The organism is Enterococcus sp. DIV0682, from assembly GCF_051712685.1.
Lineage (GTDB): Bacteria > Bacillota > Bacilli > Lactobacillales > Enterococcaceae > Enterococcus > Enterococcus faecalis.
The window spans coordinates 1,917,501-2,032,843 of sequence record NZ_JBIOPK010000001.1; the positions used below are offsets into that span (position 1 = coordinate 1,917,501).

Genomic DNA, 115,343 nt, shown 5'->3' on the forward strand with positions numbered 1-115,343 from the left:
TTTCGCTGCGGCTCCGTCTCTTCAACTTAACCTCGCATGCAATCGTAACTCGCCGGTTCATTCTACAAAAGGCACGCCATCACTCATTAACGAGCTTTGACTTGTTGTAGGCACACGGTTTCAGGATCTATTTCACTCCCCTTCCGGGGTGCTTTTCACCTTTCCCTCACGGTACTGGTTCACTATCGGTCACTAGGGAGTATTTAGCCTTGCGGGATGGTCCCCGCGGATTCCGACGGAATTTCTCGTGTTCCGCCGTACTCAGGATCCTCCTAGGTGTTGTCAGCATTTCGTCTACGGGGCTTTCACCCTCTTTAGCGGAATTTTCCAAATCCTTCAACTATACTAACAGACTACCATATTGGAGTCCTACAACCCCAACAAGCAAGCTTGTTGGTTTGGGCTCTTCCCGTTTCGCTCGCCGCTACTCAGGGAATCGAATTTTCTTTCTCTTCCTGCAGGTACTAAGATGTTTCAGTTCTCTGCGTCTACCTCTAATCAGCTATGTATTCACTGAAAAGTAATATCCTATAAAAGATATTGGGTTCCCCCATTCGGAAATCTCTGGATCATAGCTTACTTACAGCTCCCCAAAGCATATCGGTGTTAGTCCCGTCCTTCATCGGCTCCTAGTGCCAAGGCATCCACCGTGCGCCCTTATTCACTTAACCTTATCAACCTTACGGTTGGGTCTTGATCACTTCTTCTAGCGATAGAAGGTTAATCAATAAATAAGCAATTGAACTTATTAAAAAACTCATTCAACGCGGTGTTCTCGGTTTGTTTTGATTCTTTTTACTTCAATATCCAGTTTTCAATGAACGAATCTGATAGCAAAAGCTATCAATGGAGCCTAGCGGGATCGAACCGCTGACCTCCTGCGTGCAAAGCAGGCGCTCTCCCAGCTGAGCTAAGGCCCCGAACTTATTTGATTGAGAGTAGACCTCTCAAAACTGAACAAAGTAAAGACGAAATGTGTATTTCCGTAATATTCCTTAGAAAGGAGGTGATCCAGCCGCACCTTCCGATACGGCTACCTTGTTACGACTTCACCCCAATCATCTATCCCACCTTAGGCGGCTGGCTCCAAAAAGGTTACCTCACCGACTTCGGGTGTTACAAACTCTCGTGGTGTGACGGGCGGTGTGTACAAGGCCCGGGAACGTATTCACCGCGGCGTGCTGATCCGCGATTACTAGCGATTCCGGCTTCATGCAGGCGAGTTGCAGCCTGCAATCCGAACTGAGAGAAGCTTTAAGAGATTTGCATGACCTCGCGGTCTAGCGACTCGTTGTACTTCCCATTGTAGCACGTGTGTAGCCCAGGTCATAAGGGGCATGATGATTTGACGTCATCCCCACCTTCCTCCGGTTTGTCACCGGCAGTCTCGCTAGAGTGCCCAACTAAATGATGGCAACTAACAATAAGGGTTGCGCTCGTTGCGGGACTTAACCCAACATCTCACGACACGAGCTGACGACAACCATGCACCACCTGTCACTTTGTCCCCGAAGGGAAAGCTCTATCTCTAGAGTGGTCAAAGGATGTCAAGACCTGGTAAGGTTCTTCGCGTTGCTTCGAATTAAACCACATGCTCCACCGCTTGTGCGGGCCCCCGTCAATTCCTTTGAGTTTCAACCTTGCGGTCGTACTCCCCAGGCGGAGTGCTTAATGCGTTTGCTGCAGCACTGAAGGGCGGAAACCCTCCAACACTTAGCACTCATCGTTTACGGCGTGGACTACCAGGGTATCTAATCCTGTTTGCTCCCCACGCTTTCGAGCCTCAGCGTCAGTTACAGACCAGAGAGCCGCCTTCGCCACTGGTGTTCCTCCATATATCTACGCATTTCACCGCTACACATGGAATTCCACTCTCCTCTTCTGCACTCAAGTCTCCCAGTTTCCAATGACCCTCCCCGGTTGAGCCGGGGGCTTTCACATCAGACTTAAGAAACCGCCTGCGCTCGCTTTACGCCCAATAAATCCGGACAACGCTTGCCACCTACGTATTACCGCGGCTGCTGGCACGTAGTTAGCCGTGGCTTTCTGGTTAGATACCGTCAGGGGACGTTCAGTTACTAACGTCCTTGTTCTTCTCTAACAACAGAGTTTTACGATCCGAAAACCTTCTTCACTCACGCGGCGTTGCTCGGTCAGACTTTCGTCCATTGCCGAAGATTCCCTACTGCTGCCTCCCGTAGGAGTCTGGGCCGTGTCTCAGTCCCAGTGTGGCCGATCACCCTCTCAGGTCGGCTATGCATCGTGGCCTTGGTGAGCCGTTACCTCACCAACTAGCTAATGCACCGCGGGTCCATCCATCAGCGACACCCGAAAGCGCCTTTCACTCTTATGCCATGCGGCATAAACTGTTATGCGGTATTAGCACCTGTTTCCAAGTGTTATCCCCCTCTGATGGGTAGGTTACCCACGTGTTACTCACCCGTCCGCCACTCCTCTTTCCAATTGAGTGCAAGCACTCGGGAGGAAAGAAGCGTTCGACTTGCATGTATTAGGCACGCCGCCAGCGTTCGTCCTGAGCCAGGATCAAACTCTCATAATAAAAGTTAGAACAATCTTGCGATTGTTAAGCTCAATTTGTTTGCTAGCATATTGCTTGCTTGTTAAAAATGTTTGTTGTCTTGAATTGAATCAAGACGCCCTACACATTTGGTTCGTCTATTCTTTGTTCAGTTTTCAAAGGTCTACGTTACCTCGCAGCAACTTTTATATCATAACAAACTTTCGTTTGAATGTCAAGAACTTTTTTCAAAAGTTTTTTCAAGTTGTTTTGCTCGGTTGTTGTCGTCTGTTGTGACAACTTCTATATCTTATCATTATCTCAGTTGTTTGTCAACAACTTTTTAAAACTTTTTTGTTATTTTATAACAAGTTTTTTTGATCAAATGATTGATTTAAAAGCAATCTCTTTAACGACTTTGTTATTCTAACATGTTATTTATCTTTTCGTCAAGAAAAATTTTTAACTTTTTAAAACTTTTTTCTTAACGAACTGTTTGTCAGAACAGATATTAATATACCAAGGATTTTTCTAAAACGCAACTATTATTTTGCAGAAAAATAACATTTTTTTCAATTTCGAACGATGAATATTTTCTGCAAAGAAAACATTCGTTTCTTTATCTTATAATCCCTTTTCTCTTACTGAAATGTTCGTTAATCATTCGTAAAAAAAGCAACGTACTTTATTGAACTGACCCAATAAACTGAGACAAAATAAAAAAGCACCTCTTGTTGAATTCACGTTAAAATGAATTTAACTAGGAGGTGCTTTTTCAATGGGAAATCGAGTTTCTTATCCGATTCACATCAAAGAAATGGCTATACAGATGAAAAAAGAGAATATTCCTGTAAAAATAATTATGGCAGAATTAGGAATTAAAAACAAAACACAAATTGAAACATGGTGGCGTTGGTACCGTAATGGCGAGAATCATCGTCTGGTTCAACCCGTTGGAAAACAATATGCTTATGGAAAAGGTCCAGAAATTCTATCAAATGAACAACAGCTTAGAAATGAAAATAACTATTTAAAAATGCATATTGAGGTGCTAAAAAAGTACAAAGAATTGGAAAGGACGTGGAGCCAGAAATATTTGTAGAATTAGTTAAAAGAATGAAAGGAAAAATAACCATTACTGCATTGTGTCAACTTTTCGGCGTTTCGCAAGCTACTTATTATCGTTGGACTCATCGAAAAGACTTGGGAAAGTTAACACCTCTTGAAGAAGCTGTTCGTCGACTTTGCTTCCAACATAAGTTTCGATATGGCTATCGAAAGATTACTGCGTTGATTAATCAGGAATACAAAGTAAACAAAAACACCGTACAAAAGATTATGCAGAAATATCATTGGAATTGTCGCGCGAAAATGAAGAAACGCAGTAAAGTGGGACAACCTTACACGGTTGTCGAGAACAAACTAAATAGACAATTTTCTTCAGACGCTCCTTTAAAGAAATTGGTAACAGATATTACTTATCTGCCTTTTGGTCAAAAGCAAGATACGGCTTTTGTTCTGGATACACTTGATCAATTGCCCCAAACAACGGATTGTCTATTGCATAGTGATCAGGGCTCTGTTTATACTTCTTTTGACTACCAGAATCAAATAAAAACAAAAGGCATTACCATGAGTATGTCCCGCAAAGGGACACCTTCAGATAATGCCTGCATCGAATCGTTTCATGCCTCACTAAAGTCTGAAACGTTCTACTTAGATGGGCTCACAAATGAACCTACATCTATTGTAATAGAAATTGTAAAAAAATACATTACTTATTATAATGAAAGTCGAATTCAACAAAAACTAGACTACCAATCGCCGATAGACTATCGGAAATCAGCAGTCTAGGAAAATGCTTTTTTATTCCTGTCTCACAATCTTAGGTCAGTTCCTTATTGTACGTTGCTCTCTTCTTTTATTCCAGCGATTGGGATAAAAATTCTAAAGATCGTTCCTTGATGCAATACGCTTTCTGCATCAATACGTCCTTTATAGTTTTCGACTAATTGTTTTGCAATCGATAGTCCTAAGCCATTACCGCCTTTATTTCTTGCACGGGCTTTATCTACTCGATAGAATCGATCAAATATTTTCTCCAAGTCTTCTTCAGTGATTCCTTCACCAAAATCTTGCACAGCTATTTCAAATTCATTCATCGTTCGAGAAATGGAAATATGCACTTCTTTTCGATCTGTTGAATATTTAATCGCATTATCTAATAGAATAATTAGCAATTGTTCAAAGTGATTACGATAGATTTTCAGTTCAACTTCAGTCGGTAAATCATCATCTAATGTGATATGAAACTCAGGATAAACCAATTGGAAGTTATTAAATACTTGGTAGACTACTTGTTTAGCATCTGTTCGTTCATTTGCATATTGGGTGTCCACTTGTTCAGCGCGTGAAAGGTCAAGCATTTCTTGGACCAAACTCTTCATACGACTAATTTCTTGTAAACTGGCCTTTAATGATTCATCTAAAATTTCAGGATCGTCTTTCCCCCAACGATTTAAAAGGTTTAAATGACCTTCCATAATCGCAACGGGCGTTCTTAATTCATGGGAAACATCTTCAACAAACTGCTCTTGTTGTTCGATATAGCGTCTCATACGATCTAACATTTCATTAAAGATTTCCGAGATATCTGCTAACTCATCTCTCGTATTAATCTCCGGCATGTGGACATCTGATTGCGGGTCTTTGCGGATTGTATCCATCGTGTCTCTCAATACTTTTAATGGTTTTAAGAAATAAGAAGAGAGGATAAAGCCTAAGACACTACTTACAATCAGAGAAATCACTTCTAAAACTACAAGTGTTAATAATAAATGATTACGAATTTCATAAAAAGAAGAAAGTTCATAAAACGCTTGAATATAGCCAATTTTTTCTCGTGTTTCTTTTGAAAAAATAGGTTCCACGGAATAAAAACCGGTTTTATCAAAAACGGTTCGAACAACAGGTAATTGTCGATCCAATTGTAATAACTTATCATATTCATTTTGTGTTTTAAAAACTAGCTTTTGGTTTGTGTCATACACAGATAAATAAAGTTCTGGTTGTCCTAGTTCAGATATGAAACTGTCCATTTCCATAAACGAACCTTCTACTGCTGTATGCTTATTATAGTAGTTTTCATCTCTTTCACTCGGCGTTTTTAAATAGTCAAAAACGTCTGTTACCGTTAAATTTTCATTGGCATTAGCTAATCGATTTGTTACTTCTGCAATCGTTGCTTCGACATTTTCCTTTTCTTTGGCAACAATAAGACTGACAGAAGACTTATAGGTAATCACCGCAAAAATGGTAAAAACTACAAATATAAAGAAAGAACTTGCGAAAGCCCACTTTATAGTTAAAGATGGGCCTTCCAGTTCTTTTTTAATCGTTCTTTTCATTAATTAGTTCTCACGAACGCATAACGTAGCCAGTTCCACGGACAGTTTGGATGTAGCTTTCTTCTCCAGGTACGTCAATTTTATTTCGTAAGTAGCGGATATACACATCCACAACGTTTGTTTCTACTTCTGTTTCATAGCCCCAAACTTTATTTAGTAACACATCACGTGCCAAGACAACGTTCACGTTTTCCATTAGCGTTAATAGTAATTCGTATTCGCGTTTTGTTAATTCAATCATTTCAGAATTACGACGAACGACACGATTTTCTTTTTCAATTGTTAAGTCACGATATGTAATCGTTGTTTGTTTTGCAACGTTTTTATCGCCCTCAATATCAATACGACGAAGTAACGCACGTAAACGAGCTAACAATTCTTCAATTGCAAATGGTTTAACAATATAATCATCCGCTCCATGGTCTAAACCAGAAACACGGTCAATTACTGAATCACGCGCAGTCATCATAATAATTGGTGTATTTTTCACTTGGCGAACACGGCGACATACTTCTAATCCATTTAATTCTGGTAACATCAAATCAAGAAGGATAGCATCCCATTCGTTGTTAAGAGCGGCTTCCAATCCTGTACGACCATTGTAGTGTACTTCTGTCGTATACCCCTCATGTTTTAATTCAAGCTCAACGAATCTCGCTAAGTTCTTTTCATCTTCAATAATTAAAATGTTGCTCATTTGATTAATTGTCCTTTCTCTTTAAAAGCTATACTCAAGCTCAACCTTTTTATTCCTTACTACTTATTAGAGAATTACTACTCAATCTGTCTGGTTCTTTTTTAAGCCACAGTAAAACCATGAGCATGGTGAGCCACACTCATGGTCTCCAGCATGTTTATTCTTCGTTGTACCAGCTGTAATGGTAGATTCCTTCTTTGTCTGTGCGTTCGTACGTATGAGCACCGAAGTAATCACGTTGTGCTTGAATTAAATTCGCTGGTAAGCGATCTGAACGATAAGAATCGTAATAAGCAATTGCAGATGAGAATGTTGGTACAGGAACACCTGCTTGAACAGCAATCGCAACAACTTCACGAACGGCTTGTTGATATTTTTTCGTAATTTCTACGAAGTATTCATCTAACAACAAGTTTTCAAGTGCTGGATTTTTTTCATATGCATCGGTAATTTTTTGTAAGAATTGTGCACGGATAATGCAACCTGCTCGCCAGATTTTTGCAATTTCACCAAATGGTAAATCCCATCCGTATTCTTCAGAAGCTGCACGGAGTTGTGCAAAACCTTGCGCATAACTCATTAATTTACTAAAGTATAATGCTTCGCGAATTTTTTCAATCAATTCTTTTTTATCGCCTGCAAAGTTAAAGGCTGCAGGTTTTGATAAAATGCCACTTGCTTTTACGCGTTCTTCTTTGTAAGCCGAAATAAAACGTGCAAATACTGATTCTGTAATTAATGGTAATGGTACACCAAGATCTAACGCACTTTGGCTTGTCCATTTACCTGTTCCTTTGTTGCCTGCTGCATCAAGAATAACATCAACGATTGGTTGGTCGGTTCCTTCATCATCTTTACGTGTCAAAATGTCAGCCGTGATCTCGATAAGGTAACTGTCTAATTCGCCTTCGTTCCATTCTTTGAAAATCTCTGCCATTTCATCAACAGATAAACCTAAGATTTGTTTCATTAAATCGTAGGATTCAGCAATTAATTGCATGTCCCCATATTCAATCCCATTATGAACCATTTTTACATAATGTCCAGCACCATTTGGGCCAATGTAAGTCACACATGGTTCACCGTCTTCTGCTTTAGCTGAAATTTTTTCAAGAATTGGCGCAACTAACTCATATGCTTCTTTTTGTCCGCCAGGCATGATAGATGGTCCTTTCAAGGCTCCTTCTTCTCCGCCAGAAACGCCAGTACCAATAAAGTTAATTCCTGAGTTTGCTAGTTCTTCATTACGTCGCATTGTGTCTTTGAAGAACGTATTACCGCCATCAATTAAGATGTCGCCTTTATCAAGGTGTGGTAACAATTCTTGGATTGTCGCATCTGTTGCAGGTCCAGCTTTAACCATCAACATAATTCGACGAGGTTTTTCAATTGCATTCACAAATTCCTCAATTGAGTATGTTGCTTGAAAGTTTTTGTCAGGATGTTCTTCAACCACTTCTGTTGTTTTTGATCCTGTACGGTTATACAGCGCAACTGTATAGCCTCTGCTTTCAATGTTTAAAGCAAGATTTTTTCCCATGACAGCCATGCCGACTACGCCAAATTGTTGTTTTGTCATTTTATGACCTCCTATATTATAATCAACGAAAATTCTATGAGCATTCTCTTATAATCCTCACTATTATAACGCACTATCTTTCATATGAAAACAATATAGTGCCAATAAATTTCCAATTTCTTCATATTTTCTTAAAAAAATACAAATCCCCTAGGCTCCATGGTTAGCCTAGGGGATTCAACATTTCAAAAAATGTTTTTATGCTTATGCTTCTTTAGACATTACGTCTTTTCCATCGTAGTGACCACATGCTGGACATACGTGATGGCTTTTTTTCATTTCACCACAGTTTGAGCATGCATTTAAGCCTTTGATTGTTAATTTGTAGTGTGTGCGACGTTTTGCTTTTTTCGCTTTAGAAGTTCTTCTAGCTGGTACTGCCATTGTTGTTCCACCTCCTTGTAAAGATGCGTGTATTTACATACACAATATATTCCAACCTAGCTGTTATCTTCCTCTTCAGCATTATCGCTGAGTAATTCTGATAGTTTAGCCAGACGAGGATCCACTGTTTGTTCTGCTGCTTTCTGCTTACTTTCCAAATATGCTTCTTCTGAAATCACTTCCCAGTCATTGCCACTTGGCATTTCTTGACTGTTTTGTTCTTCTTCTGTAAGCACTTGAATTGGAATGGACAATAGAATGTTGTCTTCGACAGATTCATCTAAATCAATTGTTGGCTTGTCCAATAAAATAATCTCTTCAGCTGCAAATCGTTCATCTCTTGTATCCATTTGTTCTTTTGTCATAAAGACTTCATCGACCGTGATTTGCATTGGCAAAGCCACAGGTTCTAAAGAACGGGATGAAGGAACGGTTACAGTTACCTGAATAGTGTAATGAAGTAAATATTCTGATTTATTGACTGCTAATAAGCCTTCTACTTTGATTGGACTTACATCCAACAAGGTATCATCTCGTTGAAGAAGCTCTTCTTTAAGATGCAATGTTTCTGAAAACACTAGCGGCTCTTCTTTGTATTTATTTAATTCTAACAAAGACCACTTCATAATTATCACTCCTAAGCAACAAAAGCTATTATACAGGGGTATGAAAGCTTTGTCAATGAAATTTTCTTGACAGCCCTTTCTTATTTCCTGTTTTTCTTTCGTTTTTTTTATAATTGTTTTTCTGTTGAAGATAACTTAGCGCTTATTTAATTAAATAACAAAATTTTTGTGTGAAATAACATAAATAATTTAAAACTCAGACATAATTTTACTATTTGCGCCCAACTCTTTATTTACTGAATACGTGTTTTCTGAACATTTCGTACTACTGTCTTCTTTGTAAAAAAAGCTGAGACAAACTGACGAATCGGTTTGTCCCAGCTTTGCGTCCGAGTACATATTGCTTAAAATCAAATGATTGAATTAATTAGATTTAGATAGCTGTTGTTGCTCCGCGGTAAACAATACCACGACGAGGATCAACAGTAATCACTTCGTCATTATTAATTAATGATGTTGCATCTGCAGCACCTACGATAACTGGAATATTTTGTGCAATCGCTACAACAGCTGCATGAGAAGTTAAACCACCTTCTTCAACAACTAATGCTGATGCTTTTTCAATTGCAGGCATGTATTCTTTATCTGTTGTTTTTGTAACTAAAATAGCTCCTTCAGTCGCTTTAGCAACTGCTTCTTCAGCAGTTCCTGCAACAACGGCTTTTGCAATAATTGCTTCTTCGCCGACACCTTGACCTTGAACTAATTTAGAACCGATCATTTGAATTTTCATTAAGTTTGTTGTGCCTTTTTCGCCAACTGGAACACCAGCAGTGATAATGATTAAATCACCTTCTGAAGCATAACCTTCTTCTTGTGATACTTTTGAAGCTAAATTAAACATTTCATCTGTGCTTGATGGTTTGTCAGCAACTGTTGCGTAAACACCCCATGATAATGATAAGCTACGTGCTTTTTGTTCTGAGAACGTAATTGCAACGATATGTGCTTTTGGACGGTATTTAGAGATCATACGTGCTGTATGGCCTGATTCTGTTGCCGCAACGATTGTTTGGATACCCAAGTTACGTGCTGTATGGCCAACAGATTGTCCGATTGCTTCAGTCATATCTGTTTTGCTATATAATTTCAATGCGAATGAATCTTGGTTAACTAATGTTTCTTCTGTACGAACTGCAATACGAGCCATTGTTTGAACAGCTTCTAATGGGTAATCCCCTGCTGCAGTTTCGCCTGATAACATTACTGCATCTGTTCCATCGTAGATTGCGTTTGCTACGTCATTTGCTTCCGCACGTGTTGGACGTGGGTTACGTTGCATTGAATCTAACATTTGTGTTGCAGTGATAACTGGTTTACCTAAAGCATTACATTTTTTAATTAAAGCTTTTTGGACAACTGGAACATCTTCTGTTGGAATTTCAACACCCATGTCACCACGAGCAACCATTAAACCATCAGAAACTTTTAAGATTTCATCGATATTATCGATACCTTCTTGGTTTTCGATTTTAGGAATGATTTGGATGTGTGTTGCGTTTTCTTCTTCTAAAATTTTAGTGATTTCTAAAACGTCAGAAGCACGACGAACGAAGCTAGCTGCGATAAAGTCAATTCCTTGACCAATTCCGAAACGGATATCGTTAGCATCTTTTTCAGTGATCCCTGGTAAGTTTACAGAAACGCCTGGTACGTTAACGCCTTTTTTGTTTTTCAAGACGCCTTCGTTTTTAACAACTGTTACGATTTCGTTTGCATCACGGTCGATATCAGTTACTTCTAAATCGATTAAACCATCATCTAAAAGAATGTGTGAACCTACGTTTACATCATTGATTAATTCTGGATAAGTGATTGAGAATTTTTCATTTGTTCCTAAAACTTCTGTCATAGAAATACGTACTGAATCACCAATTTTCATTGTGATTGCGCCATTTTCCATGTCATTTGTGCGGATTTCAGGACCTTTTGTATCTAGTAAGATCGCTACGCGTTTCCCTGTAATTTTTACAGCTTCACGAATGTTTTTAATACGAGCACCATGCTCTTCGTAGTCACCATGTGAAAAGTTCAAACGGCAAACATTCATACCTGCATTAATTAAGTTTACTAGCATATCAACGGATTCACTAGCTGGTCCAATCGTACATACGATTTTCGTTTTTTTCATTACTAAAACGCTCCTATTCCAAATTTGTTTATACAAAGCTAATAAGATTAGCTAATATACAAGATTAAAAAGAAATTTCATGATTTAACTCATAAAGAGATAAATCTGGTTTGTGTTTATTGTTTTCTAACGTGTCAATAATATCAGCTGCAACTACTTGGTTATCTAACATACCGATACATAAACCGCCTTTGCCTTCTTTTAGAAGTTCAACAGCATATGACCCAAATTTACTTGCTAATACACGGTCACGAGCACTTGGCGAGCCCCCACGAACCACGTGTCCTAAAATTGATACACGCGTATGGAAATCACCGTATTCAGAAAGTTTATCAGCAAATTCATTTCCGCCCATTACGCCTTCTGCTAAAATGATTAAGCAATGTTTTTTCCCGCGGTCACGGCCTTCTTGAATGCGTTTGGCAACGTTTTTCATATCAAAATCATGTTCAGGAATAATGATTTCATCTGCTCCGCCTGCCACGCCTGACCACAATGCGATATCACCAGCGTTACGTCCCATTACTTCGATAACGAATGTACGAACATGAGAAGTTGCTGTATCACGAATTCGGTCAATTGATTCCAAAACAGTGTTAATCGCTGTATCAAAACCGATTGTGAAATCTGTTCCAGGAATATCATTATCAATTGTTCCAGGAATTCCAACAGCGGGGAAACCACGTTTTGTCAAAGCCATTGCGCCATGATAAGAACCGTCTCCACCAATAACAACTAAGCCTTCAATACCGAATTTTTTCAATTGTTCGATTCCTTTTAATTGCCCTTCTTCAGTAGCAAATTCAGGATAACGAGCAGAGTACAAGAATGTTCCACCACGTTGAATCTTATCGCCAACGTCAGCAACATCTAAACGACGGATGTCGCCTGCGACTAAACCGGCAAATCCATAGTTAATACCGTAAACTTCGATTCCATCAAAAATACTTTTGCGTACGACTGCACGAATTGCAGCGTTCATTCCAGGGGCATCTCCCCCGCTGGTTAAAATACCAATGCGTTTCATTCGCTATTTCACCTCATATAATATACTTTCAACTGCCAAAAGAAACCTTTTCGCAAAAATTGATATACAAAAATATTACGTCATTCATTTTACCATTAAAGAACCAAAATGTCTTGAGTTAAGAAGAAAAAAATGAAAAAAGTTGAAAACAACTAGTATTTTTTACCGTAAATCATTTGAAAATGACGTTTTGGTCGCCTAAAACGTAAGCTAATTGTTGCTGACTAGCGCTTGTATGAGCGACCCAATTTTCTTCATTTAATACTATTTTCTTACCTGTTTTTTCAAAATAGACAATCACTGGAATGTGTCCAGCGTGACGACTGAGTACCTCTTTCATTTTCTGAAAAACGTCCGTTTGTTCGACATCTTTTGTAATTCTGATAAAACACGTTTCGTCACTAATTGATGTTTCTACTTGTTGCGCTTTTTCTATTCGTTGAACCAATATTTGCAATTCTTGATTGTACGTACTGCGTTCCACTTTTCCTTCCACATAATAAACTTGCCCTTTCTCGACACTCTGTCTTAACTGGCGAAAAACAGTTGGGAACAACGTTAGTGAAATACTTCCTGTTGTATCATCCCCATCAACAAAGGCCATTTGTTCTCCCTTTTTGGTCCGGATCGTCCGAATGTTTTTGACATAAATCAATAATTTCGTGGGCTGATTTTCAACAAGTTCATGAACAAGTTGCGTTTGCTTGGCTAAGCGTGTTTTTTTGAACTCTTCTGTCGGATGTCCTGATAAATAGACCCCTAAATATTGTTCTTCTTGTTCTAGTCGCTCTTCTAGCGGATAATCGGCAATTTCTTCTTCCTTTGGCTTCAACGTTTCTAACAAATCCATACTACCACCGCTGAGAAGAATACTTTGGATATTACTCTCTAAACCTACCGCTAATTGACGGCGATTGGGTGCAATTTCGTCAAATGCACCGATGGCAATCAATGGTTCGATATTTTCAACTTTCAACCACTTACGGTCAATTCGCAAAAGAAACTCATCGAACGTTTTGTACGGTCCATTTTCTCGGCGTTCATTTAAAATATTTTGAATGAAGTCTCGGCGGATTCCTTTTAAAGAACTAAAACCAAATAAAATTTGCTGTTGCTGATTTAGGTAAAAGCTGTAGTGACTTTGGTTAATTGACGGCTGCAAAATCGTCTGCTTGTTTTTTCTAGCTTCGCCAATATATTCTTTAATTTTTGTTGGATTATGACGAACAGAATGCAACAATGCGACATAAAAAGCACTCGGATAATGAACCTTCAAGTAAGCCATTTGAAAACCAATAAAGGAATAGGCAAATGCATGCGAGCGGTTAAAGCCATAATTAGCAAAGCGCTCAATATAATCGTACACTTGGTTAGCTGTTTCTTGGGGATAGCCTTGTTGTAACGCACCATTAACAAAATGATTCCGTTCTTCATCTAGCACATCTTTTTTCTTTTTACTAATGGCCCGACGTAAAATGTCAGCTTGCCCTAAAGAGAAGCCTGCCATTTTCGCAGCAACTTGCATAATCTGCTCTTGGTAAACAATAATTCCGTACGTATTTTCTAAAATGGGGGCAAGACTAGGCTCTGGATAACTAATTTGTTCCAAGCCTTTTTTCCGACGGATGAAAACATCAATATTTTGCATTGGACCAGGACGATACAAGGCATTGACAGCAGCAATATCTTCAATGCTAGTTGGTCCTAATTTTCTTAATACATTCCGAATTCCAGCAGATTCAAACTGGAAAACACCACTTGTTTCCCCTTTTCTAAATAAAGCCAGCGTTGTTTCGTCATCTAATGGAATCTGATTTAAATGAATGGTTTGATTATAGACGCGTTTAATAGCTGTGAGGGTATCATCAATGATAGATAAATTTCTTAAGCCCAAGAAATCCATTTTCAGAAGACCAATTTTTTCAACATCATTCATAGTAAATTGGGTCAATAAAATTTCATTCGATCCTAGTTGTAACGGAACCAAATTCAAAAGATTTTCATCACTAATTACCACACCTGCTGCGTGCGTAGAAACATGACGAGGCAATCCTTCTAGCTGAACAGCTGTTTTATAGAGCAATTGATTATTTGGTGAAAAATTGACCAATTCTTGCATCCGTTTTGACTCTTGGTACGCTTCTTCTAACGTAATTTTCAGCTTGTTGGGGACAGCTGCCGACCAACGATTCGCTTCACTCTGGGACAACCCGAAAACACGTGCAACGTCCCGTAAAACCATTTTCGCAGCCATCGTACCAAACGTGGCAATTTGCGCCATGTGATAATGACCATATTTTTGACTGACATAAGCTAAAACTTCCTCCCGCCGATTATCAGGAATATCTAAATCAATATCGGGCATCGTGTAGCGTTCTGGATTCAAAAAACGTTCAAAAAGCAAATCATATTTGATTGGATCTACATCTGTAATTGATAGCACATAGGACACTAAAGAGCCTGCAGCTGAACCTCGGCCAGCGCCTGTAACAATTTGATTGTTATGACAGAAGTCCATCACATCCCAAACGATTAAAAAGTAATCATCAAAGCCCATATTGTGAATGATGGTTAACTCTTTTTCTAATCGTTTTTGGTAAACTTCATTTAGATGAGGCACTCTTTCTGGTAATTTTTCTAAACACAATGTGCGTAAATAAGAACCAGCCGTTTGATTATCAGGCACAGGAAAATGCGGTAATAATTTTTGATGTAAAGGAATGTCAACTCGGCAATTTTCAGCTAGCTGAATCGTATTCTGGACCACTTCTGCACCAGCTATTTGAAGCATTTGTTCCATCGTCGTCTCTGCTTCACGCAAGTAATTCAGACCTTCTATTTCCGGTGTTTGGCTTGTAATATTCAATTGATTATTTTCTTTGATGCTCTCAAGAACAGTAACGGCAAAGCCTTCTTCCCTTGTTAAATGACGTACCTCTTGCAAAGCCACGCCAGGTAATTGTTCTCTTTGGTAAAAAGAAAAGAGCGCTGGATTGCGTTGTTGATTCATTGAAAAAGAATGTTCAACAAATAACGACTGAGGATCAAAATATGAAGCAAGTTGTTGGAAAGCGTGAACCGCTTGTTGTTCATCTTCAAAAAATGTTTGGGCGACTTCTCCTTTGGCTGACAAAGTCACGGCAAATAAATCACTTAATAAGGATTGATGTTCTGCTAAGTAAAAGGGACCCTCTGTCGTCATTTTGCTGCTAGATAGTTGCATTAATTGCTGATACCCTTTTAAATTTTTAGCAAATAAAAGCAATTCGGAATGCCCTTCTTTTTCTGCTGGGGTATATTCTAATCTTAAACCGATAATTGGTTGAATTCCCGCTTCTTGGCATGCTTCATAAAATTCAACCACCCCATGCAAGACATTGATATCGGTAATCGCTAATGTTTGATAACCTAACGCTTTCGCTTGTTTTACATAGGAACGAATCCTAACCGTACTAGATAAAAGCGAATAGGAAGTAACGGTATGTAATTGTGGAAATGACATTGGACAGCTCCTTTTTGAATCCTTGCTATTTTTTGCCTCTTCTCTTATTTTCCTATCGCGGATTCTTTACTTTTAAAGAAAATATGCTAAACTAAGAGCTAGAAAAGAGGTGCTCATATGCGTTATCTTGTTGTATTTTTCTGGACCTTCGCATTAGGCCAAGTCGTTGGATATATCGGCGGTGCATTATCTGGTGGTTCATACGACTTTAAAATGACAACGATTCTATCGTTGGCAACAGCCGTTATTATTTTATTAATTGCACACTTTGCAGTACCGAAAGAAACCAAACCTGTTAAATAAGAAAAAACCAGTTACTAAAGTTATTGTAACTGGTTTTTTTATCTTTTCAACTGTTTAGAGCTTTTTATTTAAAACTTTTCGGAAATTAAAGAAGGACAACCCAATGTTTCCTAAAACGAAACAAGCGGTTACCAGAAAAACAGAAGAATAGCCAAAACCATGGGCAACTGTTGACCCTACCATCGGCCCTAAAACTTGACCGAAATTACTACACATCTGATTGTAACTATAAACTCTACTTACGCCCTCCGTTGGCGTTATTTTACTAATTAACGTATTAATTGATGGCATTAATGCGCCTGTTGAAAAACCTAAAAGGAATCGTAAAACGCCTAACTGAAAAGGTGTTTGCACAAACGCCATGGGAATGTAACAAATAAAAGAAAGAATTAATCCGCCTAATAAAACTTTTTGGTTCCCAATGCGGTCCCCAATTTTTCCCAAAGTTGGAGAAGAAATAATTGCTGAAACGCCGGCAATCGAAACAATCAAACCACTAACAAATAATACATTCTCTGTATCGCCACTTAAAGATCGAATATATAATGTTAAGATTGGGCTGATACTTGTAATTCCTAATTGTAAAATTAACGTAGTCACAAACAAACCAATCAATACTGAAACATGATCCATCTTACTAAAAATTTCTTTCGTCGTTAATAAATCCTTTTTCTCAACTGGTTGAAAATCTTCTTTAACTAAAAAGATAGTCAACAACGTTGTAATGAATAAAATAACGCCGGTAATAATAAAGACATTTTCCATTCCAAACCACTGTGCCAACGCACCGCCAATCGATGGCGCAATTAACGTCCCAGCAATTGCACCTGTTGATAATGTCCCTAGAGCCCAGCCATTTTTCTCTTTTGGCGCTTGCGACGCAATCATCGCTGTTGCGTTAGGAATATAGCCAGATAAAATCCCGTTCATAAAACGCATAATCAACAGCCAGTATACATTAGGGACAAATGCTAACGCCCCCATTGTGATCGTCATTCCTGCTGCAGCCCGAATCATCATAATTTTCCGACCTTTTCGATCAGCTAAATTTCCCCAAATCGGTGCAACAATCGCAGCAGCAAACGCCGTGACAGAAATTGCCAATCCAGAAAACAACTCTACTTGACTCTTAGGCGTCCCTAATTGTTCAACATATACTGGAATAAACGGCATAACTAAGCTAATACTCGCCCCTGTAAAAAAGCAACCAATCCATGCGACTAACAAATTCTGCTTCCATTTTATTTTCATACTTTTATCCACCTTATCACCTCTTCACCTACCACTATACTCTAAAAGAGTGAATCTCTCAAAAGAAAATTCTTTTAAAAAAAGTCTGGCAGACCGGTCAAAACGACCAATCTGCCAGACTTCTTAACACTTGGGCTTAAGATAAATAGCTGAACAAATGCAACACCTTCGAAGCTAACCGCTGTTATCTCAGCCTCACTTCTGTTTACTATAAAATAGCTAAGATTACAAAGTTTAAGATAAACAACGCATCAATGACCCAAATAATTGGTGAAACTTCTTTGGCTTTTCCTTTGACTACTTTCACCACTGCATAAAAGATGAACCCAGCAGCAATCCCATAAGAGATGCTATAACATAATCCCATGAAAATTGAAGCAAAAAATGCTGGAATCGCATCTTCTAAATCCGTCCAATTGATGTCTTTGAAAGAAGCTAACATCATAATTCCCACTAAAATTAACGCTGGAGCCGTAGCTTGTGCTGGCACAATAGCAATAAGTGGTGAAAAAAGACTACTTAGGGCAAATAGAATTGCTACCACTACCGATGTCAAACCTGTTCGACCACCCGCACCGATTCCTGCTGCACTTTCTACATAAGTTGTCGTATTCGATGTACCAAAAATCGCACCGATAGATGTTGCAATAGCATCTGCAAATAGAGCTTTGTCCATTTTAGTGCTGAAGCCCTTACTATCTTCTAAAGCTAATTCATCTTCTTTAGAGAAAATTCCTGTTCGACGTCCCGTACCGATAAATGTTCCAATTGTATCAAACGTATCTGATAAACTGAAGGCAATAATGGTCATTAAAACTTGAGGAATTTTTGAAGAATCGCTAAACAATGACTGTAAGCCCTCAACACCAAAAGCAGCGCCAAAAGTTGTACCTAATTCTTTAAATGAATTGCCCAACGAATTAGCATGCCAATCAACCGAAGCAGTGTCTACCACCCCCATTGGAATTGCGACTAACGTAGTAACCACAATGCCAATTAAAATAGCCCCACGAACATTGGTTACAACTAAAATCGTTGTTAAAACTAACCCAATTACCGCCAAAATAATAGCTGGATTATCAAAATTTCCTAAAGCGGGCACGATACTCGAACCATTCACAACACCATTTTGAGGTTCTGCTTGTACTGTGAAACTTAGTAAGCCAGCATTTTTCAACCCTACATAAGCGACAAAAATTCCAATCCCACCACCAATAGCATGTTGTAAACTCTCTGGAATTGCTTTAATAATCATTTTGCGAATTTTTGTCACTGTAATCAAAATATTAATCAAACCACAAATAAAAACCATTGCTAATGCTTGTTGCCAAGTATACCCCATCCCAAAAACGACCGTAAACGTGAAGAAAGCATTGAGTCCCATTCCCGGTGCTTGAGCGTAAGGTACATTAGCAAACAGCCCCATAATTAATGTACCGATGATTGAAGCAATAATGGTCGCTAAAAAAACAGCCTGAAAAGGCATCCCTGTTTCTGAAAGAATGGACGGATTAACAAATAAAATATAACTCATTGCAAAAAAGGTCGTAACCCCCGCCATTATTTCAGTTGATACCGTTGTCTTGTTTTCCTTTAATTTGAAAAACGTATTCATAATTGCACTTCTCTCCCTTAAAATCCATGTTTTCGAATAATTACTCTTTGATTATAAGAGAATCGCTATCTTTTTACAACAAAATATTAACTATTATATATTTTTTTCTATATAACGTTCGTGTTTTTCTGATATAAAAAAAGAAAAAGCTTTACATTGCTTCTTCTTTTCCTAATAATTGGATTAGCCCAAACAACAGCATCTGTAGAAACATCATTAATAAAATAAACATTAATTTTTGAAGGGACCAGTCAAAAAAGATAATTTTCACTGTTTCAATTGGACTCATAAAAAGATAGACACTGTGTAATCGATCAAAACGTCCAACATAAATCGCCAAAGCAGACAAGAAATGAAGGCTGGCTTGAAAGACTACAATTGTTCTATAGCCGCAATAACTTTGCAATTTCTGGCTAACAGTTGTTACTGTTTTCATCCCTAAAAGCCCATATATAACAATCCCGCTAGTTAAGCAAACAAACGCCCACCAATCACCAATTTGGTTTGCAAAAATCGTATTAAAGCCTCGATAAATAGATAGCGTTTCTAAATGAAAAAAATCCGTAAATAGGTACGGTGCATTAGGATAAAAAATTAACCAAGCAAAACCTATCAACCAATCCCTTTTACGTTTTTCTGCGTTTAAAAGATAACTAAGTTCAATTGGAATATAGGCTAACAACACGTTCAACGCCATAAAATGAAAATGCGTAGCAAATAACCACATATAGATACAATAGATTAAGGTGATCACTCGTAAATAATTTCTAGAATTTTTCAAGATGCTCTGCGCTCCTTTTTCAAACGGTTTATTTTAGTGTAGCATACTTCTTAAGCTTTTTTTTAAACCTTATAAATGAACATGCTTCTCCCCTTGATAATCTTCGGTTTTATGCTAGACTGAGTAAAAGGCATTTAGGAGGAATTTTTACTTGAAAAAATTAATTGCTATTGATTTAGACGGCACAACATTAAATGCACAGTCTTTAATCAGTCCAAAAACCGAACAAACACTAAAAAAAGCGATTGACAACGGTCATTACGTCAGTATTGCCACTGGACGTCCCTATAGAATGAGTCATCAATTTTACCAACAACTTGGCCTAACGACCCCTATGGTTAACTTTAACGGTGCTTTAGTCCACATTCCAGAGAAAAAATGGGACTTGGAAAGCGAAGCCAATATTGAGCGTGACCTAGTCTTTGACATTTTGGCACAGAAAAAAGAATTACAATTAGATTTTGTTGCTGCTGAAAACAAAGAAACATTTTATATCGATACGTTAGATGGGTTCGATCCGAAATTTTTTGCTTCCAAAGCAACCTTAGATAATTTACTTACTGCTAAAAATTTACGAACCAATCCTACCTCAATGATGGTTCGGACCACACCAAACCAAGCTGAAAAAGTTGCTGATACATTGACAAAACAATATGGTGATTATATTGATGTCCGCACTTGGGGCGGTCCAATGCCTATTTTAGAAATGGTCGCAAAAGGAATTCAAAAAGCCCATGGCGTTGATCAAGTGGCGAACTTTTTATCTGTCAAACCAGCTGATATCATTGCTTTTGGCGATGAACATAATGACGAAGAAATGTTAAGTTATGCTGGTTGGGGTGTTGCTATGAACAATGCCACGGATAAAATTAAATCCGTAGCCAACGATGTCACTGAAAAAACAAATGATCAAGATGGTTTAGCAGATTACTTAGAAAATTATTTAGATCTATAAAAGGCTAAAATAAAAGTATTTCTTAAAAAGAACTCACGTTGGTTTAGCTGATAATCTTAAGATTACGAAAGTAGGGCATAAGTCGTTTCGACTTATGCCCTACTTTCGTTTTTTTATTCCTTCAATGAATTTTGAAACGTACTGATTTTTTCAGCCAATCTTTGATAAGTAGTAAAAGACGGATGCTTTAGCTCTTGTTCTTCGTTAACGGATAAAGTTTGTTGTGTCGTAATGGCCTTTGTTAGGGCATCTACAAAATGAATAAAAGAATTGTTGGTTTGTTTATTGTATCCTGGTGAATAATATTTCGATTGACGATAAAAAGGCCGCAGGGCTGTTTCTGTGATTTTTTCCTGTTCATCTGAAAAGTATTCATCATAGCTGACATGTTTTATTTTCTGCTCTTCTGTTATCACTTGAAGTCGAGCGATTAGGCCATTGCCTAAATCTTCTGCGTAACCGATATACGTTTCTTTCGATGGCTCTTTTAGCCAAGTGTCCATCTCTGCTGCTAAAGGCATTAAACCTTCACGCGCAGAAGTTGATGAACCGCGTACCGTATAAAAATTACCTGTGACACGATTTTCGTCACGCATTTGTTTTTCTACATAAGTAATACCATTAACAACGGTGACTAACGTATCGTCTGTACGCGTGTTGCTTGCTTGAAATTCAGGATAATCTGACAGGCGTTTGTTGACACCCGAATAGCGTGTATCATAATAAGGGTCACTAGCAAACTCTGTAAACTCAACATTCAGAATCCGTTGCGTTTCAGGTTCCGTAATAATCTCTACAATGCCGTAATTTCCGCCAGTAAATACACCTTCATTTTTATAATAGTTACCCGTCATTAATCCCAAAGGCGGTTGATTGGACCAAAACATTTTTTCCTTTTTTTCTTCTGGTGTATATTTTGCTGGTGGGGTTGTCCCAAATGTCGTTTGTGTGGCCCCTGTAACCACTTCGTACGTGTATTCATGAGAATCAAAAGTCAATTGATTAGCAATCAGTTCGTCATTTTTAGTCGGCGCTTGTTTTTCCGCCGCAGAAGTCGTTTGATTGGTGACGGTAACTTGCTTCACTTGCTTTGTCTCTTGCGGACCACTTGTTGTTTGTTTCGTTGGCTCTTGATCTGGCGCACAACCAACCAAAATAAATAATCCAATAAAAACCACCATTCCTTTAATATATTTCATTCACTTCTCTCCTTTTTATAAACGCTTAATTTCCTCTTATCTCCAGTGTAGCAAACATTTATAAACCAAAACTGACGGAAAAATGAATAAATAATAAACAAAAACGCTAAGTCTCCTGCAGCTTAAGAGACTTAGCGTTTTTTTATTTAATTGCTTGGCGCTTTTGGCGCAACCACTCTTCTTTAATGTGTTCAGATAGGCGAATCATTCGTTTACCAACTTCACTATATTGGTTAGTAGCTAAATTGGCTAAAGAAATTCGAACTGACCATTTGTCACTCCCGAAAGCATCCGCTTTTAAAAGCATTAATTTTTCTTTTTCTGCTAAAGAGGTTAATACTTTTGTGATCGTCCACGATTTCGTTAAATAACTTGAAAATTCTGGGCCATAACGTTTTTCTGTCCAATCTCTAAAGTTAATTTCACAATAGTATGCTGTATTTAAACTTGCTAAAGGCTCTTCAATGCCTAAGGTGCGGAACAAGAGCTTTTCACGCGTATGACAAATATCCATCACTTCGTCTTTATATGCTTGACCGTCTTTTAACAAAGCATACAAACTAAATAAAGCCATCATCGCTTGCTGAATAGAAGAAAGTCCCGCTGCATGGTTCAACGCAATATCGCGGCTGTCTGCGACTAAGCGGCTGATAAAGTTAATTTGGCTTGTGTCTGCATTCAATGTAGCATAACGTGCCTGTAATTCCATTTTTCGAGCCACTGGCAATTCTTTTAATAATTGATCAAAGATGTTCTCTTGACTAACCGCAATAGTCCCCACACGCCAACCGGTAGCGCCAAAGTATTTAGAATAAGAATAGATACAGGCTGTATTGTAAGGTAACTCCGTAAATAGTGAACGGAAAGCTGGCACAAAGGTTCCGTAAACGTCATCTGTTAAAATCATTAACTTAGGGTTATCCACTGCAACGATTTGTTTGATTTGTTCAATGGTAGGTTTTCCCATAGCATTAGCAGTTGGATTGCTGGGATTTACGACAAAAACCGCTTTGATGGACGGGTCTTTTAGTTTATCAATTTCCTTGTTTGAGTATTGATACGTCGTTTTTCCATCAATAATCATTTGCTCTGCTTTGATTTTAACCACGTCAAAATCATAACGTGGTAGTTCTGGAATTTCTAGATAAGGAGCAAACGTTGGTAATAACAACGCAATACGATCACCTTTTTCTAGTAAATAATTATTTGCCAACGTATCAAACAAGTAACAAATCCCTGCTGTACCACCTTCAACGGCAAAAATATCAAACGGTTGTGCTTCGCTGGAAAATAATTCTTGATTTAAATAGGCTTTAATCGGTTGTTCACACGCCTTCAAGCAACGAACAGGATTCGGATAATTATCCCCAATCACATAGTCTAACATGGCATCTAACCACATTTCCTTATCCATCCCAAAATAGTTATGCTCTGCTGTCCAAATTTCTTGTAAGAAGGTTGCCCCTTTGCTAGGATTTTCTGCTAAAAAGTTTAAGAAGCGTTGCGTTCTACCAAAACTTGGCTGAATCATACCAGCCGTTTGTTCGCTCCCCTCTCTTAACGTTTCTTTTGTAGCAAATTGACCTAATAAAAAAAAGGCTTCCCTTGGTGTTGGCGCCGTCCAATTAGGATTGCCTCGCCCTGCATTTAACAATGTTTCTAAATTATGATTTTCTTCATGTAATTTCTTCTCTAAAAATAGACTTAATTCAAACGGACTAAGATTTTCTGTCAATTCATCACTTGTTATCATTTTATCCTCCTGAAGCACACGCGGTCATTTAGTATTTAGTATGTAGTCTATACTACTCTTCTACCTCCAGATGTCAACCATTTAAGCGGAATATTCTGACAATTAACAAAAAAGAAACAATCCTTTATAAAAAATAAAGGATTGCTTCTTTTTCGCTGATTAACCAAAGAACCGTTGCATCTCAATTTTTGCTGATTGAACAGAATCAGAAGCATGGATTAAATTTTTGGTGACAGACAACCCATAATCCGCTCGTAAGGTGCCACTTTCAGCATCTAACGGATTCGTTGCTCCAACTAATTTACGCACTTTTTTAACCACATTGTCCCCTACAACGACCATCACAACCACTGGGCCACTTGTCATATAGGCTAATAATTCAGGGAAAAATAGTTCATCTTTTAAATGCTCATAATGTTCCTTCACTGTTTCTACTGTTAGTCGTTCGAATTTAAGGTGCAATAAGTCAATACCTTTATCTTCAAAACGTTGAATGATTTTGCCAACTAACTTTCGTTCAACGCCATCTGGCTTAATAATTACTAAACTTGTTTCCTTCATTTTTTCCATCCCTTTCAAAACTTCCTTTTGCCCTTTCCCAAGGGGTAGCTACAGAATAAAATGAAAGCGGATACTTTGTCAATGATAAATTTTCTTTTCCTTTTGATTAAATAAAAAATTAAAGATTATTCACAAGGTTTGTGAATTGTTCTTTCAGTTCTGTATTACTTGTTTCTTTTAAAAACAAATAAGGTTGCTCCTCTATTGGCTGTTCTTTACTCACATAAACTTTGGCTTCACCATTCACTAAAGTAAATAAATAGACATGCTTCTGGGCAACTTGTGTCGCACTGTCAGAGTATACTGCCACCAGACAATAACCCCCTTCGCTGCCTGTTTCTGACCAATTTAACCAAATGGGATTGTTCCCAATAGCTGGTTGTATTTTAGGTTCATAACTCAATAAATCATCAGGCACTTGAATCGTGTAAAAAGCTACAGAGTGACCTGGTTGGTACGCTTGATAGTTCTGATTGCGTTCTTGACCCCAGATTTCCATGTATTGTCCTAACTGTTTTGCTTTTTGCTGATTCCAAATCGTCCCTTCTTCTGTAACTAATTCAGTTAATTCTTGTGTTTGCGTTGTTTGCTCTAATTCCAACGCCGTGGTTTGACTAACTTCGGTTGCTGAAATCGCTCTTGTTTCTTCAGTATTTACATTGTTGGTTTGTACGGTTTGTACTTTCTGTGATTCCTCTTTCGATTTTTGCCAACCACAGCCAGATAAAACGCTTCCAACAACTGCTATCATAATAATCCCGTTTAGTTTCATTCCTTAAACTCCTGTTTTTATTTTTATTCTATCGAAATAAACCTAAAATCTCAATCCCTTGCTTTGGATAGTTGAAAACCATTTGGGAACTAGTAATTCTCCACAATTATAGTCCTCTAGTAATTGTTGGTATTGCTGTTCCATAGTCCTGATTTCTTTTTCACCAAAGCTCAGTGCCCAAACTAAAGAATAGAGTCCTGCGTGAAAAGTATAAAGCTTTTGAAACTGCCAAAATAAGGTAGGAACTTTCCCAGCAAAATAACCTTGTAATTGACCATAAGCAAACAATGGCGAAACATTTCTTGAAAAAAATTGTAACTTGTAAAATTCTTCATAAGGATCCCCAAAATCCCATCGATTAAAATCAATCACACCGACCTGCCTAGTTGGCAAGTAAATAAAATTTCCCACATGGAAATCTCCATGCTGATAAACCACAGGCCGTTGTTGCAATAACGGTAATTGTTTTTCTAAATATGAAATTATTGGCTGCTGGTACGGCATACAAAATTGAGATTCCTTATACTTATTTAGTTGGCTCTGCTTTTTTTCGTATAAATTTCGCGCAATCTCTCTTTGACTAATCCTTTCAGGCAACAAAAGCTTATGGATTTTGTTTAAATAGCGGCCCGCCTCTACGCCTAAGTTCAGTTGTCTTTTGGGAGAAAGAGCGGGTAAAACATCGCTTAAGTCTTCACCTTCTAGATACGTTAATAACATGTATCCTTGTTCACTTTCAGGAATAGCTGCACATAAAAAAGGTTTAGAACTGGGAAATCCTAACGCCGCTACTTTTTTGATAAATTGATATTCTTGTTGTTTAGCTAATAACTCTTCTTGTTGAAAAATTCGCAATAAAAAGGTTTCTTGATTTTTGGTAACTTTAAACTTTAAATCAGTTGACCAACCACGGTGAATAGCTTCAACTTTTTGCCATTGCTGAAACGCTGGAATCTTCTCAAACGCCCTCATTACTTTCGCCTCCATTTCCCTATTGGTTTTAGTATACCAAAGAAAAAAGGCTGGAGACAATTGGGGATAAATTGTCTCTAGCCTTCACTGGTTATCATTTTCTAGTTTTCCTTATATAAATCGTTCCACTCGTTACTAAGAAAGCTCCTCCTAAAACAATCCAGAAAGTACTAGGTACTTCTGCACCTGCTTTTGGTAATACTTTTTTGGGAAGCTGTTCTTGTTTCCCAATCATACTTTTATTAGAAAAAGCATGCGTACTTTCTGTTGATTTGGTTCCCTGATTTGCTGATGAATTCAGCGAATTATCTAAGGATGACTCACTAGTAGTTTTTCCAGCTTTGTCTGGGTTTTGGTTTTTTCCTTCGATTGGTTCTTCACTTGTTTTTGTTTCTTTGTCTTTATCTGGTTTGCCACTTGCATCTGAGTCTTTGTCTTTTTCTGGTTCGCCACTTGCATCTGGTTCTTTGTCTTTGTCTGCTTCGCCACTTGCATCTGGCTCTTTGTCTTTTTCTGGTTCGCCACTTGTATCTAGTTCTTTATCTTTATCTGGTTCGCCACTTGCATTTGGCTCTTTGTCTTTGTCTGGTTCGCCGCTTGCATCTGGCTCTTTGTCTTTGTCTGGTTCGCCGCTTGCATTTGGGTCTTTGTCTTTTTCTGGTTCGCCACTTGCATCTGGCTCTTTGTCTTTGTCTGGTTCTTCTACATGTGGTTGATTTATCTTGTGGTTATTTTCAAATAAAGCACCTAATTGTAGCAATGTTCGGTCTTCATTTAATGCACTATTAAATTGAATCCCCAAAGGCAGTCCTTCTTTTGAAACGTAAGTTGGTACACTTAATGCTGGATGTCCAAATAAATTTGCTTGTTGTGTAAACGGTGTATATGTGAACGCCGTCAGCCATTGGTCATAAATCAATTGTTTTTGTTCTGCTGGTGACAATTGATCAATTTTTTCCATCTGTGCTGCATGTTCTGGTTTTAGTAACGGATTATCAATACTAGGTGCCGTGGCAGCTGTCGTTGGTGTTAATAAGATAGGATACTGTTGATAAAATTCGTCCATCGCTTGTGCTTGTAAAGCAATATCTGTCCAAGCCGCAGTTGTCTCTTCACTCGTTATATTTTTTCCTGTTTGAAAAAGCGCCCATGTTAACAGTTCTACATCATTTCGTTCAAGCGGTCTTTTCAATTTCTGCCGCGCCATAAAATCGGCAATTCCTGCTGAGCCAGCAGCTACAGTATAATAATTTTTCATTAGACGTTCCCCATCAACAGGGTGCTTCACTTCAACCAATGTGTACCCTTGGTCTTTTAAAAAAGCAACAGCTTCAGCGACCGCCTCTTTTGCTTCGGCACTTACAGGCGTTCCGGCAGGAGATTCTGTTGTATAAGCAATGGGTTGCGCTTGACTTAAATGTCCCGCAGGAAGATCTTTTTTGGTTAATAAGGTTTCAAATAATGCATTTGTATCCGCCACGGTTCGACTTAAACCAAAGTGAACAGTTTGACCTTTTGCACTATTAGAATTGCCAATGATTACTCCTCTAGAAGGTTTCAAACCTACGGTGCCTGTCCAAGAAGCAGGGATGCGGATAGAGCCACCAGCATCACTTCCAGAAGCAATGGGAACAAATGCCGCGGCGACACTAGCACCCGCTCCGCCTGAAGAACCACCTGAATAATGGTTAGGATTCCATGGATTGACGGAAACGCCATATAACTTTGAATCTGAAATATTCTTCCAACCTAATTCTGGATAATTCGTTTGACCAATGATTATGAATCCGGCATTTTGTAGTGCTTTGACAAAGGTCGATGTCCCACCAGCTACTTGATCTCGGAGAAAACCAAAACCGTTCGTGTTGCTTTCACCTTTCAAGGATTGTCCTAACCCTTTTAGTAAGAGCGGCACACCTAGAAATGGTTGACCTGTATCTTGTAAAGCTTTTGCTTCTGTCAAAGCCGCTTCTTCTCGTAAAGTAATGACCGCATTTAATGTAGGATTTTCACGTTTAGTGATGGCCAACGCAATTTTTACTAATTCTTCGCTCGTCACCTTTTTTTCTCTTACTAAAGTTGCTAACTCCAGTGCAGTTGCTTGTTTATAATCTGCTTCTGAAAAAACACTCTCTGCAGAAACAGCTTTTCCATCTGTACCACTATTTTGTATCTCATTTGTGGTTTCAGTGGTTACTGCAACCACATTTCGGCTACTGCTTTCGGCGATTGCCGAAGAGGATTCTTTTTCCTGCATCACCGTTTGGCTAGTAGTTTCAGATTCCAAGTTAGCTACAGTCTGACTGGTTTCTGTTGTTACTGATTCCGTCTCTGTTTGAACGGTTGTTTCTAGTATACTTTCTTGTGCCAACATTGGTACCCCTACCAGTGTTTGGCTAATTAATAAAATAATCCCTAACTTTTTGAACAAAATCGACTTCTTCATAAGTCACATCCTTCATCTAGTAATACAGTTAAAAAATCTGTATTACTTATAGCATAAATGAAAGCGATTAAAAAGTAAAGTTCTCTTGAAAATTCCCATGTTCAACTTTTAGGCTAGGTTCTTTTTATATGCTAAAATAGAATAGAAACGGAGGTTTTTTAATGGAATGGATTGAAATTAAGCACGCAACACAAAATAATTTGAAGAATATCTCTGTCAATATCCCTAAAAAGCAACTAACTGTTGTTACTGGACTTTCGGGTTCTGGAAAGTCCTCCTTAGTATTTGACACATTAGCCGCTGAATCACGTCGTGAACTAAATGATACATTTAGTTCGTTTGTTCAAAATTACTTACCCAAATATGGTCGTCCAGAAGTTGAAAAAATCGAGAATCTTCCTGTTGCAATTGTCATTGACCAGAAAAAAGTAGCAGGTAATTCTCGTTCGACAGTGGGAACGTACACAGATATTTATACGTTTTTACGTTTGCTGTTTTCGCGAGCAGGTTCTCCATTTGTTGGTTATTCAGATACTTTTTCGTTTAATCATCCGGATGGAAAATGTCCAACATGCGATGGCTTAGGAAAGATTACCGAAATCAATCTTCATCAGCTAGTTGATTATGACAAATCATTAAACGAAGGGCCTATCGATTTCCCCACATTTACAGTTGGCAACTGGCGGTGGAAGCGTTATGCCCATAGTGGTCTATTTGATTTGGATAAAAAAATCAAGGACTATTCTCCTGAAGAGTTAGCATTATTTTTATATGCTCCACAACAAAAACTAGCTAATCCACCCAAAGAGTGGCCTCATACAGCTTTGTATGAAGGAATCGTCCCGCGCATGCAACGTAGCATATTGCATACAGACGAAGGCAAACGTCATCAAAAATACCTTAATCACTTTGTTACCGTAAAAAGATGTCCTGATTGTTTAGGAAGTAGAGTCAATGAACGTGTTTGTAGCTGCAAAATTAATCAGAAAAGTATTGCTGATGCTGTTGACATGCCACTCACTGAATTACATTCTTTTATTCGTTCAATGGACCTATCCTTAATAAAAACTATTCAAGAAGAGCTACTTGTACGTCTAGAAGCATTAATTAATATCGGTCTCTCCTACCTCACATTAGGACGAGCAACTGAAACACTTTCTGGTGGTGAAGCACAGCGGATTAAAATTGCTAAGTATGTAAACAGCGCCTTAAATGATATTATGTATATTTTAGATGAACCAAGTGCTGGCTTACATCCAAAGGACATCGAACGGATCAGTCGTGCATTGCTCAATTTAAAAAATAAAGGAAACACCGTGGTTCTCGTGGAACATAATCCACAATTAATTAGAGAAGCTGATTTTATCATCGATATAGGACCTTTCGCAGGCGAAAATGGTGGCCATGTCCAGTTTTCAGGAACGTATGACGCATTTTTAGCCTCCAAAACCTTGACTAGTCAAGCGCTTCAAGAGCCGCTCCCTTTAAACGACCAACCAAGAAAAGCAAGGAAGTCTTTATCAATCGAACATGCGACACTGCATAATTTAAACAATCTATCTGTCGAAGTTCCGTTAGGAGTTTTGACTGTTATTTGTGGGGTCGCTGGTTCAGGTAAATCATCATTAGCGGAAGAAATTTATCAAAAAGCCCAGGCTGATAACCAAGAAATTATTCATCTTTCACAAAAAAGCATTACCGCAAATTTACGATCCACACCTATGACCTATCTTAATATTTTTGATAAGGTCCGCAAACTGTTTGCGGAAGAAAATCATGTTAGTCCAGCTTTATTTAGCTATAATTCCAAAGGCGCCTGTCCTACTTGCAAGGGGAAAGGCATAATTGTCTCCGATATGTCTTTTATGGAGGATGTTACTAGTATTTGCGAAACCTGTCACGGAACGCGTTACAAAGAAGAGGTGCTTCATTATCTGTATAACGGAAAAAATATCGTTGAAGTACTAGCTTTAAGCGTTAAAGATGGCTATGATTTTTTCAAAGACCAGCCTTTTGCTCTTTCATTAAAAAATTTACTGGAAGTTGGCTTAGGCTACCTTAAACTCAATCAATCGCTCTCAACATTATCTGGTGGCGAATTGCAAAGGGTAAAATTAGCAGACACACTTCACCAAAAAAAAGCTATCTATTTAATGGATGAACCTACAGATGGTTTACACTTAATTGATATCCAACAAAGTCTTCAACTTTTCAATCGAATGGTAGAAGAAGGAAACAGCTTGATTTTATTAGAACATCACATTGATGTGATTAAAAGTGCCGACTGGTTGATTGAACTAGGTCCCGAAGGTGGAGAAAAAGGCGGACAGCTTCTTTTTACAGGAACGCCAGCAAATATGCTAAATTCCACTCATTCTATTACTAAAGGCTATCTGTAAAATAATTGGAACAATAACAATGTTACTTTTATCCCCAACCTATATTACTTTTTAAGCTTGGAACAAAAATCTTTCTGGATTTTTGTTCCAAGCTCTTTCTTTTTTAATTTATATATGCACAGACCAATTCAAATACTTTTTCCATTGCCTGTATTTGTGTATCTTCTGTTACTTTGACTGCGTTAGCATCCGCTCTATCGCAAATAATTCTTATAGAAACAAAAGCGCAATCATTTAAAAAGCAGCATTGTGCAATAGCTGCGGATTCCATATCCACACAGTCAATAGAGAATTGTTCAATTAAGTTTCTTTTTTCAGTTGTGTCACAAACGAAGCCTTCTCCAGTTCCAAAACGAACACACTTTATCTTTTCATCTAGATGTTGAAGTTCGGCCAGCATTCCTTTATCTCCTTTATAGTACAGCTGATAAGGAAATTTATTGATTGACTGTCTTTCACGAATATCGTAATGGCAGTATTCCTCACCTAGCACCATCTCAAAGAGTTGCAGTTTTTCATTTAAACAGCCACAAATACCGATATTAATTAGTTGTTCTATTTGAAATGAATCAATAAGTATTTGACTATATAGCGTAGCATTCGTTTTTCCTTGTCCTGCACAAACCATAATGACTTGCGATGTTTTTTGTTCATAAATATAAAATGTATTTTTTGCTAGCTGTATCTTTCGTTGTGGTGGAAAATATTCCAATAATTTTTGAAGCTCTAAATCCATTGCGGCAATAACCCCTAATTTCATCTATCTCCTCCTTTTTCTATTTCAACCCCACTTCCATCTTCACAGGTTGGTGATCTGTATATTTAAATTGTTCATCCTTTGTTTTCACGCTATGAACAGCCACATTATCAGAAACAATAAAACCATCAATTACATACACTTGGGATGTTTCATAAGAGCCAGTGTAAGGCTTATTAAGCACCCGCACAGTCGGTTGTTGATCATCATAAGCAAGTGAAAAATGTTTAGGTAAGTCTGCAGGATCAATTTCTCCTGGCGCCCAACCAGCTTCCCCTAAGTCAGGATATCGATGACTGCCTTTGAAAACTTGATTAAAGTCACCTCCAGCAATTACATAGTTTCCTTTAGCGTATTCTTGGGATAATACCTCAGCTAACTTTTTGCTTTGAGCAATCTTCCCTTCCCCATTGTCATAGGCTTCCAAATGTAAGTTAAAAACCACTAATTCTTTGTCTGTGCCTTTAATTGGAAAGCGCGTTTCTAGAAGCGCTCGTTTTAAGTTACTAATGCTAACGGGCCAACGAAAGGGATTGGGTAAAGCAATGCGTTGGGCCTCTGTTATTTTTTCATTTGATAATGTTAATAAACCACTTTCTACTCGTCCAATCGGCGGCCAAGGAATGGGCACATAATCTACCTTAAAATTATAAGCAAATGCGCTGTTCAGCTGTAGCTGTTTTTGTAACTCTTCCTCTTGATTGACTTCATAAGAACGTTGCGAGCGACGATCGACTTCTTGGAATAAGTAAATCATCGCTGGTAATTCTTTCAAGGTTTCTTCAATGCCCGTTAAATTCTGTTGGACCATTGCCTTATTAACTGGTTGGACAGTTTTGCCACCGTCCATAAAAAAATCTTCTGTTTGTCCTAGGCCAGCATAGCCTATGTTATACGTGACTAAAGAAATGGATTGCTTTTTTTCGATGGTTTGCTCTGAAAATTGTTTATTTATAGCAACTGGTTCAACCGCTCGTGGTCGAAACTCTCGGAAGGTTAAATATCCTATCAAAATTAAAGCTATGCTTAGAAGAAGGACCATCAAGCTACCGAGATATTTAAAAAACTTTTTCATTGATTCCGATGTTCCTTTCACATTATGTCAAACCAAAAGTAGCAATTATCTTCGTTGCTACTTCTTCTGGTGTCATGTTTGAATTATTTATTTTCGTTATTTTTACATTTGGAAATGTACTTTCTAGTTCGCCTTCGTGGCTTACTAACCGATGTTCTTTGAAGGTATTGAGTAATTCTTTTCGAGAAAAGTCGACATCGCGTTTTGAAGGTTTTGCCTCTAGCCGCTCTGGATGAACATTCCGTTCTAGGCGGATTTCTGTTGAAGAGACGAGTTCGACGAAATAAACGGACTCATGTTTACTAAGAAAAATTTCTGATATTTCTTCTAAAAATTGAAAATCCTGTTCTTGATCAAAAGCAATCACCACTGTAAAAATAATGTTTTTTGTTGTATTTGTGGCTGGATTTTCTACAAAGGCATGAAAAAGTTCCTTTCTAACGGAATCAGACAATTGAAACGCACGTTCCGTATACCCAAGATAGTTTGCAAATAAGTCAATGGTTTGATGATTAAATAGTAATTTAGCATCTAACTGCTTTTCTAAAGCCTTGCCAACGGTCATTTTCCCGACAGCTTGGGCACCAATTAAAACGATTAAAGACATCAACTTCTCCTCCTCTAGCCTAATTTTTTAGGTGGCTATCTTCTACTATATCACACTATATTACAACACCTTACAAAACTGTTCGGAAAATTTTCTGTTTTTTATTACAAAAAAAAGACAAAAGACTCTATAATGAGAGAGGACTCGATTGATTATAGATGAGATAGGTGACGGAGAATGGCAATAGAAAAATATTTTGAAACAATAGATGGCAGTCAAATTTTTTATCAAATTTTTGGCAAAGAAACAAATTACCCCCTTGTGTTACTTCATGGTAATGGCAATGATCATACTTTTTTTAATTATCAAATTTCTTATTTCTCCAAGGAGTATCAAGTTATTGCGGTGGATACCCGCGGACATGGACGTTCCACCAATACACAAAGTCAATTAACTTTTCCGCTTTTGGCAGAAGATTTAGCTGGTATTATTCAACAAGAACACTTAACAAAAATTAATTTATTGGGCTTTAGTGACGGAGCAAATATTGCCATGGTTTTTACCCATTTATATCCTGATTTCGTCAACAAACTCGTCTTGAATTCTGGAAATGTCACCATGTCTGGTCTGAAAAAATATGTAACGATTGCCACTTATTTTCAATATTGGTTTTGTCGTATTGGCGCTTTTTTTTCAAAAAAATTGCGCGCACGGCTCCCTATCGTGGCTCTGTTATTTGAAGATACTGGACTGACAAAACAAGATTTAGAACACATCCCCTGTCCTACTCTTGTTATTACTGGCAGTCGAGATTTAATTGCGCTTTCCCATTCACGGGCGATTGCTGATGCCATTCCTGATGGCAAATTGGTCTTGGTAAATAAACAGGGTCATTTATTTGCCAAAAACTCACCAGATATTTTTAATAAAACAATCGAAAAATTCTTAAAGGAAATGAAGGTGTCTAAATGAAACAAATTATTCATTGGATCAAAACGCATACAGGATTACTAAAAACACTGTTTGTTATTGCGGTCTCAATTATTGTTGTTGCCCAACTTTTATCAATTGGTAAAACGATCTCATTTGAACAGTTAAAACAGATTTTTGATGAGATTCCGCTATGGAAATTGTTATTGATGATGGTTATCGGTTTAGTTTCCGTTACTCCGATGCTAAATTATGACTTAACATTAAATCGCATTTTAAACTTGAAAGTCTCAAAACGGGAACTCCTTGAATCTAGCTGGATTGTCAATACAATCAATAATATTGGTGGATTCGGTGGTTTGGTCAGCATGGGACTTCGTTCTGAATTTTATGGAAATAAAACAGAGGAAAAGAAAATTTTACCTGCGTTAACCCATATTTTACTTTTTGTGTTATCCGGTCTATCTATTTATAGTATTCTTTGCTTTTTCCTTGTTCAGTTTGATCCAAAGATGGCTTATTTACAGCAATATTGGATTTGGTTATTAGGTGGCGGTCTTTATTTCCCATTACTTTATCTTATTTTACATTTCCAAAAAAATAGTTCCTTTGGTAACCTCGATGCAAAAAATCGCTTATCTTTAGTTGTTTCTTCGTTTTTAGAATGGACAGGTGTTTTAATTACCTTTATCAGTATTGGTTACTTATTAGATGTACCGATTCCTTTAATTGATATTGTTCCTTTATATGTAGCAGCTTCGATTATTGGGATTGCTTCGATGATTCCAGGGGCTTTAGGTAGTTTTGATGTCATGATGATTTTAGGACTGAGCAACTTAGGTGTCGATCGTGAAATTATTGTTTTGTGGTTATTGCTCTATCGTTTATTCTATTATATTATTCCTTTCTTAATTGGCTGTTTGTTCTTTACAAAACACTTAAGCCAAAAATTGGATACTCATTATCGACAATTACTGAAACAAATTACTTTGGAAATTGCCCACAAATTAGAAGTGGTTTTACTTTATTTTTCAGGAATTATGATGGTGCTCCTAGCCACTATTCCAGAAGCCTTCACTCAAGTGCATTGGTTAAGAGATATTAACCCCTTCCGTTCACATATTATTATTCAAATTCCGAGTATTGTTTTAGGCTTTGCATTATTAATTATGGGACGTGGGATTGCTGATCGTGTTAAAAGAGCCTATTATCCAACGATTATTTTATTAATTGGTGCTATCTTGTATTCATTTGTTGTTGACTTTAGTATGTTTTCCATTTTCTATTTAGCTATTTTATTATTTATCGTTATTTTTTCAAAATCAGAATTGTACCGTGAACAACTGGTTTACTCTTGGGAGTGGATGACGATTGATGGGTTTATCTTTGGCTTGTTGACTTTGTTATACCTGGTAATTGGTGTTTATAATTTACCGAACTTCCCACACCATCGTCATCATTTTGTGGAATTTTTCTTGTTCCCTTCCGAACGGATCTGGTTGTCAGGATTTATCGCTATCCTCTTAGTTATGAGTTTTAACTTTCTATTTGTTCGCTACCTCCAAGGGAAAAAACACCAAGTGGGTGAGTTTCCAGAAGATAGTATCTTGCATAATATCTTAACAACTTATGGCGGGAATATTGACAGTGAACTTGTCTTTCTTCATGATAAACAGGTTTTCTTATATCCCAAAGAAGAACCGACTGTCTTTTTACAATTCAACACCATTAATAATAAATGCGTTGTGATGGGCAATCCTTCGGGGAACAAAGAAGATTTTCCTGCGGCGATTGATGCATTCCTTAAAGAAACAGATCGTTTCGGCTATGTCCCCGTCTTTTACGAAACCAATGAGGACAGCGTGATGTTACTACACGAATATGGCTACGAATTTATCAAAATGGGCGAAGAAGCCTTAGTTAATCTAGAAACATTTACGATGTCTGGGAAAAAATTCAAAGGCACCCGAGCAGTGTTTAATAAAATTACCAAAGCCGGCTATTCATTTGACGTACTCCAACCTCCTTTTAGTGCCGAACAAATGCACGAATTAAAAGCTATTTCAGATAGTTGGTTAGACAATCGAAAAGAAAAAGGCTTTTCACTGGGATTTTTCGATGAAGCGTATCTTCAAAGAAACCCAATTGCTGTTGTCCGAAATGCTGAAGGAGAAATGGTCTCTTTCGCTAATATCATTCCTAGTTACACAAATGAAGTTGGTACCATCGACTTGATGCGTCACCATAAAGAAAAAGCCCCTTCTGGAAGTATGGATTTCCTATTTATTCATTTATTTGAATATATGAAAACAGAAAATATTCATTATTTCAATTTAGGGATGGCTCCGTTAGCCAACGTTGGTCAATCAAGAAAAAGTTTTATTCAAGAACGGATTGCTGCGTTAATTTATGAATTTGGTTCAGAAATCTACTCCTTCCAAGGATTACGCGAATACAAGGAAAAATTTGCTAGCAAATGGCAACCCCGCTATACACTTTATTCTAAAAGTAGCTGGATTGTCTACGTGATGATTGCTTTACTCATTGTCGATCAAAAAAATATTGACTAACAAAAAGAAGCCCAATTAAGTATAAAAAGCTTGGCAACTTCACTGAAATTTAGTGAGGTTGCCAAGCTTTTTAATTTCTTTCATCTAGTTTTTCTTTAATTAAAAAGGCTGTTTCTTCGACAGATTTTGCGGTTACATCAATCACTGGAATGCCATACTTCGCAAAAATTTCTTCAGCATAAGCTAATTCTTGTTCAATCCGTTCAACATTGGTATAACTGGTCTCATTCCCTAAACCTAAGGAAGCCAACCGACTGCTACGAATCTGTCCTAATATTTCTGGCGAACAAACTAAACCAATCATTTTTTGTGGATCCATTTCTTCCAAAATTGGCGGCAATGGAACTTCTGGAATTAATGGTAAGTTAGAAACGCGGTAGCCTTGATTTGCTAAATACATACTGACTGGCGTCTTTGAGGTCCGCGAAACGCCTAACAACAATATATCAGAATCAAGAAACCCTTGAGGATTTTTGCCATCATCATATTTTACAGCAAATTCAATCGCTGAAATTTTATCAAAATAAGCACGATCTAGTTGGTGGCGTCGTCCAGGCTCTTCAATAGGATCTACTCCGGCTTTCGCTTGAATTAATTCAAAAAATGGCGCCATTAAATCTAAATATAACAACCCTGTTCGTTCACTAAATTCTTTCGCCGCTGTGATTAGTTGTTTACTGACTAATGTACTGACAACTAAGGCTTTATCTTTTAAGGCATCTTTTAAAATCTCCAATAATTCTTCTTCTGTTGTGACAAAAGAAAAATTGTATCGATTAAGAAAAGAAATATCTGGATATTGTGCGCTTGCTGCAGCTAACAATTTTTGTGATGTTTCTCCAAGTGAATCGGAAATAGTATAAACAATGATTTCTTTTTTCATAATTAAGCTCCCTTATCTGTTTTGTGCGGCTTCTTTCGCTTGTTGCGTAATATAGGTTAAAATTTTCGTTTTCGTAATTTTTCCAATAACTTTTTTAGGATTTTCTTTTTCAACGACTGGCAAAGAATCCACTTCGTATTTTTGCAAAGTGTCAGCAGCTTCAAGAATAGTAAATTCTGGTGTGCAGGTTTTCACATGTGGCACTCTTGTCATACAAACAGCAACAGGTGTGCCATCAATATTTGTATTTAAAGAGGCCCGTAATAAATCTTTTCGTGACAAAACCCCTAATAATTCTTTTGCTTCATCCATGACATAAAGAGAACCGACATCATACATAAATAAGTTGGTAATCGCATCTCGAATTGAGGTGTCTTGGGCAACCATCAATGGTGGACTCATGATTTCCTGAACTTTTGTTTGAAAAACGTCAAAAAAGAAAAAAGCCTCCATATTATCACTTTCGTAAGTATAACCAACTTTCGGACTTGCTTTTAAAATTCCTGAAAGTGTTAAAAAAGACAAATCAGAACGCAATGTCGCACGTGAAACGGCTAGTATGTCCGAAATGCGTTCACCACTAACTGGCTGATGCTCTTTTACAACAGCGATAATTTGCTCTTGTCGTTTACTTAATTTCATCATTTCCTCCTCAATTCCTCTTAAACAAATTGTGCATTCGCTTACAATTATACACATATTTATTGTTTTTTCAACATATTGACAAGAAACTTTTTCTATTGACAAACTTATTTCCGTCTATTATGATGTTTATTGAACATATAAGACACATATTAAACGGAGGTCACGCATGAAAAAGTTTATTTATTCTTTTAACGAAACACACAATGAAGGTAAAGAGACTCTTGGTGGTAAAGGGGCGAACTTGGCAGAAATGACACGCTTAGGTTTGCCGATTCCGCAAGGATTCACGATTACAACCCGTTGCTGTATGGACTATTTGGCAGATGCTAGTTTCTTTGAAGAACACTTACAATCAGAAATTTTGAAAGCGGTTAAAAATCTAGAAACTGAAACAGGCAAATCTTTTACCGCGGACAATGAGATTCTCTTAGTTTCCGTTCGCAGCGGTGCTGCCTTCTCGATGCCTGGTATGATGGATACTATTTTAAATTTAGGTTTAAATGATCAACGTGTGAAAAAATTTGCGACCTTAACCTCTCCTGGTTTTGCTTTTGACTGTTATCGCCGACTTATTCAAATGTTTGGAGACGTCGTCTATCACATTCCCAAAGAATTATTTGACCAACAAAAAGAGCGCTTGGAACAAGAGCTAAACAAAAAAATTATCGCTTTTCAAGAAGCAGATCATTTCGCCTTGATTGTCCGCTACCAAGAAGTTTTTGAACAACATCAGGTGGTCTTCCCGCAAGACCCTGTCGCACAACTTTTTGAAGCAATCAAAGCTGTTTTTGATTCATGGAATAATCAACGTGCGGTGGTTTATCGAAACTTACATCATATTGCACATGATTTAGGTACAGCTGTCAACATTCAAGAAATGGTTTTCGGCAATCGTGGACTAGACAGTGGCACTGGCGTTGTTTTCACTAGAAATCCGGTCACAGGGGAAAATCAACTGTTTGGAGAGTTTCTTTTGAACGCGCAAGGAGAAGATGTAGTGGCTGGTATTCGGACGCCAGAACCCATTCGTCGTTTACGTTTGACTATGCCAAAAGTTTATCAAGATTTTCGCCATTACGCAGAACTTTTAGAATATCATTATCGTGACATGCAAGATATTGAATTTACCATTGAAAATGAAAAATTATATATTTTACAAACAAGAAACGGGAAACGAACCGCCGCAGCTACGGTTAAAATTGCTTTAGACTTAGCCAAAGAAAATCGCATTACTAAACAAGAAGCACTGTTGCGTGTGACACCTGATACGATTGATCAATTAATTCATCCCGTGTTTGATCAAGAGAAACGACAACACATGGAACGCTTAGCTATGGGTCTTCCTGCTAGTCCTGGTGCAGCAAGTGGCCAAATTGTTTTTACAGCAGAAAAAGCCAAAGAACTGACCAATCTAGGAAAGAAAGTCATTCTTGTTCGTCAAGAAACTTCACCAGAAGATATTGAAGGCATGGTTGTAAGCGAAGCAATTGTGACCAGTCGTGGCGGAATGACTTCTCATGCCGCTGTGGTGGCACGAGGAATGGGAACTTGCTGTGTGACTGGTTGTGAAAGTTTAACCGTCAATGAAGAAGCCAAACAACTACACTGCGGGCCACAGGTCATCTTAGAAGGAACAATCATTTCCGTCGATGGCTCAACGGGAGAAATTTATCTTGGCGAAATTCCTACAATTTCTGCTGATAATAACGATGACCTTCAAGAGCTCTTGTCTTGGGCAGATGCATATGCTGATTTAACTGTTCGTGCCAATGCAGAAACTACACAAGATTTAGAGACTGCTATCCGTTTTGGCGCAGCGGGGATTGGTTTAGCGCGAACAGAGCATATGTTTTTCGGTGAAGAGCGTGTCTTGGAAATGCGTCGCCTGATTTTAGCAGAGTCTGAAAAGGAAGCAACCTATGCGTTGGAGCAACTTCTTCATTTTCAACAGGAAGACTTTTATCAAATGCTGAAAGTAGTTCAAGACAAGCCCATGGTGGTCCGCTTGTTAGATCCGCCGATGCATGAGTTTTTACCTCATGAAAAGAATGATATTCAATTATTGGCGAAGCAACTACAACGGTTCCCGGTGACCATCGCCAAACAAATTGAACGGTTACAAGAAACCAATCCAATGTTGGGCCATCGTGGTTGTCGCTTAGGTGTGACCCAACCACAAATATACAAAATGCAAGTTACAGCCTTATTTACTAGTGCCATTCGATTAGTCAAAGAAGGAATTACTGTTTATCCAGAAGTGATGATTCCTCTAATCGCCGAAAAAGAAGAACTTCTCTATCTCAAACGCATTTTAAAAGAAACGATTGACGGTCTCTTTGAAGAACATAAAATGACTCCTTTCCCTTACGAAATCGGGACAATGATTGAACTACCTAGAGCTTGTCTGATTGCGGATCAGTTAGCAGAAGAAGCAGACTTTTTCAGCTTTGGAACAAATGATTTAACACAAATGACCTATGGTTTTTCTCGTGATGATATCGGTAAATTCATTAATACGTATCGGGAAAAGAAAATCATTACCCAAGATCCGTTTCAATCATTAGATCAAACAGGTGTTGGTCAATTGATTCAATTAGCTGTAGAGAAAGCGCGTCGCACTAAACCAAACATGAGTATTGGCGTATGTGGAGAAGTCGGTGGTGATCCGCAATCCATCACGTTTTTCCAAACACTTGGCCTAAACTACATCTCTTGCTCACCTTATCGGGTACCAATTGCGAAACTCGCAGCTGCCCAAGCCAAAATTTTAACCGAACCGGCTGTGACTGAAGAACAAATGGTCCTTCTTTAATTTAACGTGTGTAACAAATGATTCATCCTTACAAGATAAAAAGTGCTAGGAACATCAGTCGAAACGGCTGATGTTCCTAGCACTAAATTTTAAGATCAATGATTGTACTCTGGTTATTTTCTTATAAACGCGGCATCTTTTGTCAAGGGGTCTGTTACATCTGATACATATCTTTCTACTTTCATATGCAAATCATATTTTTCTCTAAGTTCCGTAATACGGGTCATCATTGGAGAAGCGTGGTGTTTGTCTAATGCTTCCTGATCTGTCCAACTATCAATCAGCAGAACTGTCTCTTCATCGTCCATTGGAAAAAAGTATTCATAGCGACTATTCCCTTTTTCTGCACGAATCGCCTCTACAATTCCGCTGGCAATCATTTCTTTGGCAAATTCTCTTGCACCTCCATTTGTCCCACTATAATAAATATTTATAGTAATCGCCATCTGTCTTCCCCCCTAAATTTACTTGCCTTTTTACGTTCCCGACTGGAATTGAACCAGCGACCTACCGCTTAGGAGGCGGTTGCTCTATCCTACTGAGCTACGAGAACAATCTGTTTTAATTTTAGAAGTCTTCACTACATCTGTCAATAGACAAAAAGAAAGTATCCTGCATAAATAATTATGCGAGATACTTTCTTTCAGTGAAACACGTCGTTCGTTTATCTATTATTTTTTTTGCCGCCGATCAAGAATCATTTTTCCTAAATAATAAAGTCCTGTCGCAATAGCTATATATTGCCCAATTTTATTATTGCGTGCAACTTTTTCTTGTTTCGTTTTCGCCATTGTCCCCATCACCTTTCTAAAATAATTCTTTTTACATTTTTATTATAGTAGGTTCTGTCATTTTTTGCGAATAAACACACTTTTAAAAATAATCTTCTAAAATTGGCATGCCTTTGACTAAACGTTGGCCTAAACGTCGAACTGTCGTTGCGTCTCCTTGCAAGCGTTCATAAAAAGATAACGTTTCTGCTGAACGATAGCCCAAGAATAGTTGCGTCCACGTTTGGATATCTGCTTTCAAAGCAGCAGTCCCTTCTTTTTCCGCAGCACCTTTAGTCACTGTTGCTTTTCCTTGTTCGTCAATTGTGATTGTCCAAATGCCTTCATTCCATGGCCCATAGGAATCTTCAATCTCTAAAGAATACGTTTCTTTTTCTCCTGATTGAAATGGATACTTTTCCAGAAATGTTTGTAACTCAACGATTCGTGCCATCATGTAAGGTAAAATTTTTACAGAAGCTGCTGGCGTTGGCATTAAATCATTTAAATCTTTTCCAGCAAAACCATTAATCCAATGGAACGATTGAACGGAACCACTATGTGAGCCAATAAACCCAGCTAAAGCTTTAAAAGCTGTATTAGTTAAATAGTTCCATTCTACGATTTCAAAGGTGCCAGCAGCTATCCGATAAATCACATAGCCTTCCGCTTTCCCTTCTGACGAATAATAAATCGCTTGATTATTTGGTTTACTGGCACGATTCAGCGTATAATCCAGCCACCAAGTTTCACGGATCACACCACCAGAGTGCGCTCTTTGATTTTCAAGGTATACGTCTTTAATGACCTCTTTACCGTCAGCCCAAGAAACTCGTTTAATGGTACCCGGAACTCGTTTAACACGTGGCCAATCTTCCGTTTTAATTGTATACTCCACTTGTTCAAATGTTTGTTCATAGCCATATTGACGATAAAATGGATATGAAAACGGTGCTAAGTAAGAAAGGGCAACCTTTTGTTTCGCTAAATCAGCCAACATTTCTTTCATAATAGCAGAGATGCCGCCTTCACCACGATATTCTGGATAAGAAGCCACATAGCCAATTCCAGCCATGGGATAGCGGACACCATGGAAATTCACTTGAAAAGGTGTCGCCATCACTTGACTTGTTAATTGCTCATCAATTAGGAAGCCATAGCTTTGCGTATGTGACAACAATTTTTCAAAACGTTCTTGGCGTTCCGCCGTGGGTTCCTGATTAAAAGCATAGATGACAAGATCAAACATCTCTTTCATTTCTTCTTTGCCCATTTTTTTGACTCTTTTAGTTGTCATTTTCTTTCCTCCTCGCACATTGTATCAATTCATTTTATCACAGAAACGGTTCTCTTTCTAAAAGCCGTTATTTGCTGTCATTTCTTTGAACCAACGACCGCTTTTCTTAATGGTCCGTTTCGCATCATCATCTAAATCCACAGCAATGAAGCCATAACGATTTTTATAGGCATTGAGCCAAGACCAGTTATCCATACACGTCCACATATGATATCCTTGAACATTACTACCTTCTTGAATCGCTTGATGCACCCATTTCAAGTGATCCTGCACGAATTCAATCCGATAATCATCTTCAATGACTCCTTGTTCATTGACAAAGCGTTCTTCTCCTTCTACGCCCATGCCATTTTCTGAAATGTAGCAGCGAATGTTGCCATAATTTTCTTTTAAATTCATTAATGTATCATAAATACCTTTTTCGTAGATTTCCCAGCCACGGTAAGGATTCATTTTTTTGCCAGGCATATCGTAGACATCATAAAAATCTTCTGGAAGTAAACCTTCTGGTCGTGTTTCAACAGGTGTTTCTTTTGCTTTGGCACGACGTGGTTGATAGTAGTTTACTCCTAATAAGTCCACAGTATTTTCAGCAATTATTGCTAAATCTTCTGGCGTTGTTTCTGGCAACAAGTCATTTGCTTTCGCCCAAGCAACCATATCTTCTGGAAAATGACCTTTAACAGCCGGGTCTAAAAACGAACGGTTAAAGAAACCATCGACAAATTTAGCCGCATTTACATCGGCTTCGTTGTGCTCATCACGAGGATAAGTCGGCGTTAAGTTTAAAATAATGCCAATTTCACCTGATAAGTTCATAGAATGATAGACGGCAATCGCTTTGGCACTAGCTAAAGCTTCATGATAGAGTACTTGAATCCCTTCTTTTAGATTCACTTTATCAGGATAATGCCAGCCATAGAGATAACCACCTTCAACTGGTACAATTGGTTCATTGTGCGTAAACCATTTTTTCACGCGATCGCCAAACAATTCAAAACAGGTTTTGGCAAAGTCAACATACAAATCAACCACTTCACGGCTTTCCCAACCGCCTTTTTCTTGAAGTACCATCGGCATATCAAAATGATACAAGTTCATAAAGGGCTCAATCCCGTGTTCTAATAAATCATCAATCACTTGATTATAAAAATCAACTGCTGTTTGATTGACTTTCCCTGTTGTAGGATCTGGAATTAAACGGCTCCATTGAATGGATGTTCGAAAAGAGTTATGTCCCGTTTCTTTCATTAACTGAATATCTTCTTGGTATTTTTTATAAAATTGTGAGGTCTTATCTGGACCGACTTGTTGAAAGAATTTTTCTGGCGCTTCTTGATACCAAAAATCCCAAATGTTTTGACCTTTACCATCACCTTCAAAAACGCCTTCTGTTTGAGGACCGCTGGCTGCAGAACCCCACCAAAAATTTTCTGGAAATTGATATTTCATGTTGTTTGCTCCTTTACGATTTAATCATTAAAAAAAGGATTGAACCCTCCGTAAGAGTCCGGACGATTCAATCCTTCGATTTTTTACTCAGCTGCTTCTGCGGCTGCTTCTTGTTTCAAGTATTGATCTGTTGCTACTTTTACGAAAGGCATGTAGATCAAAATAGAAATCAATAAGTTAACAGCTGCTAAAACTCCGCCGGCGATACTCTTCGTTGCTAAAAATCCGCCAATAATTGGTGGTGTTACCCAAGGTGGCATAAAGGTTGCAGCTGGTACTAAACCAGTTGCTGTCGCCACATACGCAACAGTTACAAGAACCATTGGGACTAAAATGAATGGGATAAACATAATTGGGTTTAAAACAATTGGTAAACCGAACATGACTGGTTCATTAATATTAAATAGTCCTGGTGCTAAACTTAAGTTTGTAATGACTTTGTATGGTTTGTTACGACGACCTACGATAAAGATAGCAATTAACAGACCTAATGTTGCTCCTGTTCCACCTAAGTTTACAAATGAATCAAAGAAAGGTTTGTTTACAATATAAGGAATTGCTTTACCTGCTTCTAAAGCTTTAATGTTCGCATCAATCGCTGGTACGTTGATTGTTTGCATTAATGGGTCAACCATGTTGGCACCATGTAAACCAAAGAACCATAAGAATGGTGTAATGAAAGCTAACAATAATGCTGATGGGTAGCTGTTTGCAAGTCCCATAAATGGTTGTTGAACTGCTTCATAGAATGAAATAACGATATTGTCAATTCCTAAAGCAAATAGAATTGATGTAATTAAACTAAATAAACTGATTGTAATCATTGCTGGTAATAATGCCGCAAATGATTTTGCTACTGCTGGTGGTACACCATCAGGCATTTTGATAACTAATTTAGGATTGCCAGATAAACGTTGGAATAGTTCTCCTGAAATAAGTGCAATAATCAAAGCAATAAATAATCCAGTTGCGCCCATGCCTTCTAAGCCGCCAACTGCGAAGAATGAAGCTACAGAAACTGTACCGGCTGCAATGCCGTCTTTTCCATAAGATTTAACTAAATTGTGTGCTACTAAAAAGGCTACTAAAACGGCAAAGATTGCGAATGTACCGTTCCAAATGTTGCCACCAAAGCTTTTCCAAATTGGTGCATCGTTATACATCATTGGGAAAATTTTGTTTAAAAAGTCCTCATATCCTGGAATTGGAATATTATTAATTAATACCGCCAAAGCCCCTAAAATCATTAATGGCATCGTTACGACAAACGCGTCACGAATTGCTACCAAGTGCCGTTGCGCTGCGATTACTGACGCTTTCGGCATAAAGTGTTTCTCCATCCATTGAACAAATCCGTCCATTGTTATTCCTCCTAATTAACGCTTTCTCAAGCGCGTTTTTCTTATAAGACGTATTGACAACGAGATTACTCGTTATCAATACGGCGATAAAGATCGATAATTTCTTTTGCTAAATCTGTAAATGCAATCGCAGTCATTAAATGATCTTGACTGTGCACTGTTAACAATGTTACTTGCATGTTATTGCCTTTTGCTTCTTCTGTTAACATTCCTGTTTGCGAATGATGTGCATGTACAAGTGATTCTTCTGCATCTGCAATTTTTTTGTCTGCTAATTCAAAATCCCCCGATTTTGCTGCGGCAATCGCTTCCATTGCATCGCTTTTAGCATTTCCGCCATACATGATTAAACCCATGATTGCTTCTAAGTTCTGTTGTCCGTCCATTACCTCTACCCCATTTTCTGCTCTAGTTTGATGATCCCATTAATGAAATTGCTTGATCTAAAACTTTTTCGCCATTCATCATGCCATAGTCCGCCATGTTAATGACATCTAAAGGAATCCCTTTTGGTTGTAATTTTTGTTCAAATTGCCCTTTCATGAAACGAACTTGTGGGCCTAATAATAAAACATTTACCTCTTTATTTTCCAAGTTTGTATCTGCTTCAGAAGCCGATACTGCAAAGATGTCTGCTTCCATGCCACGATCTTCTGCTGCTTTTTGCATTTTTGTTACTAATAAACTTGTGCTCATTCCTGCGGAACAAACTAACATAATTGTTTTTTTTGCCATTTTCCTTCATCTCCTAAATTCTCTTTGTTTTGCTTTACACCTTTATATAAGCAAGAAGCGTGCCAAGTTTTAACACATTGAAAACCTTGATATGACAACGTTTTTCAACATAGAAAGCGTGTACACACTAAAAATAAAACGATTACACACAGCTTTTTTGTGTGCGTTTCCAAAATAATAGGGCAACAAAAGAAAGTGAGCGATAAGTCGAAACGACTCATCGCTCACTTTCTAAAGCTGAAGAGAATCAACTGGACAAAAGCCGCTTTTTCCCTTTAAGCAGTTTCCATCATTTTAAGCATTTTATAAAACTGTTTCTTTTTAAAATAACTTAAAAAGATACCTAATACTGCATCATTCAGTTTTTGTAACGCCCCATAAGAAACCATTGTTTCTGTATAACGCAGTTCACAGCTTTTTTCATCAATTGGCTGGAGCTCATACCGCACCGAGAAATCATTTTTAGTTGTGGATGTTCGAAATTGATAGGTCTTATTTTCTACAGCTTCTTCAATAACTATTTTCGCGCGACTATTTTTACTATATTCTTTGATATATTCAAACTTACGTAACTGCTTTCTTGTAAGAGTTTTGCCTGTTTGCTTACGGATATCAAAAATAACAGAATTCATTAATTGCGTGTAAAATTCATCTGCTGAAATAGTTAATGTTTTCGTAATTTCCATTACCGTTTCACCTCATCCTTTGTCGCCTCTTCTTCAGCAACTTTTTTTCCTTTAAAAAACAGGTAACCACCAAGTCCAATGAAAAAAATCCCCGTTGTCAGACTTAATAAATCATAGTTTAAGGAGCTGGGATTCAACGAATACAAAACAATCAAGAAGCCAATACTACATAAAAATAATCCATTTCTAATCATTTTCATCCATCCTATCTTTTTAGACTACCGTTGCTTGGAAGTATAAAACGCTACCCCAAGGTTGTTCCTTAATCAGCTGTTTTGCAACTTGTGCAGCAGTTTCAGGGTCTCCTTCAACTTCAAAAAATAACTTAATACCATTCTTTTCTTTAAAAGTAAATGTTTCATTTTCCCCTTGATATGCCTCTAATAAAGTAATAATTTCCTCTTGCTTCATTGCACTTGCAATCGAAATCATGCCGCTCGCTCCTTTCTATACAAGTAATTGCTGTTTTTATTGCTTATTGCTCTCTTTCGCCTAATGCAGGATCCATTTTGTTAGCAGCGATAACAAACGGTGTCCAAATCAAGAAAGTGACTACCATACATACCAACGCTACAATTGGTGCGCGCCAGTCGGCACCTGTCGCTAAGAAAGATAATAGCAACGGCGGCGTCACCCATGCGACTTGTTGAGAAACTGGGGCGACTAGCCCAAGATACGTTGCAACCCAGCCAATTGTAGTAGCAACTAATGGCGCAATTACAAATGGAATAAACATAATTGGATTCAGAACAACTGGTAAACCAAACATAATCGGTTCATTGATATTAAAGATCCCAGGTCCTAATGATAATTTACCGACTGTTAAATAATCTGCTCGTTTGGAGAATAACAAGATTGCAATAATTAGGACAATTGTACCGCCTGAACCACCAAACCAAGCAAAAGCATCAAACGAACCACGGACCCACATGTAGGCTTTACCGTCGTCAATAGCGGCTAAAACCGCAGCTGTTCCTGTTTTTCCTTCATAACCTTTTTGGAAAATATCAATATTGATTAATTGTGCTTGTCCCCAAATTCCTTCAAGAACTGGTGCCAAAACGTTTGGCCCATGAATACCAAAGAACCAGAAAATTTGAACAAAAACCGTTACGATTAACACAGCGCCTAGTCCTTGTGATAACCCAAGGAACGGTTCCGCGATATATTTTTGAATTAAGTCAATTAATAATTGACCGCCTGAAAGTTTTGACACCGTAAAGTTAATAATCGCTACGACATACAACGCGATTGTTGCTGGTAAAATTGCCGCAAACGCTTTCGAAACTGCTGGTGGTACAGAATCAGGCATTTTTATTGTTAAATCCGCTTGCATTAATTTACAAAAAATAATGGTTGATAAAGCGCCCATAATCATCACCGTAAAGAAAGCGTTACCATTTAAATGATTAAGATTTAACCAACCCCATGGATTGACAGTCAATTGATTATTAGCAATTGACGCACCAATTTCTGCCCCATTAATTGCGTTGGCAATCTTTTCTGGCACTTTCACAGCTAATTCAGCTGTGTTATTTGGTGCAAAAGCAACACCTGAAATTAAGGTAGCTAAACTGACAATCCCACCAGCTAGCTCATTCACATTGTATGCTTTCGCTAAGTTATAGCCCCAAGAAAAAGCGAAAATCAAACCAGCGATAGCCAATGTACCATTCCAAACAAAACCATTAATCCCAATGATGACATTCAATACTGCAAAAATACCTTTGTCTGCTTCCAAACTTGCCGCATAAGTTGAGACAAACTCTTGGGGAAGATCTCGAATAATTGCGTTAATCATTACGGCGACTGATCCAGCCATTGTCGCAGGTAATGTACCAATAAAAGCATCCCTTAGTGCCACCAGATGTTTCTGTGCACCAATTTTTGCGGCAGTTGGTAAGATATATTTTTCCATCCATGCCATTAATCCGTTCATTTTTATTCCTCCTGTATCCATTTATATTTATTAAAAAGGCAGTAGCCTCATTAAACGAATGAATCGAGCGTACAAAATAAAACCTTTGGTAACATGCACTATCCTTATTTGCTATTCACTTTTCTTAAACCTTTTAATTACTTATCCCATTAATGAGATTGCTTGATCTAAAACATTTTCGCCATTCATCATGCCATAATCTGCCATGTTAATTACATCTAAAGGAATCCCTTTTGGTTGTAATTTTTGTTCAAATTGCCCTTTCATGAAACGAACTTGTGGACCTAAAAGTAAAACATTCACCTCTTTATTTTCCAAGTTTGTATCAGCTTCAGAAGCCGATACTGCAAAGATGTCTGCTTCCATGCCACGATCTTCTGCTGCTTTTTGCATTTTTGTTACTAATAAACTCGTGCTCATTCCTGCGGAACAAACTAACATAATTGTTTTTTTTGCCATTTTTTCTTCATCTCCTTAAAAATTATGACGTTATACACTTTATTTATAGCAATAATTGTGCCAAGTTTTTTCCTCATTAAAATACTGATATAACAGCTTTTGTCATCGAAAAAAGCGTGCACACACTAAAAGAAAACGCTTACACACATGAAATTGTGTGTAACTTACAAAAAGAAAACATCAAGAAAAAAGAGAGCGTTTTCTCATTTCTTGATGTTTTTTTATTTATTATTGTTTACTTTTAATTTCATTTTCTAAGAACATTTGGGTAACATGCGCAACTTCCGCTTCTGGAATCGTCACACGATACGCCCGTTCAATTAACATAAAATTCGTGCGTACGACATCGATTTCTAAACGATGTGTTTTAACATATTCCGCTAAGTTTGGAAAAGTTCTTGCTTCTTCTCCTTTAATTAAAGCATCTACCAGAAAAGCCAAATGAATCATGATTCCGGCATCCACCCCTGGTTCAACAATAATATGCATGTCTGTTTGTATTTGATGAACTGTTTTTTGTAACATGAGAATTAATTTTTGTAAGGAGTCCACAGAAGTAATGACGCCACTTAGTGAATGAACAATTGTATCAATCGCCACTTCATCACTAGCAATTCGTTTCAATACATTTAATTTTTCATCATCAAAAATATCATAGACGGAAAAGAAAGGAATATTTTGATATTCAACATCCACAGTTCCCGCAATGGCCTTAATTTCATATTCTTCCATCAAATTGTCGATATGCTTTTTAAACGTTTCTCGTTCAATAAATTGCATTTGAATCAGTTCCACTTTTGTTTCATCAATAACTGGTAAGATTCGTTGGTATAGTTTTGCGGCAACCCCTTCTCCAGTAAAGCACGTCACGATTACTGCTTTTTTAACGTTTTGACGTTTTTGCAGACTAGAACGAAATTGTTCTCTCACAACGCTTTCAAAAGAAAGTTGAATATTTTGGTAAATGTCCTCTAAACTTCGTCCCACGCTTGCCATTCGAATAGCTTCTAAGACAATCATTGTGCTCGTCATTGTAATCGCCTTCGTTCGGATACCTGTTTCTTCAAACAACATATTTCCAAACGAATTTAATGAACCCATATCCGTCAGTAATAAAATCCCATTGTTTAACGATTCTTTTTGCGTAATTACTTGGTTTCGTAATTGTTCATACATTGTTTGAACTTCCATCGTTAACGGCATATTCATCGCTGTTCCGATTGACGTTCCTAAAAGTTCTTGGGCGGTTTTCAACATACTTGAGGCAGTAGAATCCCCATGCATTAAGACGAACACACCAACATTATTTTCTGGAGTTCTTTCTTCTTTACCGACATTAATAGATAAAAACATACTAATAAAGCCAATTTCATCGAAAGGAATCTCTATGTTGTTCTCTTCTTCAATAATAGAAGATAAATCTAAGGCTACTTGAAATTCTTTTTTCATGTTTTTACGGACATTATTTAAATCAGGATGGACAATCACGTGACCTTCTTTGACTCGTTCAATCGTACTTTGTAAATGAAGCGCAAAGGCAAAGCGCGCAGTTTCGTTGTACGTGTGTTCCAAACGCTCTTCTGCGATATCATAAAGACGATTCGTTAAGTCCCAAATAGCTTCTGGTAATAACTCCTTATGTAAAGAATGTTGGGTTAATTCTTCGACATAATTTTTAAAATACGCATTCATATCTTTAGAAATCAATTCTTCTAAATCAACATTTTCTAAGTCAGCTTCAGACAAGTCAGCGACTTTTTCTTCGATTTCATTGTAAACTTGCATGTCTCTAGCTGGATCTTGCGACCAAACAATTTTGTTGGTACCTGGTTGGAAAGATAAATAATTACTTTTACTGTCGACAAATTGATCCAAGCGCTCAGGTACTTCTTTAATTTTTAATAATCCTTTTTGGACAGGTAACGACAAATCCCGTTTACGGATAACCAAATGTTCTAAATTGTGCGTCCGATAATAAAGAAATGACTTAGCACAAACTAATTTTAAGTCCCGCTTCACCTGACCAATATTTCCTTCTGCATCGTATAACATGAACGCCAAAACTGCTTCGCGTTCGATATCAATTTGTTGGCCCAAACGTGTTGCCTCTTGCTGAATAAATAACGAAATGATGGCATAACGCTCATCTAGCGTCCGTGCATCTAAAGATGGCAATGTAATCGACATCGGAATCCGCCGATTAAAAGTGGTTAAAAAGTTTTCTGAGGATTCCGTTGTCGCACCAATAATTTGAACAGAGGCTTCATAGGTTTGACCACTTTCTCCTAATGGACGGTACACGCCTTTATCAATAAACGTAAAGAGCATTTCTTGACCTTCTGGCGGTAAACGATGAATTTCATCTAAAAAGAGAATCCCGCCATCTGCTTTTGCCATTAAGCCTGGACTATCTTCATTCGCACCAGTATAGGCGCCTTTTTTTACGCCAAAGATATGACCAAATAATAATTGTGGGTTTTGTGCATAATCGGCACAATTAAAAGAGACAAAAGGGGCATCTTCATCTAAGGTTTTTGAATCAATTGCAAAACGGTACATACATTCAGCAAAAAGAGATTTCCCTGTTCCTGTTTTCCCAAAAATAATCGTATGCAAACCTCTTGGTGGATATAAAATAGCAGCCTTGGCCTGCTGAATACTCACTTTTAAAGAATCATTGGCACCTACTAATGTGTCAAAACTAACAGAGGTGGACTCATCTACATGGACTTGTTCTCCTTCATTGATTGTTGGCACTGAATAGATAACAGGACGTCCAGTACTTCTAGTAATTTTCTTTTCTTTGAATAATTCATTTAAATAACGGCTGGCATTACTGCGATCAATCATTAACTGTTCTGCTACCGCTCCTGCCGTTAAGCCAGTTTCATTTTTTTGAAGTAACGCTAAGATTTCTTCCTTCCGAGATTTCATGGAATCCTCCTCGATACAACGTTCTGCTTGAAGCTCGTAAAGCGTTATTTCTTCGCTTTACGAGCTCCTTTGTTTTTCGTGTTTTTCTTTTTGTTTTTCTTCTTTTTGCGTGTTTCTTGTGGTTCTTTGACAACAGAATTTACTGTTTCTGGTTTTCTTTCTTTCGTACTCTTTTTTTCTGAATACGTATCTTTGACTACGTTCTTTTTTTCTAGTTCATCTTTGGCTTTTGGCTGTTCATGAAGTGCACCATCATATAAAAAGATTTCCTGATAGGGAATGGCCAATTGTTTCATCAAACGTTGATAATCCCTTTTGGTGCCATCGTTGATAAACGTAATCACTGCCCCTTGTGCACCCATCCGGCCAACGCGACCAGAACGATGAATATAGCTCTCTTCGGTTAAAGGAACATCTACGTTTACGACGTAAGGGACCCCTGTGAAATCTAAGCCCCGTGCCGCAATATCCGTGGTTAATAACAACTTCACTCGTTCTGCTTTAAATTGATCGATCGCCAATTTACGCAACTGTTTACTTTGATCTGAAGCCAGGCCAATAGCTGGCACATTCTCATAAACTAATTTTTCTTCTGCTGCACCTAAATCAGCAACTTGATTGAAAAAGACCATACTTCTGAATGCTTCTGTATGGGCCAAACGACGTAAGTAATCAGCTTTTTTTCTTGGTGCTAACCGAATAAAGTAGTGGGCGACTTGACCTGCTGAAGTATCTTCTTCCGTCACATCAATCACCTGTAATTTTTGGCTTAAAGATTGCGCTTGATTCACGACACGATCAGCAGTCGCTGAATAAAAAACAAGTTGGTATTCGGTTGGTGTGTGTGTCAAAATTTGCTTGGTTAAACTTAGCTCTTCCTCTTGGAAAAGTTGATCAACTTCATCCATTACAATTGTTTTTAACAACTGAGCTTTGACTTTTTTGTTCTTCATTAACTCTAAAATCCGACCTGGTGTTCCGATTAACACTTCGGGACGTTTTTTTAACTTGTCAATCTGGCGTGAAACATTTGCCCCGCCGATTAACGTTTGAACCGTTAATTGAAGTGGCTTAGCCCAAGTCCGAGCAACTTCAGCAATTTGCATAGCTAATTCTTGAGATGGAGCAATAATCAACAATTGATTTCCCTGTCCTTTTTCAACAGTTAAGAGTAAAGGCAGCATGTAAGCAAGTGTTTTTCCAGTTCCTGTCGGCGAAATTCCTAAAACATTTTCTCCTTCGCGAAGGGGCGTAAAACTTTTTTCTTGAATTGTTGATGGTTCGTTAAAGCCAGAAGCTTGCCACTGTTCTTGCCAAGCCTCTGGAAGTTGTTCTAAAAATCTCATATTGTTCCTTTCCTATCGCTTAATTCTTATTTATCAGCATCAAAAATAATGCCGGCACTATGACGTAAATCAGTGACTACTTTATTGACATTTCGAGCAAGCTCAACCCATTCTTCATACTTGGTGCCCCAATACTTATCTGTTGGGTTATTTAAAACTGCTGCAAAATCACGGGCTTCTTCAATCATTGGATTATCGGCTACTTGAATATCTAAGACATCACGTTCTTCATGTGCGCGATCATGGTACTCAGCCGAAGAAATAGCATTGACACTATCTAAAATCAAGGTCCCGTTTTCAAAGTAAATTTCGGATGGCGCAAAAGAATCACTAATTTTCCCAGTGTTTAACGTCACGTCAAACTGATCATATCGTAAAATAATTGTTCCTAAGCCATCGACACCTGTCGCAATTTTACTAGCAAAATAATGGCTTTCGTTTGGTACGCCAAACCAGCCCAAGGCTGCATAAACTAAATAAACGCCTAAATCTGCTAAGGCTCCCCCAGAAAAATGAGGAGAAAAAATATTTGGCTCTTTGCCTTCTAATACTTGATCATAGCGAGAAGAATATTTCATATACGTAAAATTCGCACCTAAAATTTGGTTTTTTAATGGCAATAATTCAGCAATTTTTTGGAAACTTTGCTCATGAATATTACGGGCCGCTTCAAAGAAATACACACGATTTTTATTCGCTAATTCAATAATTTCTGCCATCTCATCAGGCGTTGAAAAAGCTGGTTTTTCAACAATTACATTTTTTTTCGCTAAAATTGCTTGTTTCGCTTGTTCAAAATGTAATGAATTTGGTGAGGCAATATAAACCGTATCCATATGTGCAATACCAAAAAACGTCTCTAAATCAATTGCATATTCCACATCCCCATAGCGAGAACCAAATTCTTGTGCCGTTGCTAGTTTCCGAGAATAAACAGCCGTTAAATCGTACGCACCCGTTTCTAAAGCTGCTGCAACAAATTGATGACTAATCCAATTGGTACCAATTACGCCTAAATGTATCATAATCAAAAACCTCCATTTTTTGTTTATTTACTCTCTTTATAATAGTAATCTCTCGTACAAAAGTCACGTAATTACCCTGCCTTAAAGCGCTAGGAGTTCTTCAAGTTATTTATTAGGATCATCAAATGCCTGTAATAAATCAAAGGTTACCTGTGACTTAAGTTCAATCGTTGCTGGTGTTACGTGGCAATTGTAAGCAAGGACTTGCACACCTTGATCAATTGCAGCACCCACATTTTCAGCAAAGGCAGGTTGCATCTCTTGGTGAATCGTTGCTTGCTTAATTTCTTCAAATTGGACCACAAACAAAATGTAACAGCGGTAACCCGCTTTAGTTGCAGCCATTAGTTCAGTGACATGCTTCAAGCCACGAAGTGTTGGCGCGTCAGGAAAAGCACCGATGCCTTTATTTTCTAAAGTCATGCCTTTCACTTCGACAAAAGCTTGTTCGTCCGCATCCGTTTCCACTAGAAAATCAAATTTTGAATGTGCAAATCGTTGCTCACGTTTAACAGTTTGGATCGTACCAACTAAACCAGGAAGCACAATTTGACCATTTTTTAACGCTTCATTGACTAATGTATTCGGTACTTGACTATCAATATTAATCCAAAAAGAACCTTTTTTTACTGCAATCAAATCGTAATCTGTTTTTCTTTTAGGCGATGGTTGATAACTAAGCGCCACAACAGCACCTGGTAAAAAAACTTCTTTCCCTCTGCCAGTATTTTTGACATGTGTGATTACTTCTTCATTCGTTTCCATTAAACGACAGTGTGCAATAAACCGATTGGGTCGTTCGATAAAATAAGCAAGTTGGACATTCGGGTACTTCATACACAGACTTCCTTTCTTACACACTATACCATAAAAAAACAAGGAAAAGTATAGACCAAAACCAACAATTTTACTATCTTGTGTCAATCATTAAATATTTGTCAATTCTCAGCGATTTAGTCGAATATTTTAGACAAGTTCTATATAATAAAGGTAACGAAGACGAATAAATGAAAATGAAGGTTAGGAGGAATTTCTTTGAAAAAACATTGGACTTTCTTGGTTGGTGCATCTTTACTTACTGGATTAGCAGGCTCTATCCTCTGGAAAAAAAATAAACAGCTCCCTTCCCCACAGGAGCTTCAACACAACTATACTGGGCATTGGTGGTTTGTGGACGTGAAGAAAGCCACGCAACACACCTTAGAAATCACCTCATCTTTCAATGTTTTCATTGATGGCAAACAAACGCATGCCTTGCTTGTTGAATTAACCCCTAAACGCTTAGTTATCTTAGACAAGTTAGGTTACCATTTAATCATTCAATGTGAAAATGGTGTCCCTGCGACGCTTTACGATGAAGCCGACGACGAAACCTACACACTAGAACGGGCCATTTACAATTAATAAATCACCCATGACACATAAAATGAAGTATGTGTGGTGGGTGATTTATTTTTTTACATCCCTTGCAAAAGCATTCAGAAAGTTTTCTTACAACTTGAATATTATTAAATAGTCAAATGCGCCTTTTTCTGATAAACTTAGGATGATGTTTTTTTGAAAGGATGAGCCCCTATGACACCAAATCGCGAAGACTATTTAAAATTAATTTTTGAATTAGGTGGCGACGAAGTTAAAGTGAATAATAAACAAATTGTTTCTGGACTCGATGTTTCGGCAGCTTCGGTTAGTGAGATGATTTCAAAGTTAGTAAAAGAAGATTTGGTTGAGCATTCTCCTTATCAAGGGGTACAATTAACTGAAAAAGGCTTAAAAAAAGCGAGTACGTTAATTCGCAAACACCGAATCTGGGAAGTCTTTTTAGTAGAGCACTTAAATTACACTTGGAATGATGTGCACGAAGAGGCAGAAGTTTTAGAACATGTTACTTCACAGACGCTTGTGAACCGTTTAGCGGATTATTTAAATCATCCAGAATTTTGTCCACACGGTGGTGTTATTCCCGAAGATAATCAACCCATTCATGAGGAGAAACGCCAAACGTTAACAGACTACCCTGTTGGCACAAAAGTTCGGATTGCACGTGTCTTAGACGAAAAAGAATTACTGGATTATTTAGTTTCCATTGATTTAAATATTCAAGAAGAATATACGATTAAAGAAATTGCTGCATATGAAGGACCGATCACCATTTATAATGAAAACAAAGAATTATCCGTCAGCTTTAAAGCAGCAAACACAATTTTTGTTGAGCCGTTGATTAGAGAAAGTGAGGAAAACTAATGAATGAAAAAGTAGCATTATTTACTATTTTCGGGGGGACAGGTGATCTTGCCAAACGTAAATTGTATCCTTCCCTGTTCCGCTTATATAAAAAAGGATTATTAGCTGAGCGTTTTGCGGTGATTGGTACCGCACGTCGGGAATGGACAGACGAATACTATCGTGAAATCGTCCGTGAAACCATTCAAGACTTAAATCCCACGGCCGAAGAGGCAACTGAATTTTCTAGTCATTTCTATTACCAATCACATAATGTGAATGATACGGAACATTATAATACCTTAAAAGAATTATCTGATCGCCTAAATGAACAATACCACTTAGAAGGCAATCATGTTTACTATTTAGCTATGGCCCCTCAATTCTTTGGAACCATTGTTAATCACTTGAAATCACAACATATTATTTCGGAAGAAGGCTTTGATCGTCTAATTATCGAAAAGCCATTTGGTTCTGATTATGAATCTGCCTACGAATTAAATGAAGAAATTCGTGCTGCATTTCCTGAACAAGATATTTTCCGAATTGACCATTACTTAGGCAAAGAAATGATCCAAAATATTTCAGCCATTCGTTTTGCCAATAATATTTTTGAATCACAATGGAACAATCGTTACATTGATAATGTCCAAATCACCTTCGCTGAAAGCTTAGGTGTCGAGGATCGTGGCGGCTATTACGACCACAGTGGCGCACTAAAAGATATGGTTCAAAATCATATTTTACAAGTCGTTGCATTGCTTTCGATGGAGCCTCCTGTTGCCTTTTCTGAAAAAGAAATTCGGACTGAAAAAGTAAAAGCTTTACGTGCCATCCGCCTTTATTCTGAAGAAGAAGCCCTTCAAAATTTCGTGCGTGGCCAATACGGCGAAGGTCAGCTAGCTGATCAAACATTTGCAGCCTATCGTGATGAACCGAATGTGGCAGAAACTTCATCCACTGAAACTTTTGTTGCTGGTAAATTTTTAATTGATAATTTCCGTTGGTCTGGCGTCCCTTTCTATGTTCGCACAGGTAAACGATTAACTGAAAAAGGCACACGCATTAACATCGTCTTTAAACAAGTACCTATTAATGTCTTCAAAGATGATACGTGTGAAGAATGCGATAAAACCGATTTACCACCGAATGTTTTAACTATCTATATCCAACCAACTGAAGGATTTTCATTAACCTTAAATGGAAAAGAAATCGGTCAAGGGTTCAATACAACTCCAGTGAAACTTGATTTCCGTCAAAGTGCTGAAATGACTGAAAATAGTCCAGAAGCATACGAAAAACTTCTATTAGACTGCCTAAATGGCGATAGTACAAACTTCTCTCATTGGGACGAAGTTGCCCAATCTTGGCGCATTGTTGACATTATTCGACATGCTTGGGATAAAACAGACGTTTCTTTCCCTAATTATGCCGCTGGCACAATGGGCCCGCAAGCTGCCTTCGACTTATTAGAAAAAGATGGCTTTACTTGGGAATGGCAACCAGATAACTGGTACCGTGACCGCGGTCAACTTGATCAATAAATAAGCCAAAAAAGATCCGCTAGTTAACGACTAGCGGATCTTTTTTCTTGTTTATTCGAATCCTTCAGCAACCGCTTCTGGATAATTTTCTTCAACAATGTGTGCACAACGGCCACAAAGTGTTGGTAATTTTTCATCTGAGCCGACATCTTGACGAACGGAACGACAACGGTCACACGTTTCGCCTTCTGCTTTTTCAACTAAAATAGCCATGTCTTCAAATTGAACAGCTTCACTAGGTGCTACTTCTTTTGATACTTCAAAGTCGGAAACAATTAGTAATTGAGCAATATCTGCATCAACAGCTGTCATTAATTGACGAATTTGTTCATTTGGATAAACGGTCACTTTAGCTTCTAACGATTTACCGATTAATTTAGAATGACGAGCTTCTTCCAACGCTTTTAAGACATTGTCCCGGAAATCCATAAAGGCTGCCCATGTATCCATCAATTCTTCTTCATTAGTAAACGTTTCGTAACCTGGGAATTCAGCTAATTGCACATACTCTTCTTCTTCTTGTAAGAAACTCCAAATTTCTTCCGCTGTATGTGGAATAATTGGTGTCAATAATTTTGTTAATGAAACCAATGTTTGATAGAAAACAGTCTGCATACAACGACGTTGATAATCGTTTTCAGCTTCAATATAAACGACATCTTTCGCAAAGTCTAAATAGAAAGAAGATAAATCTACAGTTAAGAAGTTCATAACTGTCCGATAAATATGCATGAAATTATATTTTTCATAACCATTTTCACGGATTTCTTGAATGACTTGATTTAAACGAACCGTCATGTATTTATCTACAGAACGTAAATCAGCATAAGCTACAGTATGCTCAGCTGGATTAAAATCACTCGTATTCGCTAACAAGAAACGCATAGTATTACGGATTTTCCGGTACACTTCAGATACTTGGTTTAAGATATCCATTGAGACACGCACATCGGCTTCCGCGTCAACACTACTTACCCACAAGCGTAAGATATCTGCCCCCATTTGATTGATAACTTTTTCAGGTAAGATAGTATTGCCTAACGATTTACTCATCTTACGGCCTTCGCCATCGAGAACCATCCCTTGAGAAATGATTGATTTATAAGGCGCTACCCCATTGATAGCAACACTTGTTGTAATACTTGAGTTAAACCAACCACGATATTGGTCAGAACCTTCTAAATACATATCTGCTGGGAAAGTTAACTCTTCTCTTTCTCGTAAAACTCCTTCATGTGAAGAACCTGAGTCAAACCAAACGTCCATGATATCTGTTTCTTTGGTAAACTCGCCATTTGGTGAACCTGGATGTGTAAAGCCTGCTGGTAGTAACTCTTTTGCTTCACGCATAAACCAGATATTTGATCCATGTTCTGCAAATAAATTCGCTACATGTTCAATTGTTTCTGGCGTAATGATGGCTTCTCCATTTTCAGCATAGAAGATCGGTAATGGTACACCCCACGCTCTTTGACGAGAGATTACCCAATCACCACGGTCACGAATCATATTATACAAACGTGTTTTTCCCCAAGGAATTAGCCAGTCAACTTTCTCAACTTCATCTAAAATATCTTGACGGAATTTAGAGATTGAAGCAAACCATTGTGGCGTTGCACGGTAGATAACTGGTTTTTTGGTACGCCAGTCATGTGGATAACTATGCGTAAAGAAATCTAATTTTAATAATGCGCCTTTTTCTTCTAATAACTCAGTAATCATTGGATTCGCTTTGTCATAGAAAATTCCTTCAAAACCAGGTGCTTCATCTGTAAAGACCCCACGGCTGTCAACAGGAGAAATAACAGGTAAATCATATTTACGGCTAACGATATAGTCATCTTCACCATGTCCTGGTGCGGTATGAACTAAGCCAGTCCCGGCATCTAGCGTCACGTGGTCGCCTAGCATAACAAGTGATGTTCGATCATAGAATGGATGTTGAGCTGTCATACGATCTAATTTTTCACCAGAAAATTCTCGCAAGACTTCTACTTCTTCCCAACCAATCGCTTCTTTAACTGTTGCTAATAAATCTTTAGCAATTACAAATTTACGACCGTCTGCCTTCACTTCAACATACGTAAAATCAGGATTAACTGAAATACCTAAGTTGGCTGGTAATGTCCAAGGGGTTGTCGTCCAGATGACGAAGGCTGTCTCGTTATCTAAAAGACCTTTACCATCGGCCACATTAAAAGCTACGTAAATAGAAGGTGATTTTACATCTTTGTATTCAATTTCTGCTTCTGCTAAAGAAGATTCACTTGAAGGAGACCAATAAATTGGTTTTAAGCCTTTATAAATATAGCCTTTTTCTGCCATCTTACCAAAAACACGAATTTCTGCTGCTTCATACTCTGGATCTAACGTAATATATGGATGTTCCCAATCACCTGACACACCTAAACGTTTAAAATCGTTACGTTGTTTGTCGACTTGTGATAAGGCATACTCTTTACATTTTTCGCGATACTCAGCGACAGTCATTTCTTTACGTTTAACTCCTTTATTGGTTAACACTTGCTCAATTGGTAAACCATGGGTATCCCAACCAGGCACATAAGGAGAACGGAAACCAGACATTGATTTTGAACGAATAATAATATCTTTACTGATTTTATTCAAAGAATGTCCTAAATGAATATTTCCGTTTGCATACGGAGGGCCATCATGTAAAACAAAGGTTGGTTTTCCTTCGTTTAATTTTTGACGTTGTTCATATAAGCCTTTTTCTTCCCAGTCTTTTTGCCATTCTGCTTCACGGTTTGGCAAGTTCCCACGCATTGGAAAAGCTGTTTTTCCTAATTGCAATGTTTCTTTCATTTTCATATGCATTTGCCTCGCTTTCATTTTATCGATTTAATTGTGTTAGTTCATACTAAAGATGAACGATAGCTGATAAAAGTAGATAAAAAAAGAGTACTCCATCCCAAGGGACGAAGTACTCGTGTTACCACCCAAATTCAAAGTAGAGTTGCCCCTACTTTCTCTGAAATTGATAACGGTAATTATCCGGCAGTTCCTACTCAAGTGTTCAGAACTGCATCTAGGATAGAGGATCTGTTTAATGCCAGTGTCTGTCAAACTTTCACTATCATTGACTCGCTGCTAAGAATAAACATTAAACGTTCTGTTCTATCTATTTTGATTCTTCTTCAATTGTTTCTTCAGTGACTTCAATTACAGGCTTTTTTTCTACTACAGCATCTGTGTTCTCTTCAGAGTTTACAACAGTTTCATTTTCGTTGTCAAGGTCTTGTTCATCAAGAATTTCCTTAACTGCTGTATGTTTGTCTCCGACATAACTAGAAAAAGGCTTTAAAATCTCTTCCCACTCTTCACTCTTCACTTGCTCTAATTGAGTTTCAAGCATTAAGCTTAAGCGTTGATGGAAGACACGTGTTTTCTTCTTCAAGTCTTCTGTTTCCCCAGCTAATTGACGGGCACGTTCAATTGCTTCTGCTAAGATTTGTGTTGATTTCGCTTCAGCATCTGCAATCATTGCATTTGATTTACGTTCAGCTTCTACCAAGGTTTCTTTGGCTTGGTTATCTGCCGAAGTGATAATCATTTCTGATTCTTTGTTGGCACTTGATTTCACTTTATCAGCGGTATCTTGTGCAACAATAATTGATTGGTTCAATGCATCTTTCAATTCATTGAAGTATTGTAATTTTTCTTCTGCGTGTTTTAATGATTTCTCAAGTTCACGATTTTTTTGTAATGCATCTTCATAATCACGTGTGACTTGATCTAAAAAGTCATCTACATCGTCTTGGTTATAGCCTCTCATTTTTGTTGAGAAGTCTTTGTTTTGAATATCTAATGGAGTTAATGCCATATTCCTTCACCTCTTTGGATTATTTTTGTAAAACCCCTTATGAACACATTCTCATACTAATCCTGAAATAGCAAATATCTTACTTTTTTTATTATACACAACTTCGTCTGAATGAACAGCCAAAATGGTTTTCTTAAACAAAAGTTCGAGATTATTTTCTCAATACCCCTAAGAGGACACGAAATTTTTCTTTCTTTGTTTTTCCTTCTAATTCTTGAATCTGAAGGCGCCCAAATCCTCGTATCGAAACAATATCTAATAAGTCTAAAGCAAAATCTGGTCGTGTCGTTTCTGTCCAATTGACTTTTACTTTACCAGATTCGATCAATTGTTTTGATCGTTGCCTTGAAATATTAAATACGGCGGAAATCACACTATCCAGCCGCAAAGAGCTCATAGTCGTTCGCTCTTCTTGCCAACCATCCTTCGGTATCAAAATTTGTGTATAATCCTGTTCTTCTAAGCGAACAGTAATTTTACCAATTTTGTCGACTTGGTTAACAACGAAGCCAGCTACTTCTTGTGCTATAAAAACCTGCCACTTATCACCATCGGAAATAATATCTCCAAAGGCTTCCCTACGAACCCCAACATTCATCAAGGTGCCTAAAATTTTCCCATGAGATAATGTCGCAAATTTAGATGGATAAATAATTTCAAATAATACAACACCAAAATCTGTCTCTTCTGGTATGTAATACGCTGGATAAATCAAGCAGCGTTTTCGTTCTGCTTGCTCATAACCACCATAAAAAGTAAACGATAAATCACTGTTTTGTCGAATCAACGTTTCCAAAATATACGCCTGTCTAGGATCAAGAAAGTCTGTCAAATAAGGCGCGTATTGCATCTCCACTTGCTCTAGCCAATCCCCGACAGTGTCAATAAAAGGATGTTCATCTTTGCGGAAATGTTGATACACATTTGCGTTCATAGATAAATCATCCTTTCTAAAAGTTATTAATAAACAATAGCTCGTAAAATGACTGCTAAGCCACCCGCTGCTAGGTTAAGGACAATAATCCCTACCATTACGTTAAATCCAACCATTCCAATCCTTAAATTCAAACGGTCAAACAAACTTAAGTATGGTTCACAAATTCTAGAGAGCAAACGCCCGAAAGCAGAATCATATGCTCCTGGAAACCATGAAAGTAGCGCGTAAATCACTAGTAATCCTGAATAGATTTGAACGCCTTTGTATAATAGAGTAATCAGTGTTGCGATAATAACACCTCCCTAAGGCTTAGAAATCAAAGAATTGTTTGTTGGCTAAAGATTGTGCTGTCGCACTATCAATTTCCATATTCGCTGGTGTGCATAAGAAGATTTCATTGCCAACGCGCTGAATATCTCCGTCTAAAGCATACACAGTACCAGTTAAGAAATCAACGATGCGTCGTGCTTGGTCTTCTTCTACTAATGTAAAATTAACTAGCACAGCTTCTTCAGCAAATAAATGTTTCGCAATGCTCATTGCTTCTGAATACACACGTGGTTCAATAATAGTAATTTTATGTGTTTTTGCATTGGCGGTGCTTTCTTGTGCTCGTCTTGTATTCGTAGTCGCTGATTGATTAGAACTACGCATAGAAACCACTTTTTTCTCTGTGTAAGCAGCTTGTTGTGTGTCTCTTTCTTGATGCGCTTCAGCAGAACGATAGCGTGCAGAAGGTTTTTCAACTACAGGCTCACTTTGTTGTGTATAAGCTGGCTGACTGTAACTTTCCTGTTGTTGAACAGGGCGTTGTGGTTTAGGCCGAGCTGCACGACGCGGTGGTTCATTAACTGCTTTGCGCTCTTCATATTCTTCGTAGTTATCATAATAATCATCTTCTTCGCCAGATAAGCCAAAAAAGCTCGATAACGCATCCTTGTTAAAAATTGACATAAATTCCTCTCCTTTACGCATCTCTGAATAACGCTGTTCCGATTCGTATAAAAGTTGCACCTTCTTCAACTGCGATTGGGAAATCGTTACTCATTCCCATGCTAAGTTCTGTACAAGGAGCAAAAGATAAATGTTTCTCATTTACTGTCATTTGCAGCTCTTTTAATTCTCTAAATGTTGCATGTAATACTTCTTCACTTGCCCCAAAAGGTGCCATAGTCATTAGACCGACGATTTGAATTTTGTCCAAATCAGCAAGTTCTTGAATGAAAGGTAAGACGTCTTCTTTACGAAAGCCGTGCTTGCTTTCTTCCCCAGTTATATTCACTTCAACAAAACAACGAATAACTTTCGTTGCTCTTTTTTGAATTTCTTTGGCTAGACTCAGACTATCTAATGCATGAAAATAATCTATCTCATTAATAATTAATTTTACCTTCCTACGTTGTAAATTACCAATTAAATGCCACTGAATATCATTAAATTTTTCCAATCCAGCTTTCTTTTCTAGTAACTTATCTACTCGGTTTTCAGCTAAATTCTGGACACCAAGCTGAACAAGCTCTGCTGCTTCCTCAATTCCTACTGATTTAGTGACGCCAATCATTGTCACATCAGCAACAGAGCGCTGTGAGCTTTTGCATGCTAGCTGAAGTTGATTATTAATATTTGTTAAGTTTTCAGCTATCATTTCTAATCGATGCTCCTTATCGTTTTCTGCGGAAAAATGGTGGCGTACTTAATTCGTCATCATTGTGATTTGGTTCTTCACGGTGGAATGTGTCAAATTCTTTTTTGTCTACTTGTTCTAATGAAGATTCATCAACTTTTGGACGTGTATTTTGTTCTCTGCGAATATCCCAATCGCCAAAAGCACTTGCTTCTTCTTGTGATTTTGGTTGATCCATTTCCACAGATTGAGTTGTTTGTTGCATTGGTTGAACCGCTTGTCTTGTTTGACGGTGCGGTTTTCTATCCTTTTTTGATTCATCAATACCTGTAGCGATTACTGTTACACGAATTTCGTCGCCTAAATCTTCATTGATTGATGTACCTAGGATGATGTTCACATCACCTGAAGCAGCATTTGTAACGATATCTGAAGCATCTTGTGCTTCAAACAAGGTCATGTCTAAGCCACCAGTAATGTTTAATAAGACTTGTTCCGCACCATCGATTGATGTTTCTAACAATGGTGAAGAAATAGCTTTTTTCGTTGCTTCAATTACACGTTCTTCGCCGCTCGCTACACCAATTCCCATTAAAGCTGTTCCTTGGTTTTCCATCACTGTTTTCACGTCAGCAAAGTCCAAGTTTACGTAACCTGGCGCAGTGATTAAATCTGAAATTCCTTGAACACCTTGACGTAATACATTATCAGCTTCTCTAAATGCTTCAAGCATTGGCGTTTTCTTGTCAACGACTTCTAATAAGCGGTTGTTTGAGATAATTAATAGTGTATCAACGTTTTCTTTTAATAAGGCAATTCCTTCAGCGGCAAAACGACCACGTTTTGGACCTTCAAAACTAAATGGACGAGTTACTACACCAACTGTTAAAGCGCCTAATTCTTTAGCGATTTTTGCAACTACTGGCGCAGCACCTGTACCAGTTCCGCCACCCATACCAGCAGTAATGAAAATCATATCCGCGCCTTGTAATGATTCTGAAATCACTTGTTCACTTTCTTCTGCAGCTTTTTGGCCAACTTCAGGTTGTGAACCAGCACCTAAACCACGAGTGTATTTAGGGCCTAATTGAATCACTGTTTCTGCTTTTGAATGTTTTAATGCTTGAACGTCTGTATTGGCTGTGATAAATTCCACGCCTTTAACGTTTTCTTCGATCATACGGTTTACAGCGTTTCCGCCGCCGCCACCTACACCGATAACTTTAATGACTGCACCGTTGTTAATGTTATTGTCTAATGAAAATTCCATGATATCGTATCCTCCTGTTTGTGTGATTAGTCGAAAATGTTCGAGAAGAAGTCTTTGATTTTGCCTGTCACTTTTTCACCAGACTCACGTTCGTTGAATTCTTCGTATTCTTCTTGAGGCTGTTCAGCATATGTGTCATAGCGAACTTCTTGTTGGACAGCGACTGATTGTGCTGGTTTCGATTTTTCACCAGGGATTGCATATTTGGCAATGTGATAAATATCGTTTAGTTGCGCTGAATATTCCACAATGCTAATGACATTAGCAAAGACTGGGTTACGTAAGCCCATGTGATTTGGTACGTATAGTTTTACGTTGGCTTCAAAAATCTCTTGCGCCAAATCGACAATACCTGGCATACTAGCGGCGCCACCAGTTAATACAACGCCTCCAGGTAATTCAAACGCATCAATTTCATCCAGAACTTCTTTTGATTTTCTCAAAATTTGTTCCACACGCGCTTCAATAATTTCTGAAAGGTAACGTTCGTCCACTCTTACAGGCTCTGACTTACCGATAACATCAACAGGAAACTCTTCGTTTGCTGAAGTTCTTTCTGGATAAGCATCCCCATAATTAATTTTTAAGGCTTCGGCGTTGTTAAAAGAAGTATTCAATACGATTGAGATATCTTTCGTGATGAACTCGCCGCCTTCTTGGTTAACATGAGTAAATTTCAATTGTTTGTCGTGGATAACAGATGTCGTTGTTTGACCGCCACCCATATCAATGACAATTGTTCCAAAGTCTTTTTCGCCATCTGTTAGAATTGTTTCCGTTAAAGCAAGCGGTGTAATCACTAATTCGTTAATTCCTAAGCCAGCTTTTTCAACACATTTACGGATGTTATGGATGATTGTTTTTGGTCCAGTATAGACAACGCCAAACATCTCCATGCGAACGCCAAGCATTCCACGTGGGTCTTTGATGCCTTCAAAGCCGTCGACGGTAAAGTCTTGCGGTAAGATTGCAACAATTTGACGTTCAGGAGGAGTTGAACGAACCAAAGCTGCAGATGCGACGTTGCGCACATCCTCATCTGTAATTTCTTTTGATTCACTGCTAACAGCTATCATTCCTTGACAGCTTTCTACTTCTAATAAATTCGCTGGTAATCCAACATTTACGCTTTTAATTTGAATGCCGGCTTTTTCTTCGGCTTGTCGAACGGCCCGTTGGATTGCTTGAACTGTTTGATCAATATCGACGACAATCCCTCGATTCAAACCGTCTGATTTTGCATTTCCAACGCCGATGATGTTCATTTGACCTTCAATATATTCAGCGACAACTACTTTGACAGAAGTTGTACCAATATCGAGGCCTACATACATTCCTGTTTTTGCCATGAACGGAATTCCTCCTCCTATTAATTCCAATATCTAAGCGGACAAAGGCGTCCGTTTAACTATCTCTTTTTTAGTATTATTCACTTCTTCCAATTTTACCATAAAAATGGGGGTTTTAGAAAGCAGATTATACGAATTTGTTCGTTAATTTTTGAAACATTTTTGTAAAAAACTTATTCTGCTTGTTGCACTTCTTGATTTTCTCCATTTGTCGGCGTACCGTTATTCGCTTCATCCGTTGCTACGCCTGCATTTGGGTCCGCAACTTCTTGATTTTCAACCGCTGAATCTTCGGAAACTTCACTGCCCGTTTCTTCACTTTCTTTTTCATACGGATAAGAAAAAATGCCGACTTCCATATCAACGATTCCAGGTTTGTCCATTTGCTCGGCTACTTGTGAATAATAAGCCATTTTTTCACTTAAATCAGAAATATTAACAATCACTCGGTTTCCATCATTCATATAGACATTAATCAAGTCTTTATTGGTTTTGGATGGTGCATATTTAATTTCTGAAATTCCTTGTTTAATTTCTTGAGGTAATTTGTTGTAAGAGGCCATTAATTCAGGGATTAATTTATCCTCTTTGAAATTCTCAAAAATTGGTTTGCCACTTTCAGCAGCTTTGGTGGTTTCCGCCAAAGTTTTACCATTCTCTAAAATCGGATGATAGCCGCCTTTAGTCGCAGCAAGAGCGACAATTTGATACTCTTGAATATCAATTTTAAATGAATTAATACCATTTAACTTAATGTTCGCCTTTTTTATAATTGGAAACTTTTTCTGAATATTTGCAGAAAAATAATTTCTATTTGAATACTGCTCCCATAAGCCACTGCCCGTTTCAAGTTTTGACTGCTGAATAATCGCTTGACTCTCCACACTTTTGTTGCCTGAAACTGTTACTTCACTCAATCGACTAAGAGGCGAAACAAAATACAATGCCACTAAAATGGCTGTCCCTAAACAAGTTAAAATAAAGGCTAAACGCCTATATAAGCGCTTGTTCCGTGTTTTCTTAACGTTCGGTAAACGATCTGCAAAATGCTCCTCTTCTTCCACTGTTTCTTGTGGAAGATGTTGTTGAGGCTCTTCTTGACTTTGTTCTTGTAAAGTGATGGTGACTTCTGCTTGTTCGTTTTCACCTTTTGAAGCAGCTTCTTCCGCTTGCTTCTTCAAATATTCTTGGTTTTGTTTTTGCCAAGGTGTCAGTTCAGGTTGAGACTCTTCCGATTTTTTTGGAGGTAATGGTTTCCTTTTTTTGAATATATCGTTCTCGTTACTAATCTTCCACACCTCCTATCTCAGACTAACGTTTTCACAACTTGATACAAACGATCACTTGCATCTGGGATGCCTTCCCCTTTGGACGCCGTTGCCATCTGTTGTCTTTTTTCATTGTTTAATAAAATATCATCAATTGCCGCAACTAAACGAGCGCCGGTCAATTCTGCATCTGGAATCATTTCAACAGCACCAACTTTTACTAAGCTTTGCGCGTTTTTCGTTTGATGATCATTCGTGACGTAAGGACTCGGAATTAAAATTGCTGGTAATCCTAATGCGGTGAACTCCGCAATTGAGGTTGCTCCTGCACGTCCCACCATTAAATCGGTATTAGCCATCACTTCAACCATTTTATCAATATACGGTTGCACACTTATGTTTGTCAATTTCTTTTCAGAAAGCTTTAGACTTTCTTGAAGTTCCTGATAATATCTTTCTCCTGAAGCGTATAAAACTTGATACTCTCTCTCTTCAAACAAAGGAAAGGCCTGTTCAAACGCTTGATTGATTTTCAAGGCGCCACGACTTCCGCCAAATAAAACCACCGTTTTCTTTGCTGGATCCAAGCCAAACTCTGATAAAATAGCTGACTTTTCCACCGTTACGACTTCTTGTCCCCGCGGGTTCCCTGTTAAAATTGTTTTTTCTTTCGGGAAAAAACTAGCGACATCTGGAAAACAAATCGCAATTTTATCCACATAACGACTTAAAAATTTATTTGTCATTCCAGGGATACTATTTTGTTCATGAATAATTGTCGGTATTTTTAATTGGTGGGCCGCATAAACTACTGCACCAGAAACATAACCGCCTGTACCAATGACCACATCTGGTTGAAATTCACGAATAATTTTTTTTGCTTTATTAATGCTTGTTAAAAATAAATAAATTGTTTTAAAATTTTGAGGACTCAGCGAACGCTTAAATCCTTGAATTTTAATCGTTTTAAATGGAATTTTCGCCTTTGGCACAATTTGACTTTCTAGACCATTTTCTGTTCCCACATACAAGAATTCTGTTGCAGGTGCTTCTTTTTTGACGTGTTCGACGAAGGATAACGCAGGATAGATATGCCCACCTGTGCCACCACCAGTTACTAGTATCTTCATTTTCTCACATTTCACTTTCTTTTAATTGTTGAACAGCTTGCATAAAGGCTTCCCCGCGTACTTCAAAATTCGGGTATTGGTCCCAACTTGCGCAAGCAGGTGATAGTAAAATAGTATCATCTTTTTCCGAATAATCAAAGGCAATGGTAACCGCCGTTTGAACATTTTCAGCAAATAAAATTGTTTCAATGTTCGCTTTTTTAGCAGCTTCCGCCAATTTTTCTTTGGTTTCTCCAAATAAAACAATTGCTTTGAGTCCCAGCAGAGCAGGAACCAATTCATCAAATGAGTTACCGCGATCCAAGCCACCCGCAAGTAAAAGTAGCTTTTGGTTGTCAAACCCACTTAACGCCATCTCTGTAGCTAAAATATTGGTTGCTTTTGAATCGTTATAAAAACGTCTTTGCTGAACTTCGCCAACAAATTGCGTTCGATGGGGAACGCCCGAAAAGTTTGTCAAAGTTTGTCTAATCTGAACATTCGATACATTTTTTAATTTAGCTACACAAATCGCTGCGAGTGCATTTTCAATATTGTGACTGCCAGGAATCCCTAGCTCATCGGCGGGCATAATATATTCTTCATTAAAATATAATTTCCCATCTAAAAGATAAGCCCCTTCTACTGCTTCTTTCGTTGAAAAAGGCAATACGTTGGCCGCTGTGGTTTTGGCTAACGTTTGAAGCTCTACTTGATTCCAATTTAAAATCAAGGTGTCATCTGCGGTCATGTTTTTTTGAATGGCCCATTTTGCAGCAACATATTCTTTCCGCGAACCATGATAATCCAAGTGTGCTTCAAAAATATTTGTAATTACTGCAATTTGTGGGTGAAACGTCTCAATTCCCATTAACTGAAAACTAGAAAGTTCCATCACAAGATCATCCTTGGCCGTTGCTTCTTGAGCCACCGTACTCGCTGGAAAACCAATATTTCCCGCCAAACGTGCCTCACCAGCCGTTCTGTCAGCGTTTAGCAGTAAACCAATCATCGTGGTCGTGGTTGTTTTACCATTGGTGCCCGTAATGCCGACAATTGGACATTCGGCAATTTGACCTGCTAATTCCACCTCAGTTATGATAGGAATTTTCCGAGTTAGTGCTTCTGCCACAAGTGGATTTGTATAAGGAATACCAGGATTTTTAACGATTAGTTCAAATTCTTCATCCAACAATTCAATTGGATGCCCCCCTGTAACAACACGAATACCCAAGGTTAATAAATCTTGGGCGTCAGGGTTTTGATCAAATTGTTTTGCGTCATTAACGGTAACGAGCGCACCTAACTCATGTAAGAGTTTCGCTGCGCTGACACCACTTTTAGCTAGTCCTAAAACCAACACTTTTTTGTTTTGATAGGTTGTTATTTTTTTCATTGTCAATTTCCCCTTTGATAGATTAGAAAAGAATCCATAATGTGATTCCTGAACAGATTAAACCGACAGACCAAAAGACAAAATCAATTTTCCATTCAGACCAACCACACATTTCAAAATGGTGATGAATTGGTGACATTTTAAAAATCCGTCGACCAAATAATTTAAATGAAGCAACTTGTAAAATAACACTTGCTGTTTCACAAACGTAGACAAGTCCAATTAAAAGTAGCGTCCATTCTTGATGCAAAATAATTGAAATTGCTGCTAACAATCCACCTAATGCTAATGAACCAACATCACCCATGAAGATTTTTGCTGGTTTTCTATTATAAGGGAAAAAGCCAATCAGCCCACCAATCACACTTAGACAGATAATCACAACATCAAATTGTTGTTGTTTCCAGGCAATAATTGCATAAGTACCAAATGAAATTGTTCCTAAACCAGCAACTAAGCCATCAATTCCATCTGTCAAATTCACGGCATTAGAAAAACCGACTAACCAAAAAATAATAAACACGCCATAAAAAATACCTAACGGAACTTCTGCTACTCCAAACAAATCTAAGGTGTCTGAAAAGCCTTCACTTCGATAAACAAAGTAGAAAACCAACCCACCAAAAATTTGACCAATTAATTTTTGACGAGAATTCAAGCCCATGTTCCGTTTTTTAAAGACTTTAATGAAATCATCTAAATAACCTAGCAAACCGTATAATACTAAAATAAATAGAATAATTAGTAGAGACGGCGTAAATTGGTGGAAAAACAACCCCATTGCTAGCGAAGTAATCAAGCTGGCTACAAGGAAAACGACTCCCCCCATTGTAGGGGTACCTGTTTTCACGCTATGCCAAGTTGGGCCATCTTCACGAGTAACCTGCCCTTGTTTTTTCATTTGAAAATAGCCAATGAATAGTGGCATTACGCTCACTGTAATGGCAAAACTCACCACTATGGGAATAAAAATCTGTGTCCACTCCATGTTATCTCTCCTAATTATTCTACGTTATTATTCTGTGCCTTCTAAAGTCACGGTTAATTTTTTCTCCGTAATTTCAGTTTCAGCAGCGATACTTTGTTTCGTCACATAGCCTTCACCTTTAAACTCGACAGTCAAACCTAATAGATCGCCAAACTTGGTAACATCGCTCTTCGACCAGCCGGTTAAATCAGGCATATAGTTCGTTCCATTTGTGATCAAAATCAATTTCTGATTAGGCATTAATGTTTGACCAGACGGCGTTGATTGTTTCTTGATTTTTTCACCATCGCCGATAATCACAGGATCCACCCCGTTCACTTTGGCATTGGCCAACGCTTCCGCTGGTGTCATGTTTTTATAATCAGCAACTGTGACTTTATCAGAAGCTACTTTCGTTGTTTCCGGATCTGTCTCTTTAATGTCTAACGCTAATTTCATTAATGGGTTTGCAATTGCCGCCATTGCTTCTGAAGGCGAACCTGATTTTGCTTGTCTAAGTGTAATATACAAAACATATTCAGGATTATCCGCTGGGACCATTTCCACTACAGAAGACAAGACTTGACTTGCTCCATCAACGTACCCTTTACCATCTGAAATCTGGGCAGTTCCTGTTTTGGCAGCAACATGATAGCCTGGTACTTTATAAATATCATACGCAATCCCGTAAGTCGGGTCTTCAACAGTATCAATCATGTACGTACGAATCTGTTGAGCTGTTTGCGCTTTGATTGGGGTTCCTACGATTTGTGGTTCCGTAATCGTTTCTTTTCCTGTATTTTTGTCAACAATTTTGCTGATGTAATGAGGTTGCAACATTGAACCGTCATTTGCAATAGCTGAGAAACCTTTCATCATTTGGAAATTAGTAACCGTAATTGCTTGACCAAATGCCGACATTGCTCTATCTACAAAGTTTGTTCCTGGCAATTTACCAGCAGATTCACCACTTAAACCTGAATGCGTGCTCGTACCAAAACCAAATTTTTTCAAATACTCCATCCATTTTTCATCACCCATTTTTTGTTCTAGTTTTACCATACCAATATTACTAGACCAAGAAATGGCTTGACGATAATTCAAATATTCTTTGCCGTTCAACCGAGTGTAGTCATGGTCATTCACAGTTACATCCCCAACCTGAATTCCACCAACACGATTGAATAATTCATTAGGATTAAACTGTCCTTGTTCCATAGAAGCAGCTGTTGTAAATAATTTGATTGTTGAGCCTGGTTCATAAGGACTTTCAACTAATAGGTTCTGCCACGTGCCATTATCGTCTAACCCTTGTTTCGTTTCAGGATTAAATGTTGGCCGTTGAGACATGGCAACAATTTCGCCTGTTTTTGCTTCCATTAACATGGCAGTCATAGAAACTGGTTCATATTTTTCATTAACTTGCGTCATTAAATCTTCTAAGGTATTTTGCAAGCGACTATCTAGCGTCGTGTAAATATCTTGACCATCCACTGCTTTTTTCTCTTCCGCCACAGTTCCTGGTAAGGCATTGCCATAAATATCTTTTTCAAAATACACACGGCCATCGGTTCCGCTTAAAATATCATTATAGGTCTGTTCTAGTCCCATTGCGCCTACTAAGCCTTCTTTATCATCATCTGGATTGGCTGCTTTTGTATAGCCAATAAAGTGAGAAGCAAACTGACCATTGGGATATAATCTGGCTGGATGTTCATTGAAATAAACACCTGAAATTTTTTTCTTTTTCAAATCTGCTTCAATTTTTTGGCGTGTTTCCAAGGTGATGTTTTGACCACCCGTGCCAAATTCCACTTGATATTGTGTTGACCCATCTTCATGGATCCCATTATTCAAGTATTTCAATGCTGTTTTTTTGTCTAGTTTGGTATATTTCGCTAAAATTTCAGCAATATCATCGAAGTCTTTTTTCTCCGCATATAGCTTTTCATTATTTTGTCCCGTATATTTTTTTGATAATACGACATATAACGAATAGGAAGTAGCATCTTCTGCGATTGGATTACCATATCGATCTAAAATTGATCCTCGCTTAGCTTTTACCACTTGGCTTCCTTCATATAGAGAAGCTGTTTTTTCCTTTAGTGAGACACCGGCTACTTTGCCTGTTGCCACAATGTATGTCGTTCTAAAGGCAAATAAAAAGAACAATCCAATACTCGTAGCGAATAAAATGATGCCTACTTTTTTACGATTGTTCATCGGATTTAAGTTTTTCTTTTTCATGAATTGTTTAAATTTATGTCTTTTACTCATTATTTAACAGTCCTAACATTGTCGCCGTTATTTTCTAGTCCTTGTTTTTTAGCGACATCTTTGATTCGATCTGATTTAGAAAGTTCGCTTCTTTCTTGTTCCAATTTCAAAGCGTTATCTTCCTTTTCTTTAATGACTGCTTGTGTTTCTGTAATATCGTTCATGGTTTGGACAATTGTCGTTCTTACTTGAATTGTCGCAATTGCAATACCAATCGTTGCACAAACTAATACAACACCGATTAATTTTTCTAGTAAAGAGACATTTTTTAGTTTCTTTTTGGGTAATAGAGTGGGGACAGGTAGTGTTTCCTCTTGCATTTTTCTGTCTTGCTCTGTTGCCACAGTTGGCTGATCCATTTCTGGTGCTTCATAATGGAAATCATTTACTTTCTTCAATTCAGCCATGTGTCTACCCCTCTCTCTAACTAGATTTTATTTTTTCGGCAATGCGTAACTTCGCACTTCGTGAACGATTATTCTCAGATAACTCACTGTCACTTGGTAAAATTGGTTTTCTGGTAATTACTTTTAATTCTGGTTGAAATTCTTCTGGTACCACTGGAATGCCTGGTGGCAAATCTTGTACCGTACTGTATTCTTTAAACATTGTTTTAACAATACGATCTTCTAACGAATGGAACGTAATCACACTGATTCTGCCATTTTTCGCTAGCAAATCAATTGCTTGTTCTAGCGACTCTTCAACTGCCCCTAATTCATCATTAACGGCAATGCGAATTGCTTGGAAAATTCGTTTTGCAGGATGTCCACCTTTGCGTCTTGCTGGAGCTGGAATCGCCGTCTTAATAATCTCAACGAGTTCACCTGTTGTTTCAATTGGCTGCTTTTCACGAACACGTTCAATTTCTCGAGCAATCTGTTTCGAAAATTTCTCTTCCCCATAACGAAAGAAAATTTTTACTAACTCACTATAGCTATACGTATTCACCACTTCGCGAGCCGTCAAGGGTGCGTCTTGATCCATGCGCATATCTAAGGGTGCGTCTTGATGATAGCTAAAACCACGTTCCGCTTCATCTAATTGCGGTGAAGAAACACCTAGATCGTATAGAATCCCATCAACATGGAACACCCCGTGTTCTGCCAATTCTTCTTTAATATTTCTAAAATTTGATTTGATGAAGGTCACTTGACCTTTGTCTACATATTTCTGCAAACGAGTCTTAGCATGTGCCAACGCTTTTTGGTCTTGATCAAAGGCATATAAATGACCGTGCTCATTCAATTGTGTCAGTAAGTATTCACTATGTCCGGCACCACCGAGTGTGCAATCTACGTATACGCCATCCGGCTTCACTTGTAATCCATCCACTGTTTCTTTTAAAAGAACGGTGTAATGGCGAAATTCTTCAGTCATCATTTGCCTCATTCCTAAAATCCAAAATCAATCATTGTTTCTGCTAATTCATCAAAGTTTTCTTCAGCTTCATCAGAGAATGCATGCCAACGTTCGTCACTCCAAATTTCAATTCGGTTAGAGACGCCGATAACAACACAGCCTTTTTCTAAACTGGCATGTGTTCGTAAATTCGCCGGAATATTGATACGACCTTGCTTATCAATCTCACATTCTGTTGCAGCGGAATAAAAGAATCGTACAAAGGTACGTGCATCTTTCTTAGCTAAGGGCATTTCTTGAAGTTTTGCTTCAAGTTGTGACCATTCATTTAAAGGATAACCAAATAAACAGCCATCCATCCCTCTCGTTACCACAAATTTTTCACCAAGTTCCTCACGAAACTTTGATGGAACGATTAGGCGGCCTTTGGCATCGATATTATGTTGGTATTCACCCATAAGCATAGCCAATACACCCGCTTTTCCACTTGATAGAACAAGTCTACCACATCCCACCACTTTCTACCACTATAAATCTAAAAACTTCTATTTTTTAACTGTTATTTAAAATTTCTGTAATATTTACAGGGTTTTATGTAACAAGCATCACCCAACAAAAAATGTTATTATAACAAGGTTTTTACTATGTTTTTTATAAAATAACCCCACAAATAACAAAAAAACCCCACGGAGTGGGGAGTTGTGGGGGACATTTTCCCACAGCGTATTTCCCCTATTGTCTCCACGCTTTATTACAGTAGATAATGACTGATATTTAGCAAGATAAGCAACACATACAACACAAACGTTAGTAAAAACGTCAACCGCCAAAACATCTTGAAATATCGTCTATATAAAATCTCTCCATAATAATAAGCTTGAAACAGGGCAACAGCGACTCCTAATAACAAAATAGAAATCACAAAATACGGCATAATCGATTCATCATAACTATCTTTGGATAACTCATGGATCCCTATGAATAAAAACGGAATGGCCAAATCCGGTGCTTTTATTTTCCAACGTTCCGTTAGGGAAAAAGTGGACACGAGAAAATTGCACGCAAAGAGCACAATTACCGGAAAAATATACCAAAATAACATTATTGCCGAAAACGACACCATTCTCTCAACAAATCCTTTCATTCCACCTGCTATAACTATACTTCATCAACGTTACACAGATGTTTCATTTCGTTTAAATATATGTGCTAAAAGCCCTTTTTGCTTGCTTTTTCATATAAAAAACGGATTACTTATCAAACCATTTTCAAAACGAGGCCTCACCTATCGCGGCCACTTATTTTTGAATGTTTTTTATAAGCTTTTCTTCTCGTATTGTGTCATACTTCTATTATAATGGATTTAGAACAAAAAATGTTGATTCGGGGTGAATCTTTTGATTAATTATTTATTATTGAAAAATGACTATTTTGAACCTTGTTCACCAGACGATGAAGCCCTAAGTTGGATTTCGGTAGAATCTCCTACAGAAGAAGAAATCGAGCGTCTCGTCAATCAATACCACTTACCAACAGATTATCTTACCGGCGTTTTAGATGATGAAGAAAATGCTCGAGTGGAAGGTTTCCGCCACGAAAAATTACAAACGCCTACGTTACTTTTATTTCGTTATCCCAAAGCTAGTATCAGTCCTAGTGGCTATCTGCAAGTAGAAACGGTGCCGATTGCTTTAATCGCAACCGTCGATAACAAACTAATTACTGTTAGCAACGGGCCTAACGACATCGTTCATGGGATTCAAAAAGAGGCGTTCACGCATCAAGATCTTTCTATTGAAAAGGCCTTAATTTTAGCCCTTTCATGGAAGATGGCCCTTTCCTTCAATAAAAACTTACAAGCACTTATCCAACAAACCAACAAACTTGAAGGAGAGCTCCAAGTAGCCACAGAAAATAGTCAATTGTATCAGATTATGGACATTCAAAAAAGTCTAGTTTATTTCGAAGCAGCTTTAACGGATAATTTAAAAGTATTAAAACGTTTATATAGCGCTGAAATTTTTAATCATCCAGAAAAACATTTGCCATTTTTAAGGGATATTTTGATTGAACTAGAACAAGGACTAAATACGACTAAAATACAACTAAAATTAGTTGATAACATTAGTAATACTTTTTCAGCAATCGTCTCAAATAACTTAAATAATGTCATGAAAATTTTAACATCCTTAACAATTGTCCTAACCATCCCGACCATCATCGGGGGAATCTACGGCATGAATGTGAAACTCCCTTTTGCAGAGCATGAATATTCTTTTTGGATTATTTTTGCTATCACTACCTTAATCTGCGTAATTAGTATTCGAATTTTAAAGAAAAAGAATCTCTTATAACTTTAGGTTGCTGTTTTCAGGAAAAGGTTGTACACTATTAGCAGAAATTAAAAAGGACGTGTCATTTATGAACGACAAAGAACAAAGTCGCTTTTCAAAAATCACGAAAGTCGTGGTTTGGCTAATGCTGATCGCAATTGTAGGTTCAACTGTTTTAACAGCAATTCTTAGTCTTTAAACTGGAGAACTTTTTCACACATTAAAAGTAAAAAAACAGTCCCTTCTATCAATTGAAGGGGCTGTTTTTTTACTTGCTCAAATAGAGCGGCTATTTTTTCGCCATCGCCAACAGCTCTTGTGCATGTTCAATGGTTAATTTCGTAATTTCACTTCCTGCGAGCATACGCGCAATTTCGTTTACTCGCTCTTTTTCAGATAAAATTCGGACGCTTGTTTCTGTCCGACCCGCCACGATTTCTTTTTCAATAAAATAATGTTCATCGGCAACGGCCGCCACTTGTGGCAAGTGCGTGATACACAACACCTGCGAATTTTCTGAAATTTGATAAATTTTATCGGCAATCGCCTGTGCTACTCGGCCACTAACTCCTGTATCCACTTCATCAAAAACAATACTAGTGATCCCTTGCGTTTGAGAAAAGATTGTTTTCATAGCTAGCATCACTCGCGAAAGTTCTCCGCCAGAAGCCACCCGAACTAACGGTTTTAATGGTTCCCCTGGGTTAGTAGTAATATAAAATTCTACTCCGTCTAAGCCATTTTCTTGTAAATGCTCAAGTTCTGTAAAACGGACTTCAAATTCCGTTCGCTCCAAATATAGTTCTTTTAATTCGGTTAAAATTTGTTGTTCGAGCTCTTTGGCTAGGCGCTTTCGTTCTTTTCGTAAAGCTAATGCTTGTTGATGAGCGGCTTGTTGTTTCTCTGCAAGCAACGCTTCTAAGTCACCTGTACCACCTTCCAAAAAATCAGCCTCTGCTAACTCTTTGGTGATTTCTTCATAGTAAGATAAAATCGTTTCGATTGAATCGCCATATTTACGTTTCATTTGACGGATTAATTCCAAACGATTTTCTACTTCATTCAAGCGGCCTTCGTCTAGTTCTAAGCCATCAATCAACCTAGAAAGATCTCCACTGGCTTCTTGTAGTAAGTAGTAAGCATTTTGAACAGTATCTGACAATGTTTTATATTCTGAATCAAGGGATTCAATCGAAGCGAGTTCATTCATACTTGTTCCGATTTTATCCAAACTACTATCGTCTTCACCATTTAGCGCGGCATAACTAATCGTCAGTGCATCAGCAATCTTTTGAAAATTGTTCAGTTTATTGCGTTCTTCTAGCAATTGTTCTTCTTCGCCAGCCACTAACTGTGCACTAGCAATTTCATCACTTTGAAAATGAAGCATGTCCATTCTTTGGGCAAACTCTTTTTCATTTTTTTGTCGCTTTCTGACTTTGGCTTCGAGTGCGCGATACTCTTGATACGCCTGTGTATATTTTTCTTTGACTGCTAAAAGTTTTTTCCCACCAAATTCATCCAACATATCAATATGGCGTTCACTTTGCATCAATTCTTGATGTTCGTTTTGGCCATGAATATCTACTAAATATTCCCCAATTCTTTTTAAATTAGTAATGTTGACAATTCGTCCGTTGACACGGCAAACATTTTTACCAGAAGCGGAAATATCTCGTTGAATCACTAAAGAATCTTCTTCTGTTTCAATACCTAATTCTTCTAATAATTGCTTTAATTCTTGACTTTTCGGCATTGAAAAAAGTCCTTCTAAGGTGCATTTATTTGCTCCTTGACGAATATAGTCACTGGAGCCGCGTCCGCCTGTGAGTAATCCCATTGCATCAATAATGATGGATTTCCCCGCACCCGTTTCTCCCGTTAAAACGGTCATACCCATTTGAAACTCTAATTGTAACGAAGAGATAATCGCAAAATTTTTCACGGAAAGTTCTTGTAACATCTTGTTCACCTCATTCTTTATAGATAGCTTAACAGCTCTTTATGAAGTTTTTCTGCCGCCTCCTCAGTTCGTGCAATCATGAGAACACTATCATCATCGTTGATGACGGCAAAAAGTTTCTCTTGGTAATTCTTTTCGATTAAACTACCACACGCCGCTGCATTGCCAGGAATGGTTCGTAATACGACATATTTTTCCATTTGTTCTGCAGCTACAAAGGCATCTTTTAAAAGCTTTGCAAGTTTAGCACTCGTATTAGCTTGTGTTTCTAACGGAAGGCTATATCGATAACCCCCTTCTGCAGAAGGAACTTTAATCAGTTTCATATCTTTAATGTCGCGAGAAATCGTTGCTTGTGTAACAGCTACGCCCTTTTCTTGTAAATAGTGGACAAAATCTTCTTGCTTTTGAATATTTTTTTCAGTCAATAAACGTGTAATTAAACGGTGTCTATCTTGCTTTCTCATGGCGCCGCTCTCCTTTTCAGTTTACTCTTGCCCTCATCATAGCTTATTTTTATGCATTTTAAAAGACTAAACAAAGAAAAGAATAACAAAAAGCAAGGGAAGCTCCGCTGACTTTTTGTTATTCTCTACTTCTATTCTGCTGGAAGTTCAATTCCTAATTCATCTTTTAAATAGGTAGTTAAATTAGTCGTTTCTTTGGTTGATTCATTGACAACATTCCACGTTTTGCCAATCGCTCGGCGATTCCTTTGGGTTAATTCTTCAGCAGGTTGCTGCTCGTCTTCTAAACGTAAAGAACCGTATTGATAGCCCATTATTAACCCCTTATTCCATTCCTTATCCCAATAAACATAAAACAAATAGGTCTCACCAGCTTCTAAATAAAAATCTCCTTCATACTGTAGTATTTCAACAAGCTGACGACTTTGCTGAATTGGCGCCATTCGTCTTGTTGCACGCCCACGATTCAATTTATCAACATTTTCTTTCGCATCATTTAAAAACATTCGCCCTTCTTCCATAATGCCACCTGGTCGCGCAAATTCAATCGTAGATGCTAATTCGCCTTGAATATTTTTTAGTACTTGGATTTTCCCAAATGTCCATGGATAGATTTCTCCATTATAGGGACTACTAGGATCATTAGCAGGCGCGTCTGCTTTATCTAAAGAAAGAACTTTGCCAATAACAATATTTGTTGACAAAGATTGGATATCTTTTGGGATTTCAGGATTATACATTAACAGTCGTTGCGATCCACCGGATTGATTAATAACTTTACTTTGGTCAATTTCATCAAGATATGAATAATATTTTCTTTCTGAAGAATCAATACTATTTTTCAAAGCTTTTTTCTTTAATGAAGTGGAAGTTGTTGTTATTTTTTCAGCAGCAACTTGTTTCTTCTCGTTCTCTTTAACGAAATTAATCATTAAGAAAGCGCACGCCAATAAAGAAAGCGCCAACAAAAATACTATGGGATTTTTTTTCATTTTTTCACCACCCATATATTCTTGCTAAGATATCATTATTCGCTTTATCAACAGCAAGATTTGTATTAGTACTTACAGAACGTATCATAATGCCATTTGAATGTGCAATCCCGAGCGCATGCCCAATTTCATGTCTAGCAATAGTCCCATTCTTCATCGATGAAGCCCGTGAATACATAGTATTATAATTAATTTTAGCATAGTAGTAGTTTATTCGCGGAGCTTCTCGCATCCCAGTTGCAATCATCCTATCTCTGCCATCAAAAAAATCTGTAACCCCACCTATTCCCGGATTTAACTTTGTTGAATAAAAATCAATTGATGTCCCATAGTTATTTCCTTGTTTATAAATATACAAAGGATTCCCCCACGGAGTATACATCCAATTTCTAATCGCTGTATCGGTATTACCAAATGTTGCGGTTGGTCCTAGCCAATAACTAATTCCATTAATTCCTCTCGATAATACGCCAGGAAACCTAGAGGCTGCAAATGTATCAACGCTAGCACCCAAAACGATTGCTATAAAAAAACCAGAAATTAATAACTTCATTTTTTTCATTTTTTTACCTCTCTATTCAATTACTTGGTCTTACTAAAATAGTTTGTCTGATCAGAACTATCCTTAGTTTAACATTAAAAAATACATAAATAAATTAAAATAAGATTAAATAATATCGATAATGTTTTTTAATTATTATTTAAAAAATATTAGTTTTAAAAATGTTATTTTCTCACAATAAAACAAGAGCCAATAAGTCTATTTCAACAATTATTTTTATTTAAATTCCTTTCTATCATTATTAAATGTCTCACCAATTCATTTATAAAATAAAAAAGGACCTGAGACAGCTATACTTCTAATGACTGTCTCAGATCCCTTTTTGTTCAATTGCTTAGTCTACAAACTTTGCTGCCTTTCTCATCATTCCGCTAATTTTTGATGCGCATGCGCGACAACTTCTTCAATGGATTCTGGCGCTTGATAGGATCCTTCCCCTTCAACAGAAACTAAATGTGCCAAAAATTCAATGTTTCCTTCGCCACCAGTGATTGGTGAAAAATCTAAGTTTTTCACATCATAACCGTTATTCATGGCAAAGCGTGTAATTTCCTCCACAACCATTTGATGGGTTTCTGGATCACGCACGATTCCTTTTTTCCCAACAAACTCTTTGCCAGCTTCGAATTGTGGCTTAATTAACGCCACCACACTACCGCCTTTTTTCAAAATATCATGAAGAGGTGGCAAAATTAAGCGTAATGAAATAAAGGAAACATCAATCGTTGCAATATCCGGCACCCCTTCAGTGAAATCTTCAGGTTTACTATAGCGAAAATTGGTACGTTCCATTACCACCACGCGTTCATCTTGCCGAATTTTCCATGCTAGTTGGTTATAGCCAACATCTAAAGCGTAACTCAAACGAGCCCCATTTTGTAAAGCAACATCGGTAAAACCACCTGTGGAGGAACCAATATCTAACATTGTTTTGCCTTGAACGTTGATTGCAAAAACATTTAGTGCCTTCTCTAGTTTTAAGCCCCCACGAGAAACATAAGGCATTACTTGGCCCTTAGTATGTAAGGGTGTCTCCACAGAAATTTTTTCCCCTGGCTTATCTAAACGTTCATTTTTATCATTGTAAACCAAACCAGCCATCACGCTGCGTTTGGCTTTTTCTCGTGTTTCAAATAGTCCTTGATTAAACGCCAAGACATCGACGCGTTCTTTTTTCATAAGTGCCTTCTTTCTATCTCAATTGTAACTGAGTTAACAAGTTTGCTAAATGTTCTTCTGAAAAGTTGGGAACATTTGCTTTGATTTTTTCTAAAACAGCGCTGCCTTCTGCTAATTGATGTGTTAGCGCATCTTTCGCGCCAGCAATCCCTAGAAGAGCTGGATACGTACTTTTATTCAACGCTTCATCTCGGCCTACTTTTTTACCTAAATCTGCTTCTGTACTTGTGGCATCTAATAAGTCATCACGAATTTGAAAAGCCAAGCCATAGTGATGCGCAAACTGTGTCAGTAAACCAATGACTTCTTCTGTTTGATTGGCTAATACGCCCCCAGCAATTAAGGCGAATTCAATTAGCGCTCCGGTTTTCTTTTCATGAACAGCCGCTAACTCTTCTAAAGTCAAGCTGTCTTTTTCTCCTTCAATATCACCCATTTGGCCGGCAACCATGCCTTGATTCCCCGCTGCCTTTGCCAGTTGTTGCATCAGTAAAACTTTTTCACTTAAGCCTAATTGGCTCAAAGAAAGTAACTGAAATGCGCCTGTTAATAAGCCGTCCCCTGCTAAAATGGCAGTCGCTTCACCAAACACTTTATGATTGGTTGGTTTGCCACGACGTAAATCATCATCGTCCATTGCTGGTAAATCATCATGAATTAATGAATACGTATGAATCATCTCTAAAGAGGCAGCCACTTGATAGTCTTGTGTTTCCATCTCTTTTTGAAAAGCGGCCACTGTTGTTAACACTAATAGCGGGCGTAATCGTTTGCCACCTGCGTGTATTGAGTAGAGCATTGCTTCTTTCAAACGCTCATTTTCAGTATATTCTGCGATAAAATCGACCATGACTTTTTCAACCAACGGTAAATGCTGTTGACTAAAATTCGTCATTACGCTTCCTCGCTCTCTTCAAAAACAATTTCTTCATTGTTTTCTGTCATCATTTTCGTTAAAGTTTTTTCCGCTTTTTCCAATGTATCTTGACATTGTTTACTTAATGCCATGCCCTCTTGAAAGGCAGCTAAGGCTTCTTCCAAAGGAACATCTCCTCGTTCTAAGCGCTGAACGATTTCTTCTAAGGCATTTAATGATTCTTCAAACGTTTTTTCTTTTGCTGGCATGTTAAAACTCCTCTTTTTTCGCTGTTATTGTTTCGACGTTTGCTTGAACTGTACCGTCAGCATAATGAATCGTTAATTTATCTGCTGGCTGTAACTCGGTAACAGTTTTAACGACACGGTCCTCTTTTGTAGTATAACTATATCCTCGACCCATAATTTTGAGTGGGCTGAGTAAGTCTAGTTGTTGAACAGCAGACGTGAATTGCTTTTGTTTGTTTAGGAACAATTGTGTCATTTGTGTTTGCAAGTTTCGTTGTAAAAATGCCAATTGTTGCTGACTTTCTCTTAATTGTCCCTTTGGTGTCTGTTGTTGCAATTGAGCGATAATTCCTTGGGCTTGACGTTGTTTTTGGTGATGAATTGTTGTCATTACTTGGAAAAGACGTTGCGTCATTCGATCTAATTTAATCGTTTGACCTTCATAAAGCCGCTCAGGTTGCTTAAACACATAAGAGTTTTGTAGTCGTTGGAAACGTTCTGTTCGTTGTTGCAAGAGATATAAAAAGCTTTGTTCTAAACGACTACGCCGTTCACTAATTCTTAATAGTTCTTCATTTAAAACTGGTACCGCTAGTTCCGCTGCTGCTGTTGGGGTTGCTGCACGAACATCTGCTACCATATCGGCAATTGTCACATCTGTTTCGTGACCAACCGATGAAATAATCGGTGTGGTGGCAGCATGAATGGCTCGAGCCACTTTTTCTTCATTAAATGGCCATAAATCCTCAATTGAACCACCGCCACGGCCGATGATCATCGTATCAAAATCGCCTTGCGCATCGGCTCGCTGAATGTTCCGCACAATGTCATCCGCCGCCTGCTCGCCTTGGACCAAGGTTGGAAAAAGGACCAGTTGTGCAATTGGGTAGCGTCTTTTGACTGTCGTAATGATATCCCGAATGACAGCACCACTAGGACTTGTAACCACAGCGATTCGTTTGGGATAACGAGGCAACTGTTGTTTAGGCCCTTCAAAAAGTCCTTCTTTTCCTAGTTTTTCTCTTAATTCTGCCAATGCTTGATAAAGTGCACCTACACCATCTGGTTCCATATGTTCAATATAAATTTGATAGGAGCCGCTGTTTTCATAAAGCGAAATCCGCCCCACCACCATGACTTTCATGCCTTCTTTTGGTTGAAACTTCAATTTTTGAAAGGCTGATTTAAACATAATTGCAGAAATCTTCGCATGGTCATCTTTTAAACTGAAGTACTGATGCGCGTTCGCTCGGAAACGAAAGTTCGAAATTTCACCTGTTAAATAGACACGTCCTAAGTAAGGGTCTGCATCAAATTTACGTTTTAAATACTTCGTTAAGGCTGTTACTGTTAAATACTGTTGCGTCATTTTTTCACCTTACTTTTGTTTTTTTGCTGCCTCGACTGTTTGATACATTAACATGGTAATCGTCATTGGGCCAACACCTTTGGGAACTGGTGTGATATAGCTTGCAATTTCAGAAACTTCATCGAATGCTACATCACCAATCAGTTTTCCTTCTTGATTGCGATTCATACCCACATCAATCACTACCGCACCTGGTTTCACGAACTCTTTGGTGACAAAATGCCCGCGTCCAATTGCTACAACTAAAATATCCGCTTCTTTTGCAACTTCTGCTAAATGTTCAGTTTTAGAATGGGCAATCGTCACGGTCGCATTTTTCATTAACAATAATTGTGCCATTGGCTTGCCAACAATATTACTTCGACCAATAACCACCGCACGTTTACCTGTTAAATCAATATCATAGGCTTCAAACATCTTCATAATTCCATACGGCGTGCAAGGAATCATTTCAGGTTTGCCTACAAACAAACGGCCTAAATTCATTGGATGGAACCCATCTACATCTTTTTTGGGATCAATTGCTAATAAAATCTTTTCTTCATCAATATGTTTTGGCAAAGGTAGTTGTACAAGAATGCCATGAAAGCGTGAATCTTGATTATATTTGTCAATCTCAGCCAATAATTCTTCTTCTGAAATAGTTTCTGGCAGTTTTTCGACCTTTGACAGAATGCCAATTTTGGCTGCTGCACGTTCTTTATTTCTCACATACGTTTGGCTGGCAGGATTTTCCCCAACTAATAAAACAACTAATCCTGGTTGGATGCCTTGTTGTGTCATCTTTTCTACATCTTTTTGAATCTCTGCTTGCATTTGATCTGCTAATTCACGACCGTTAATTACTGTACTCATTCCTTCGCTCCCTCTATTGTTTCTTTACTTCTTTAATAGTATTTATTTTAGCATATAACCCAGTATCTTAACACCAGTTAGATAGTAAAAAAAGATTCAGAGCTTACGCCTCTGAATCAATTTCTTTCATTACATTTGATAACACACCATTAACAAATTTACGTGAACGGTCGTCGCTGTATTTTTTACTTAACTCAACGGCTTCATTTAATGCCACAATGTTTGGCACATCTGAAACGTATAGCATTTCAAAAATAGCTAAGCGTAAAATAACAATATCTATTTTTGCTAAGCGTTGCATAGACCAGTTATTACCTAAATGGTTCGTAATTACTTCATCTAATTCTGCTTTGCGGCTACACACACCACCGACAAGTAAATCTAAATACGTAGGGACTAGGTCTTCGCCATCTTCACTGACGATTTCCCGATTATCATAAGCCAATGCATAATCAATGGCATCTTGTTTGGTTAAATCAGCATTAAAATCTAAAGGAAAAAGGGCTTGGAGCGCTTTTTCACGAATCTCGTGACGGGTTAATTCTGTTTTACTCATTCTCTTCTCCATCTTCATCTTCTGGGAATAATTCATTTAAGTCTGGTTGAGGGATTTTTTCAGGTACTACCGCTACAACATGAATATTCACTTCAACTAAATCAATATCTGTCATAAATAAGACTTGTTGTTTCACACGGTCTTGCATTTCTAACGCAACTTTTGGCACAGAAACACCGTAGTTCAAGTAACAATAGATATCGACTTTTAAGCCTTCTTCTTCTGTTCGTAAATATACACCTTTGCCGTGTGCTGCACGGCCTAATAATTCATTCACATTATTGGCGAACGTGCCACGCATCCCATAAACGCCCTCTACTTTTGAAGCAGCGATTCCGATAATTACTTCAATGACTTCAGGAGCAATCACGATTTCTCCTAAAGAATCGTTTGCATTGATTACAAGATTTTTTTCTTCTGACATTTGGTTGTCCTCCTTATCTATTACGCACAAAATCGTTAAATAAACGATTTATTTGATGAATCACTAAGTCTCTTAAGGATTCTCTTTTAAGCAACGGATGATTCTTAAAAATTAAAACAACACTGGTTTCTTCAGTTAGTTGTGAAAGAACGTCCAAATTTTGCTTATCAATACTCGTTCTTAGTTTATCATTAATTAGCCTATTTCGCTACCAGAAAAGCTAAGTTCTGACTAAAAGAACAGATAATTTCTTGTCATAAATTTCTAATCCAAGCCTTTAGACGTAAAAATAAGAAAGACCAAGTAATTTTGGCTTTCTTATTTTTGCGTCTTTATTCTTCAGGATAACGTTCCATTAGTTTCGTCCGATGCTTTTGCATAATCATTTCTAAAGAGATGTCATATTTATCGGCTAAAATAAATAAATTATCCAACACATCGCCTAACTCTTCCGTTAAATTTTCCAGATTCTCTTCATCCGCCAAAACTGTTTCATCCGGTCGATCACGGCCAATTTCAATTGTCCGAATGGCCCGACAAACTTCGCCGACTTCTTCTGTTAAAAAGTTGGAACGAATAAACGGATCATATTGATACCAGTTACGTTTTTTATAAAACGCGCTAATAAACCGCTGATACTCTTGGATATCCATGTTCTCCCAACCTTTATAAAATGATTAATTCTTTTGGCGCATGTGTTAATACACGATTACCTTCAGCAGTAATCAATAAATCGTCCTCAATACGCACGCCACCAATTCCTGGCAAATAAATTCCAGGTTCGTCCGTAATCACATTCCCTGGTACAAACTGTTTATCTGCTCGGAATGAAACATTTGGTCCTTCATGAATTTCTAACCCAATGCCATGACCAGTGCTGTGACCAAACGCATCGCCATAGCCATAGGAAGCAATATGATCCCGTGCAATCGCATCTAATTGAATGCCCGTCAACCCAGGTTTAGCTTCTGCTAACACTTTTAATTGTGCTTCTAAAACAATGTCATAAATTTCTTTTAGTTTTGGCTGAATACTACCAATGGCAAATGTACGTGTCATATCAGAAACATAGCCTTCATAATAACAACCGAAATCTAAAGTGATTAACTCACCTTTTTCGATGACTTTATGGCTAGCAACGCCATGTGGCATCGCCGAACGTAGACCGCTCGCCACAATTGTCTCAAAAGAAACACCACTGGCTCCTTTTGAACGCATGAAGAAATCTAATTGATTAGCCACTTCAATCTCTGTCATTCCAGGTTTAATCATCTCTAAGACAAAGGCAAATCCTTGATCCGCGATGGCACACGCTTTTTCAATAATCGCTACTTCTTCTTCATCTTTCACTTCTCTTAATTCTTCAATCAAACCCATTACAGGAACTAATTCACATGGTAAAATTTCTTCCAATAAGCTATAATCAGCGAAACTAACTTGCGTTTCTTCAAAAGCTAAATTATCTAATTGCAACCGTTCAGCTAAATCTGCTACTTCGTCAAAAATATGTCCTGTGTTTTTAACGATAGTAAAACCAGTTGCTTGTTCCGCAGCTTGTTCCGTATAACGAAAATCCGTTACAAAAAAAGCTTTATCTAATGTAATCATTGCCAAGCCTGTTGTCCCAGTAAAATTGGTTAAATAACGTAAATTATACGGACTTGTCACTAAAAATCCTTGTAAATTATTTTCTTTCATTAACTCCCGTAACTTTTCGACTCTTGCCATCATTGGTTCGACCTTCTTTCTTTTTTCTCATTTTTCATTATAGCAAATTTACTTCAGAAAAGCATGAATCACCAAAAAACTTCATCGAGAAAGTTTACTGAAAATTTTACCTTTCCTTATTTTTTGCTTAACACTTTTGTAGTAAACTAATTTAGCGACTTCAAGGAGGAAATTATGAACGTTTATTTATTTCTGGCACTATTTTTCATTATTATCGGCATTTTAAGCTATAGTTTTTTTATTGAACCTAACTGCTTAGTCATACACAAAAATCAAATTAAAGTAACAGAATCAGGGAAAACCTTACGGATTGTTCAACTCTCTGATATTCATTTAAAAAAGAATTATTCTGTGAAAGCCTTAAAACAGATTGTTGAAAAAACAAATACATTACAACCAGACATAGTCGTTTTTACAGGAGACTTATTTGATGATTATGCCCGTTTCGGTATCGAAATTCAGGATGAAGTGAGTCAACTTTTCCGTAAAATTAACGCCCCTTATGGCAAATTCGCTATTTATGGCAACCACGAGTATAGCGGGTTAGATACCAATTTTTACGAAACAATCTTAGAAGCTGCCGACTTTACCGTACTAAAAAACACGGGCAAATTACTGCCTGTCTCACACCGTATCTCCTTGTACGTCGCTGGTTTAGAAGATTCGTTATATGGACAAACCGACTTAGCTGCAGCTTTAGTCAACCGCCCTACTGGAACGCCCACTCTGCTACTAACCCATGAGCCAGATGTCGCAGACTCAGCAGTCAACAAAAACATTGACCTCATTTTAGCAGGACATAGTCACGGCGGACAGATTCGCTTGCCTTTTTTCACTTACAAAAATCAGCTTGCTAAAAAATATACACATGGGCTTTATCATTTAGAAGATGAAACGCCGCTAATTGTTCACCCAGGAATCGGAACCACTAAAATCAGCGCACGCTTTGGTGTCTTACCAACGATTGAACTGATTGAGTTAACTATTTAACTATATTAAAAAGACCGCCCCACGTTAGAGAAAAATTCTCACGTTGGACGGTCTTTGATTATGTTCAATTAATGATGAAAATCTTGCTCGTGATCTTCTTCTACTTTCGCTTTTCCTAGCGTATAAAATTTGCTGCCATTTAACCCGAGAATAAATAGCACAACCACTAGTAAAAGAATTGATAAAGATAACAATAAAGTCTGCAAGCCATCGCCATGTGCAACCATTAATTGACGTAAAATTGCGGTTAAACAAATTAAAATCAAATAACGAATCGGAATATGGTGTCCTTCTTGAATATAGCGAAGAATCATCATAATAAACTCAAATAACATAAAGAATGAAATAATTTCTTGCATGATAACTGAAAAATTATCCGGCGTCATTGGCTTCATGAGATATGTAGCGAGGTCAACTAAATAACTAGCCATAAATACTAATAAGAAAACTCCTAAAATCCCTAATACAATATCCAAAATCAAATTCACGTACTTCTTTACTACACTAAAATTCTTCTGCATAATACCCTTCTTTCTTTTGACTCAATTATTTTATAACATGCTTGTTATTACATTAAATATATCATCAATTAACCTTGTCAGACAAGCAGTTAAACCCAATGTGAGATTTTTTTTATTTTGAGATGTTTCTTTATTTTCCGGCTAACCCTTTATGCAAGACAAAAAAAAGCTGAATCCGCAGATTCAGCTTTTTAATCGTATTAGTTAGCTACTGGATAAACTGATACTTGTTTTTTGTCGCGGCCTTTACGTTCGAAACGTACCACACCGTCAACTTTTGCAAATAACGTGTCATCGCCACCGATTCCAACGTTCACACCTGGATAAATTTTAGTTCCGCGTTGACGGTATAAAATTGAACCACCTGTAACTGTTTGGCCATCAGCACTTTTAGCGCCTAATCGTTTAGATTCAGAGTCACGGCCGTTTGATGTAGAACCGCCACCTTTTTTATGGGCAAATAATTGTAAATTCATAGTCAATAACATAGTCTGCACCTCCTATTTCTCAGTGATTGTTTTTATTTGAATAAATTCAGTATTTTCGTTCTCTATTGATTGTAAACCTAATAAAAGATTTTCTAATAGAATTTGGGCAATATTTTTTTGTTCCTGATTGACAGTTGTTAACATCTCGACATAAAGGTAGCCACCTTCTACATCATCAACTTCCACAATCGGTTCAAAACCTGCTAAGGCATCAATCCCATTGACTGTGCTAATTGCTAAGGCAGAAACTGCCGCGCAAACCACATCGCTGCCATAAGGACCCGCTTCAGCATGCCCGGTTAATTCGAATGAAACGATTCGGCCGGAGCCTGTTCGTTTAAAAGAACCTTTAATCATTGATAGGCCTTCTTTCCTGTCAACAAGAGAGATTAAGCGTTGATTGCTTCGATCATAACTTTTGTATACGGTTGACGGTGACCTTGTTTACGGTGAGAGTGTTTTTTAGGTTTGTATTGGAAAGTCACGACTTTCTTTTGTTTGCCGTGTTTTTCAACAGTTCCTTCAACAGTTGCGCCTGCAACAGTTGGCGCACCAACTTTTGTAGATTCGCCACCTACTAAGATAACTTCGTCAAAAACAACTTTCTCGCCAGCCTCAACGTTTAATTTTTCAACGTAGATTGCTTGACCTACTTCAACTTTCACTTGTTTACCACCAGTTTTGATAATTGCGTACATGCTATACAGCACCTCCTTCTTCTAGACTTAGACTCGCCATCCCAAGTGATGATTGCTCATGCTTAAAAACTTGTTCTGTGCGGTTGTAGCTGTGGAGACCACAATTACAACACTAACTATAATAACAGAACCAGAAAACCTCGTCAATATAAACTCTCTATTTTCTTCACTTTCTCTCTCCCAAAAAACTTCTTCTGTTATTTAAATTTCCGATTGACTTTCTAACACTACTTCCATTATAATTAGCTTTGTTGTGTTACAACTATTGTCATAGTAGCTCAGCAGGATAGAGCATCCGCCTTCTAAGCGGACGGTCGGGGGTTCGAATCCCTCCTGTGACGTAACAGACTGACAAAGACAGCGTTACCTTTAGAGGTGACGCTGTTTTTTTTAGAGTTTATCCAATTCTTTTCGATATGTTCTCGTCCATTCACGTTCTTTTTCCTCTAATTGTTGTCTATAACGATTTCCTTCTTGACGTATCAAGTAATCACTTTGTTCCATTGCATGGTAAAATTGCTGTTTGTGCCATTGATCATTTTTCGTTAAATAATTGACTTTATCTACCAATTGTCCAGTTTCTCTTCTAAAGTTTACTAATTGATTACTCAGCACTTCTTGTTGGCGGTGAATTTTATTTTTTTCTTCATAATATTGTTCTTCTAAATATTGCCGTTTTCTTCGCTGTTCCTCCATTTGTCGGTCACTCTCCCTTGACAGGTGTTTTTAAATTTGGTCTCTGGCTTCCTTTTAAAAATTTTTCTGCTGATTCTGCACTTTTCCCCTGCAAAGCTCCGTTCAAGGCATTAGGTAGGGCACTATTTGTTTGTTGAAACATGGCTTCTGAAAGTTCTTTCAAACTTGCGGTTGTGTTTTGTTTGGTTGTAGTAATTCGCGTTTTTTTAGCAGTAATTACTGTCTGGATTGCTACTCGTTCACGAGCTTTTTGTTCTACTTCTAATTTTTCTTGAAATTCTCTTTCATCCATAAGAAAACCCTTTCATTTGTTATTTTTGAAATAAACTACTTCTTGCTTGTTGATCGTATGCTTGAATATTTTTAGCAACAGTTGTTAATTTTCCGCTAAAATCAGTTAATTTTTGCTTGTATTGCTTGGCTTGGTTGCTAGTATTTGTTGCTTCAGCGCTATCCCAAAGACGACTTTTTTCGTAAGGAGCAATCATTGCTTGAACTTCTGCATAGGATAGATACTGTCGGATACTCATTGCACTTTCACGAATTTCCTTTGAAACTGTCTGGACTTCATCTTCTGCTTCTTGGAGGATATTTTTCACAAGTAGTTCGTATTCTTTTCCAGCTTGCTGCGCTTGTTTTGCAACTAGTTCTGCTAATTCACTACGTAATTCAATCTTTTCACTACCTGAAGCACTGGCTAAACTTTTCTGAATACGACTCACTTTCCCTTGCCATTGGCTGGCAATTTTTGCTTCATGAATGATTTTTTCATATTCTTTGATGATTTTCTGGCGATTTTCTTCAGATAGCAGACTTAACAAAAATTGGAGACTGTTTTTAGCTAATGATTCACCTGAAGCATCCATGATTTTCCCTAAATATTTATCAATAAGTTTGGAAACTTTTACTCCTGCCGCAAAAATATAGCCATGTTCCTTTAGATTGGCTTCTTTGGGCATACCATCAGGATTTAATTGATACTGACCAAAATCATGACTAGAACCGTATTTGTCCGTCAGATCAAAAGTAGTGGTGAACGTTTTCGGTAATAGATAATGCACCCGACCAATTTCATCTACCCCTTTTTTATTTCGATTCAACATGGAGACAATATCAAACGCATTCACATAATAATCGATTTTCCCTTGTTCTTCTAATTGTTGAAGATTTTCCTGAGCTTGTTGAGACATTTTATTAATGCTTTCTCGCGCATCAGGCCCTTGAAACAATACTACTTTATCAATTTTAGCGAGATCTGCTTGGGGGAGATTGGCCACCGCTTGAATAGAAATCATGGTTCCTAAAGAATGACCTGTAATCGACATAGTCGCATTTGGGGCTTTAGCACTCATCTCCATTATCTTTTGATGCATGGCTTCATTGGCTAACTTTGCTTGAGGCAAATAGGCATTAAATAACGTAAAGGATCCATTATTATTGACCCAGTCATTCAAATTATTCCCTGACCAACCTTTTTTCACGTCCATTGAAACACCGTCACTACCGCGAGTGGTAAAATATGTATGTTGCGTTTTTGGACTCAAGGTCGGCGTATCTGTTACATAATAAGAATTATAACCAGCTTTCTCATCTGTTAATAACCCTTTTTTATAAACCTTTTCCCTACCTACCCAGTTTTTTTCTTTGATTGTTTTTACAGTGTTGTCGGGTTGGAGGTAGACAGTACTGGCGTCATTTCCGTGGGCGTCTTTGGCGTTAGGGAAATGGAATGTAGCATGTTCATTTAGCTTAAGCTCTTCTTTTTGAACTTGTGTCAATTTAGCAAACATAAACCCTTCTTTTCGACCGATGTATGCTCCTTGGGCTAAATCAGCATAAATATTAGTATACTTTTCTAAATTTGCCATTAAATTTCATCTCCTTAACTATTCAATATTTTTTATTTCAGTTGGATTTTTTACATTATCTGGAAGCACATATATTTCAAACCCATCTAATTTTTTACCAATACCATCAAAAATAGATACTTCAACAGCTATAGTTTTTGGGCTAAAAGCCATACTTCGAACTTCAATCACTGATTGCCAACTATAGGTTACTTCTTTAACATCATATTGTTTTAAAAGTACATATTCACTTTCATACTTTACATACTCCGTCATTTCCTCTTCATGCTTTTTCAAAAAAGCAATTTGTCTTTCTTTTTCTGTTGGTTTATCCATCTTCTTCACTCCAATCGTTCCGATTATAACTATTGCTATTATTGTTGCGATTAATATACCAAATTTTATTCGCTTTCTATTTTTCACTTTTTCACCTCCTTAATATGTATGAGGAAGAGTTTCTATGTGATTTATTTTTTCGATTTGAATTGTTTTTACAGTGTTGTCGGGTTGGAGGTAGACAGTACTGGCGTCATTTCCGTGGGCGTCTTTGGCGTTGGGGAAGGTGAATGGAACAGCCTCTTTATTTCGGTACTTATCTAATTGTTTATCATTCCATTTCTTTGCACTATACGGAAATTGTATGGATCTGCCATTATAAGTTGCCTGCGCTAAATCCGCGTATAAATTACTATATTTTTCTAAGTCTGCCATATTATCCTCCTTCTGTATAGTAATCGTAGTCAGCATTAATCGTATACAGTTCTTTTATTTTAGTAGGCTCATTCCAATTATTTGGTTTTATTGCAAGTCCAAATGAATTTATTTTATTGTTATTATTATCAATAATTTGTATTCGGATAGATAGAATATCTCCTGCTCCTTGCGGAAGACCATTTCCCACTGACTCTTGTTCTAACGATTCCCAACAAAACGCAACTTTAGCAATCTTTTCATTTTGCTGTTTTACATACTCCGTCATTTCTTCTTCATGCTCTTTTAAAAAAGCAATTTGTCTTTCTTTTTCTGTTGGTTCAGTCATCTTCTTCACTCCAATCGTTCCAATTATGGCTATTGCTATTATTGTTGCAATTAACACACCAAATTTTATTCGCATTTTATTTTTCACTTTTTCACCTCCTTAATATGTATGGGGAAGAGTTGCTATGTGATTTTTTCGATTTTGATTGTTTTTGATTGACTTTTTCTATGTTGATAATCCTTTTTTATAAACCATTTCCCTACGTACCCAGTTTTTTTCTTTGATTGTTTTTATAGCGTTGTCGGGTTGGAGATAGACAGTGCTAGCATCATTTCCATGGGCGTCTTTGGCGTTGGGAAAATGGAATGTTGCATGTTTTTTTATCTCCATTTCTTTCAATTGATTATCGTCAAGTTTAGCTAACGATTTAGACTGAGGTCGCCCTTTATACGAAGCTTGGGATAAATTGGCATAAACATTATAATAATTTGCTAAATCACTCATATATATTCTCCTTTAATTTATGTTACTAATTTTCTTAGGATCTCTCACATTGTCTACAAAAATATTAATCCAAAAACCATTTATTTTTATATTTCTTCCGTCATAAATATTGGTTTTAATTGTTAAAAATTCTTTTGTAAATGCCATGCCTTTATCTGATTTAACCGTATTCCAAAGGTACTCAACACTGGCCACTTTATCTAACTCTGATTGTTTAATATACTCCGTCATTTCTTCTTCATGCTCTTTCAAAAAAGCAATTTGTTTTTCTTTTTCTGTTGGTTCAGTCATCTTTTTCACTCCAATCGTGCCGATTATGGCTACTACTAGTATTGTTGCGATTAAAACACCGAAGTTTATTCGCTTTTTATTTTTCATTCATTTAGTCTCCCTTTGTATCTACATACAAGAATTAATCTTTCGCTTTCTCCTTTTATTCCATTGATTTATCAATATTTTTACAGCCAGTTTTTCTTTGTTTACAGTTTATCAAAAATCAATCTGGCATTTTCTCAATTTTTTTAACGTTAGATTAATTATTAGAGAATATTGCTGTATTTCTATGACACACTAACTTTCTATCTCCAATTTTTTACTGTCTTGTTGATCACTACAGGATCATTGGTATTTTACTTCTATTGTAAAATAAAAAAAGAGCGTGGGACAAAAATCACTTTGGATTTTTGCTCCACGCTCAAAAACTAATAAACGGCGGGAACAGAAGCAACTCCTTCGGAAATAAGCCGAAATTCTCCAAAAATTAAAGAACAATTTTCGGAAATTCCTTCTTATTTCTCGGAGTTAAACACTTCTGTCCCGACCTCTCCTTACTACATTTCTTTTTCTAAAATTTCTGTTCGCTCTTCAAAATTTAGTTCTTGGTTAATTTGATGTACCATCCACATGTAACCAAATGGATCAACAAATAACGAATTTTGAATAGCTCCTTCCATCATTTCTGTAACTGGTTGCATCTCAATGCACTTATTTGCTAAGGCTTTTTTATGAGTTTGCACAATATCTGCTACCGTGATATTGAACCAAATTGTATTGGGATGTTCTGAATCTGGTGCATTTAAACCAAATTCTTCATTAGCATCTAACATATGGAACCGAGTATCATATAAGTTAAACACTACTTCATTCCTTCCAACAGGATACTTTGTCGCTTCAACTACATGGACCTCAAAGATTTCTTTATATAAAGCTAATGCCTTTAAACTATCACTAACAATAAAATCAATTTCTGTGCCTGTAATCATTGATTGTTCCTCCTTAAAATTTTTTTGCAGCAGAAAGCTACTTTTTATTTCTGTTTTCCGCAAACCCTTCAGAATTTCTTAATACTGGCTATTTTCCACTTCATTATTCTTTTTTAGAAGTTCTTCGATTCATTTGTTTCAACACTTATTTTTCTGGCACTGGATATTTCACCGCATTTTTCTTCAACTTTTCTTCGATAATTTCGTCCAAATCAAACCCTAAATTATCAGCCATCATGTAGGAGTAAATGAGAACATCAGCCAATTCTTCTTTGATTCGTTCTTCTTGTTTGATGCCTTCTTCTGCTGTTTTCCATTGAAAAAGTTCTAACAATTCTGCCGCTTCTAAACAAATTGAGAGCGCCAAATCTTTTTCATTATGGTGGGGGCGCCAATTTCTTTCATCACGAAATTGATTAATTTTTGCCATTGTATCCATCTGTTCCCCTGCTTTCTTATTCATTTTATGGCAACTGAAACCCATCGAACGTTTCACCATCATAGTATTTTAATAACTGTTCTGTAGACAATAATGAGGAGGTTATTTCTTCCTCTTCAACAACTGCTTGATTCTCTTCTCTATACAACAAATAAGCCTGTAAAAGCTGTTGGTAGAGTTTTTTTCGTGAAGAGGCTTCCGCTGAAAGAAACGTTAATTCTTTTAAGTGTCCGCGATAGACAGGCAAATCATCAACGAATTCGATTGGTAATTCTACTACAGTTAACTGAAATTCTTCAAAGACTTCTTCGTACATCTGCCATTCCCTCTTTCTGTCGATATTGTTTTGGGGTCATGCCCATTTCTTCTTTAAAACGTTTATAAAAAAAGGCTTTGTCTTGATAGCCGATTCGTTCAACAATCGTTTGAATCGATAAATCTGTTTGCTTCAAGTAGTTTTTCGCCAATTGGATTCGGTAGGCTAAGACAATTTCCGTAAACGTTTTGTTTGTTTTGTCTTTTAAAAAATTCGATAAGTAATTCGGATGAAAATGAAATTTAGCGGCGACTTCTGCTAAAGTGACATGCGCAATCTGTTGCTCAATATACGCTAAAATCACCTCAACACGTTGATGATTCGACAAATAATTATCTTGCATCTTTAAAGCTTCTCTAGGCAGTTGACCTAGTTCCACCACCAGCAAAACAAAGGCCGCTTTGGTCACTTTATTATTAAAATAGGCCATTTTCACAATTTGTTTCAGTAATAATAGCGAATAGACGTGAACATCCGAATTTGGCTGGCTGGCAAAAACAAAATATCGAGGAATGTTTTCAAATTCACTGCTAGCAATTTCTGTAAAAAAACGATACATGACTGGTTCTTCCGCCAGCTGGTTTAAGAGCGTATCAAGAAAATAGTGCTTTTTAAAATAAAATATAATCATAGACATTCCTTGCCCCTGATAGCTAACCGAGGTGGCCTCATTGACAATCATGACTTGGCCAGCCGAAAACGAACACCTTTGTTGATCCAAATAAGCATTGCCATCTTGCTCTAAACAATAGAGCATCCGAATAAATCCTTTCGGAACGTCAATTGTTTCCGAAGATACCAGCATAAAGCCCGCAATTTCTCGATGCGGATTTTCCTTAAATTGCGCTACTTCATTCTCAAGAGCATTGGTAGTGGTTAAATAACAATCTAAGGTCTCTAAAAACTGATAAAATGCTGCATATTGTTCTTCTTTGCTTGCCAATTAATCACCTCATAATCCAACACTTTTTACTTTACTCCCTCTATTTTTTTCTTTGGCGTTTCCTTCTATACTAGATACATGGTAACACGAAAAAAGAGATTCAACAGTTTTTAGGAGGAATTTTTTATGAAAATTAGTTTTATCGGTGCTGGAAATATGGCATCCGCCATTGCCAAAGGTGCGCTAAAAAAGCAATTTATTGCCGCAGAAAATCTTTATTTTTATGATATTCAAGTCGAAAAAACCGCCGCTTTTGCACAAGAAATTGGTGCACACGCGGTTGCTTCACCACAAGAAGCCATTGCAGTAGCTGACTTAGTTATTTTAGCGGTGAAACCGCAATTCGTTCAAGCAGCTTTACTTGAAGCAAAAGAAGCAATTTTAGACAAGCAACCGTTAATTGTTTCCATTGCAGCAGGTACGACTATTGCAGAATTGTATCAACTGTTTGAGACTACCCAACCGCTTCGTCTCGTTCGTGTGATGCCCAATATGAATGCATTGATTGGCGCAGGTGCAGCAGCTGTTTGTGGCAACGCTTTTGCATCCCCTGAAGACATCCAGACTGTTTTATCATTGTTTCGAGCAGTTGGCCAAGCCTGGGAATTAGAGGAACAGTATTTTTCGATTTTTACTGCTATTGCAGGTAGCACTCCTGCGTATGCTTTCTTATTTATTGATTCGATTGCCCGAGCAGCCGTTAAAAATGGTATGAACAAAGAGTTGGCCTTAGAAATTGCCACACAAGCTGTACTAGGCAGCGCTCAAACTTTGGCAAATAGCACAGAGAATCCTTGGACTTTAATCGACCAAGTCAGTTCTCCTGGTGGAACCACGGTTGCTGGGATTGTCGAATTAGAAAACAATGCGTTTATTTCAACAGTCATCAAAGGGATTGAGGCCACCATCCTTCGGGATCAAGAATTAGCCAAACAAGACTGAGAAGAATAGTTACATGAGCGAATAAATAAGAAAAAGCGCTGAAAATTCAGCGCTTTTTCTTATTTTAGTTGAATGAGTAAGCCAAAATGATCACTGACTATCGGTGTTTTCCTACCATCAAAAATTACTTCATATTTTCGTACGTGCCACTGTTTTGGAACAAATGCGTAGTCAATCCGCAAGGCTGCTTCATTTTCTTCCCAGCCATCTATTTTTTTCTCTACTGTCGCTTCACCGCTTGTTTCTTCCGCTACAACAAATGCATCTTGAATCGGCAAGTAACTATTTTCCACTAATTGATAGCCAGTTGTACCAGCTGGGTTGTTTAAATCGCCTAAAATGACTAACGGTTGTTGCCCCGTCGCTAAGTATTTCTCTAATTGTAGCCATTCATAGGCAAAACCTGTACAGGGTGTTTCCCACCAAGAAAAGTGACCAGAGACAACAGTAAGCGTACCTTTTGAACTCTCTGTCTCCGCTACTAAGATTTTTCTTGTTCGATAATTCGTTGGTTCTTGGCTTTCTGAAATAAGGAGAGCTTCACTAGTCAACGGACATTTCGAAAGTAGTGCGTTCCCTTCTTCATAAATAGCGTAACCAATGTGGCTCATTTCCCAACTCCAATAATAGTGTTGGCCTTTTTCAGCTAGATATTGAACGATTAGATATGCAAAATTATCTTCATGGACCGGTGTTTGGGTCGCTACGGGACAAAAAGTAGTTAACTGTTCTAACGGCACTTTCTTGGAAGCGACTTTCTGATTCACTTCTTGTAAGGCAATTATTTCACTTTCAGAAGATAAAATCACCTTGGCAATCTCCTCTAATTTTTTTAACGGTTCTTCTTCTAACCAGCTATGAGTATTGATTGTTAAAAGATTCATCTTTTCACCTTCTCTTACATGTGATTAGGTCTGTGAGTGGGACAAAAATCACTTTGGATTTTTGCTTCACGCGCAAAACCTGATAAACGGCGGGAACAGAACCAACTCCTTCGGAAATAAGCCGAAATTATCCAAAAATTAAAAAGCAATTTCCGGAAATTCCTTCTTATTTCTCGGAGTTAAACGGTTCTGTCCCGACCTCATACCTAATCATTTAAATTTCAATCTGTCCGATTACAGTTCCCGCAGTGGTGGTTCCTAGTTGATGAATAACTACTTGTTCCACTTTGTCGCTGTTTGTAAAAGCGACAATAATCGTTGTTTCTTTGCCAGCTTGTTCAATCACATCCAAGTTCATTTTAGCTAGTTTCGTCCCAGCTTTCAATGATTGTCCTTCTTTAACAAAAGATTCAAAAGCAGGAGTTGCCATTTCAACTGTATCAATCCCCATATGGACAAGTACTTCGATGCCTTCTTCTGTTTGTAGCCCAATCGCATGTTTGCTTGGGAAAACACTTAGGACTTTCCCCGAAATTGGTGCCACCACCTCTCCTTCTAGAGGCTTAACTGCAAATCCATCCCCCATCATTTTTTGTGAAAAGACAGGATCATTGACTTGCGCCATTGGAATAACTTCCCCTGTCGCCACAGCCACGAAATCTTTTTTCTTGGCTAAGAAATTCGTCGTTGGCGTTCCTACTGTACTTTCTGCTATAACCGGTTCTGGAATGTCAACGCCGGAAGCTAGTAAATCTTCAATATCGGATTTTAAAACATCGGCTTTTGGTCCATAAACGGCTTGAACGCCATTATCTTTCACAATCAAGCCCATTGCGCCTGCCCGTTTCCACGCCTCTTCCGAACCGACTTTTTCTCGATCCTTTACACTGACACGTAAGCGTGTCATACACGCATCAACTTCTTTGATATTTTGTTTACCACCAAGTAAGTAGACAATTTGCGCGATTTGCTGATCGACGACACCTGAACCAGCCGCGCCAGATGCGATTTCTTCGCCGTTATCATTGTCATAGTTTCCATTTCTTCCAGGTGTTGCGTAATTGAATTTTTTAATTAAGAAATTGGCTAAGAAATAAGTGACAACACCAAAAATGATGACCATTAAAACAAAATTGATTAAATCGCCACCTAAACCAGCTTTTATTGCTAGCGGTGTTCTTGTTAACAATTCAATATTTCCAAACGAATGCACACGCAATGGTAAAATATCAGCCATTGCAAAAGCAGCACCTTGGATCACGGCATAAATCACATAAAGCGGCACTGCAGCAAACATAAACATGAATTCTAACGGCTCTGTCACACCAGTTAAGAAAACAGCTAAAGCAGCAGAAAAATACATTGATTTATATTTAGCTTTTTTATCTGCATCGACATTACGATACATCGCCAAAGCCATCCCCATTAAAATCCCTGAAGAACCAATCATTTGGCCTACTTTGAATCTAGCTGGTGTCCAATTTTCTAAGACAAACTGATACTTGCTCATGTCACCAGCGCCTTTAAGATTCACTAAGTCTGTTGCCCAAGCCAACCATAAAGGATCTTGACCAAAAACTTGGGTTCCAGCTTGTGCACCAGATAAAATTTCATACGTTCCACCTAATTGTGTATAGTTGATTGGAATCGTCAACATATGATGTAACCCAAAAGGTAATAACAAACGTTCCAACGTTCCATATAAGAATGGCGCTAAAATAGGTGCACTGTCTTGAGATTGCGCAATCCATAACCCAAAATTATTAATTCCCGCTTGAATATTTGGCCAAATAAGTGCTAATGCAATTGAGACAATTGTTGACCACAAAATAACGACAAATGGGACAAACCGTTTACCATTAAAAAATGATAGCGCATCTGGTAATTTCCGATAATTGTAATACTTGTTGTAAGCCATCGCACCGACAAAACCAGCAATAATCCCTACAAAGACACCCATATTTAATGCTGGGGCTTCTAAGACACTTGTAAAGAATCCCTTCACCATAATCTTGGTGCCAAATAAGGTATGCGTGAAAGCTTGTTCATCTGCCAACATTTCATTTGTTACACCAAAAATGGCTCCAGTAATACGGTTGATTAAAACAAAAGAAATCCCCGCTGCAAATGCGCCACCTGCACGATCTTTGGCCCAACTGCCACCTATTGCTAACGCAAATAGTAAATGTAAGTTGCCAATAATTGCCCAACCGATACTCTCCAGAACTCCGCCTGTTGTTACTAACAAGCCTAAATTAGGATCGATTAAAGGAAGCGATTTCCCAATACTAATCATTAAACCCGCTGCGGGCATTACTGCCACAACGACCATTAAAGCTTTCCCGAATTTTTGCCAAAACTCAAAACTAAACATTTTTTTCATTCCTGCCACTCCTTACGCAATCGGTTTCGTTATGTTGCCATTATATACTCCTGTTTCCTTTTTGTAAATGCTTTAATTTCAAAAATATTGTGGAAAACAATTCCCTACTACTTAATCCTTTTTTATTTTGTCTTTTAATAAAGCAAATAAAGCTCCTTCTAACCTACCTTTGTTTCAGCTTTTATTCATAAGATTACACTTTTTAAGCATTGACTATTGACTAATGCAATCGGTTGCGTTTATGATAGACCTATCAATAAAATCACTGAGGGGGATTCTCATGAAACAAATCAAACGTTTATTCCAAATTGATCCTTGGAAAATCCGTACTACACACTTAGATAAAGAAAATTTACGTTTACAAGAATCATTAACGAGCATTGGCAATGGCTATATGGGGATGCGGGGAAATTTTGAAGAACACTATTCTGGCGACCACCATCAAGGAACCTATTTAGCAGGTGTTTGGTATCCAGACAAAACACGTGTTGGTTGGTGGAAAAATGGTTATCCTGAATATTTCGGCAAAGTGATTAACGCAATTAATTTCATCGCAATGGACTTACAAATTGATGGACAAACAATTGATTTAGCCACTACACCTTACGAAGATTTTTCTTTAGAATTAGACATGCAAAATGGGGTCCTTTCTCGGCAATTCACCATCCAAACACCGAAGAACAAAGTGCGCTTCTCTTTTGAACGTTTTTTAAGCTTAGAAAAAAAAGAAGCAGCTTACATCCACTTAACAATTGAAATGCTGGAAGGTACAGGCACAATCACTCTTCACTCAAAATTGGATGGCGATGTTCAAAATGAAGACAGCAATTATGAAGAACATTTTTGGGAAGAAAGAGCTATTGAAACACAAGAAACACTTGGCTTTGTTACGACTAAGACCATTCCTAACAATTTTGAAATAGAGCGTTTTACAGTGACTGCAGGTATGCGCCATTTCATCGATGGAGCCTCTGTTGTGCCTACATATACACAACAGCCCTTGGCCTTAACCGCAGAATTGACAGTGTCTTTAAACGAAGGCGAAACGACCGCCATCACAAAAGAAGTGCTTGTCGTTACCAGTCGTGATGTGCCAGAAACGCAACAAATCACACGAGTAAACGAATTATTTGCAGAAATGACTACCTTGTACCCTGAAGCAAAAGCTGGTCAAGCTGCCGCTTGGGCAAAACGTTGGCAATTAGCTGATGTTGTTATTGAAGGAGATGACGAAGCCCAACAAGGCATTCGTTTTAATCTTTTCCAACTTTTCTCAACCTACTATGGTGAAGACGATCGTTTAAATATCGGACCAAAAGGCTTTACTGGCGAAAAATATGGCGGTGCCACATACTGGGATACCGAAGCATATGCTGTCCCACTTTACTTGGCGTTGGCTAAGCCCGAAGTTACTAAAAATCTACTGAAATATCGCCACAATCAATTGCCTCAAGCCATTCATAATGCCCAACAACAAGGGTTAAAGGGTGCGCTTTACCCAATGGTTACTTTTACTGGTGTCGAATGTCATAACGAATGGGAAATCACTTTTGAAGAGATTCACAGAAATGGTGCGATTGCTTATGCGATTTATAATTATGTCAACTATACAGGAGACGAAGACTATCTAAAAGATGCTGGTCTAGAAGTGCTTGTGGCAATCGCTCGTTTTTGGGCAGATCGGGTCCACTTCTCCCAACGTCATAAACAATATATGATTCATGGCGTAACGGGGCCAAATGAATATGAAAATAATATCAACAATAACTGGTATACCAATACCATCGCTGCGTGGGTTCTACGTTACACACGTGAGTCTTATTTAAAATTCCAAGAAGAAACAACGCTCAAAATTGCAGACGACGAATTAGCTAAATGGGCAGACATTGTAGAGAATATGTACTTCCCAGTGGATAATGAATTAGGCATTTTTGTACAACATGACACTTTCTTAGATAAAGATTTAATGCCTGTTTCTGATTTACCACTTAGTGAGCTGCCTTTAAATCAACATTGGTCATGGGATAAAATTTTGCGGTCTTGTTTCATTAAACAAGCCGATGTTCTTCAAGGAATTTATTTCTTTAATGACGCCTTTTCTTTAGAAGAAAAACGCCGGAACTTTAATTTTTACGAACCAATGACTGTCCATGAATCTTCCCTTTCACCAAGCATTCATGCTGTATTAGCTGCTGAATTAGGCATGGAAGAAAAAGCAGTGGAAATGTATCAACGAACAGCGCGCCTTGACTTAGATAATTACAATAATGATACAGAAGATGGCTTACACATTACCTCAATGACTGGTAGTTGGCTAGCGATTGTGCAAGGTTTTGCCCAAATGAAAACGGACCATCAACAACTAAAATTTGCACCCTTTTTACCAGCGACATGGACAGCCTACTCGTTCCACATTAATTATCGGAATCGTTTACTATTTGTTGAAGTTTCAGCAGACCAAGTGGCCTTCACTTTACTCGACGGCCCTTCAATTCCATTAACTGTTTACGATCAAAAATACACATTAAAAGATCGATTAGTTTTACCGATTAGAAAGGAAGAAGTTCATGTTTAAAGGCGTTTTGTTTGATTTAGATGGCGTTATTACTGATACAGCAGAATTTCATTACCACGCTTGGAAAAAATTAGGGAACGAAATTGGAATTTCCATTGACCGTGTTTTCAACGAACAATTGAAAGGTGTAAGCCGTGAAGATTCTCTGCAGTTACTGTTAAAATACGGAAAAAAAGAAGGCACGTTTTCTTCTGAAGAATTTGCCCAGTTAGCGCAACGGAAAAACGATTATTACTTGGAAATGATCCAAGCGATTACGCCTGAAGATGTCTACCCAGGAATTCTTTCTCTATTAACGGAATTACGTGAAGCCAATATTAAAATCGCCTTGGCTTCTGCAAGTAAAAATGGGCCTTTCCTTTTAGAAAAAATGCAATTGATGCCCCTTTTTGATGCCATTGCTAATCCAGCAGACGTTCAGGCAGGCAAACCCGCTCCAGATATTTTCATTTTAGCTGCGAAAGAAATTGATTTGACACCAGCAGAATGTCTTGGCATTGAAGATGCCAAAGCTGGGATTCAAGCGATTCTTGCTAGCGGAGCGCAACCTGTTGGCGTTGGCCGCAAAGAAGAGTTAGGCGAAGGGTTGCCCATCGTGCCAGAGACGAGCGCTTTAACGTTTGATTACTTAAAAAAAGTGTGGCTTGATCATGAAGGATAATCGTATCACCGTAACCGATATTCCAAACACAAACTTAAAAAAAATTACTTTGAAGAACGACTTTTTAGAAGTCGTTCTTCTCAATTATGGCGCGCGCCTCCATCAACTTTTGATGCCAAACAAAAATAATCATTGGGAAAATATCCTTTTATCGTATGATTCGTATCAAGATGTATTAAAGGATCAAAGCTTTTTTGGCGCCACTGTTGGACCAGTTGCTGGACGCATTCGTAATGGCCATTGGCAAAATGGAATATTAGAACAAAATAGCGACGGTCATCATATCCATGGTGGCTCAAAGGGGTGGTCTTTTCAATATTGGACAGTCGAGCCCTTTGAAAAAAAGGATATCATTGGCGTTGCTTTTCATTTAACCGACACCCTTTCTGGCTATCCCGGACCAATTGAGGCCACCATCACCTACCAGCTAGAGGATAATCATTTACGAATGATCAGTACTGGACGGAGTAAACAGGAAACACTTTTTAATCCTACAAACCACGCCTACTTTAATTTATCTGGCGACGGAAAGTTAGACATTCTGTCACATTTGCTATCTTTGAACTGTCAAGGTATGTTAGAATTAGACGATAATAAGCTGCCTACTGGACGGATTTTACCAGCTTCTGAACTATCCATACGTTTTAATGAACTGACACCTATCGAAACAATCCTCCAACGCTATCCAACTGGGTTAGATGATGTTTTCCCCTTAGTTGGCTCTGACTTAAGACAGCCACAATTATGCTTACAAGAACCTACTTCTGGAAGAAAAATGACGATAGCAACAACGAACCAAAGTATGGTATTATTTTCTACGACTGGTTTTGAGGCTCCTTTTTCTATTAATGGACAAGCGATGCATTCAAACTATGGCTTAGCAATTGAACCACAAGAGTATCCAGACATTGTTCATCATCCTCAGTGGGGCTCTATTTTATTACCAGCTAATAAAAAGCAAACCTACCAAACGGTTTATCAATTTAACCTTCTATAATCACTAAGAAAGGCGTGGCAAAAATGGCAATTACAGTAAAAGATGTCGCTAAGAAAGCGGGGGTTGCAACTTCAACCGTTTCGCGTGTCATTAACGATCATCCAAGTATTTCTGAATCGACAAAAAAGAAAGTGCGAAAAGTCATGGATGACTTAGGCTATGTGCCAAATATGACGGCACGGAATTTGGGTAAACGAATTTCAAGTGCCATTGGCGTAATTTTACCTCCTTTAGATTCGAAAGAACGGTTAGGGAATCCATTTTATTTAGAAATTATGGAAGCCATCAACGAGGAAGCCCGTCTTTATGATATGACTACTGCTATTGCAACTGCCAAAAGTTTTGATGTACTATTGGAAAACGTTAAAAGAATGCATCTTCAAAAGCAAGTGGACGGTTTTATTCTTGTGTATTCAGATAGTAAGGACCCCGTCATTGATTACTTATATGAAAATAACATTCCCTTTACTTTAATTGGTCAACCTTACCAACATGAAACGGAAATAGTTTACGTGGATAATGATAATCAATTATTAGGGAAACAAGCGACGGAATTTTTAATTGAAAACGGCCATAAAAATATTTTATTTGTGACCAATACAACGCATGAAAGTTTGTACTTTGAACGTTACTTTGGTTATCAAAAAGCAATGATGATGCAAGGATTAACTGTTTTACCAAGCGTTGCGTTAGAAAAACCTGAAGATTACATGGCTTTCGATGATATCCTTCATCAAAATAATGCCACGGCGTTGGTGGTGATTGATGATATCTTTGCTTTGCGGACGATGCAACTTGCGCAAATCTATGGTTATCAAGTTCCTGAAACGTTATCCATTATTAGTTTTAACAACTCAATCTTTTCAACATTGACACATCCTTATCTAACAAGCATTGACATCGACACGTCAGAATTAGGTCGAATGGCGATGAAAAAATTATATGAATTAATCCACGAAGAATTGACGAATGGTGTCCGTCTCGTTATTCCTCACAAATTAATTAAGCGTGAAACAGTTATTCCTATTCATTAAAAAAGAAGCGTAAGCAGTGTTAAACTGCTTACGCTTCTTTCTATGTGTACGCTCTTATTCGTATGTATTACTTTTATAAAATAACTTTTTGCGAAATTTTTTTCCAAAACGTTTCTTCTTTTGCATCAAATTGAGCTGGTTCCCCGTCAGACAATTTTTCATTTAATAATGATAATTTTTCTTGATGTTTTACATATTCGTCTTTTTTTATTAGCTCTAAACGATACGCACGATCCAAGATCGACTCTCGATAGTTAACATTCATTTTCGTTGCCTTCGCCATTTCTTACATTCCTTCCCAAAATAAATTTTCATTTTTTCGTTAAATTCTTCTATAATTATAACAAAAATATCAGAAAAATAAATATGAAACAAACGATAATTGCGAAAATTTTGTTTTTTCATGCAATTATCGTTCGATTATTTAAGAAATTAAAATTATTAACCAATAATTAATCAATCAGCAAACGCATTAAATGAACATCTAAAAATTCACCTTGGTCTGTTTTGGCGCCTCGAGGCATAATTGCTTCTGTTTCAAACCCTAATTTTTTATAGACGTGAATCGCTCGTTGATTGCGATCCTGTACCGTTAATTCCAAGCGACGAATAACATGACTTTCATGCGCCCAGCGAATAAGTTCTTCCATCAGGATACTGCCCAGTCCATAGCCCCAGTACTCTTTTAAAATACTAATGCCAATTTCACCAATATGCTCCATCCGCTTTTTAGAAGAAGCAGACACAGAAGCGGTCCCAATGATCGCTTTTCCCGCTAATGCCACCAATAAAACATTATTTGGTGATTCATAGAGTGTTGCTAGATTTTCAGCCAATTCTGTTGTCGACATGGCCATTCCTCGCTCATCCATTACCAAATAGGGCGTTTCACTCCCAATTTTTGACATCACAGATAGTAATTGATCCGCATCAGTAGGCACTGCTTCTCGAATAGAAAATGTTTGTTCAGTCATATTCGCGAGCCTCCCACGTTTTCAGAATCTCTGCTATTCTTTCTTCTGCCAATGGACCAGTTCCACGGAATTCAAGAACTCTCTTGTCAGCTTCTTGAGAATCTTTATTTAAAATAATTTCTAAATAATCTTCTGGCAATTCTTCTTCAATCAAGCTGCCCCATTCTACAACGGATAGCCCATCTCCTTCAAAATACTCATCTAACCCTAATTCATCCGCACCCTCTTCAACACGGTAAACATCCATATGGTATAACGGAAGTCGTCCTTGTGGATATTCGCGGATAATCGTATAGGTGGGACTTTTAATCATTTGGGAAATGCCTAATCCTAAAGCAATCCCTTTCGTCATTGTCGTCTTACCGGCCCCTAAATCACCAGTCAGGACAATTACATCACCAGCTTGTGCCTTTTGTCCAATGATTTTAGCAATTGCTTCTGTTTCCAATGGATTGTTCAGGACAATGTTCATTTTTTTTGCCTCCCATCTGCAAGAATCTATGTATGAAAGTATACCGAAAATTCAATAAGTTGACTAGTGGCAGCTTCAAAAAAATAAAGTTGAGGCCCAAGTGTCCTGGGAACCTCAACTTCTACTTTGCTTATTTATCATGCTTTGACATAGTTAATTAGTCGTTCATTAATGTTTGAGCAGCTGTAATGATTGATAATTTATAAACATCTTCTTCGTTTGCACCACGTGATAAATCAGAAACTGGTTTGTTCAATCCTTGTAAGATTGGGCCAATTGCTTCAAAGTTACCTAAACGTTGAGCAATTTTGTAGCCAATATTTCCTGATTGTAAATCTGGGAATACAAAGACTGTTGCTTCCCCAGCAACTTTTGAGTTGGGTGCTTTTAATTGTGCAACAGAAGATACATAAGAAGCATCAAATTGTAATTCACCATCAATCGCATATTCAGGTGCTAATTCTTGCGCAATTTTTGTAGCTTCAGCAACTTTTGTTACTTCTGGTGCTTTTGCAGAACCTTTTGTTGAAAAACTTAACAATGAAACTTTTGGTTCAATGTCAAATAATTCAGCTGTTTTGGCACTATCAACAGCAATTTCAGCTAATTCTTGTGCAGTTGGGTTCACGTTAATCGCGCAGTCTGAGAATAAATATCTTTCTTGGTCACGACCACGAATCATTAAGAAGGCACCACTTGTACGGCTTACGCCTGGTTTTGTTTTAATGATTTGTAACGCAGGACGAACTGTATCACCTGTTGAGTGGATAGCACCACTAACCATACCATCAGCAATACCCATGTAAGTTAACATAGTACCGAAATAGTTGACATCTTTTAAAATTTTTTCAGCATCTTCTTTAGTAGCTTTTCCATTACGGCGTTCAACAAATGCTTCGACCATTTCATCCCATTTTTCATAATCATTTGGGTTGATAATAATAAAGTTTGATGTGTTGATTCCACGAGCCATAGCAGCATTTGCGATATCTGTTGGATCACCAATTAAGATTGGTTCTACTAATTCATCAGATTTTAAGCGGGCAGCAGCACCTAAGATTCTAGGATCTGTTGCTTCAGGGAAAACAATTTTGATATTACGGCGTACGACTTTAAATTTTAAGCTATCGAATAATTCCACGATAAACCCTCCAGTTTTATATTTACAAAATCCATCATACACTATTCTCAAAGAAAATAACAGTTTTTTCTAGCTGTATTAGTCAAAAAAACCAATAATCCGATAAGCTTTTCACAAACTAACTCTTCTACACTATAACAGCATACACTGTTACACTACACTGTTTCAGGAAGTTGCCAATCAATCGGCGTTTCCCCTAAACGTTCTAGAGCAGCATTCGCTTGAGAAAACGGACGTGAGCCAAAAAAACCACGATGCGCTGACAATGGACTTGGATGTGGCGATTTGATAATCACATGCCGAGTCGTATCAATCATTTTAATTTTTTCTTGAGCTGGACGTCCCCATAAAATGAAAACAACGGGTTTTTCACGCTCATTCAACTTTTCGATAATGACATCTGTCAGTTGCTCCCACCCTTTACCTCGATGGGAATAGGCTTGACCTGCCCGAACGGTCAACACAGTATTTAATAATAACACGCCTTGTTTGGCCCAGCTTTCTAAAAAGCCATGGTTGACGGGTTGGTACCCTAAATCAGCTTGTAATTCTTTGTAAATATTCGCAAGAGATGGCGGCACTTTCACACCTGGCTGGACAGAGAAACTTAGTCCGTGTGCTTGATTGGGTCCATGATATGGATCTTGTCCCAAAATTACTACTTTTACTTCTTCAAAAGGGGTTAGTTCTAACGCTGAAAATAAATGATACATATCTGGATAAATCGTTTGTGTCTGATATTCTTTTTTCAAAAATTCCCGCAATTCTTGATAATACGGTTTTTCAAATTCAGCAGATAAAACGGTTTGCCAACTATTGTGAATAATTTCTTTCATAATGCTCACTCCTTCGCTCTCTAAGCATAACGAATTTCTCCAAACCTGACAAGAAATTTCTGGGTACTTTCTCTTGGAAAAACGTGGTAAACTATAGGTAAGCTTTAAATAGATAATGAGGTGTAGAGAATCGATGATTAAATTAATTGCTTCAGATATGGATGGAACACTTTTAGATGCAAAAATGAGCATCACAAATGATAACGCTTCAGCAATTCGCGAAGCGGAACGTTTAGGAATCGAATTTATGGTTGCTACTGGCCGCGCATATACCGAAGCGAAACCCGCGTTAGAAGAAGCTGGAATTGACTGCGCCATGATTACTTTAAACGGCGCCCAAGTGTTTGACAAAGATGGACACTCACTTTTCACGGCTGGGATCGAAAAAGAAACAGTAACAGAAGTACTAACTATTTTGAGTCAACACAATGTTTACTATGAAATCTCTACAAATAAAGGTATTTTTTCTGAACATCAAGAAAAAAGAATTGAAAACTTTGCCGCTCATATTGCAGAATCCATGCCCCATTTAACTTATAAAGTGGCGATTGCCATGGCTTCAGCACACCTATCTTTATTGCATATTACCTACGTTGATCGTTTAGACGACATTTTAAAAGATGATTCGATTGAAGTCCTTAAAATTATTGGCTTCAGTATGGATGGGCCGAAAGTATTAGGTCCTGCTGGGATGGAAGTAGAAGAACTAGATGATTTGGTTGTTACCTCTTCTGCGCTTAATAATATTGAAATTAACCACCGCCTAGCACAAAAAGGGATTGCGGTTGCGCGCGTCGCTAAAGAACGTGGGATTCCCGCTGAACAAGTCATGACTATTGGTGATAATTTAAATGACGTCAGCATGATTCAATGGGCTGGGGTAAGTTTTGCAATGGGCAATGCCGAACTGGAATTAAAAGAATACGCTAAATATGAAACAGCCACTAATTTAGAAAATGGTGTTGGCGAAGCCATCCTGCGTGCAATAAGAGAAGATTTGTAATAAGCACTACCAGTTACAGCACTCATTTATATATATAGAAAGGAGATCGTGTCGTGTCTGAATTTTTTATTCAAGAACAACAGTTAGGAAAAGTTACGCGAACCATCGTGAAAGACCAAGCAGGCCGTTCACTTTTTCTATTGGTGGGGCGCTGGGGCACACGAGGAGATGCGCTTTCTTTATATGCAATGAACGGAGAAATTTTAGCCAGTATTAAACAAGTTTCTTGGACTTTTGGTACACGATTTGAGTTATATCAGCGTTTTGAAAAAGTGGGTACTCTACGGAAACTGTTCAATTTGAATGCTGATTTCTATTATGTTCAAGGCCTTCACTGGGCAGTTGTTGGGGATATCAAAGCGCACCAATATTCAATTTATCAAGTCCATAAAAAAATCATGTCAATGGATAAAACCATGCTTTGTACAGGCGACTATTTTGTTTTAACTGTTGCCAATGATGAGGACGCACCGTTGTGCATCTGTATAGCAGCTGTCCTTGACTACTGGTTATATAATAAGAAAAAACAAAAAACTTCCGATGATTTTGGATTAGATTTTGATCCTTTAACGGATTAATGAAAAATAGAGCCTGGGACAAAAATCACTTTGGATTTTTGTCCCAGGCTTAAAAATTGATAAACGGCGGGAACAGAAGCAACTCCTTCGGAAATAAGCCGAAATTATCCAAAAATTATAGAACAATTTTCGGAAATTCCTTCTTATTTCTCGGAGTTAAACGCTTCTGTCCCGACCTCTATTTTTACACTTCTTTTTGCATATGATTGTATAAGTGACCACTAATAGTCATTGTTGTGACATCTTTAAAGCCTTTGCTTGCGTATAACTTTCTCGCCCCTGGATTGTCAAAATCAACATTTAGACCCAAGGCTTGCTTCCCGCTAGCTTTAGCTACTTCAGGTAAAGCATCTAATAACTTAGAACCAATTCCCATTCCACGGAAACGTTCATCCACAGAAATCGTGTCTAAATACCATTCATTAGGCAAGGTTTCTTCTTCAATAAATAGCCGAACATCTTCTGCTAAGCCATGTTTTTTAAAGACTTCTCTTAAAGGTTCATCAATAATCTTTTCATCTTCTGCAGGATAGCCGACAGCAATCCCTGCAACTTCACCTGCATGTTCATAAACTAAAATTCGTTGATAGCCATAGCGATAGGTTGGATACGCCGTTGCCTCTGCTAACAGGTCAATCATTTGTTCTTCTGAGACTTCTTCTAAAATTGGTAACTCCATATCTTTTAAAATAACTAAGACCAGCCGAGCAATCGCTTGACCGTCTTCTTTTGTTGCCGAGCGAATCATTGTAATTCTCCTTTACATTTAACTAAAAAAGAACTGGCTACTATCATTACTGACTTAGCCAATTCCTTTTATCTTGTCTTTAGTATAACAAATTTATTATTGAATTTCTACTGTAACCTGACGTCGTCCCCAAAGACGGCATTGGTCTACTGAATCAAAATGAACATCAATAATATTTCCTTGAATAGCGCCACCTGTATCCCCAGCAATAGCAAAGCCATAACCAGAGACTTTCACTAATGAACCTAGAGGAATTACACTTGGATCGACTGCAACTACATTGCTTTGTTTACTTAAGTCAATACCAGTAGCACTTAGATTACTTGCACCAGCTTCGCGCCAAGAATAAGCAGTTGATTCCATCTGAAGCACACGACCAGAGCCAGTTCCTGGTGTTGATGATTCGCCTGTCGATGATTCTGTCGTTGATGACGATTCGGATGAACTAGCTGAACTTGAAGATTCAGTGCTACTGCTTTCCGTACTTGTAGAAGAGCTTGATGCTTGACTGCTTGACTCTTCAGCAGCTTCGGCTTCTAGTTTAGCCGCCGCATCTGCTTGCGCTTGTTTGTCGGCAGCTGCTTGTTTCTTCGCTGCTTCTGCTTTGGCAGTTTCTGCCGCACGTTTTT

General features: G+C 37.8%; 111 protein-coding genes, 3 tRNA genes, 2 rRNA genes, 1 pseudogene and 1 other annotated feature (2 of these 118 cut by a window edge). Of the genes and pseudogenes, 21 read left to right on the top strand and 96 right to left on the bottom strand.

Annotation, left to right across the window (positions count from 1 at the left end; all coding sequences use genetic code 11):
- The 3 genes from IGK96_RS09200 to IGK96_RS09210 form a co-directional block, all read right to left on the bottom strand.
- Positions 1–671: ribosomal RNA gene (locus tag IGK96_RS09200) — 23S ribosomal RNA — on the bottom strand; it reaches 2,242 nt to the left of the window's first position.
- Positions 672–847: 176 nt separating this feature from the next.
- Positions 848–920: transfer RNA gene (locus tag IGK96_RS09205), tRNA-Ala, on the bottom strand.
- A 79-nt stretch (positions 921–999) separates the two neighbouring features.
- Positions 1,000–2,560: ribosomal RNA gene (locus IGK96_RS09210) — 16S ribosomal RNA — on the bottom strand.
- The 16S and 23S rRNA genes sit together here with 1 tRNA gene alongside, the layout of an rRNA operon.
- Positions 2,561–3,296: 736 nt before the next feature.
- Between IGK96_RS09210 and IGK96_RS09215 the strand changes: the two genes are divergently transcribed.
- Positions 3,297–4,372, top strand: a protein-coding gene (locus IGK96_RS09215; RefSeq protein WP_113851321.1) for an IS3 family transposase whose coding sequence is annotated in 2 segments (ribosomal slippage) — positions 3,297–3,570 and positions 3,570–4,372 — 1,077 coding nt in all. Because the reading frame shifts where the segments join, the coding sequence is not laid out codon by codon here.
- A 44-nt stretch (positions 4,373–4,416) separates the two neighbouring features.
- Here the strand turns inward: IGK96_RS09215 and IGK96_RS09220 are convergent.
- The 8 genes from IGK96_RS09220 to dnaE form a co-directional block, all read right to left on the bottom strand.
- Positions 4,417–5,925, bottom strand: coding sequence for a HAMP domain-containing sensor histidine kinase (locus IGK96_RS09220; protein ID WP_002363430.1), 1,509 nt, complete (start codon positions 5,923–5,925; stop codon positions 4,417–4,419).
- A 10-nt stretch (positions 5,926–5,935) separates the two neighbouring features.
- Positions 5,936–6,622, bottom strand: a complete 687-nt coding sequence (locus tag IGK96_RS09225) for a response regulator transcription factor (protein ID WP_002355954.1) — start codon at positions 6,620–6,622, stop codon at positions 5,936–5,938.
- Positions 6,623–6,779: 157 nt separating this feature from the next.
- The gene (gene gndA / locus IGK96_RS09230) at positions 6,780–8,201 is read right to left on the bottom strand and encodes an NADP-dependent phosphogluconate dehydrogenase (RefSeq protein ID WP_002355953.1); all 1,422 of its coding nucleotides are present in this window, start codon (positions 8,199–8,201) and stop codon (positions 6,780–6,782) included.
- 204 nt (positions 8,202–8,405) lie between these two features.
- Positions 8,406–8,585 carry a 50S ribosomal protein L32 gene (rpmF, locus tag IGK96_RS09235; protein WP_002355952.1) on the bottom strand — a complete coding sequence of 60 codons (180 nt, stop codon included), beginning with the start codon at positions 8,583–8,585 and terminating at the stop codon, positions 8,406–8,408.
- Between the two features lie 56 nt (positions 8,586–8,641).
- On the bottom strand, positions 8,642–9,211 hold the full coding sequence (locus tag IGK96_RS09240; protein ID WP_002363429.1) for a YceD family protein: 570 nt from the start codon (positions 9,209–9,211) through the stop codon (positions 8,642–8,644).
- A gap of 373 nt (positions 9,212–9,584) precedes the next feature.
- Positions 9,585–11,342, bottom strand: coding sequence for a pyruvate kinase (gene pyk / locus IGK96_RS09245; RefSeq protein WP_002355949.1), 1,758 nt, complete (start codon positions 11,340–11,342; stop codon positions 9,585–9,587).
- Positions 11,343–11,406: 64 nt separating this feature from the next.
- A complete protein-coding gene (pfkA, locus tag IGK96_RS09250) occupies positions 11,407–12,369 on the bottom strand; it encodes a 6-phosphofructokinase (RefSeq protein WP_002355947.1) in 963 nt (320 codons plus the stop codon).
- Between the two features lie 172 nt (positions 12,370–12,541).
- Positions 12,542–15,871 (bottom strand): DNA polymerase III subunit alpha, encoded by a 3,330-nt coding sequence (gene dnaE / locus IGK96_RS09255; RefSeq protein WP_085443294.1) that lies wholly within the window; start codon positions 15,869–15,871, stop codon positions 12,542–12,544.
- A gap of 117 nt (positions 15,872–15,988) precedes the next feature.
- Here dnaE and IGK96_RS09260 point away from each other — a divergent pair, with 117 nt between their 5' ends.
- On the top strand, positions 15,989–16,174 hold the full coding sequence (locus tag IGK96_RS09260; protein ID WP_002355945.1) for a YjzD family protein: 186 nt from the start codon (positions 15,989–15,991) through the stop codon (positions 16,172–16,174).
- Positions 16,175–16,228: 54 nt separating this feature from the next.
- Here IGK96_RS09260 and IGK96_RS09265 read toward each other — a convergent pair whose 3' ends face one another.
- The 3 genes from IGK96_RS09265 to IGK96_RS09275 form a co-directional block, all read right to left on the bottom strand.
- A complete protein-coding gene (locus tag IGK96_RS09265) occupies positions 16,229–17,425 on the bottom strand; it encodes a multidrug efflux MFS transporter (RefSeq protein WP_002381323.1) in 1,197 nt (398 codons plus the stop codon).
- Positions 17,426–17,633: 208 nt separating this feature from the next.
- Entirely contained in the window at positions 17,634–19,040 is a 1,407-nt protein-coding gene (locus IGK96_RS09270) for an NCS2 family permease (RefSeq protein WP_010713788.1), read from the bottom strand.
- A 151-nt stretch (positions 19,041–19,191) separates the two neighbouring features.
- Positions 19,192–19,767, bottom strand: a complete 576-nt coding sequence (locus tag IGK96_RS09275; protein ID WP_002385113.1) for a DUF1361 domain-containing protein — start codon at positions 19,765–19,767, stop codon at positions 19,192–19,194.
- Between the two features lie 205 nt (positions 19,768–19,972).
- On the opposite strand from IGK96_RS09275, the gene IGK96_RS09280 reads away from it, so the two are divergent.
- Complete coding sequence (locus IGK96_RS09280; RefSeq protein ID WP_002355941.1) at positions 19,973–20,776, top strand: Cof-type HAD-IIB family hydrolase; 804 nt, start codon at positions 19,973–19,975, stop codon at positions 20,774–20,776.
- Positions 20,777–20,889: 113 nt separating this feature from the next.
- Here IGK96_RS09280 and IGK96_RS09285 read toward each other — a convergent pair whose 3' ends face one another.
- From IGK96_RS09285 to IGK96_RS09310, 6 genes are all read right to left on the bottom strand, one after another.
- On the bottom strand, positions 20,890–21,975 hold the full coding sequence (locus IGK96_RS09285) for a hypothetical protein (protein ID WP_010775687.1): 1,086 nt from the start codon (positions 21,973–21,975) through the stop codon (positions 20,890–20,892).
- 142 nt (positions 21,976–22,117) lie between these two features.
- Positions 22,118–23,728, bottom strand: a complete 1,611-nt coding sequence (aspD, locus tag IGK96_RS09290; protein WP_002355939.1) for an aspartate 4-decarboxylase — start codon at positions 23,726–23,728, stop codon at positions 22,118–22,120.
- A 159-nt stretch (positions 23,729–23,887) separates the two neighbouring features.
- Positions 23,888–24,298 (bottom strand): nucleoside-diphosphate kinase, encoded by a 411-nt coding sequence (gene ndk / locus IGK96_RS09295; protein WP_002381321.1) that lies wholly within the window; start codon positions 24,296–24,298, stop codon positions 23,888–23,890.
- 109 nt (positions 24,299–24,407) lie between these two features.
- Positions 24,408–25,061, bottom strand: a complete 654-nt coding sequence (locus tag IGK96_RS09300) for a DUF4767 domain-containing protein (RefSeq protein ID WP_085443293.1) — start codon at positions 25,059–25,061, stop codon at positions 24,408–24,410.
- Between the two features lie 42 nt (positions 25,062–25,103).
- On the bottom strand, positions 25,104–26,048 hold the full coding sequence (locus IGK96_RS09305; protein ID WP_161975037.1) for an aminoglycoside phosphotransferase family protein: 945 nt from the start codon (positions 26,046–26,048) through the stop codon (positions 25,104–25,106).
- Between the two features lie 79 nt (positions 26,049–26,127).
- Entirely contained in the window at positions 26,128–28,479 is a 2,352-nt protein-coding gene (locus tag IGK96_RS09310) for an amidase family protein (RefSeq protein WP_161975038.1), read from the bottom strand.
- A 161-nt stretch (positions 28,480–28,640) separates the two neighbouring features.
- On the opposite strand from IGK96_RS09310, the gene IGK96_RS09315 reads away from it, so the two are divergent.
- A complete protein-coding gene (locus IGK96_RS09315; RefSeq protein ID WP_010828670.1) occupies positions 28,641–30,878 on the top strand; it encodes an ATP-binding cassette domain-containing protein in 2,238 nt (745 codons plus the stop codon).
- Positions 30,879–30,981: 103 nt separating this feature from the next.
- On the opposite strand, the gene IGK96_RS09320 is transcribed toward IGK96_RS09315, so the two are convergent.
- The 3 genes from IGK96_RS09320 to IGK96_RS09330 are packed head-to-tail and all read right to left on the bottom strand — an operon-like array spanning position 30,982 to position 33,317.
- Positions 30,982–31,638: a 5'-methylthioadenosine/S-adenosylhomocysteine nucleosidase gene (locus IGK96_RS09320; protein ID WP_002369863.1), complete on the bottom strand. Its 657-nt coding sequence runs from the start codon at positions 31,636–31,638 to the stop codon at positions 30,982–30,984.
- Positions 31,639–31,654: 16 nt separating this feature from the next.
- The gene (locus IGK96_RS09325) at positions 31,655–32,710 is read right to left on the bottom strand and encodes an endonuclease/exonuclease/phosphatase family protein (RefSeq protein WP_002391253.1); all 1,056 of its coding nucleotides are present in this window, start codon (positions 32,708–32,710) and stop codon (positions 31,655–31,657) included.
- Between the two features lie 22 nt (positions 32,711–32,732).
- The gene (locus IGK96_RS09330) at positions 32,733–33,317 is read right to left on the bottom strand and encodes an AAA family ATPase (RefSeq protein WP_002364651.1); all 585 of its coding nucleotides are present in this window, start codon (positions 33,315–33,317) and stop codon (positions 32,733–32,735) included.
- Positions 33,318–33,494: 177 nt separating this feature from the next.
- On the opposite strand from IGK96_RS09330, the gene IGK96_RS09335 reads away from it, so the two are divergent.
- Positions 33,495–34,229: an alpha/beta fold hydrolase gene (locus IGK96_RS09335; RefSeq protein ID WP_010828668.1), complete on the top strand. Its 735-nt coding sequence runs from the start codon at positions 33,495–33,497 to the stop codon at positions 34,227–34,229.
- Entirely contained in the window at positions 34,226–36,757 is a 2,532-nt protein-coding gene (gene mprF / locus IGK96_RS09340) for a bifunctional lysylphosphatidylglycerol flippase/synthetase MprF (RefSeq protein WP_002358907.1), read from the top strand. Before IGK96_RS09335 ends, mprF begins: the two co-directional genes overlap by 4 nt.
- Before the next feature lie 70 nt (positions 36,758–36,827).
- Here mprF and IGK96_RS09345 read toward each other — a convergent pair whose 3' ends face one another.
- Both IGK96_RS09345 and IGK96_RS09350 read right to left on the bottom strand, forming a co-directional pair.
- Positions 36,828–37,640 carry a pyruvate, water dikinase regulatory protein gene (locus tag IGK96_RS09345; protein WP_002366402.1) on the bottom strand — a complete coding sequence of 271 codons (813 nt, stop codon included), beginning with the start codon at positions 37,638–37,640 and terminating at the stop codon, positions 36,828–36,830.
- Between the two features lie 12 nt (positions 37,641–37,652).
- Positions 37,653–38,282: a helix-turn-helix transcriptional regulator gene (locus tag IGK96_RS09350; RefSeq protein ID WP_002355926.1), complete on the bottom strand. Its 630-nt coding sequence runs from the start codon at positions 38,280–38,282 to the stop codon at positions 37,653–37,655.
- Positions 38,283–38,451: 169 nt separating this feature from the next.
- Here IGK96_RS09350 and ppdK point away from each other — a divergent pair, with 169 nt between their 5' ends.
- On the top strand, positions 38,452–41,097 hold the full coding sequence (ppdK, locus tag IGK96_RS09355) for a pyruvate, phosphate dikinase (RefSeq protein WP_010828667.1): 2,646 nt from the start codon (positions 38,452–38,454) through the stop codon (positions 41,095–41,097).
- A 113-nt stretch (positions 41,098–41,210) separates the two neighbouring features.
- On the opposite strand, the gene IGK96_RS09360 is transcribed toward ppdK, so the two are convergent.
- From IGK96_RS09360 to sfsA, 16 genes are all read right to left on the bottom strand, one after another.
- Positions 41,211–41,543, bottom strand: a complete 333-nt coding sequence (locus tag IGK96_RS09360; RefSeq protein ID WP_002355924.1) for a putative quinol monooxygenase — start codon at positions 41,541–41,543, stop codon at positions 41,211–41,213.
- A 33-nt stretch (positions 41,544–41,576) separates the two neighbouring features.
- Positions 41,577–41,650 (bottom strand) — tRNA-Arg (locus IGK96_RS09365).
- 320 nt (positions 41,651–41,970) lie between these two features.
- Positions 41,971–43,164 carry a GNAT family N-acetyltransferase gene (locus tag IGK96_RS09370; protein WP_085443001.1) on the bottom strand — a complete coding sequence of 398 codons (1,194 nt, stop codon included), beginning with the start codon at positions 43,162–43,164 and terminating at the stop codon, positions 41,971–41,973.
- Between the two features lie 57 nt (positions 43,165–43,221).
- On the bottom strand, positions 43,222–44,616 hold the full coding sequence (locus IGK96_RS09375; protein WP_002355921.1) for a glycoside hydrolase family 1 protein: 1,395 nt from the start codon (positions 44,614–44,616) through the stop codon (positions 43,222–43,224).
- Between the two features lie 83 nt (positions 44,617–44,699).
- Positions 44,700–45,977, bottom strand: a complete 1,278-nt coding sequence (locus IGK96_RS09380; protein WP_002355920.1) for a PTS sugar transporter subunit IIC — start codon at positions 45,975–45,977, stop codon at positions 44,700–44,702.
- 65 nt (positions 45,978–46,042) lie between these two features.
- The gene (locus tag IGK96_RS09385; RefSeq protein WP_002355919.1) at positions 46,043–46,363 is read right to left on the bottom strand and encodes a PTS lactose/cellobiose transporter subunit IIA; all 321 of its coding nucleotides are present in this window, start codon (positions 46,361–46,363) and stop codon (positions 46,043–46,045) included.
- Between the two features lie 22 nt (positions 46,364–46,385).
- On the bottom strand, positions 46,386–46,712 hold the full coding sequence (locus IGK96_RS09390; RefSeq protein ID WP_002355918.1) for a PTS sugar transporter subunit IIB: 327 nt from the start codon (positions 46,710–46,712) through the stop codon (positions 46,386–46,388).
- A gap of 275 nt (positions 46,713–46,987) precedes the next feature.
- Positions 46,988–47,398: a DUF3284 domain-containing protein gene (locus tag IGK96_RS09395; RefSeq protein ID WP_002355917.1), complete on the bottom strand. Its 411-nt coding sequence runs from the start codon at positions 47,396–47,398 to the stop codon at positions 46,988–46,990.
- Positions 47,398–47,598: a DUF3188 domain-containing protein gene (locus tag IGK96_RS09400; protein ID WP_002355916.1), complete on the bottom strand. Its 201-nt coding sequence runs from the start codon at positions 47,596–47,598 to the stop codon at positions 47,398–47,400. The genes IGK96_RS09395 and IGK96_RS09400 overlap by 1 nt, the downstream gene beginning before the upstream one ends.
- A gap of 13 nt (positions 47,599–47,611) precedes the next feature.
- Positions 47,612–47,830, bottom strand: a complete 219-nt coding sequence (locus tag IGK96_RS09405) for a hypothetical protein (RefSeq protein ID WP_002378139.1) — start codon at positions 47,828–47,830, stop codon at positions 47,612–47,614.
- Between the two features lie 43 nt (positions 47,831–47,873).
- Positions 47,874–49,337, bottom strand: a complete 1,464-nt coding sequence (locus tag IGK96_RS09410; RefSeq protein WP_002369870.1) for a PTS sugar transporter subunit IIC — start codon at positions 49,335–49,337, stop codon at positions 47,874–47,876.
- A gap of 141 nt (positions 49,338–49,478) precedes the next feature.
- On the bottom strand, positions 49,479–49,796 hold the full coding sequence (locus IGK96_RS09415) for a PTS sugar transporter subunit IIB (protein WP_104846681.1): 318 nt from the start codon (positions 49,794–49,796) through the stop codon (positions 49,479–49,481).
- Positions 49,797–50,024: 228 nt separating this feature from the next.
- Positions 50,025–52,730, bottom strand: coding sequence for a sigma 54-interacting transcriptional regulator (locus IGK96_RS09420; protein WP_002355912.1), 2,706 nt, complete (start codon positions 52,728–52,730; stop codon positions 50,025–50,027).
- Between the two features lie 44 nt (positions 52,731–52,774).
- Positions 52,775–54,076 carry a DEAD/DEAH box helicase gene (locus tag IGK96_RS09425; protein WP_002355911.1) on the bottom strand — a complete coding sequence of 434 codons (1,302 nt, stop codon included), beginning with the start codon at positions 54,074–54,076 and terminating at the stop codon, positions 52,775–52,777.
- Positions 54,077–54,102: 26 nt separating this feature from the next.
- The gene (locus IGK96_RS09430) at positions 54,103–55,101 is read right to left on the bottom strand and encodes a Gfo/Idh/MocA family protein (RefSeq protein ID WP_002355910.1); all 999 of its coding nucleotides are present in this window, start codon (positions 55,099–55,101) and stop codon (positions 54,103–54,105) included.
- 105 nt (positions 55,102–55,206) lie between these two features.
- Positions 55,207–55,938 carry a DNA/RNA nuclease SfsA gene (sfsA, locus tag IGK96_RS09435; protein WP_002355909.1) on the bottom strand — a complete coding sequence of 244 codons (732 nt, stop codon included), beginning with the start codon at positions 55,936–55,938 and terminating at the stop codon, positions 55,207–55,209.
- A gap of 198 nt (positions 55,939–56,136) precedes the next feature.
- Between sfsA and IGK96_RS09440 the strand changes: the two genes are divergently transcribed.
- The 3 genes from IGK96_RS09440 (at position 56,137) to zwf (ending at position 58,868) form a co-directional block, all read left to right on the top strand.
- Positions 56,137–56,505 carry a DUF4828 domain-containing protein gene (locus IGK96_RS09440; RefSeq protein WP_002355908.1) on the top strand — a complete coding sequence of 123 codons (369 nt, stop codon included), beginning with the start codon at positions 56,137–56,139 and terminating at the stop codon, positions 56,503–56,505.
- 171 nt (positions 56,506–56,676) lie between these two features.
- Positions 56,677–57,345 (top strand): metal-dependent transcriptional regulator, encoded by a 669-nt coding sequence (locus IGK96_RS09445; RefSeq protein WP_002355907.1) that lies wholly within the window; start codon positions 56,677–56,679, stop codon positions 57,343–57,345.
- Positions 57,345–58,868 (top strand): glucose-6-phosphate dehydrogenase, encoded by a 1,524-nt coding sequence (zwf, locus tag IGK96_RS09450; protein WP_002355906.1) that lies wholly within the window; start codon positions 57,345–57,347, stop codon positions 58,866–58,868. The genes IGK96_RS09445 and zwf overlap by 1 nt, the downstream gene beginning before the upstream one ends.
- Positions 58,869–58,919: 51 nt before the next feature.
- Here the strand turns inward: zwf and ileS are convergent, their stop codons facing one another.
- From ileS to IGK96_RS09535, 17 genes are all read right to left on the bottom strand, one after another.
- Positions 58,920–61,700 carry an isoleucine--tRNA ligase gene (ileS, locus tag IGK96_RS09455; protein WP_010712188.1) on the bottom strand — a complete coding sequence of 927 codons (2,781 nt, stop codon included), beginning with the start codon at positions 61,698–61,700 and terminating at the stop codon, positions 58,920–58,922.
- A 310-nt stretch (positions 61,701–62,010) separates the two neighbouring features.
- The gene (gene divIVA / locus IGK96_RS09460) at positions 62,011–62,712 is read right to left on the bottom strand and encodes a cell division protein DivIVA (protein ID WP_002355904.1); all 702 of its coding nucleotides are present in this window, start codon (positions 62,710–62,712) and stop codon (positions 62,011–62,013) included.
- A gap of 151 nt (positions 62,713–62,863) precedes the next feature.
- On the bottom strand, positions 62,864–63,646 hold the full coding sequence (locus IGK96_RS09465) for an RNA-binding protein (RefSeq protein ID WP_071646617.1): 783 nt from the start codon (positions 63,644–63,646) through the stop codon (positions 62,864–62,866).
- A gap of 26 nt (positions 63,647–63,672) precedes the next feature.
- The gene (locus IGK96_RS09470; RefSeq protein ID WP_002355902.1) at positions 63,673–63,930 is read right to left on the bottom strand and encodes a YggT family protein; all 258 of its coding nucleotides are present in this window, start codon (positions 63,928–63,930) and stop codon (positions 63,673–63,675) included.
- A gap of 28 nt (positions 63,931–63,958) precedes the next feature.
- On the bottom strand, positions 63,959–64,603 hold the full coding sequence (locus IGK96_RS09475; RefSeq protein ID WP_002355901.1) for a cell division protein SepF: 645 nt from the start codon (positions 64,601–64,603) through the stop codon (positions 63,959–63,961).
- Between the two features lie 13 nt (positions 64,604–64,616).
- The gene (locus IGK96_RS09480) at positions 64,617–65,294 is read right to left on the bottom strand and encodes a YggS family pyridoxal phosphate-dependent enzyme (protein WP_002358890.1); all 678 of its coding nucleotides are present in this window, start codon (positions 65,292–65,294) and stop codon (positions 64,617–64,619) included.
- A gap of 16 nt (positions 65,295–65,310) precedes the next feature.
- Positions 65,311–66,543 carry a cell division protein FtsZ gene (gene ftsZ / locus IGK96_RS09485; protein ID WP_002355899.1) on the bottom strand — a complete coding sequence of 411 codons (1,233 nt, stop codon included), beginning with the start codon at positions 66,541–66,543 and terminating at the stop codon, positions 65,311–65,313.
- 26 nt (positions 66,544–66,569) lie between these two features.
- Entirely contained in the window at positions 66,570–67,892 is a 1,323-nt protein-coding gene (gene ftsA, locus IGK96_RS09490) for a cell division protein FtsA (protein WP_002355898.1), read from the bottom strand.
- Between the two features lie 173 nt (positions 67,893–68,065).
- Positions 68,066–69,190 carry a cell division protein FtsQ/DivIB gene (locus IGK96_RS09495; protein ID WP_002419338.1) on the bottom strand — a complete coding sequence of 375 codons (1,125 nt, stop codon included), beginning with the start codon at positions 69,188–69,190 and terminating at the stop codon, positions 68,066–68,068.
- An 8-nt stretch (positions 69,191–69,198) separates the two neighbouring features.
- Positions 69,199–70,290 (bottom strand): undecaprenyldiphospho-muramoylpentapeptide beta-N-acetylglucosaminyltransferase, encoded by a 1,092-nt coding sequence (gene murG / locus IGK96_RS09500; protein WP_002355896.1) that lies wholly within the window; start codon positions 70,288–70,290, stop codon positions 69,199–69,201.
- Between the two features lie 4 nt (positions 70,291–70,294).
- On the bottom strand, positions 70,295–71,665 hold the full coding sequence (gene murD / locus IGK96_RS09505) for a UDP-N-acetylmuramoyl-L-alanine--D-glutamate ligase (RefSeq protein ID WP_016617628.1): 1,371 nt from the start codon (positions 71,663–71,665) through the stop codon (positions 70,295–70,297).
- A gap of 22 nt (positions 71,666–71,687) precedes the next feature.
- Positions 71,688–72,653: a phospho-N-acetylmuramoyl-pentapeptide-transferase gene (gene mraY, locus IGK96_RS09510; protein ID WP_002355894.1), complete on the bottom strand. Its 966-nt coding sequence runs from the start codon at positions 72,651–72,653 to the stop codon at positions 71,688–71,690.
- 27 nt (positions 72,654–72,680) lie between these two features.
- Positions 72,681–74,909: a penicillin-binding protein gene (locus IGK96_RS09515; RefSeq protein ID WP_002381310.1), complete on the bottom strand. Its 2,229-nt coding sequence runs from the start codon at positions 74,907–74,909 to the stop codon at positions 72,681–72,683.
- Positions 74,909–75,316 carry a cell division protein FtsL gene (gene ftsL / locus IGK96_RS09520; RefSeq protein ID WP_002358883.1) on the bottom strand — a complete coding sequence of 136 codons (408 nt, stop codon included), beginning with the start codon at positions 75,314–75,316 and terminating at the stop codon, positions 74,909–74,911. The genes IGK96_RS09515 and ftsL overlap by 1 nt, the downstream gene beginning before the upstream one ends.
- A 16-nt stretch (positions 75,317–75,332) precedes the next feature.
- Positions 75,333–76,289: a 16S rRNA (cytosine(1402)-N(4))-methyltransferase RsmH gene (gene rsmH, locus IGK96_RS09525; protein ID WP_010774092.1), complete on the bottom strand. Its 957-nt coding sequence runs from the start codon at positions 76,287–76,289 to the stop codon at positions 75,333–75,335.
- Between the two features lie 14 nt (positions 76,290–76,303).
- The gene (mraZ, locus tag IGK96_RS09530; protein ID WP_002383402.1) at positions 76,304–76,789 is read right to left on the bottom strand and encodes a division/cell wall cluster transcriptional repressor MraZ; all 486 of its coding nucleotides are present in this window, start codon (positions 76,787–76,789) and stop codon (positions 76,304–76,306) included.
- Positions 76,790–77,022: 233 nt separating this feature from the next.
- Positions 77,023–77,415, bottom strand: coding sequence for a DUF3397 domain-containing protein (locus IGK96_RS09535; RefSeq protein WP_002383401.1), 393 nt, complete (start codon positions 77,413–77,415; stop codon positions 77,023–77,025).
- Positions 77,416–77,659: 244 nt separating this feature from the next.
- Between IGK96_RS09535 and IGK96_RS09540 the strand changes: the two genes are divergently transcribed.
- Together IGK96_RS09540 and IGK96_RS09545 are read left to right on the top strand one after the other, a co-directional pair.
- Complete coding sequence (locus tag IGK96_RS09540; RefSeq protein ID WP_002383400.1) at positions 77,660–78,625, top strand: magnesium transporter CorA family protein; 966 nt, start codon at positions 77,660–77,662, stop codon at positions 78,623–78,625.
- Positions 78,626–78,692: 67 nt separating this feature from the next.
- Positions 78,693–78,803: a DUF4044 domain-containing protein gene (locus IGK96_RS09545; protein WP_002383399.1), complete on the top strand. Its 111-nt coding sequence runs from the start codon at positions 78,693–78,695 to the stop codon at positions 78,801–78,803.
- A 90-nt stretch (positions 78,804–78,893) separates the two neighbouring features.
- Here the strand turns inward: IGK96_RS09545 and recN are convergent, their stop codons facing one another.
- The 13 genes from recN to IGK96_RS09610 all read right to left on the bottom strand — a co-directional run bounded on the left by recN (position 78,894) and on the right by IGK96_RS09610 (position 89,806).
- Complete coding sequence (gene recN, locus IGK96_RS09550; protein ID WP_002397924.1) at positions 78,894–80,567, bottom strand: DNA repair protein RecN; 1,674 nt, start codon at positions 80,565–80,567, stop codon at positions 78,894–78,896.
- A gap of 17 nt (positions 80,568–80,584) precedes the next feature.
- Positions 80,585–81,034 (bottom strand): arginine repressor, encoded by a 450-nt coding sequence (locus IGK96_RS09555; RefSeq protein ID WP_002355883.1) that lies wholly within the window; start codon positions 81,032–81,034, stop codon positions 80,585–80,587.
- A 131-nt stretch (positions 81,035–81,165) separates the two neighbouring features.
- Positions 81,166–82,026, bottom strand: coding sequence for a hypothetical protein (locus tag IGK96_RS09560; protein ID WP_010706683.1), 861 nt, complete (start codon positions 82,024–82,026; stop codon positions 81,166–81,168).
- Positions 82,027–82,030: 4 nt separating this feature from the next.
- Positions 82,031–82,588, bottom strand: coding sequence for a matrixin family metalloprotease (locus IGK96_RS09565; protein ID WP_071646615.1), 558 nt, complete (start codon positions 82,586–82,588; stop codon positions 82,031–82,033).
- A 363-nt stretch (positions 82,589–82,951) separates the two neighbouring features.
- Positions 82,952–83,767, bottom strand: a complete 816-nt coding sequence (locus IGK96_RS09570; RefSeq protein WP_002364633.1) for a TlyA family rRNA (cytidine-2'-O)-methyltransferase — start codon at positions 83,765–83,767, stop codon at positions 82,952–82,954.
- A 13-nt stretch (positions 83,768–83,780) separates the two neighbouring features.
- Positions 83,781–84,662: a polyprenyl synthetase family protein gene (locus IGK96_RS09575; RefSeq protein ID WP_010828662.1), complete on the bottom strand. Its 882-nt coding sequence runs from the start codon at positions 84,660–84,662 to the stop codon at positions 83,781–83,783.
- Entirely contained in the window at positions 84,662–84,892 is a 231-nt protein-coding gene (locus IGK96_RS09580) for an exodeoxyribonuclease VII small subunit (protein WP_002355878.1), read from the bottom strand. The genes IGK96_RS09575 and IGK96_RS09580 overlap by 1 nt, the downstream gene beginning before the upstream one ends.
- A gap of 1 nt (position 84,893) precedes the next feature.
- Positions 84,894–86,240 (bottom strand): exodeoxyribonuclease VII large subunit, encoded by a 1,347-nt coding sequence (gene xseA / locus IGK96_RS09585; RefSeq protein ID WP_085442999.1) that lies wholly within the window; start codon positions 86,238–86,240, stop codon positions 84,894–84,896.
- 9 nt (positions 86,241–86,249) lie between these two features.
- Positions 86,250–87,095 (bottom strand): bifunctional methylenetetrahydrofolate dehydrogenase/methenyltetrahydrofolate cyclohydrolase, encoded by an 846-nt coding sequence (locus tag IGK96_RS09590; RefSeq protein ID WP_002355876.1) that lies wholly within the window; start codon positions 87,093–87,095, stop codon positions 86,250–86,252.
- Positions 87,096–87,198: 103 nt separating this feature from the next.
- The gene (gene nusB / locus IGK96_RS09595; RefSeq protein WP_002355875.1) at positions 87,199–87,651 is read right to left on the bottom strand and encodes a transcription antitermination factor NusB; all 453 of its coding nucleotides are present in this window, start codon (positions 87,649–87,651) and stop codon (positions 87,199–87,201) included.
- Entirely contained in the window at positions 87,644–88,075 is a 432-nt protein-coding gene (locus tag IGK96_RS09600) for an Asp23/Gls24 family envelope stress response protein (RefSeq protein WP_002355874.1), read from the bottom strand. The genes nusB and IGK96_RS09600 overlap by 8 nt, the downstream gene beginning before the upstream one ends.
- Positions 88,076–88,407: 332 nt before the next feature.
- Positions 88,408–88,728: a MazG nucleotide pyrophosphohydrolase domain-containing protein gene (locus IGK96_RS09605; protein WP_002355872.1), complete on the bottom strand. Its 321-nt coding sequence runs from the start codon at positions 88,726–88,728 to the stop codon at positions 88,408–88,410.
- Between the two features lie 13 nt (positions 88,729–88,741).
- Positions 88,742–89,806: a M24 family metallopeptidase gene (locus IGK96_RS09610; RefSeq protein ID WP_002391500.1), complete on the bottom strand. Its 1,065-nt coding sequence runs from the start codon at positions 89,804–89,806 to the stop codon at positions 88,742–88,744.
- 171 nt (positions 89,807–89,977) lie between these two features.
- Here IGK96_RS09610 and IGK96_RS09615 point away from each other — a divergent pair, with 171 nt between their 5' ends.
- On the top strand, positions 89,978–90,793 hold the full coding sequence (locus IGK96_RS09615) for a metallophosphoesterase (protein ID WP_002355870.1): 816 nt from the start codon (positions 89,978–89,980) through the stop codon (positions 90,791–90,793).
- Positions 90,794–90,861: 68 nt separating this feature from the next.
- On the opposite strand, the gene psiE is transcribed toward IGK96_RS09615, so the two are convergent.
- The 4 genes from psiE to rplU form a co-directional block, all read right to left on the bottom strand.
- Complete coding sequence (gene psiE / locus IGK96_RS09620; RefSeq protein ID WP_002355869.1) at positions 90,862–91,314, bottom strand: phosphate-starvation-inducible protein PsiE; 453 nt, start codon at positions 91,312–91,314, stop codon at positions 90,862–90,864.
- A 200-nt stretch (positions 91,315–91,514) separates the two neighbouring features.
- Positions 91,515–91,802 carry a 50S ribosomal protein L27 gene (gene rpmA / locus IGK96_RS09625; protein ID WP_002355868.1) on the bottom strand — a complete coding sequence of 96 codons (288 nt, stop codon included), beginning with the start codon at positions 91,800–91,802 and terminating at the stop codon, positions 91,515–91,517.
- A 12-nt stretch (positions 91,803–91,814) separates the two neighbouring features.
- Complete coding sequence (locus tag IGK96_RS09630; RefSeq protein ID WP_002355867.1) at positions 91,815–92,159, bottom strand: ribosomal-processing cysteine protease Prp; 345 nt, start codon at positions 92,157–92,159, stop codon at positions 91,815–91,817.
- Positions 92,160–92,191: 32 nt separating this feature from the next.
- Entirely contained in the window at positions 92,192–92,500 is a 309-nt protein-coding gene (gene rplU / locus IGK96_RS09635; RefSeq protein WP_002355866.1) for a 50S ribosomal protein L21, read from the bottom strand.
- Between the two features lie 19 nt (positions 92,501–92,519).
- Positions 92,520–92,595 (bottom strand) — a sequence feature (ribosomal protein L21 leader region).
- Between the two features lie 172 nt (positions 92,596–92,767).
- Here rplU and IGK96_RS09640 point away from each other — a divergent pair.
- Positions 92,768–92,841, top strand: a tRNA-Arg gene (locus tag IGK96_RS09640).
- 49 nt (positions 92,842–92,890) lie between these two features.
- Here the strand turns inward: IGK96_RS09640 and IGK96_RS09645 are convergent.
- The 12 genes and pseudogenes from IGK96_RS09645 to IGK96_RS09700 form a co-directional block, all read right to left on the bottom strand.
- Positions 92,891–93,196, bottom strand: coding sequence for a hypothetical protein (locus IGK96_RS09645; RefSeq protein WP_085442986.1), 306 nt, complete (start codon positions 93,194–93,196; stop codon positions 92,891–92,893).
- A gap of 7 nt (positions 93,197–93,203) precedes the next feature.
- Positions 93,204–93,488 carry a hypothetical protein gene (locus IGK96_RS09650; protein WP_002355864.1) on the bottom strand — a complete coding sequence of 95 codons (285 nt, stop codon included), beginning with the start codon at positions 93,486–93,488 and terminating at the stop codon, positions 93,204–93,206.
- Positions 93,489–93,507: 19 nt separating this feature from the next.
- Positions 93,508–95,064: a cutinase family protein gene (locus IGK96_RS09655; RefSeq protein ID WP_085442985.1), complete on the bottom strand. Its 1,557-nt coding sequence runs from the start codon at positions 95,062–95,064 to the stop codon at positions 93,508–93,510.
- Positions 95,065–95,082: 18 nt separating this feature from the next.
- Entirely contained in the window at positions 95,083–95,466 is a 384-nt protein-coding gene (locus tag IGK96_RS09660) for a hypothetical protein (protein ID WP_085442984.1), read from the bottom strand.
- Between the two features lie 12 nt (positions 95,467–95,478).
- The gene (locus tag IGK96_RS09665) at positions 95,479–95,754 is read right to left on the bottom strand and encodes a hypothetical protein (protein ID WP_025186961.1); all 276 of its coding nucleotides are present in this window, start codon (positions 95,752–95,754) and stop codon (positions 95,479–95,481) included.
- A 1-nt stretch (position 95,755) separates the two neighbouring features.
- Positions 95,756–96,169, bottom strand: coding sequence for a hypothetical protein (locus IGK96_RS09670; protein ID WP_002413587.1), 414 nt, complete (start codon positions 96,167–96,169; stop codon positions 95,756–95,758).
- Positions 96,170–96,250: 81 nt separating this feature from the next.
- A pseudogene (locus tag IGK96_RS09675) lies at positions 96,251–96,526 on the bottom strand (hypothetical protein); the annotation flags it as partial.
- A gap of 12 nt (positions 96,527–96,538) precedes the next feature.
- A complete protein-coding gene (locus tag IGK96_RS09680; protein ID WP_085442982.1) occupies positions 96,539–96,904 on the bottom strand; it encodes a hypothetical protein in 366 nt (121 codons plus the stop codon).
- A gap of 452 nt (positions 96,905–97,356) precedes the next feature.
- The gene (locus tag IGK96_RS09685; protein ID WP_002373575.1) at positions 97,357–97,788 is read right to left on the bottom strand and encodes a VOC family protein; all 432 of its coding nucleotides are present in this window, start codon (positions 97,786–97,788) and stop codon (positions 97,357–97,359) included.
- A gap of 145 nt (positions 97,789–97,933) precedes the next feature.
- Complete coding sequence (locus tag IGK96_RS09690; RefSeq protein ID WP_002403727.1) at positions 97,934–98,251, bottom strand: nucleotide pyrophosphohydrolase; 318 nt, start codon at positions 98,249–98,251, stop codon at positions 97,934–97,936.
- A gap of 1 nt (position 98,252) precedes the next feature.
- Positions 98,253–98,543 carry a hypothetical protein gene (locus tag IGK96_RS09695; protein WP_085442981.1) on the bottom strand — a complete coding sequence of 97 codons (291 nt, stop codon included), beginning with the start codon at positions 98,541–98,543 and terminating at the stop codon, positions 98,253–98,255.
- The gene (locus IGK96_RS09700) at positions 98,524–99,486 is read right to left on the bottom strand and encodes a helix-turn-helix domain-containing protein (protein WP_085442980.1); all 963 of its coding nucleotides are present in this window, start codon (positions 99,484–99,486) and stop codon (positions 98,524–98,526) included. Before IGK96_RS09700 ends, IGK96_RS09695 begins: the two co-directional genes overlap by 20 nt.
- A gap of 126 nt (positions 99,487–99,612) precedes the next feature.
- Here IGK96_RS09700 and proC point away from each other — a divergent pair, with 126 nt between their 5' ends.
- Positions 99,613–100,428, top strand: a complete 816-nt coding sequence (proC, locus tag IGK96_RS09705; RefSeq protein ID WP_002355848.1) for a pyrroline-5-carboxylate reductase — start codon at positions 99,613–99,615, stop codon at positions 100,426–100,428.
- 59 nt (positions 100,429–100,487) lie between these two features.
- Here proC and mapP read toward each other — a convergent pair whose 3' ends face one another.
- Positions 100,488–101,312 carry a maltose 6'-phosphate phosphatase gene (gene mapP / locus IGK96_RS09710; RefSeq protein WP_002383379.1) on the bottom strand — a complete coding sequence of 275 codons (825 nt, stop codon included), beginning with the start codon at positions 101,310–101,312 and terminating at the stop codon, positions 100,488–100,490.
- Between the two features lie 214 nt (positions 101,313–101,526).
- Positions 101,527–103,695, bottom strand: coding sequence for a PTS transporter subunit IIBC (locus IGK96_RS09715; protein ID WP_085442979.1), 2,169 nt, complete (start codon positions 103,693–103,695; stop codon positions 101,527–101,529).
- 280 nt (positions 103,696–103,975) lie between these two features.
- Between IGK96_RS09715 and IGK96_RS09720 the strand changes: the two genes are divergently transcribed.
- The 4 genes from IGK96_RS09720 to bopD are packed head-to-tail and all read left to right on the top strand — an operon-like array spanning position 103,976 to position 108,962.
- On the top strand, positions 103,976–106,270 hold the full coding sequence (locus IGK96_RS09720; RefSeq protein WP_085442978.1) for a glycoside hydrolase family 65 protein: 2,295 nt from the start codon (positions 103,976–103,978) through the stop codon (positions 106,268–106,270).
- Positions 106,263–106,931 (top strand): beta-phosphoglucomutase, encoded by a 669-nt coding sequence (gene pgmB, locus IGK96_RS09725; protein WP_075578602.1) that lies wholly within the window; start codon positions 106,263–106,265, stop codon positions 106,929–106,931. Before IGK96_RS09720 ends, pgmB begins: the two co-directional genes overlap by 8 nt.
- Entirely contained in the window at positions 106,921–107,928 is a 1,008-nt protein-coding gene (locus IGK96_RS09730) for an aldose epimerase family protein (protein ID WP_002405005.1), read from the top strand. The genes pgmB and IGK96_RS09730 overlap by 11 nt, the downstream gene beginning before the upstream one ends.
- Before the next feature lie 23 nt (positions 107,929–107,951).
- A complete protein-coding gene (gene bopD / locus IGK96_RS09735) occupies positions 107,952–108,962 on the top strand; it encodes a LacI family transcriptional regulator BopD (RefSeq protein WP_002358859.1) in 1,011 nt (336 codons plus the stop codon).
- A gap of 73 nt (positions 108,963–109,035) precedes the next feature.
- On the opposite strand, the gene IGK96_RS09740 is transcribed toward bopD, so the two are convergent.
- From IGK96_RS09740 to IGK96_RS09760, 5 genes are all read right to left on the bottom strand, one after another.
- Positions 109,036–109,245, bottom strand: coding sequence for a hypothetical protein (locus tag IGK96_RS09740; protein ID WP_002368185.1), 210 nt, complete (start codon positions 109,243–109,245; stop codon positions 109,036–109,038).
- Between the two features lie 169 nt (positions 109,246–109,414).
- Positions 109,415–109,936 (bottom strand): GNAT family N-acetyltransferase, encoded by a 522-nt coding sequence (locus tag IGK96_RS09745; protein WP_002383374.1) that lies wholly within the window; start codon positions 109,934–109,936, stop codon positions 109,415–109,417.
- Positions 109,929–110,408 carry a tRNA (adenosine(37)-N6)-threonylcarbamoyltransferase complex ATPase subunit type 1 TsaE gene (tsaE, locus tag IGK96_RS09750; protein ID WP_002395673.1) on the bottom strand — a complete coding sequence of 160 codons (480 nt, stop codon included), beginning with the start codon at positions 110,406–110,408 and terminating at the stop codon, positions 109,929–109,931. The genes IGK96_RS09745 and tsaE overlap by 8 nt, the downstream gene beginning before the upstream one ends.
- Before the next feature lie 157 nt (positions 110,409–110,565).
- Positions 110,566–111,549, bottom strand: a complete 984-nt coding sequence (pta, locus tag IGK96_RS09755) for a phosphate acetyltransferase (RefSeq protein ID WP_002355836.1) — start codon at positions 111,547–111,549, stop codon at positions 110,566–110,568.
- Positions 111,550–111,704: 155 nt separating this feature from the next.
- Positions 111,705–112,385: a uracil-DNA glycosylase gene (locus IGK96_RS09760; protein WP_002363309.1), complete on the bottom strand. Its 681-nt coding sequence runs from the start codon at positions 112,383–112,385 to the stop codon at positions 111,705–111,707.
- Positions 112,386–112,518: 133 nt separating this feature from the next.
- Here IGK96_RS09760 and IGK96_RS09765 point away from each other — a divergent pair, with 133 nt between their 5' ends.
- The gene (locus IGK96_RS09765; RefSeq protein WP_002383369.1) at positions 112,519–113,388 is read left to right on the top strand and encodes a Cof-type HAD-IIB family hydrolase; all 870 of its coding nucleotides are present in this window, start codon (positions 112,519–112,521) and stop codon (positions 113,386–113,388) included.
- Positions 113,389–113,441: 53 nt separating this feature from the next.
- Positions 113,442–113,966, top strand: a complete 525-nt coding sequence (locus tag IGK96_RS09770) for an LURP-one-related/scramblase family protein (RefSeq protein WP_002355833.1) — start codon at positions 113,442–113,444, stop codon at positions 113,964–113,966.
- Positions 113,967–114,150: 184 nt separating this feature from the next.
- Here IGK96_RS09770 and IGK96_RS09775 read toward each other — a convergent pair whose 3' ends face one another.
- Together IGK96_RS09775 and IGK96_RS09780 are read right to left on the bottom strand one after the other, a co-directional pair.
- Positions 114,151–114,714, bottom strand: coding sequence for a GNAT family N-acetyltransferase (locus tag IGK96_RS09775; RefSeq protein WP_002355832.1), 564 nt, complete (start codon positions 114,712–114,714; stop codon positions 114,151–114,153).
- 96 nt (positions 114,715–114,810) lie between these two features.
- Positions 114,811–115,343, bottom strand: partial view of a 3D domain-containing protein gene (locus IGK96_RS09780; protein WP_002394334.1) — the 3' portion only. Its footprint extends 688 nt past the window's final position; the window shows 533 of its 1,221 coding nt (coding positions 689–1,221); its start codon lies off the right edge, out of view; the stop codon is at positions 114,811–114,813.

Excerpts from the sequence above, each read along its gene's own strand:
- IGK96_RS09720 (WP_085442978.1), top strand. The coding sequence starts at position 103,976 with ATGAAACAAATCAAACGTTTATTCCAAATTGATCCTTGGAAAATCCGT.
- IGK96_RS09330 (WP_002364651.1), bottom strand. The coding sequence starts at position 33,317 with ATGTCTTTAATCGTTTTAATTGGTGCCCAAGCTGTCGGGAAAATGACC.
- IGK96_RS09310 (WP_161975038.1), bottom strand. The coding sequence starts at position 28,479 with ATGAAGAAGTCGATTTTGTTCAAAAAGTTAGGGATTATTTTATTAATT.
- IGK96_RS09570 (WP_002364633.1), bottom strand. The coding sequence starts at position 83,767 with ATGAAAAAAGAACGCGTCGATGTCTTGGCGTTTAATCAAGGACTATTT.
- IGK96_RS09275 (WP_002385113.1), bottom strand. The coding sequence starts at position 19,767 with ATGTGGTTATTTGCTACGCATTTTCATTTTATGGCGTTGAACGTGTTG.
- IGK96_RS09425 (WP_002355911.1), bottom strand. The coding sequence starts at position 54,076 with ATGAGATTTTTAGAACAACTTCCAGAGGCTTGGCAAGAACAGTGGCAA.
- IGK96_RS09370 (WP_085443001.1), bottom strand. The coding sequence starts at position 43,164 with ATGACAACTAAAAGAGTCAAAAAAATGGGCAAAGAAGAAATGAAAGAG.
- IGK96_RS09535 (WP_002383401.1), bottom strand. The coding sequence starts at position 77,415 with ATGAAAGGATTTGTTGAGAGAATGGTGTCGTTTTCGGCAATAATGTTA.
- pgmB (WP_075578602.1), top strand. The coding sequence starts at position 106,263 with ATGTTTAAAGGCGTTTTGTTTGATTTAGATGGCGTTATTACTGATACA.
- IGK96_RS09390 (WP_002355918.1), bottom strand. The coding sequence starts at position 46,712 with ATGGCAAAAAAAACAATTATGTTAGTTTGTTCCGCAGGAATGAGCACA.
- IGK96_RS09775 (WP_002355832.1), bottom strand. The coding sequence starts at position 114,714 with ATGATTCGCTCGGCAACAAAAGAAGACGGTCAAGCGATTGCTCGGCTG.
- IGK96_RS09560 (WP_010706683.1), bottom strand. The coding sequence starts at position 82,026 with ATGAAAAAAAATCCCATAGTATTTTTGTTGGCGCTTTCTTTATTGGCG.
- IGK96_RS09360 (WP_002355924.1), bottom strand. The coding sequence starts at position 41,543 with ATGGCGATTACTATAAATATTTATTATAGTGGGACAAATGGAGGTGCA.
- IGK96_RS09715 (WP_085442979.1), bottom strand. The coding sequence starts at position 103,695 with ATGAAAAAAATGTTTAGTTTTGAGTTTTGGCAAAAATTCGGGAAAGCT.
- sfsA (WP_002355909.1), bottom strand. The coding sequence starts at position 55,938 with ATGAAGTACCCGAATGTCCAACTTGCTTATTTTATCGAACGACCCAAT.
- IGK96_RS09605 (WP_002355872.1), bottom strand. The coding sequence starts at position 88,728 with ATGGATATCCAAGAGTATCAGCGGTTTATTAGCGCGTTTTATAAAAAA.
- IGK96_RS09265 (WP_002381323.1), bottom strand. The coding sequence starts at position 17,425 with ATGAAAATAAAATGGAAGCAGAATTTGTTAGTCGCATGGATTGGTTGC.
- IGK96_RS09580 (WP_002355878.1), bottom strand. The coding sequence starts at position 84,892 with ATGCCAGCAAAAGAAAAAACGTTTGAAGAATCATTAAATGCCTTAGAA.
- ppdK (WP_010828667.1), top strand. The coding sequence starts at position 38,452 with ATGAAAAAGTTTATTTATTCTTTTAACGAAACACACAATGAAGGTAAA.
- mraY (WP_002355894.1), bottom strand. The coding sequence starts at position 72,653 with ATGGAGTGGACACAGATTTTTATTCCCATAGTGGTGAGTTTTGCCATT.
- divIVA (WP_002355904.1), bottom strand. The coding sequence starts at position 62,712 with ATGGCATTAACTCCATTAGATATTCAAAACAAAGACTTCTCAACAAAA.
- ftsA (WP_002355898.1), bottom strand. The coding sequence starts at position 67,892 with ATGGCAAAAACAGGAATGTATGTAGGCCTCGATATTGGTACAACTTCT.
- psiE (WP_002355869.1), bottom strand. The coding sequence starts at position 91,314 with ATGCAGAAGAATTTTAGTGTAGTAAAGAAGTACGTGAATTTGATTTTG.
- IGK96_RS09225 (WP_002355954.1), bottom strand. The coding sequence starts at position 6,622 with ATGAGCAACATTTTAATTATTGAAGATGAAAAGAACTTAGCGAGATTC.
- IGK96_RS09690 (WP_002403727.1), bottom strand. The coding sequence starts at position 98,251 with ATGAATAAGAAAGCAGGGGAACAGATGGATACAATGGCAAAAATTAAT.
- proC (WP_002355848.1), top strand. The coding sequence starts at position 99,613 with ATGAAAATTAGTTTTATCGGTGCTGGAAATATGGCATCCGCCATTGCC.
- IGK96_RS09415 (WP_104846681.1), bottom strand. The coding sequence starts at position 49,796 with ATGGCAAAAAAAACAATTATGTTAGTTTGTTCCGCAGGAATGAGCACG.
- IGK96_RS09680 (WP_085442982.1), bottom strand. The coding sequence starts at position 96,904 with ATGAAAAATAAAAAGCGAATAAACTTCGGTGTTTTAATCGCAACAATA.
- IGK96_RS09545 (WP_002383399.1), top strand. The coding sequence starts at position 78,693 with ATGAACGACAAAGAACAAAGTCGCTTTTCAAAAATCACGAAAGTCGTG.
- IGK96_RS09325 (WP_002391253.1), bottom strand. The coding sequence starts at position 32,710 with ATGAAAAAGTTTTTTAAATATCTCGGTAGCTTGATGGTCCTTCTTCTA.
- IGK96_RS09410 (WP_002369870.1), bottom strand. The coding sequence starts at position 49,337 with ATGAACGGATTAATGGCATGGATGGAAAAATATATCTTACCAACTGCC.
- IGK96_RS09445 (WP_002355907.1), top strand. The coding sequence starts at position 56,677 with ATGACACCAAATCGCGAAGACTATTTAAAATTAATTTTTGAATTAGGT.
- IGK96_RS09350 (WP_002355926.1), bottom strand. The coding sequence starts at position 38,282 with ATGAAATTAAGTAAACGACAAGAGCAAATTATCGCTGTTGTAAAAGAG.
- IGK96_RS09695 (WP_085442981.1), bottom strand. The coding sequence starts at position 98,543 with ATGTACGAAGAAGTCTTTGAAGAATTTCAGTTAACTGTAGTAGAATTA.
- IGK96_RS09650 (WP_002355864.1), bottom strand. The coding sequence starts at position 93,488 with ATGGATGAAAGAGAATTTCAAGAAAAATTAGAAGTAGAACAAAAAGCT.
- gndA (WP_002355953.1), bottom strand. The coding sequence starts at position 8,201 with ATGACAAAACAACAATTTGGCGTAGTCGGCATGGCTGTCATGGGAAAA.
- IGK96_RS09220 (WP_002363430.1), bottom strand. The coding sequence starts at position 5,925 with ATGAAAAGAACGATTAAAAAAGAACTGGAAGGCCCATCTTTAACTATA.
- recN (WP_002397924.1), bottom strand. The coding sequence starts at position 80,567 with ATGTTACAAGAACTTTCCGTGAAAAATTTTGCGATTATCTCTTCGTTA.
- IGK96_RS09270 (WP_010713788.1), bottom strand. The coding sequence starts at position 19,040 with ATGAATACGTTTTTCAAATTAAAGGAAAACAAGACAACGGTATCAACT.
- bopD (WP_002358859.1), top strand. The coding sequence starts at position 107,952 with ATGGCAATTACAGTAAAAGATGTCGCTAAGAAAGCGGGGGTTGCAACT.
- pyk (WP_002355949.1), bottom strand. The coding sequence starts at position 11,342 with ATGAAAAAAACGAAAATCGTATGTACGATTGGACCAGCTAGTGAATCC.
- IGK96_RS09260 (WP_002355945.1), top strand. The coding sequence starts at position 15,989 with ATGCGTTATCTTGTTGTATTTTTCTGGACCTTCGCATTAGGCCAAGTC.
- IGK96_RS09395 (WP_002355917.1), bottom strand. The coding sequence starts at position 47,398 with ATGGAAATTACGAAAACATTAACTATTTCAGCAGATGAATTTTACACG.
- IGK96_RS09645 (WP_085442986.1), bottom strand. The coding sequence starts at position 93,196 with ATGGAGGAACAGCGAAGAAAACGGCAATATTTAGAAGAACAATATTAT.
- IGK96_RS09320 (WP_002369863.1), bottom strand. The coding sequence starts at position 31,638 with ATGAAATTAGGGGTTATTGCCGCAATGGATTTAGAGCTTCAAAAATTA.
- IGK96_RS09730 (WP_002405005.1), top strand. The coding sequence starts at position 106,921 with ATGAAGGATAATCGTATCACCGTAACCGATATTCCAAACACAAACTTA.
- IGK96_RS09615 (WP_002355870.1), top strand. The coding sequence starts at position 89,978 with ATGAACGTTTATTTATTTCTGGCACTATTTTTCATTATTATCGGCATT.
- xseA (WP_085442999.1), bottom strand. The coding sequence starts at position 86,240 with ATGACGCAACAGTATTTAACAGTAACAGCCTTAACGAAGTATTTAAAA.
- IGK96_RS09590 (WP_002355876.1), bottom strand. The coding sequence starts at position 87,095 with ATGAGTACAGTAATTAACGGTCGTGAATTAGCAGATCAAATGCAAGCA.
- murG (WP_002355896.1), bottom strand. The coding sequence starts at position 70,290 with ATGAAGATACTAGTAACTGGTGGTGGCACAGGTGGGCATATCTATCCT.
- IGK96_RS09655 (WP_085442985.1), bottom strand. The coding sequence starts at position 95,064 with ATGGCAAATTTAGAAAAGTATACTAATATTTATGCTGATTTAGCCCAA.
- ftsZ (WP_002355899.1), bottom strand. The coding sequence starts at position 66,543 with ATGGAATTTTCATTAGACAATAACATTAACAACGGTGCAGTCATTAAA.
- IGK96_RS09380 (WP_002355920.1), bottom strand. The coding sequence starts at position 45,977 with ATGGACGGATTTGTTCAATGGATGGAGAAACACTTTATGCCGAAAGCG.
- IGK96_RS09400 (WP_002355916.1), bottom strand. The coding sequence starts at position 47,598 with ATGAAAATGATTAGAAATGGATTATTTTTATGTAGTATTGGCTTCTTG.
- ftsL (WP_002358883.1), bottom strand. The coding sequence starts at position 75,316 with ATGGCTGAATTGAAGAAAGTAAATGATTTCCATTATGAAGCACCAGAA.
- IGK96_RS09405 (WP_002378139.1), bottom strand. The coding sequence starts at position 47,830 with ATGATTTCGATTGCAAGTGCAATGAAGCAAGAGGAAATTATTACTTTA.
- zwf (WP_002355906.1), top strand. The coding sequence starts at position 57,345 with ATGAATGAAAAAGTAGCATTATTTACTATTTTCGGGGGGACAGGTGAT.
- IGK96_RS09375 (WP_002355921.1), bottom strand. The coding sequence starts at position 44,616 with ATGAAATATCAATTTCCAGAAAATTTTTGGTGGGGTTCTGCAGCCAGC.
- mapP (WP_002383379.1), bottom strand. The coding sequence starts at position 101,312 with ATGAATCTTTTAACAATCAATACTCATAGCTGGTTAGAAGAAGAACCG.
- IGK96_RS09385 (WP_002355919.1), bottom strand. The coding sequence starts at position 46,363 with ATGGACGGACAACAGAACTTAGAAGCAATCATGGGTTTAATCATGTAT.
- pfkA (WP_002355947.1), bottom strand. The coding sequence starts at position 12,369 with ATGAAACGCATTGGTATTTTAACCAGCGGGGGAGATGCCCCTGGAATG.
- IGK96_RS09575 (WP_010828662.1), bottom strand. The coding sequence starts at position 84,662 with ATGACGAATTTTAGTCAACAGCATTTACCGTTGGTTGAAAAAGTCATG.
- IGK96_RS09345 (WP_002366402.1), bottom strand. The coding sequence starts at position 37,640 with ATGAAAAAAGAAATCATTGTTTATACTATTTCCGATTCACTTGGAGAA.
- tsaE (WP_002395673.1), bottom strand. The coding sequence starts at position 110,408 with ATGAACATTGTCCTGAACAATCCATTGGAAACAGAAGCAATTGCTAAA.
- IGK96_RS09430 (WP_002355910.1), bottom strand. The coding sequence starts at position 55,101 with ATGATACATTTAGGCGTAATTGGTACCAATTGGATTAGTCATCAATTT.
- nusB (WP_002355875.1), bottom strand. The coding sequence starts at position 87,651 with ATGAGTAAAACAGAATTAACCCGTCACGAGATTCGTGAAAAAGCGCTC.
- murD (WP_016617628.1), bottom strand. The coding sequence starts at position 71,665 with ATGAAAAAAATAACAACCTATCAAAACAAAAAAGTGTTGGTTTTAGGA.
- IGK96_RS09420 (WP_002355912.1), bottom strand. The coding sequence starts at position 52,730 with ATGAAATCTCGGAAGGAAGAAATCTTAGCGTTACTTCAAAAAAATGAA.
- ileS (WP_010712188.1), bottom strand. The coding sequence starts at position 61,700 with ATGAAAATGAAAGAAACATTGCAATTAGGAAAAACAGCTTTTCCAATG.
- IGK96_RS09335 (WP_010828668.1), top strand. The coding sequence starts at position 33,495 with ATGGCAATAGAAAAATATTTTGAAACAATAGATGGCAGTCAAATTTTT.
- IGK96_RS09760 (WP_002363309.1), bottom strand. The coding sequence starts at position 112,385 with ATGAAAGAAATTATTCACAATAGTTGGCAAACCGTTTTATCTGCTGAA.
- IGK96_RS09465 (WP_071646617.1), bottom strand. The coding sequence starts at position 63,646 with ATGAACGCAAATGTGTATCAACATTTCCGCAAAGATGAACATCCTTTT.
- IGK96_RS09600 (WP_002355874.1), bottom strand. The coding sequence starts at position 88,075 with ATGTCAGAAGAAAAAAATCTTGTAATCAATGCAAACGATTCTTTAGGA.
- mprF (WP_002358907.1), top strand. The coding sequence starts at position 34,226 with ATGAAACAAATTATTCATTGGATCAAAACGCATACAGGATTACTAAAA.
- ndk (WP_002381321.1), bottom strand. The coding sequence starts at position 24,298 with ATGGAAAAAATGAAGGAAACAAGTTTAGTAATTATTAAGCCAGATGGC.
- IGK96_RS09610 (WP_002391500.1), bottom strand. The coding sequence starts at position 89,806 with ATGATGGCAAGAGTCGAAAAGTTACGGGAGTTAATGAAAGAAAATAAT.
- IGK96_RS09475 (WP_002355901.1), bottom strand. The coding sequence starts at position 64,603 with ATGTCAATTTTTAACAAGGATGCGTTATCGAGCTTTTTTGGCTTATCT.
- rpmA (WP_002355868.1), bottom strand. The coding sequence starts at position 91,802 with ATGTTATTGACTATGAATTTACAATTATTTGCCCATAAAAAAGGTGGC.
- IGK96_RS09630 (WP_002355867.1), bottom strand. The coding sequence starts at position 92,159 with ATGATTAAAGGTTCTTTTAAACGAACAGGCTCCGGCCGAATCGTTTCA.
- aspD (WP_002355939.1), bottom strand. The coding sequence starts at position 23,728 with ATGATAACAAGTGATGAATTGACAGAAAATCTTAGTCCGTTTGAATTA.
- rsmH (WP_010774092.1), bottom strand. The coding sequence starts at position 76,289 with ATGACTGAAGAATTTCGCCATTACACCGTTCTTTTAAAAGAAACAGTG.
- IGK96_RS09305 (WP_161975037.1), bottom strand. The coding sequence starts at position 26,048 with ATGGAGGCGAAAGTAATGAGGGCGTTTGAGAAGATTCCAGCGTTTCAG.
- IGK96_RS09665 (WP_025186961.1), bottom strand. The coding sequence starts at position 95,754 with ATGGCAGACTTAGAAAAATATAGTAATTTATACGCGGATTTAGCGCAG.
- IGK96_RS09745 (WP_002383374.1), bottom strand. The coding sequence starts at position 109,936 with ATGACTGAACAAACATTTTCTATTCGAGAAGCAGTGCCTACTGATGCG.
- IGK96_RS09480 (WP_002358890.1), bottom strand. The coding sequence starts at position 65,294 with ATGATAGCTGAAAACTTAACAAATATTAATAATCAACTTCAGCTAGCA.
- IGK96_RS09740 (WP_002368185.1), bottom strand. The coding sequence starts at position 109,245 with ATGGCGAAGGCAACGAAAATGAATGTTAACTATCGAGAGTCGATCTTG.
- IGK96_RS09565 (WP_071646615.1), bottom strand. The coding sequence starts at position 82,588 with ATGAAAAAAATGAAGTTATTAATTTCTGGTTTTTTTATAGCAATCGTT.
- dnaE (WP_085443294.1), bottom strand. The coding sequence starts at position 15,871 with ATGTCATTTCCACAATTACATACCGTTACTTCCTATTCGCTTTTATCT.
- rplU (WP_002355866.1), bottom strand. The coding sequence starts at position 92,500 with ATGTACGCAATTATCAAAACTGGTGGTAAACAAGTGAAAGTTGAAGTA.
- IGK96_RS09300 (WP_085443293.1), bottom strand. The coding sequence starts at position 25,061 with ATGAAACTAAACGGGATTATTATGATAGCAGTTGTTGGAAGCGTTTTA.
- IGK96_RS09240 (WP_002363429.1), bottom strand. The coding sequence starts at position 9,211 with ATGAAGTGGTCTTTGTTAGAATTAAATAAATACAAAGAAGAGCCGCTA.
- IGK96_RS09285 (WP_010775687.1), bottom strand. The coding sequence starts at position 21,975 with ATGAAATATATTAAAGGAATGGTGGTTTTTATTGGATTATTTATTTTG.
- IGK96_RS09555 (WP_002355883.1), bottom strand. The coding sequence starts at position 81,034 with ATGAGAAAGCAAGATAGACACCGTTTAATTACACGTTTATTGACTGAA.
- IGK96_RS09685 (WP_002373575.1), bottom strand. The coding sequence starts at position 97,788 with ATGATTACAGGCACAGAAATTGATTTTATTGTTAGTGATAGTTTAAAG.
- IGK96_RS09765 (WP_002383369.1), top strand. The coding sequence starts at position 112,519 with ATGATTAAATTAATTGCTTCAGATATGGATGGAACACTTTTAGATGCA.
- IGK96_RS09315 (WP_010828670.1), top strand. The coding sequence starts at position 28,641 with ATGGAATGGATTGAAATTAAGCACGCAACACAAAATAATTTGAAGAAT.
- IGK96_RS09515 (WP_002381310.1), bottom strand. The coding sequence starts at position 74,909 with ATGAGTAAAAGACATAAATTTAAACAATTCATGAAAAAGAAAAACTTA.
- rpmF (WP_002355952.1), bottom strand. The coding sequence starts at position 8,585 with ATGGCAGTACCAGCTAGAAGAACTTCTAAAGCGAAAAAAGCAAAACGT.